At 56.2% G+C, this 115,343-nt stretch carries 98 protein-coding genes and 1 other annotated feature (2 of these 99 only partly in view); of the genes, 56 read left to right on the forward strand and 42 right to left on the reverse strand.

Annotated features, from left to right (window positions below):
• Positions 1-173: the 5' portion of a zinc-binding alcohol dehydrogenase family protein gene (locus tag M495_RS02680; protein ID WP_020825125.1), read on the reverse strand. 829 nt of this gene lie to the left of the window's left edge; the window shows 173 of its 1,002 coding nt (coding positions 1-173); it begins with the start codon at positions 171-173; its stop codon lies beyond the left edge, outside the window.
• Positions 174-271: 98 nt separating this feature from the next.
• Here M495_RS02680 and M495_RS02685 point away from each other — a divergent pair, with 98 nt between their 5' ends.
• Positions 272-1,183 (forward strand): LysR family transcriptional regulator, encoded by a 912-nt coding sequence (locus M495_RS02685; RefSeq protein ID WP_020825126.1) that lies wholly within the window; start codon positions 272-274, stop codon positions 1,181-1,183.
• 30 nt (positions 1,184-1,213) lie between these two features.
• Here the strand turns inward: M495_RS02685 and ettA are convergent, their stop codons facing one another.
• From ettA to M495_RS02705, 4 genes are all read right to left on the reverse strand, one after another.
• Positions 1,214-2,881 carry an energy-dependent translational throttle protein EttA gene (gene ettA, locus M495_RS02690; protein WP_041414175.1) on the reverse strand — a complete coding sequence of 556 codons (1,668 nt, stop codon included), beginning with the start codon at positions 2,879-2,881 and terminating at the stop codon, positions 1,214-1,216.
• 140 nt (positions 2,882-3,021) lie between these two features.
• Entirely contained in the window at positions 3,022-3,519 is a 498-nt protein-coding gene (locus tag M495_RS02695) for an OmpA family protein (protein WP_020825128.1), read from the reverse strand.
• A gap of 35 nt (positions 3,520-3,554) precedes the next feature.
• Positions 3,555-4,802, reverse strand: a complete 1,248-nt coding sequence (locus M495_RS02700; protein WP_020825129.1) for a diguanylate cyclase domain-containing protein — start codon at positions 4,800-4,802, stop codon at positions 3,555-3,557.
• Positions 4,799-5,413, reverse strand: a complete 615-nt coding sequence (locus M495_RS02705) for a YfiR family protein (protein ID WP_020825130.1) — start codon at positions 5,411-5,413, stop codon at positions 4,799-4,801. The genes M495_RS02700 and M495_RS02705 overlap by 4 nt, the downstream gene beginning before the upstream one ends.
• A 737-nt stretch (positions 5,414-6,150) precedes the next feature.
• Between M495_RS02705 and sltY the strand changes: the two genes are divergently transcribed.
• Both sltY and trpR read left to right on the forward strand, forming a co-directional pair.
• Complete coding sequence (gene sltY, locus M495_RS02710) at positions 6,151-8,079, forward strand: murein transglycosylase (RefSeq protein ID WP_020825131.1); 1,929 nt, start codon at positions 6,151-6,153, stop codon at positions 8,077-8,079.
• Positions 8,080-8,134: 55 nt separating this feature from the next.
• Entirely contained in the window at positions 8,135-8,464 is a 330-nt protein-coding gene (gene trpR / locus M495_RS02715; RefSeq protein WP_020825132.1) for a trp operon repressor, read from the forward strand.
• Positions 8,465-8,485: 21 nt separating this feature from the next.
• Here trpR and yjjX read toward each other — a convergent pair whose 3' ends face one another.
• Entirely contained in the window at positions 8,486-9,025 is a 540-nt protein-coding gene (gene yjjX, locus M495_RS02720; RefSeq protein WP_020825133.1) for an inosine/xanthosine triphosphatase, read from the reverse strand.
• 111 nt (positions 9,026-9,136) lie between these two features.
• Between yjjX and gpmB the strand changes: the two genes are divergently transcribed.
• Positions 9,137-9,784 carry a 2,3-diphosphoglycerate-dependent phosphoglycerate mutase GpmB gene (gene gpmB / locus M495_RS02725; protein ID WP_020825134.1) on the forward strand — a complete coding sequence of 216 codons (648 nt, stop codon included), beginning with the start codon at positions 9,137-9,139 and terminating at the stop codon, positions 9,782-9,784.
• Here gpmB and robA read toward each other — a convergent pair.
• Positions 9,781-10,650, reverse strand: a complete 870-nt coding sequence (gene robA, locus M495_RS02730) for an MDR efflux pump AcrAB transcriptional activator RobA (protein WP_020825135.1) — start codon at positions 10,648-10,650, stop codon at positions 9,781-9,783. The genes gpmB and robA overlap by 4 nt on opposite strands.
• A 342-nt stretch (positions 10,651-10,992) precedes the next feature.
• On the opposite strand from robA, the gene creA reads away from it, so the two are divergent.
• Entirely contained in the window at positions 10,993-11,472 is a 480-nt protein-coding gene (gene creA, locus M495_RS02735; RefSeq protein ID WP_020825136.1) for a protein CreA, read from the forward strand.
• A gap of 44 nt (positions 11,473-11,516) precedes the next feature.
• Here the strand turns inward: creA and arcA are convergent, their stop codons facing one another.
• A complete protein-coding gene (gene arcA, locus M495_RS02740) occupies positions 11,517-12,233 on the reverse strand; it encodes a two-component system response regulator ArcA (protein WP_004949989.1) in 717 nt (238 codons plus the stop codon).
• A 633-nt stretch (positions 12,234-12,866) separates the two neighbouring features.
• Here arcA and M495_RS02745 point away from each other — a divergent pair.
• The 5 genes from M495_RS02745 (at position 12,867) to thrC (ending at position 18,600) form a co-directional block, all read left to right on the forward strand.
• Complete coding sequence (locus M495_RS02745) at positions 12,867-13,553, forward strand: tRNA/rRNA methyltransferase (protein ID WP_020825137.1); 687 nt, start codon at positions 12,867-12,869, stop codon at positions 13,551-13,553.
• 212 nt (positions 13,554-13,765) lie between these two features.
• Complete coding sequence (thrL, locus tag M495_RS24780; protein ID WP_071998276.1) at positions 13,766-13,834, forward strand: thr operon leader peptide; 69 nt, start codon at positions 13,766-13,768, stop codon at positions 13,832-13,834.
• Positions 13,773-13,891 (forward strand) — a sequence feature (Thr leader region). (Overlaps the previous gene by 62 nt.)
• 25 nt (positions 13,892-13,916) lie before the next feature.
• Positions 13,917-16,376 carry a bifunctional aspartate kinase/homoserine dehydrogenase I gene (gene thrA, locus M495_RS02750; protein ID WP_041414178.1) on the forward strand — a complete coding sequence of 820 codons (2,460 nt, stop codon included), beginning with the start codon at positions 13,917-13,919 and terminating at the stop codon, positions 16,374-16,376.
• A 1-nt stretch (position 16,377) separates the two neighbouring features.
• Positions 16,378-17,307: a homoserine kinase gene (gene thrB, locus M495_RS02755; protein ID WP_020825139.1), complete on the forward strand. Its 930-nt coding sequence runs from the start codon at positions 16,378-16,380 to the stop codon at positions 17,305-17,307.
• Between the two features lie 3 nt (positions 17,308-17,310).
• Complete coding sequence (gene thrC, locus M495_RS02760) at positions 17,311-18,600, forward strand: threonine synthase (protein ID WP_020825140.1); 1,290 nt, start codon at positions 17,311-17,313, stop codon at positions 18,598-18,600.
• A gap of 63 nt (positions 18,601-18,663) precedes the next feature.
• Here the strand turns inward: thrC and yaaA are convergent, their stop codons facing one another.
• A complete protein-coding gene (gene yaaA, locus M495_RS02765) occupies positions 18,664-19,437 on the reverse strand; it encodes a peroxide stress protein YaaA (RefSeq protein ID WP_020825141.1) in 774 nt (257 codons plus the stop codon).
• A gap of 105 nt (positions 19,438-19,542) precedes the next feature.
• Positions 19,543-20,967: an alanine/glycine:cation symporter family protein gene (locus M495_RS02770; RefSeq protein ID WP_020825142.1), complete on the reverse strand. Its 1,425-nt coding sequence runs from the start codon at positions 20,965-20,967 to the stop codon at positions 19,543-19,545.
• A gap of 381 nt (positions 20,968-21,348) precedes the next feature.
• Here M495_RS02770 and tal point away from each other — a divergent pair, with 381 nt between their 5' ends.
• The 3 genes from tal (at position 21,349) to M495_RS02785 (ending at position 24,471) form a co-directional block, all read left to right on the forward strand.
• Positions 21,349-22,302, forward strand: coding sequence for a transaldolase (tal, locus tag M495_RS02775; protein ID WP_020825143.1), 954 nt, complete (start codon positions 21,349-21,351; stop codon positions 22,300-22,302).
• 150 nt (positions 22,303-22,452) lie between these two features.
• Positions 22,453-23,040: a molybdopterin adenylyltransferase gene (gene mog / locus M495_RS02780; protein ID WP_020825144.1), complete on the forward strand. Its 588-nt coding sequence runs from the start codon at positions 22,453-22,455 to the stop codon at positions 23,038-23,040.
• Positions 23,041-23,163: 123 nt separating this feature from the next.
• A complete protein-coding gene (locus tag M495_RS02785; protein WP_020825145.1) occupies positions 23,164-24,471 on the forward strand; it encodes an MFS transporter in 1,308 nt (435 codons plus the stop codon).
• A 51-nt stretch (positions 24,472-24,522) separates the two neighbouring features.
• On the opposite strand, the gene satP is transcribed toward M495_RS02785, so the two are convergent.
• On the reverse strand, positions 24,523-25,122 hold the full coding sequence (satP, locus tag M495_RS02790) for an acetate uptake transporter (protein ID WP_041415204.1): 600 nt from the start codon (positions 25,120-25,122) through the stop codon (positions 24,523-24,525).
• Between the two features lie 324 nt (positions 25,123-25,446).
• Between satP and dnaK the strand changes: the two genes are divergently transcribed.
• The 4 genes from dnaK to nhaR all read left to right on the forward strand — a co-directional run bounded on the left by dnaK (position 25,447) and on the right by nhaR (position 31,093).
• On the forward strand, positions 25,447-27,360 hold the full coding sequence (gene dnaK, locus M495_RS02795; protein ID WP_020825147.1) for a molecular chaperone DnaK: 1,914 nt from the start codon (positions 25,447-25,449) through the stop codon (positions 27,358-27,360).
• A gap of 106 nt (positions 27,361-27,466) precedes the next feature.
• Positions 27,467-28,597: a molecular chaperone DnaJ gene (dnaJ, locus tag M495_RS02800; protein WP_020825148.1), complete on the forward strand. Its 1,131-nt coding sequence runs from the start codon at positions 27,467-27,469 to the stop codon at positions 28,595-28,597.
• Between the two features lie 235 nt (positions 28,598-28,832).
• A complete protein-coding gene (gene nhaA, locus M495_RS02805; RefSeq protein WP_020825149.1) occupies positions 28,833-29,999 on the forward strand; it encodes a Na+/H+ antiporter NhaA in 1,167 nt (388 codons plus the stop codon).
• A 194-nt stretch (positions 30,000-30,193) separates the two neighbouring features.
• Positions 30,194-31,093 (forward strand): transcriptional activator NhaR, encoded by a 900-nt coding sequence (nhaR, locus tag M495_RS02810; protein WP_004950031.1) that lies wholly within the window; start codon positions 30,194-30,196, stop codon positions 31,091-31,093.
• Between the two features lie 69 nt (positions 31,094-31,162).
• On the opposite strand, the gene rpsT is transcribed toward nhaR, so the two are convergent.
• Positions 31,163-31,423: a 30S ribosomal protein S20 gene (gene rpsT, locus M495_RS02815; protein WP_012005147.1), complete on the reverse strand. Its 261-nt coding sequence runs from the start codon at positions 31,421-31,423 to the stop codon at positions 31,163-31,165.
• 390 nt (positions 31,424-31,813) lie between these two features.
• On the opposite strand from rpsT, the gene ribF reads away from it, so the two are divergent.
• The 5 genes from ribF (at position 31,814) to ispH (ending at position 37,641) form a co-directional block, all read left to right on the forward strand.
• Positions 31,814-32,752, forward strand: a complete 939-nt coding sequence (gene ribF, locus M495_RS02820) for a bifunctional riboflavin kinase/FAD synthetase (RefSeq protein ID WP_020825150.1) — start codon at positions 31,814-31,816, stop codon at positions 32,750-32,752.
• Positions 32,753-32,908: 156 nt separating this feature from the next.
• Positions 32,909-35,725 carry an isoleucine--tRNA ligase gene (gene ileS, locus M495_RS02825; protein ID WP_020825151.1) on the forward strand — a complete coding sequence of 939 codons (2,817 nt, stop codon included), beginning with the start codon at positions 32,909-32,911 and terminating at the stop codon, positions 35,723-35,725.
• A complete protein-coding gene (gene lspA / locus M495_RS02830; protein WP_020825152.1) occupies positions 35,726-36,235 on the forward strand; it encodes a signal peptidase II in 510 nt (169 codons plus the stop codon). It abuts the gene before it with no gap.
• Between the two features lies 1 nt (position 36,236).
• Positions 36,237-36,707 carry an FKBP-type peptidyl-prolyl cis-trans isomerase gene (gene fkpB / locus M495_RS02835; RefSeq protein ID WP_020825153.1) on the forward strand — a complete coding sequence of 157 codons (471 nt, stop codon included), beginning with the start codon at positions 36,237-36,239 and terminating at the stop codon, positions 36,705-36,707.
• Positions 36,688-37,641 carry a 4-hydroxy-3-methylbut-2-enyl diphosphate reductase gene (gene ispH / locus M495_RS02840; RefSeq protein ID WP_020825154.1) on the forward strand — a complete coding sequence of 318 codons (954 nt, stop codon included), beginning with the start codon at positions 36,688-36,690 and terminating at the stop codon, positions 37,639-37,641. Before fkpB ends, ispH begins: the two co-directional genes overlap by 20 nt.
• Positions 37,642-37,947: 306 nt before the next feature.
• Here ispH and M495_RS02845 read toward each other — a convergent pair whose 3' ends face one another.
• A complete protein-coding gene (locus M495_RS02845) occupies positions 37,948-38,871 on the reverse strand; it encodes a LysR family transcriptional regulator (protein ID WP_041414183.1) in 924 nt (307 codons plus the stop codon).
• Between the two features lie 192 nt (positions 38,872-39,063).
• Between M495_RS02845 and pvcA the strand changes: the two genes are divergently transcribed.
• The 3 genes from pvcA (at position 39,064) to M495_RS02860 (ending at position 42,263) form a co-directional block, all read left to right on the forward strand.
• On the forward strand, positions 39,064-40,029 hold the full coding sequence (pvcA, locus tag M495_RS02850) for an L-tyrosine isonitrile synthase (protein WP_041414184.1): 966 nt from the start codon (positions 39,064-39,066) through the stop codon (positions 40,027-40,029).
• A 90-nt stretch (positions 40,030-40,119) separates the two neighbouring features.
• Complete coding sequence (locus tag M495_RS02855; protein WP_020825157.1) at positions 40,120-40,983, forward strand: TauD/TfdA dioxygenase family protein; 864 nt, start codon at positions 40,120-40,122, stop codon at positions 40,981-40,983.
• Between the two features lie 20 nt (positions 40,984-41,003).
• On the forward strand, positions 41,004-42,263 hold the full coding sequence (locus tag M495_RS02860) for a glycosyltransferase (protein ID WP_041415210.1): 1,260 nt from the start codon (positions 41,004-41,006) through the stop codon (positions 42,261-42,263).
• Between the two features lie 80 nt (positions 42,264-42,343).
• Here M495_RS02860 and M495_RS02865 read toward each other — a convergent pair whose 3' ends face one another.
• From M495_RS02865 to M495_RS02890, 6 genes are all read right to left on the reverse strand, one after another.
• Entirely contained in the window at positions 42,344-43,246 is a 903-nt protein-coding gene (locus M495_RS02865) for a dihydrodipicolinate synthase family protein (RefSeq protein WP_020825159.1), read from the reverse strand.
• Positions 43,246-44,958 (reverse strand): dihydroxy-acid dehydratase, encoded by a 1,713-nt coding sequence (ilvD, locus tag M495_RS02870; RefSeq protein ID WP_020825160.1) that lies wholly within the window; start codon positions 44,956-44,958, stop codon positions 43,246-43,248. Before ilvD ends, M495_RS02865 begins: the two co-directional genes overlap by 1 nt.
• Positions 44,959-44,960: 2 nt before the next feature.
• The gene (locus M495_RS02875) at positions 44,961-46,361 is read right to left on the reverse strand and encodes an MFS transporter (protein ID WP_020825161.1); all 1,401 of its coding nucleotides are present in this window, start codon (positions 46,359-46,361) and stop codon (positions 44,961-44,963) included.
• Positions 46,362-46,465: 104 nt separating this feature from the next.
• On the reverse strand, positions 46,466-47,113 hold the full coding sequence (locus tag M495_RS02880) for a 2-dehydro-3-deoxy-6-phosphogalactonate aldolase (protein WP_020825162.1): 648 nt from the start codon (positions 47,111-47,113) through the stop codon (positions 46,466-46,468).
• Positions 47,110-48,012 (reverse strand): 2-dehydro-3-deoxygalactonokinase, encoded by a 903-nt coding sequence (locus tag M495_RS02885; RefSeq protein WP_041414186.1) that lies wholly within the window; start codon positions 48,010-48,012, stop codon positions 47,110-47,112. The genes M495_RS02880 and M495_RS02885 overlap by 4 nt, the downstream gene beginning before the upstream one ends.
• 100 nt (positions 48,013-48,112) lie before the next feature.
• A complete protein-coding gene (locus tag M495_RS02890; protein WP_020825164.1) occupies positions 48,113-48,844 on the reverse strand; it encodes a FadR/GntR family transcriptional regulator in 732 nt (243 codons plus the stop codon).
• 433 nt (positions 48,845-49,277) lie between these two features.
• Between M495_RS02890 and dapB the strand changes: the two genes are divergently transcribed.
• From dapB to kefC, 5 genes are all read left to right on the forward strand, one after another.
• Entirely contained in the window at positions 49,278-50,099 is an 822-nt protein-coding gene (dapB, locus tag M495_RS02895) for a 4-hydroxy-tetrahydrodipicolinate reductase (RefSeq protein WP_020825165.1), read from the forward strand.
• Between the two features lie 470 nt (positions 50,100-50,569).
• Positions 50,570-51,718, forward strand: coding sequence for a glutamine-hydrolyzing carbamoyl-phosphate synthase small subunit (carA, locus tag M495_RS02900; RefSeq protein WP_071846583.1), 1,149 nt, complete (start codon positions 50,570-50,572; stop codon positions 51,716-51,718).
• Positions 51,719-51,734: 16 nt separating this feature from the next.
• Positions 51,735-54,959, forward strand: coding sequence for a carbamoyl-phosphate synthase large subunit (gene carB / locus M495_RS02905; protein ID WP_020825167.1), 3,225 nt, complete (start codon positions 51,735-51,737; stop codon positions 54,957-54,959).
• A gap of 184 nt (positions 54,960-55,143) precedes the next feature.
• Positions 55,144-55,701 (forward strand): glutathione-regulated potassium-efflux system oxidoreductase KefF, encoded by a 558-nt coding sequence (kefF, locus tag M495_RS02910; RefSeq protein WP_020825168.1) that lies wholly within the window; start codon positions 55,144-55,146, stop codon positions 55,699-55,701.
• Positions 55,694-57,547 (forward strand): glutathione-regulated potassium-efflux system protein KefC, encoded by a 1,854-nt coding sequence (gene kefC, locus M495_RS02915; RefSeq protein WP_020825169.1) that lies wholly within the window; start codon positions 55,694-55,696, stop codon positions 57,545-57,547. Before kefF ends, kefC begins: the two co-directional genes overlap by 8 nt.
• 43 nt (positions 57,548-57,590) lie before the next feature.
• Here kefC and M495_RS02920 read toward each other — a convergent pair whose 3' ends face one another.
• Positions 57,591-58,205, reverse strand: a complete 615-nt coding sequence (locus M495_RS02920; RefSeq protein ID WP_020825170.1) for a LysE family translocator — start codon at positions 58,203-58,205, stop codon at positions 57,591-57,593.
• Between the two features lie 129 nt (positions 58,206-58,334).
• Between M495_RS02920 and M495_RS02925 the strand changes: the two genes are divergently transcribed.
• The 4 genes from M495_RS02925 to M495_RS02940 all read left to right on the forward strand — a co-directional run bounded on the left by M495_RS02925 (position 58,335) and on the right by M495_RS02940 (position 62,306).
• Complete coding sequence (locus M495_RS02925) at positions 58,335-59,135, forward strand: threonine/serine exporter family protein (RefSeq protein ID WP_020825171.1); 801 nt, start codon at positions 58,335-58,337, stop codon at positions 59,133-59,135.
• Positions 59,132-59,596 (forward strand): threonine/serine exporter, encoded by a 465-nt coding sequence (locus M495_RS02930; protein WP_020825172.1) that lies wholly within the window; start codon positions 59,132-59,134, stop codon positions 59,594-59,596. The genes M495_RS02925 and M495_RS02930 overlap by 4 nt, the downstream gene beginning before the upstream one ends.
• 143 nt (positions 59,597-59,739) lie before the next feature.
• Positions 59,740-60,222, forward strand: a complete 483-nt coding sequence (folA, locus tag M495_RS02935) for a type 3 dihydrofolate reductase (protein WP_020825173.1) — start codon at positions 59,740-59,742, stop codon at positions 60,220-60,222.
• Between the two features lie 194 nt (positions 60,223-60,416).
• Positions 60,417-62,306, forward strand: coding sequence for a PhoX family protein (locus M495_RS02940; protein ID WP_020825174.1), 1,890 nt, complete (start codon positions 60,417-60,419; stop codon positions 62,304-62,306).
• Positions 62,307-62,345: 39 nt separating this feature from the next.
• Here M495_RS02940 and apaH read toward each other — a convergent pair whose 3' ends face one another.
• The 6 genes from apaH to lptD all read right to left on the reverse strand — a co-directional run bounded on the left by apaH (position 62,346) and on the right by lptD (position 69,107).
• Positions 62,346-63,197 carry a bis(5'-nucleosyl)-tetraphosphatase (symmetrical) ApaH gene (gene apaH, locus M495_RS02945; protein WP_020825175.1) on the reverse strand — a complete coding sequence of 284 codons (852 nt, stop codon included), beginning with the start codon at positions 63,195-63,197 and terminating at the stop codon, positions 62,346-62,348.
• 2 nt (positions 63,198-63,199) lie between these two features.
• A complete protein-coding gene (gene apaG / locus M495_RS02950; protein ID WP_012005174.1) occupies positions 63,200-63,577 on the reverse strand; it encodes a Co2+/Mg2+ efflux protein ApaG in 378 nt (125 codons plus the stop codon).
• Between the two features lie 12 nt (positions 63,578-63,589).
• A complete protein-coding gene (gene rsmA, locus M495_RS02955; protein ID WP_020825176.1) occupies positions 63,590-64,408 on the reverse strand; it encodes a 16S rRNA (adenine(1518)-N(6)/adenine(1519)-N(6))-dimethyltransferase RsmA in 819 nt (272 codons plus the stop codon).
• Entirely contained in the window at positions 64,401-65,393 is a 993-nt protein-coding gene (gene pdxA / locus M495_RS02960; RefSeq protein WP_020825177.1) for a 4-hydroxythreonine-4-phosphate dehydrogenase PdxA, read from the reverse strand. The genes rsmA and pdxA overlap by 8 nt, the downstream gene beginning before the upstream one ends.
• A complete protein-coding gene (surA, locus tag M495_RS02965; protein ID WP_041414190.1) occupies positions 65,380-66,678 on the reverse strand; it encodes a peptidylprolyl isomerase SurA in 1,299 nt (432 codons plus the stop codon). The genes pdxA and surA overlap by 14 nt, the downstream gene beginning before the upstream one ends.
• A 65-nt stretch (positions 66,679-66,743) precedes the next feature.
• Positions 66,744-69,107 (reverse strand): LPS assembly protein LptD, encoded by a 2,364-nt coding sequence (lptD, locus tag M495_RS02970; protein WP_020825179.1) that lies wholly within the window; start codon positions 69,105-69,107, stop codon positions 66,744-66,746.
• Positions 69,108-69,335: 228 nt separating this feature from the next.
• Between lptD and djlA the strand changes: the two genes are divergently transcribed.
• Complete coding sequence (gene djlA, locus M495_RS02975) at positions 69,336-70,157, forward strand: co-chaperone DjlA (protein ID WP_020825180.1); 822 nt, start codon at positions 69,336-69,338, stop codon at positions 70,155-70,157.
• A 45-nt stretch (positions 70,158-70,202) separates the two neighbouring features.
• Here djlA and rluA read toward each other — a convergent pair whose 3' ends face one another.
• The 3 genes from rluA to M495_RS02990 form a co-directional block, all read right to left on the reverse strand.
• Positions 70,203-70,853 carry a bifunctional tRNA pseudouridine(32) synthase/23S rRNA pseudouridine(746) synthase RluA gene (rluA, locus tag M495_RS02980; RefSeq protein WP_020825181.1) on the reverse strand — a complete coding sequence of 217 codons (651 nt, stop codon included), beginning with the start codon at positions 70,851-70,853 and terminating at the stop codon, positions 70,203-70,205.
• 56 nt (positions 70,854-70,909) lie between these two features.
• A complete protein-coding gene (gene rapA / locus M495_RS02985; protein ID WP_020825182.1) occupies positions 70,910-73,816 on the reverse strand; it encodes an RNA polymerase-associated protein RapA in 2,907 nt (968 codons plus the stop codon).
• Between the two features lie 268 nt (positions 73,817-74,084).
• Positions 74,085-76,448 (reverse strand): DNA polymerase II, encoded by a 2,364-nt coding sequence (locus tag M495_RS02990; protein ID WP_041415212.1) that lies wholly within the window; start codon positions 76,446-76,448, stop codon positions 74,085-74,087.
• Positions 76,449-76,780: 332 nt separating this feature from the next.
• Between M495_RS02990 and M495_RS02995 the strand changes: the two genes are divergently transcribed.
• Positions 76,781-77,551, forward strand: a complete 771-nt coding sequence (locus M495_RS02995) for a DedA family protein (protein ID WP_020825184.1) — start codon at positions 76,781-76,783, stop codon at positions 77,549-77,551.
• A gap of 27 nt (positions 77,552-77,578) precedes the next feature.
• Here M495_RS02995 and ilvN (M495_RS03000) read toward each other — a convergent pair whose 3' ends face one another.
• The 7 genes from ilvN (M495_RS03000) to sgrR all read right to left on the reverse strand — a co-directional run bounded on the left by ilvN (M495_RS03000) (position 77,579) and on the right by sgrR (position 85,325).
• Positions 77,579-77,872, reverse strand: a complete 294-nt coding sequence (ilvN, locus tag M495_RS03000) for an acetolactate synthase small subunit (RefSeq protein ID WP_020825185.1) — start codon at positions 77,870-77,872, stop codon at positions 77,579-77,581.
• Positions 77,873-77,875: 3 nt separating this feature from the next.
• Positions 77,876-79,570 (reverse strand): acetolactate synthase large subunit, encoded by a 1,695-nt coding sequence (gene ilvB, locus M495_RS03005; protein ID WP_020825186.1) that lies wholly within the window; start codon positions 79,568-79,570, stop codon positions 77,876-77,878.
• 111 nt (positions 79,571-79,681) lie between these two features.
• Positions 79,682-79,795 (reverse strand): ilvB operon leader peptide IvbL, encoded by a 114-nt coding sequence (ivbL, locus tag M495_RS25465; protein WP_218167600.1) that lies wholly within the window; start codon positions 79,793-79,795, stop codon positions 79,682-79,684.
• A gap of 88 nt (positions 79,796-79,883) precedes the next feature.
• Complete coding sequence (thiQ, locus tag M495_RS03010) at positions 79,884-80,588, reverse strand: thiamine ABC transporter ATP-binding protein ThiQ (RefSeq protein ID WP_041415214.1); 705 nt, start codon at positions 80,586-80,588, stop codon at positions 79,884-79,886.
• Between the two features lie 114 nt (positions 80,589-80,702).
• On the reverse strand, positions 80,703-82,307 hold the full coding sequence (gene thiP / locus M495_RS03015) for a thiamine/thiamine pyrophosphate ABC transporter permease ThiP (RefSeq protein ID WP_020825188.1): 1,605 nt from the start codon (positions 82,305-82,307) through the stop codon (positions 80,703-80,705).
• On the reverse strand, positions 82,283-83,269 hold the full coding sequence (thiB, locus tag M495_RS03020; protein ID WP_020825189.1) for a thiamine ABC transporter substrate binding subunit: 987 nt from the start codon (positions 83,267-83,269) through the stop codon (positions 82,283-82,285). Before thiB ends, thiP begins: the two co-directional genes overlap by 25 nt.
• 394 nt (positions 83,270-83,663) lie before the next feature.
• Positions 83,664-85,325, reverse strand: a complete 1,662-nt coding sequence (sgrR, locus tag M495_RS03025) for an HTH-type transcriptional regulator SgrR (RefSeq protein WP_020825190.1) — start codon at positions 85,323-85,325, stop codon at positions 83,664-83,666.
• Positions 85,326-85,415: 90 nt separating this feature from the next.
• Between sgrR and sgrT the strand changes: the two genes are divergently transcribed.
• From sgrT to M495_RS03035, 3 genes are all read left to right on the forward strand, one after another.
• Positions 85,416-85,589, forward strand: a complete 174-nt coding sequence (gene sgrT, locus M495_RS24795) for a glucose uptake inhibitor SgrT (protein ID WP_020825191.1) — start codon at positions 85,416-85,418, stop codon at positions 85,587-85,589.
• 159 nt (positions 85,590-85,748) lie between these two features.
• The gene (locus tag M495_RS03030; RefSeq protein ID WP_020825192.1) at positions 85,749-86,954 is read left to right on the forward strand and encodes a sugar efflux transporter; all 1,206 of its coding nucleotides are present in this window, start codon (positions 85,749-85,751) and stop codon (positions 86,952-86,954) included.
• 141 nt (positions 86,955-87,095) lie between these two features.
• Positions 87,096-88,568 (forward strand): DASS family sodium-coupled anion symporter, encoded by a 1,473-nt coding sequence (locus M495_RS03035; RefSeq protein ID WP_020825193.1) that lies wholly within the window; start codon positions 87,096-87,098, stop codon positions 88,566-88,568.
• 134 nt (positions 88,569-88,702) lie between these two features.
• Here M495_RS03035 and leuD read toward each other — a convergent pair whose 3' ends face one another.
• From leuD to leuL, 5 genes are all read right to left on the reverse strand, one after another.
• Positions 88,703-89,305 carry a 3-isopropylmalate dehydratase small subunit gene (leuD, locus tag M495_RS03040; protein ID WP_020825194.1) on the reverse strand — a complete coding sequence of 201 codons (603 nt, stop codon included), beginning with the start codon at positions 89,303-89,305 and terminating at the stop codon, positions 88,703-88,705.
• 9 nt (positions 89,306-89,314) lie between these two features.
• The gene (leuC, locus tag M495_RS03045; RefSeq protein WP_020825195.1) at positions 89,315-90,715 is read right to left on the reverse strand and encodes a 3-isopropylmalate dehydratase large subunit; all 1,401 of its coding nucleotides are present in this window, start codon (positions 90,713-90,715) and stop codon (positions 89,315-89,317) included.
• Between the two features lies 1 nt (position 90,716).
• Positions 90,717-91,808, reverse strand: a complete 1,092-nt coding sequence (leuB, locus tag M495_RS03050) for a 3-isopropylmalate dehydrogenase (RefSeq protein ID WP_041414192.1) — start codon at positions 91,806-91,808, stop codon at positions 90,717-90,719.
• Between the two features lie 2 nt (positions 91,809-91,810).
• Complete coding sequence (gene leuA, locus M495_RS03055) at positions 91,811-93,385, reverse strand: 2-isopropylmalate synthase (protein WP_020825197.1); 1,575 nt, start codon at positions 93,383-93,385, stop codon at positions 91,811-91,813.
• Positions 93,386-93,474: 89 nt separating this feature from the next.
• A complete protein-coding gene (gene leuL, locus M495_RS26190) occupies positions 93,475-93,558 on the reverse strand; it encodes a leu operon leader peptide (protein WP_104410921.1) in 84 nt (27 codons plus the stop codon).
• A 686-nt stretch (positions 93,559-94,244) separates the two neighbouring features.
• Between leuL and leuO the strand changes: the two genes are divergently transcribed.
• The 5 genes from leuO to cra all read left to right on the forward strand — a co-directional run bounded on the left by leuO (position 94,245) and on the right by cra (position 101,214).
• Complete coding sequence (gene leuO, locus M495_RS03060) at positions 94,245-95,192, forward strand: transcriptional regulator LeuO (RefSeq protein ID WP_020825198.1); 948 nt, start codon at positions 94,245-94,247, stop codon at positions 95,190-95,192.
• Between the two features lie 463 nt (positions 95,193-95,655).
• Positions 95,656-97,458 carry an AMP-dependent synthetase/ligase gene (locus M495_RS03065; RefSeq protein WP_041414194.1) on the forward strand — a complete coding sequence of 601 codons (1,803 nt, stop codon included), beginning with the start codon at positions 95,656-95,658 and terminating at the stop codon, positions 97,456-97,458.
• Between the two features lie 322 nt (positions 97,459-97,780).
• Positions 97,781-99,499 carry an acetolactate synthase 3 large subunit gene (gene ilvI / locus M495_RS03070; protein WP_041414196.1) on the forward strand — a complete coding sequence of 573 codons (1,719 nt, stop codon included), beginning with the start codon at positions 97,781-97,783 and terminating at the stop codon, positions 99,497-99,499.
• A gap of 2 nt (positions 99,500-99,501) precedes the next feature.
• Positions 99,502-99,993 carry an acetolactate synthase small subunit gene (gene ilvN / locus M495_RS03075; RefSeq protein ID WP_004932806.1) on the forward strand — a complete coding sequence of 164 codons (492 nt, stop codon included), beginning with the start codon at positions 99,502-99,504 and terminating at the stop codon, positions 99,991-99,993.
• Between the two features lie 216 nt (positions 99,994-100,209).
• Positions 100,210-101,214: a catabolite repressor/activator gene (gene cra / locus M495_RS03080; protein WP_020825201.1), complete on the forward strand. Its 1,005-nt coding sequence runs from the start codon at positions 100,210-100,212 to the stop codon at positions 101,212-101,214.
• Positions 101,215-101,260: 46 nt separating this feature from the next.
• On the opposite strand, the gene M495_RS03085 is transcribed toward cra, so the two are convergent.
• A complete protein-coding gene (locus M495_RS03085; RefSeq protein ID WP_020825202.1) occupies positions 101,261-101,701 on the reverse strand; it encodes an L-alanine exporter AlaE in 441 nt (146 codons plus the stop codon).
• Between the two features lie 869 nt (positions 101,702-102,570).
• On the opposite strand from M495_RS03085, the gene mraZ reads away from it, so the two are divergent.
• From mraZ to M495_RS03145, 12 genes are all read left to right on the forward strand, one after another.
• Positions 102,571-103,029 carry a division/cell wall cluster transcriptional repressor MraZ gene (mraZ, locus tag M495_RS03090; protein ID WP_041414198.1) on the forward strand — a complete coding sequence of 153 codons (459 nt, stop codon included), beginning with the start codon at positions 102,571-102,573 and terminating at the stop codon, positions 103,027-103,029.
• A 2-nt stretch (positions 103,030-103,031) separates the two neighbouring features.
• Positions 103,032-103,973 carry a 16S rRNA (cytosine(1402)-N(4))-methyltransferase RsmH gene (gene rsmH, locus M495_RS03095; protein WP_020825204.1) on the forward strand — a complete coding sequence of 314 codons (942 nt, stop codon included), beginning with the start codon at positions 103,032-103,034 and terminating at the stop codon, positions 103,971-103,973.
• Complete coding sequence (gene ftsL / locus M495_RS03100) at positions 103,970-104,290, forward strand: cell division protein FtsL (protein WP_012005204.1); 321 nt, start codon at positions 103,970-103,972, stop codon at positions 104,288-104,290. Before rsmH ends, ftsL begins: the two co-directional genes overlap by 4 nt.
• 42 nt (positions 104,291-104,332) lie before the next feature.
• Positions 104,333-106,096, forward strand: a complete 1,764-nt coding sequence (locus M495_RS03105; protein WP_020825205.1) for a peptidoglycan glycosyltransferase FtsI — start codon at positions 104,333-104,335, stop codon at positions 106,094-106,096.
• A complete protein-coding gene (gene murE, locus M495_RS03110; protein ID WP_020825206.1) occupies positions 106,083-107,570 on the forward strand; it encodes a UDP-N-acetylmuramoyl-L-alanyl-D-glutamate--2,6-diaminopimelate ligase in 1,488 nt (495 codons plus the stop codon). Before M495_RS03105 ends, murE begins: the two co-directional genes overlap by 14 nt.
• Positions 107,567-108,928: a UDP-N-acetylmuramoyl-tripeptide--D-alanyl-D-alanine ligase gene (murF, locus tag M495_RS03115; protein ID WP_020825207.1), complete on the forward strand. Its 1,362-nt coding sequence runs from the start codon at positions 107,567-107,569 to the stop codon at positions 108,926-108,928. Before murE ends, murF begins: the two co-directional genes overlap by 4 nt.
• Positions 108,922-110,004, forward strand: coding sequence for a phospho-N-acetylmuramoyl-pentapeptide-transferase (gene mraY / locus M495_RS03120; protein WP_012005208.1), 1,083 nt, complete (start codon positions 108,922-108,924; stop codon positions 110,002-110,004). The genes murF and mraY overlap by 7 nt, the downstream gene beginning before the upstream one ends.
• Before the next feature lie 2 nt (positions 110,005-110,006).
• Positions 110,007-111,326 carry a UDP-N-acetylmuramoyl-L-alanine--D-glutamate ligase gene (gene murD / locus M495_RS03125; protein ID WP_020825208.1) on the forward strand — a complete coding sequence of 440 codons (1,320 nt, stop codon included), beginning with the start codon at positions 110,007-110,009 and terminating at the stop codon, positions 111,324-111,326.
• A 2-nt stretch (positions 111,327-111,328) separates the two neighbouring features.
• Entirely contained in the window at positions 111,329-112,525 is a 1,197-nt protein-coding gene (gene ftsW, locus M495_RS03130; protein ID WP_122080578.1) for a cell division protein FtsW, read from the forward strand.
• Positions 112,526-112,528: 3 nt separating this feature from the next.
• Positions 112,529-113,593, forward strand: a complete 1,065-nt coding sequence (gene murG / locus M495_RS03135; protein ID WP_020825210.1) for an undecaprenyldiphospho-muramoylpentapeptide beta-N-acetylglucosaminyltransferase — start codon at positions 112,529-112,531, stop codon at positions 113,591-113,593.
• 83 nt (positions 113,594-113,676) lie between these two features.
• A complete protein-coding gene (gene murC / locus M495_RS03140; RefSeq protein ID WP_020825211.1) occupies positions 113,677-115,155 on the forward strand; it encodes a UDP-N-acetylmuramate--L-alanine ligase in 1,479 nt (492 codons plus the stop codon).
• Positions 115,145-115,343 carry the 5' portion of a D-alanine--D-alanine ligase gene (locus M495_RS03145; protein WP_020825212.1) on the forward strand. The gene runs 722 nt beyond the window's last position, so the window shows 199 of its 921 coding nt (coding positions 1-199); its start codon is at positions 115,145-115,147; the stop codon falls past the right edge of the window. Before murC ends, M495_RS03145 begins: the two co-directional genes overlap by 11 nt.

Genomic DNA, 115,343 nt, shown 5'->3' on the forward strand with positions numbered 1-115,343 from the left:
TGCTGCAGGCCGCTTTTTTGCAGGCCGGCATGGACCTTGGTATCCACCGGGTTGACCGACACCGCTTTCACTTCCACCAACAGATCGTACTGACCCGGCGTGGGTTTTTCCGGGATGATCTCTATGAAGGCGGCGGGGTTTTTCGGGTCTACGGCAATGGCTTTAATCGGCATGACTGTGCTCCTTTCGAATGAATAACCTCAGTGTAGACCTCTTGAGAGGGAGTGATAAGATGGACAATAACTAACTAAGTGTTCGTATGAGGTGAACAATGAGGTTTAAGCAGCTGCAGGATATGGCGCTGTTTGCACTGGTGGCCGAGTGCGGCAGTTTTACCGCCGCCGCCAAACGCGCCGCTTTGCCGAAGTCCAGCGTCAGCCAGCGCATCAGCCAGTTGGAACAGACGTTGGGCCTGCGCTTGCTGAACCGTACCACCCGCCAGCTCAACCTGACCTTTGCCGGCGAACGCTATCTGGAACACTGCCAGGAGATGCTGAATGCTGCCGAACGCGCCGATTTTGCGCTGCAACGGCTGCGTGACAACCCGAGTGGTCGGTTGCGCATCTCAACCCCTGCCGGGCTGGGGGCGACGTTGCTGGCGCGGCTGGCGGCGGATTTTCAGCGCCAATACCCGGACGTGTCACTGGAGGTGTCGGTATCCGATGCGATGGTGGATATGGTGCAGGACGGATTTGACGCCGCATTACGCACCGGCAAACCGCAGGACTCCTCGCTGATTGGCCGGCGTTTGGGGCATGCGCCGCGCTATTTGCTGGCATCGTCGGCATATCTGGCGCAGTACCCGCCGATCCTGCATCCGCAACAGTTGCAGCAGCACCGCTGCATCGCGCATCGTTCCTGGCCCGCATGGAATCTGCGCCGGGGCGATGAGTATTTTCGCTGGCAACTGCCGACGCTGCATATCACCGATAATCTGCTGTACGCGCGCGAATGTGCGATTTACGGCGCGGGTATTACTTTGTTGCCGGCATTTCTCAGCCGCGAGGTAGTGGCGCAAAAACAGCTGGTGGAGGTGTTGCCGGAATGGCAGGCGGAAGGCAATGAACTCTATCTGGTTTATCCCAGTCGCAAGCTCAATTCCCCGGCGCTGGCCTGTTTTATTGACGTGGTGTTGCAACACCCGGTATTTGACGATTATGCCCGCGAGCTGGCGCGGGAATAAAAAAAGGCGCCGCATGCGGCGCCTTTCGGATTACTTGGCGATTCTCTTGTACTTGATACGATGCGGCTCAAGCGCTTCGGCGCCCAGCGTACGTTTCTTGTACTCTTCGTATTCGGTGAAGTTACCTTCGAAGAACTCGACGTTACCTTCATCCTGGTAATCCAGAATGTGGGTAGCAATACGGTCGAGGAACCAACGGTCGTGCGAGATAACCATCGCGCAGCCCGGGAACTCCAACAGGGCGTTTTCCAGCGCGCGCAGGGTTTCAATATCCAGGTCGTTGGTCGGTTCGTCGAGCAGCAGTACGTTGCCGCCAACCTGCAGCAGCTTGGCCAGGTGCAGACGACCGCGCTCACCGCCGGACAGTTCGCCCACGCGCTTGCCCTGATCGACGCCTTTGAAGTTAAAGCGACCGACGTAAGCACGGCTTGGCATTTCGGTGTTGCCGATACGCATGATGTCCTGGCCGCCGGAGACTTCTTCCCAAACGGTTTTTGAATTGTCCATGCTGTCACGGAACTGATCGACCGAGGCCAGCTTGACGGTGTCGCCCAGCACGATGCTGCCGGAATCAGGCTGTTCCTGACCGGACATCATGCGGAACAGCGTGGATTTACCGGCGCCGTTCGGGCCGATAATGCCGACAATCGCGCCTTTCGGCACGGCGAAGGAGAGATCGTCAATCAGCACGCGGTCGCCGTAGGACTTACGCAGGTTGCTGACTTCAACCACTTTATCGCCCAGGCGTGCGCCAGGTGGAATAAAGAGTTCGTTGGTTTCGTTACGCTTTTGGTATTCGGTGCTGTTCAGCTCTTCAAAGCGGGCCAAACGCGCCTTGCCTTTGGACTGACGGCCTTTAGCGCCCTGACGAACCCACTCCAGTTCTTTCTCGATGGATTTGCGGCGTGCGGCTTCGGAAGAGGCTTCCTGCGCCAGACGTGCGTCTTTCTGCTCCAGCCAGGAAGAGTAGTTGCCTTCCCACGGGATGCCTTCGCCGCGGTCCAGCTCGAGGATCCAGCCGGCCACGTTGTCGAGGAAGTAACGGTCGTGGGTGATCGCCACAACGGTCCCTTCGAAGTCGTGCAGGAAGCGTTCCAGCCAGGCCACGGATTCCGCATCCAGGTGGTTGGTCGGTTCGTCCAGCAGCAGCATGTCCGGTTTTTCCAGCAGCAGGCGGCACAGCGCGACACGGCGACGTTCACCACCGGACAGGTTGGCGATTTTTGCGTCCCATTCCGGCAGGCGCAACGCATCGGCGGCGCGCTCAAGCTGGGTATTCAGGTTGTGGCCATCATGGGCCTGAATGATTTCTTCCAGACGGCCCTGTTCAGCGGCCAGCTTGTCGAAGTCCGCGCCTTCTTCAGCGTACAGCGCGTACACTTCATCAAGACGTTTCAGGGCACCGACCACTTCCGCCAGCGCTTCTTCGACCGACTCGCGGACGGTGTGCTCCAGATTCAGCTGCGGCTCCTGAGGCAGGTAGCCGATTTTGATCCCTTGCTGCGGGCGAGCTTCACCTTCGATATCGGTGTCGATGCCGGCCATGATGCGCAACAGAGTGGATTTACCCGAGCCGTTCAGACCCAGCACGCCGATTTTGGCGCCAGGGAAGAAGCTCAGTGAGATGTTTTTCAGAATATGACGCTTCGGCGGAACCACTTTGCCGACGCGGTGCATGGTATAGACGTATTGAGCCACGGTGCTCTAGCCTCTCTATATCAGTTTTTATAGGATGTCTGGCTGCGGAGTGTAGCCCGTTTCGAAAGCGGATCCCAGACATCACTCAGCGATCGCTAAGTATAACCGGTTATGCGCCCGTGAAGGCGCATATTGGTCGCTTAAGGAGTGACGACGATCGCGACGCGGCGGTTTTCCGCCCGGCCGCTGGAGGTGCGGTTATCGGCGACCGGGTCGCGTTTACCCATGCCGCGAGTTTCGATGTTAGCGCGTGGGATGCCTACGCTGGCCAGCAGGTCGGCCACCGCATTGGCGCGGCGCAGCGAGAGCTGGTCGTTATAGCTGTCTTCACCGTAATTATCCGTGTGACCGTCCAGACGGAATTTGGTGATGCCGACGCTCATCAGTGCACGGCCCATTTTCTGTACCGTGTCGGTGCTTTCCGGGTTCAGCTTGCCCACGTTGTTGCCGAACAGCACCTTGTCGGACAGGCCAAATTCCCAGCCGTTATCCGTCAGTTTGAACCCTTGCGACTGCAACAGTGCAATCTGCTCGGGCGTCAGGCCCTGCGGCTTGCTCTGACAGCCGGCGAGCGCCAGCAGGGCGATAAACATCATCGTCAGCAGTGAAAAACGGTTTTTTAGTGTTTGCTGTATCATAATCAAATCCCTAGTTTAATTTTATAGCCGGGGCTTTATTTCTGTATTGCCAGCCGCCAGCCTCCGTTATAACGATGCTTGGCCTGGTACATCGCATCGTCAGCTTCGTGCAAGAGCCCCTGAGGCGTCACCGCATGTTCAGGGTAAAGTGCAATACCGATACTCAAAGAGGAAATGACCTCTTCGCCGTTCGGTAAAATTACCGGTTGGGTCATGCAGTCGATAATATTATCGGCAATCTGCAGTACATCTTCCGTAGTGTGGACCGGTGCCAACAGTACGGCGAACTCATCACCTCCTAAACGTGCAACCAGGTCGCTCTCGCGTAACTGCGCGCGGATACGCCCGGCAATGGTGGTCAGCACTACGTCGCCGGCGGCGTGGCCGTAGCTGTCGTTAACTTCCTTGAAGCGATCGCCGTCGATAAACAGCACCGCCAGTTTTTCGGGTGACTCGATGTCTCCCAGCGCGCGACTCAGTCGGCCTTCGAAGAAAGCGCGGTTTGGCAAGCCGGTCAGGCTGTCGTGGGTCGCCCGGTGGGTCAGCGAGTCATTCTCCTGTTTCAGGTGCGCCTGCCAGGCTTCCAGTTCGTCAAGCAGGCCATTAAAGTCGCTGCTCAGCTCATGCAGTTCGGCAATCGGTGCCGAAGGTACCCGCAGCCCAAAGGCGCGATCGCGCCGTACCGCATGCGCCACGTTAGCGATATCGTCCAGCGAGCGGACGATCCCCTGCAACATGCGGCGCGACAATACCAGCGCACACAGGGTACTGAGCACCAGACAGGCGATCATGCCTACCATACCGCGTAGCAAAAAACGCAGCAGGCTGCCGCCGTGGCCGCTTAGCCACACTTTGCCGACCTCTTTGCCTTCGTGAGTGATCGGCAGGATCACCGGTTGTGGCAACGCCCAGTGCGCCACGACTTGCTCCATGCCGTGCAGTGGGCCATCCTTGGGATGGTGCCAGGTCGCAAGCACTTTGCCGTTGTTGTTCAGAATTCTGGCTTCCGACACTTCCTCTTTAGAGGCGATCAGCACCAGGGCTTCGCGGGCGGCGGCACGGTCTTCGAACACCACGGCGGCTTCAACGGTATAGCTGATGGAGCGCGCGATCAGATGCAGGTTATGGTTGGCATAGGCGCGCAGTGCAAACAGCGCCACCAGGGTCAGGAAGATCCCCGCAGTACCCACGGCAATCAGCGCCAGCCCAAGGTGTACTCTTTGCAGTACCCGGCCCAGCGTAGGGCGTGACTGACCCGAACGGTTCTTGCGCAACCACTTCATAGCGGGGGCGCCTGTTTGCGTGCCAACTGCAACACGTTGGGGTGAACGCGCACGCCGCTACGTGCCAGCGCATCGAGATTGGCTTTAAAACTCGCGGTATCCCCTTCGATTTGCAGGCAGAATGCGCTGCCGGCCGAGCATTCAACATCGTTTTCGCTGATGCTGAGAATGGAGTGGCCGCTGATACGCTGTATAAAATTCTGCTTCTGACCGGCGTTAACATTGCCCAAATAAATAACATCGCAGCCGGTGCTCAGCAGCGGACTGTCAAAGGATACGCGTTCGGCCTTAATGGGCCGCGGAGCACTAAGCAGGATCGGATCGAACAGGCCTTCGGCATACTGGGTGGGTGCCGTCACACACAGTCGGATCGGATTGGGTTCGCTGGGCCAGCGGGCATAGCTGATAATGCCTACCACCACGGTGGTGACGGCATGGATGCGATTTTGATAAGGATCACCGGTTTCGGGGCGGGCTGAACCGGGAAAGGCCAGCAGGGTGAGCAGCACCAGCGACAACAGGCGGCCGTAGTCCAGACGTGCGCAAATGAAACTCGCAAGAGAATTTTTTGCGCAGGTCGCTAACCACGCGGCATTATTTGCCATCTTCATCTGCCATTCCTGCCCAGATCCGCAGTACCGATGCGGCAACATAACAATGAGAAGCCTGACCCGCTCGAAGGGATAATTGCCTTACTGAAAACTGTCAATCGCACTGCCTGATGAACACTATCTACCCATTATTGGCGCGGATTGTATTATAAGATATCCCGGTTGCGCGCTTTATGTGCCGTTTTCTCAGAATTATCTTACCTTTTTTTAATAGTATAAAAACGTCCGTCAGGGTTTGCCAGGCGTTTTCTGCAAAGTTAGCCCGCCCGGCCTGAGGTTTGGGGCATTTGCGCAACGGCGTTGTCGTCGGCCAGGAAATATATCCTGCATGACTAATTATTTCAGATGACTTCATTTTATTGTCGGCGGCGCTTATTAATAATAAATGAGTCGCTCGTTTCCAGTGTTAACCTCGGGTTAATGATTAATACGCTGTCTTTGGCGCCAGCTTTATTTTATTTGTCAGCGAGGGTAAACCTTTTTTACCTGAAGCCCTTCGTGACGATAAACTTCATCTACAGTAGTGAATGGATAAGCGATCGCGCTGTCTATGGTAGATGGCTGAGCCAGTCACTCAGCGCCTCCTTTTGTTCTGGCGTGCCGGATGAAGCGATATCCCACGACAGAGCGCGAAACACTCGGAGAGCCGTTTCACTGTCCGTTGGCTGCTGGCGTAGCGCGGCAACGGGGGAATCGGCTCTGGCAACACCATCAGCATTAGCGAGGAAAGAGTCAGTATGGTCAAGGTAGACAAGTGGCGGTTTTTGGCTGTGGGCCTGTGCCTGACGGCATTCTCAGGCGCCGCATTGGCGGACTCGCTGGACGCCCAGCGTCAGCGTTACCTGCAGATTAAACAGGCGTGGGACAGTAAGCAGATGGACGTCGTGGCGCAATTGATGCCGACGCTGCGTGATTACCCGCTATACCCTTATCTGGAATACCGTGAGCTGACGCAAGATCTCAGTCAGGCCGGGTTCTCCGAGGTGAACGATTTTATCAAACAGCATCCGACGCTGCCGCCGGCCAAATCGTTGGCCCCACGCTTTGTTAACGAGCTGGCACGGCGTGAAGACTGGCGGACTCTGTTGGCCTTTAGCCCACAGGCGCCTAAACCTATAGCTGCGCGTTGCAATTACTACTACGCCAAATGGGCCACCGGCGATCAACAGGCGGCCTGGAGCGGTGCTGAAGACGTTTGGATGAGCGGTAAATCGTTACCGGGCTCCTGTGACAAGCTGTTCAGCGTCTGGAAGGGCTCCGGCAAACAGACACCATCGGCGATACTGGAGCGCATGAAACTGGCGTTGAAAGAGGGCAACAGCGGCCTGGTCAACAGCTTGTACCGTCAGTTGCCGTCAGATTACCAAACCATGGGCGATGCGTTGGTGCGTCTGCAAAACGATCCGGCCACGGTAGAATCCTTTGCCCGTAGTGTAGGGCCAACAGATTTTACCCGTGCCGCGACCGGCATCGCTTTTGAACGCCTGGCGCGCCAGGATGTAGAAAATGCTCGCGCGATGATCCCGACGCTGGTGCGCCTGCAGAAAATGAGCGACAGCGAGCGGTTGGGGTTGGAAGAGGCGGTGGCCTGGCGCCTGATGGGCAGTGATGCCACCTTCGAACAAACCCAATGGCGCGATAAGGTGATCCTGCGCAGTCAGTCTCCGGCTCTGCTGGAACGTCGTGTGCGTATGGCATTGGGCAATGGCGATCGCCAGGGGGTGGCTACCTGGCTGGCTCGCCTGCCAGCGGAGTCTCGCAATAAAGACGAGTGGCGTTACTGGCGTGCAAGCCTGCTGCTGGATGAAGGCAAACGCAGTGAAGGTGAAGAGATCCTGCGTCGCCTGATGAACGAACGCGGTTTCTATCCAATGGTGGCGGCGCAGAAACTGAATAAGCCTTACCCGGTAATGGTGGCCGTGGCGGCGAAACCTCGCGCTTCGCTGGTGGACGGACCGGAGATTGCCCGGGTACGCGAACTGATGTACTGGAATATGGATAATCTGGCGCGCAGCGAGTGGACCTCGTTTGTGTCCAGCCGCAGTCGTCCGGAACAGGAAGCGCTGGCGCGTTATGCGTTCGAGCAAAAATGGGCCGATCTCAGCGTGCAGGCAACCATCGTTGGCAAACTGTGGGATCACCTTGAAGAGCGCTTCCCGGTAGCTTGGCCGCAAGAGTTCCGGGCCGCGACCGATGACAAGGGGATCACGCCGAGCTACGCCATGGCGATAGCCCGTCAGGAGAGCGCCTGGAACCCGAAAGCCCAGTCACCGGTAGGGGCTAGCGGCCTGATGCAGGTGATGCCGCGTACCGCGCAGCATACGGTGCAGATGTACAATATTCCCGGCTACTCAAGCCCAAGCCAGCTGCTTGATCCCCGGGTTAACATTACCATCGGTACCAGCTACCTGGAGTATGTGTACCAGCAGTTTGGGCGTAACCGTATTCTGTCATCGGCGGCCTACAACGCCGGTCCATCGCGGGTAAATACCTGGTTGGGCAACAGCGAAGGGCGGGTAGATGCGGTGGCGTTTGTCGAAAGCATCCCGTTCTCGGAAACCCGTTCTTATGTGAAGAACGTACTGGCCTATGATGCATTTTATCGCTACCTCATGCATCGTCCGGCCAAGGTGCTGACCGATGCCGAGTGGCAGAGGCGTTATTGATTTTTGCGGCGCTATGGTATGCTGCTGTACTAGTTAAATAGTATGGTGGCTTGCCATGACGCAATTATCGCTTAACGACCCGGCTCTTTCAGAACAAGGCAATGAGGATTGGCTGCGCTTTGTCGCGCTGCTGCAGAATTCGTTCGCCCAGGATCTGCATCAACCGCTGCTGCAACTGCTGCTGACGCCGGACGAAAGAACGGCCTTGGGGACGCGGGTGCGGATTATTCAGGAACTGATGCGCGGTGAGATGAGCCAGCGTGAGCTGAAGAACGAGCTGGGGGCCGGTATTGCCACCATCACTCGCGGTTCGAACAGCCTGAAGGCGGCGACGCCGGCGTTGAAGCAGTGGCTGGAGCAGCAATTGCTGGGCGAGGCACCTTAGTCGCGCCACGCCCGCATGCGCTTATTTTTGCGGCGCGTTGTTATGGTTTTGGTAGATCGGGTTGTGGAAGGGCACCAGTGCCAACAGCAGAGCCTGATGGTAAACGCTGGTGCGGCTCAACCGCCCATCGGTGAAGATACCGATAGCGCCGCCCTGGCGCTTCACTTCGGCATTGCCGGTGATGGTCGCCATTTCCGTCCCCAATTCGCGACCGGCGCGAATTCCCTGTAAAATCGTTTCCGGCAGCATCAGACTGGCTGAACGCGATTCGCCCCGGGTATACGGGTTTTCCACCGTCATCCAGGCGAAGGTCATATTCTCTTCGATACCCGCTTCCACGCCGACCCAAAAGTCGGCCTCCGGGCGTACCTGGCGTGCTTCCATGACGCGCTGGCGTGCACCGGTACGGGTTTCGAGATTGCCGATGGGTTGCAGTGAGACACCGCTGGCGACGTCGACTGATTCAATGCGGCATTGGTCTACGCCAAAGGTGTCCTCAAAGGCCAACTGAATAGCCTTAATCTTTGCCGGGTTGGTAGTTGCAGCGACAACATGATACATAACGGGTTTAGCATCCTTAAGCTAAGAGCCTATTCAATACGTCAGACGCTTGCGCAAGCGGCCTGTGACGAAGATAAACTCAGGTTTCACGCAGTATAACGGAAAAGCAAAATGTTACAGGTATACCTCGTTCGCCACGGCGAAACGGAATGGAATGCGGCTCGCCGTATCCAGGGTCAGTCCGACAGCCCGTTAACCGCCCACGGTGAACATCAGGCTCATCTGGTTGCCCAACGCGTCAGCAAGCTTGGCATCACGCACGTGATTACCAGCGATTTGGGGCGTACCCGACGCACCGCGCAAATCATCGCAGAAGCCTGCGGTTGCGAGGTGATAAACGATCCACGTTTGCGCGAGTTACACATGGGGGTTCTGGAAGAACGCCTGATCGACAGCCTGACGCCGCAGGAAGAGCAGTGGCGCAAGCAGATGGTCGATGGTACTGCTGACGGCCGTATCCCTCAAGGTGAATCCATGAGCGAGCTGGGTGGCCGGATGCGCGAGGCGCTGGAAAGCTGCCTGATGCTGCCGGAGGGGAGCAAACCGCTGATCGTTAGCCACGGTATCGCGTTGGGTTGTTTGATCAGCACCGTGCTCGGGTTACCTGCCTATGCCGAACGTCGCCTGCGTTTACGCAACTGTTCGCTGTCACGTGTCGACTATCAGCAGAGCCCATGGTTGGCTTCCGGCTGGATTGTCGAAACGGCGGGCGATATCACGCATCTGGACATGCCCGCACTCGACGAACTGCAACGTTAACGGCGGATCGGGATCAAATAGTCGCAGTTGATCTCGGTCGGCGGTTGGGGTGGCCGACGGTCACCCTTGGGATAAAAGCGCTCAATGTCGTGCCCTTTGCGGCGCGTGAGTTTGAGTGCCGGCAGACAAGTGCCGTACAGCGTCAGAATAAAGTCCTGCAGGCCAGAAGCTGGGCCTTCATAACTGAACATCGCATACTCGCCACCCTGCAGCGTCAGCGGCTGCCCAGCCTGAATTTCCTTCGGAACGTGATGCGGTTCCAGCGCCGTGGTGTACAGCACTTCCTGCTCGTCGTCCTTTTCCTGGCTTGGACGCGAATGGTGCAGACCGTACAGTACCGGCGGCAGCGTCTCCGCTTCGCCCAGGTATTGGCGCCAGAACTGTGAACGCAGCTCGGTACGGAAGTTTGAAATTTGCTCCAGCGTGCACGAATAGCTTTGCGTCAGGCCAATCAGGTGCAGTTCCGGTAGTGTGACAAACTCTGGCTGCGGCAGGGTAAAGGCGCCCAGGCGAATTGGCGGACAGATGCCGAATGCGCTCCAGTCTTCGGCGCGACGATACAACGCCGGCGTTTGCGCAAACTGTTTTTTAAATGCGCGCGTGAATGTCTGCTGCGAGTCGAAGCGATACTGTAAGGCGATATCCAGAATAGGGCGGCTGGTTAAACGCAGCGCCACCGCAGCCTTGGATAATCTCCTTGCCCGGATATAAGCGCCGATGGCGTTACCGGTAATATCTTTGAACATCCGTTGTAGATGCCATTTTGAGTAACCCGCTTTTGCCGCCACGTTGTCCAGCGACAAGGGTTGGTCCAAATGGCTTTCCAGCCAGCTAAGCAGATCACGAATGATACCGGCTTGATCCATAGATCTTCCTCGTAGAGCTTTAGGGTTGAGACCCGAACTGTTTATTCATCACGCTGGTGCTTGCGCTATCAGACCAATCCATGAGCCATTTTGCGTAGCACTCTTTGCCTCTCGCTGCGGGTTGCGCGAAAGCTGGACAGGGACACACCTTAAAGGGCGCAAAGAAATAACGACGCCGCATAATAGCAATTTTTTTCCTCCGAGACTCTCAAAGATTTTTTTCACGCTCTGTGCTAAAAAGACCGGTGCGGACCAGAAAAAGGCCCATTCTGTGACCTAAAACATAAACAATATTAATTGCCTGAACTCAGTTTCATGATTCAGGTTATTGGAGTTAAGTGAATGAAAAAAGGATGGATATTTTTGTTTGGTTTAGTTTGCGCAACGGTAAATAGTGCGCAAGCAGAACAGGTTGGCTCAGTGGATACAGTATTTAAACTCTTCGGTCCGGACCACAAAATCGTGGTGGAAGCGTTCGACGATCCTGATGTTAAAAATGTAACTTGTTATATCAGCCGAGCCAAAACCGGCGGCATTAAAGGCGGGCTGGGATTGGCGGAGGATACTGCGGATGCGGCCATTTCTTGCCAGCAGGTCGGGCCGATTGCGCTGAACGATAAAATCAAAAACGGCAAGGCGGAAGGGACGGTGGTGTTCCAAAAGCGGACGTCGCTGGTGTTCAAGAAGCTGCAGGTGGTACGCTTCTACGATTCAGCTCGTAATGCGTTGATTTATCTGAGCTACTCAGATCGTGTGGTGGACGGTTCGCCGAAGAACGCGCTGAGCGCGGTGCCGATCATCCCTTGGGGCGAGGCAAAATAAGAGACTTGGGGTTCAACTGAACCCCAACTATTTTAACGCGAGACTTACTCTTCCAGGTCGCCGCAGAAACGGTAGCCTTCACCGTGAATGGTAGCGATGATTTCAGGCGTGTCCGGCGTGGATTCGAAGTGCTTGCGGATGCGACGAATGGTCACGTCCACGGTGCGGTCATGCGGTTTCAGCTCGCGACCGGTCATCTTCTTCAGCAGTTCGCCACGGGATTGGATCTTGCCCGGGTTTTCGCAGAAGTGCAGCATGGCGCGGAATTCACTGCGCGGCAATTTGTATTGCTCGCCCGCTGGGCTGATCAGTGAGCGGCTGTTGATGTCCAGCTCCCAACCGTTGAACTTATAGCTTTCAACCAGACGGCGTTCTTCGCCGACGCTGCCCAGGTTCATGGTGCGGGACAGCAGGTTGCGTGCGCGAATGGTCAGTTCACGTGGATTAAATGGCTTGGTGATATAGTCATCAGCGCCGATTTCCAATCCGAGGATCTTATCAACTTCGTTATCACGGCCGGTCAGGAACATCAGCGCAACGCTGGCCTGTTCGCGCAGTTCACGCGCCAGCAGCAGGCCATTTTTGCCTGGCAGATTGATGTCCATGATAACCAGATTGATATCATTTTCAGACAGGATGTTGTGCATCTCTGCACCATCATTGGCTTCATGAACAACGTAGCCTTCCGCCTCGAAAATGCTCTTCAGGGTGTTACGAGTGACTAACTCGTCTTCGACAATCAGAATGTGCGGGGTCTGCATATTTGCTACCTAAAATTGCCAACAAAATAGAAAATAGGAAGTACAGAAGTCTTTGTTTTCTTAGCGGAGGGCAGAGATTAGCGCTCACGTTCCCTCTTACCAAATGACTACAGTACGTAAACTCGTTCTTGATGCACTTTCCATCTCATGTCAACAAGATCGCTAGCTTGGTGGGGGTGCTATTCCTTACATCCCCAAAGGTGCCAAAACGGCGCATATCCTAACCCTATTAACAGCAATATAACAGTGCGTACCGAATTCATCACCCAACAAAACTAAGCTTTGTTGACATATATCAAATTCAATTGTAGCACGTTAACAGTTTTGTGAAAAACACTTACAGAAATGCCAGCTTAAGTCACAGAACCATAAATTCTGTGTACGATTCAGCATTGTTGTGCCTAATGAGGTAGAATTAACGGCTTATTGATAAAGCAGTTATATTAACACCTTGATTAATAAGAGTAGTAAATCATAAGAAGTAATAATATGTATTCCGTGCCATTTATAAGGCCAATAGCGCATTTACCCCTGTCTATCGCGGTGCGCGGGATTATTGTTGCACACTTGTAAATATAATCAGAGTATCCTGAACAGTCAAAAACCTGCGATCCCTTATTCAGTGGAGTATTGATGCAGCTGCATATTGTTTTAGTGGCTCCGGCACGGCCGGAAAACGTCGGCGCTGCGGCGCGGGCAATGAAAACCATGGGCTTTACTTCGTTGCGCATTGTCGACAGCGAAGCGCACCTGCAGCCGGCGGCGCGTTGGGTTGCTCACGGGGCGGGAGACATCCTCGACGGCGTGCAAACTTTTGCCACTCTGGAACAGGCACTGGCGGACGTAGATTTCACCGTAGCCACCACGGCCCGCAGCCGTGCGCGTTTTCATTATTACTGTACGCCGCAGCAACTGTTGGGCCAACTGAGTGAGCGCAGCCAGTGGGTGAACCAGGCTGCGCTGGTGTTTGGCCGTGAAGATTCCGGCCTGACCAATGAGGAGCTGGAACTGGCGGATTTGCTGACCGGCGTACCTATGCAGGCGGATTACCCTTCGCTCAATCTCGGTCAGGCGGTGATGGTGTACTGTTATCAACTGTCAGAGCTGATGAACGTCAGTGCGCCACAAGAGCCGGTAGCCAACGAGGGTCAACTCAAGGCATTACGTCAACGTGCCGAGGGATTATTGGCGGCGCTGGAGGTCAGTGACGATCAAAAATTGCGCGACTGGCTGCATCAACGCCTTGGTGTTCTGCAACAGCGGGACACGGCGATGCTGCATACTTTGTTGCATGATATCGAAAAAAAACTGACAAAGTGATACCCGTAAACATGGCTAATTTTGCAGTGTGATCCACTGCAAATTTGCCGCCTGCCTGTCTTTTTGTTCTGTCATCTGGCTTTTCATCTCTCGCATCGCCCGGTTAGCCTGCTGGACGATAAATAAGCAAAAACAAGAAATAATTTGACTTGGGATAGCGATTGCTTTAACCAATAGAGGGGACAGAGTATTTAATGAGACAGACAGACAAAATGCGAAACATCAGCCTGAACACAACAATTATTACCACCACCGATACCACAGGTAACGGGGCGGGCTGACGCGTACAGGAAACAAAAGAAAAAAGCCCGCACCTAACCAGTGCGGGCTTTTTTTTCGGCTTAAATTCGGGAGAGACAAGAAATGCGAGTGCTGAAATTTGGCGGAACCTCGGTAGCGAATGCAGAACGTTTTCTGCGCGTTGCCGACATCATGGAAAGTAATGCACGTCAGGGACAGGTGGCCACGGTCTTGTCCGCTCCGGCTAAAATCACTAACCACCTGGTGGCGATGATTGAAAAAACGGTAGCGGGGCAAGACATTCTGCCAAATATGAGCGATGCAGAGCGCATCTTCGCCGACCTGCTGAGCGGGCTGGCGCAGGCGTTGCCCGGCTTTGAGTACGATCGCCTCAAGACGTTTGTCGATCAGGAGTTCGCCCAGCTCAAGCAGGTGCTGCATGGCGTTGCGTTGCTTGGACAGTGCCCGGACAGCGTGAATGCGGCCATCATCTGCCGCGGCGAGAAGCTCTCCATCGCCATCATGGAAGGGGTGTTTCGTGCCAAAGGTTTCCCGGTCACGGTGATTAATCCGGTTGAAAAGCTGCTGGCACAGGGGCATTACCTGGAGTCCACGGTAGATATCGCAGAATCCACATTGCGTATCGCCGCATCGGCCATCCCGGCGGATCACATTGTGCTGATGGCCGGTTTCACCGCCGGCAACGACAAGGGCGAATTGGTGGCGCTGGGCCGTAATGGTTCCGACTACTCTGCCGCGGTGCTGGCTGCCTGTTTGCGCGCCGACTGTTGCGAGATCTGGACCGATGTTGACGGTGTTTATACCTGTGACCCACGCACCGTGCCGGATGCCAGGCTGTTGAAATCGATGTCGTACCAGGAAGCCATGGAGCTTTCCTATTTCGGTGCCAGCGTTCTCCACCCCCGTACCATTGCTCCCATCGCCCAGTTCCAAATCCCCTGCCTGATCAAAAACACCGCTAATCCACAGGCGCCAGGCACGCTGATTGGCGGCGAAAATCTGGATTCCGATACGCCGGTGAAGGGCATCACCAACCTGAACAATATGGCGATGATCAACGTCTCCGGTCCGGGGATGAAAGGCATGGTCGGCATGGCGGCGCGGGTATTTGCCGTAATGTCGCGCGCCGGCATCTCTGTGGTGCTGATCACCCAGTCGTCCTCCGAATACAGCATCAGTTTCTGCGTGCCGCAGAGCGAACTGCAACGTGCGCGTCGTGCGCTGGAAGACGAGTTCTATCTTGAATTGAAAGACGGCCTGCTGGAGCCGCTGGACGTAATGGAACAGTTGGCGATCATCTCGGTGGTCGGCGACGGCATGCGTACCCTGCGCGGCATTTCGGCCAGCTTCTTTTCTGCGCTGGCTCGCGCCAATATCAACATTGTCGCTATTGCTCAGGGCTCTTCTGAACGCTCCATCTCGGTGGTGGTCAGCAATGATTCCGCGACCACCGGGGTGCGCGTTTGCCATCAGATGTTGTTCAACACCGATCAGGTGATTGAAGTGTTTGTCATCGGCGTTGGTGGCGTGGGCGGCGCGTTGATCGAGCAGATTTACCGTCAGCAACCTTGGCTGAAACAAAAGCATATCGATCTGCGGGTGTGCGGCATTGCCAATTCGCGCGCCATGTTGACCAACATTCACGGCATTCAGCTTGAAAGCTGGCGTGATGAGCTGGCCGGCGCGCAAGAGCCGTTCAACCTGGGGCGTTTGATTCGTTTGGTGAAGGAGTACCACCTGCTGAACCCGGTGATTGTCGACTGCACCTCTAGCCAGGCCGTTGCCGATCAATACGCGGACTTCCTGGCGGATGGATTCCACGTGGTGACGCCGAATAAAAAGGCCAACACCTCGTCGATGAACTACTACCAACAGTTGCGCACCGCCGCGGCCGGTTCGCGCCGCAAGTTTCTGTATGACACCAACGTCGGCGCGGGCTTGCCGGTGATCGAAAACCTGCAAAACCTGCTTAACGCCGGTGATGAGCTGACGCGTTTCTCCGGCATCCTGTCCGGTTCGCTGTCGTTTATTTTCGGCAAACTGGACGAGGGCATGTCGCTGTCGGCGGCGACCCTTGAGGCCAAGGCCAAAGGATATACCGAGCCGGATCCACGTGACGACCTTTCCGGTATGGACGTGGCCCGCAAGCTGCTGATCCTGGCCCGTGAAGCGGGGTACAAACTGGAACTGGAAGATATTGAGGTCGAGTCGGCGCTGCCGCCTTCCTTTGACGCCTCCGGGGATGTGGAAACCTTTATGGCGCGCCTGCCGGAACTGGATAAAGAGTATGCTCGCAATGTGGCCAACGCCGCTGAGCAGGGCAAGGTGCTGCGCTACGTCGGCGTCATTGAAAATGGCCGCTGTCAGGTTCGCATAGATGCGGTAGATGGCAACGATCCGTTGTATAAAGTGAAGAACGGCGAGAACGCCTTGGCTTTCTACAGCCGTTACTATCAGCCGTTGCCGTTGGTACTGCGTGGCTACGGTGCCGGTAACGATGTGACTGCAGCAGGGGTCTTCGCCGATCTGTTGCGCACACTGTCATGGAAGTTGGGAGTTTAATATGGTTAAGGTGTATGCGCCGGCCTCAATTGGCAACGTAAGCGTCGGCTTTGACGTTCTGGGTGCAGCGGTGTCACCGATCGACGGTACCTTGCTGGGCGACTGCGTCAGCGTCGAGGCTGCCGCCACGTTCAGCCTGCAGAACGCCGGTCGCTTTGTCAGCAAACTGCCGGACGATCCAAAAGAGAATATCGTTTATCAGTGCTGGCAGCGTTTCTGTCAGGAGATCGGCCGTGAGATCCCGGTGGCGATGCGGCTGGAGAAAAACATGCCGATCGGTTCAGGCTTGGGTTCCAGCGCCTGCTCGGTGGTTGCCGGGCTGATGGCGATGAACGAATTCTGCAACCGTCCGCTGGATAAAATGACCCTGCTGAGCCTGATGGGCGAGCTGGAAGGCCGCATCTCCGGCAGCGTGCATTACGACAACGTGGCGCCTTGCTACCTTGGCGGCTTGCAACTGATGCTGGAAGAAGAGGGCTTCATCAGCCAGGAAGTGCCATGCTTTAAAGACTGGCTGTGGGTGATGGCCTATCCGGGCATCAAGGTGTCCACCGCCGAAGCGCGCGCGATTTTACCCGCGCAGTATCGTCGTCAGGACTGTGTCAGTCACGGTCGCTATCTGGCGGGCTTTATTCATGCCTGCCACACCCAACAGCCGCGTTTGGCCGCCAAACTGATGCAGGACGTGATTGCCGAGCCGTACCGCACCCGCCTGCTGCCGGGCTTTGCCGATGCGCGTAAAGCTGCGCAGGATATAGGTGCGCTGGCTTGCGGTATTTCCGGCTCCGGCCCGACGCTGTTCGCCGTCTGTGATGATGGCGCTACGGCTCAACGCATGGCCGATTGGCTGACTAATCACTATCTGCAAAACGACGAAGGTTTTGTTCATATTTGCCGTCTGGATACCGCAGGCGCACGACTACTGGGATAACGCATGAAACTGTACAACCTTAAGGATCACAACGAGCAGGTCAGCTTCGCGCAGGCGATCAAACAAGGCCTAGGCAAACAGCAAGGGCTGTTTTTCCCGCTGGAACTGCCGGAATTTGAATTGACCGAAATCGATCATCTGCTGGAGCAGGATTTTGTCACCCGCAGCAGCCGTATCCTGTCGGCATTTATTGGCGACGAAGTTTCCGAAGAGGCTCTGCATAAGCGCGTAGCGGCGGCCTTTGAATTCCCGGCACCGGTGGCGCAAGTGGAAGACGACATCGCGTGCCTGGAGCTGTTCCACGGCCCGACGCTGGCCTTTAAAGACTTCGGCGGCCGCTTTATGGCGCAAATGCTGGCGGAAGTGGCAGGCGATCAGCCGGTGACTATCCTGACGGCGACTTCCGGCGATACCGGCGCGGCGGTGGCACATGCTTTCTACGGCCTGAAGAATGTTCGCGTGGTGATCCTTTACCCGCAGGGCAAAATCAGCCCGCTGCAGGAAAAGCTGTTCTGTACCCTGGGCGGCAACATTCACACCGTGGCGATTGATGGCGACTTCGATGCTTGCCAGGCCCTGGTCAAGCAGGCGTTTGACGATCAGGAGCTGAAAGAAGCGCTGCACCTGAACTCGGCCAACTCGATCAATATCAGCCGCCTGCTGGCGCAGATTTGCTACTACTTCGAAGCGGTAGCGCAACTGCCGCAGGAAGCACGTAATCAACTGGTGATTTCGGTACCCAGCGGTAACTTCGGCGATCTGACCGCCGGCTTGTTGGCCAAATCACTGGGCCTGCCGGTGAAGCGTTTTATCGCCGCGACCAATGCCAACGATACTGTGCCGCGCTTCCTGACGAATGGTCAGTGGCAGCCACACGCCACGGTGGCTACGTTGTCGAATGCGATGGACGTAAGCCAGCCGAATAACTGGCCGCGCGTAGAAGAGCTGTTCCGTCGCAAGATCTGGCAGTTGAAAGAACTGGGGCACGCAACGGTGAGTGACGAAACCACCAAGGACAGCATGCGTGAGCTGGCGCAACTGGGCTACCTTTCTGAGCCGCATGCAGCAATCGCTTATCGCGCGTTGCGTGACCAATTGAAGGAAGGGGAGTTTGGCTTGTTCCTCGGTACTGCGCATCCAGCCAAGTTCAAAGAGAGCGTAGAGGAAATTCTCGGTCAGGAGCTGCCGCTGCCGAAGGCACTGGCGCTGCGCGCCGATTTGCCGCTGTTGTCCCACAATCTGCCGGCCAGCTTTGGCGAACTGCGTAAGTTCCTGATGGCCTTGCCTGCCTGATCCCGCTGGAGGCATAAAGCGAAAAGCCGTCATTGCGACGGCTTTTTTTATGGGCGTGGCGGATTACTGCTCGGGGCGTTTGAACACCAGTTCGTTGCCTTTGGAGTCGGCTTCATCGAAGGCGTAACCTTCCAGGTTGAAACCAAGCAGTTGTTCGCGCTGCGTCAGGCGATTCTTGATGATATAGCGGCTCATCAATCCACGCGCCTTCTTGGCGTAGAAGCTGATCACTTTGTATTTGCCGTTCTTTTCGTCGAGGAACACCGGTTTAATCAGCGTGCCGTGCAGTTTGGCCGGCTTCACCGATTTGAAGTATTCGTCGGAAGCCAGGTTGACCACCACGTCGTCGCCCTGTTGCTCCAGCGCTTCGTTAAGCTTTTTGGTGATCTGCTCGCCCCAGAAGCTGTACAAATCCTTGCCCTTGGCGTTCTCCAGTTTGATGCCCATCTCGAGACGGTAAGGCATCATCAGATCGAGCGGGCGCAGCACGCCGTACAGCCCGGACAGCATGCGCAGATGCTGCTGGGCAAAGTCAAAATCGCCCTCGCTGAAGTCCTGTGCGTGCAAACCGGTATAGACGTCGCCTTTGAAAGCCAGCAGGGCCTGGCGAGCATTGTCTGGGGTGAACTTTGGCTGCCAGTCGCCAAAGCGAGCGGCGTTCAACCCGGCCAGTTTGTCGCTGATGCCCATCAGTTTGGAGATTTGTACCGGCGTCAGCTCGCGGCAGATTTTGATCAGCTGCTTCGACTTGTCCAGCAGTTCCGGCTGAGTGAAGCGTTCTGTCGCCAATGGGCTTTCGTAATCAAGGGTTTTTGCAGGTGAAATAATAACGAGCATGGCCAGATCCTGTTTATCCAAGAAGGGGTACTGTAGCAAAAAGCGCGGGAAAAAGGGTCAATGGGTCTGATAGGCAGGGCGCGTGCCAGACGCGCCCGTAAAAACTCAGTTTTTATCCCATACGCCGGGTTCCAACTGAGATTTCAGTTCAGGGAAGCGGTTGGCGTCGAAAGTGGGTAATTTGCCCAGCGTACGCTGGCGGTGGTAATCGTTGGCCAGTTTCAGCGCCACTTTTGACAGTAGCAGGATCGCCGTCAGGTTGGTGATGGCCATTAACGCCATTGAGGTGTCAGCCATTTTCCAGACAACCGGCAATTCAGCCAGCGCACCAAACATCACCATGCCCAGTGCGGCACAGCGGAAAACCAGTAGGCCGGCCGGGTGGTTGCGCTCGAGGAACACCAGATTACTTTCGGCATAGGCATAGTTAGCGATAATCGAGGTAAAGGCGAAAAAGAAAATGGCGATGGCAACAAAGGGAGATCCCCAACTGCCGACGGCGGTGGACAAGGCTCGCTGAGTCATGTCGATACCACTGACATTGGCTACCGGCTGATCCAGTACGCCGGACGACAGAATAATCGCGGCGGTTGCGCTGCAAATCACGATGGTATCGATAAAGACACCGAGCATTTGCACGTAGCCCTGAGATGCAGGGTGCGGTGGGTAAGGGGAGGCGGAAGCCGCCGCGTTGGGCGCGGAACCCATACCGGCTTCGTTGGAGAACAGGCCACGTTGAACGCCCTGGGTCATTGCCTGCGAAATACCATAGCCGACGGCACCTGCCGCCGCTTCCTGCAGCCCGAAGGCGCTCTTGAACACCAGCGACAAGATTGCCGGCATATGCTCAATATTCTGGCCAATCACCCAGAATGCCAGCAGTAGATAAGCCGCAGCCATCAGTGGCACCACCCATTCAGCCACGCGGGCAACCGAGCGGATACCGCCGAAGATGACCAGACCGCTCAGTACGACCAGACCGATACCGATATACAGAGGCTTCACGTTGAAGGCAACGGCGGAGGCCTGGGCAATGGAATTGGCCTGCACGGCATTGAACACTAATCCGAAGGCTACGATCAGGAAGATGGAGAACAGTACGCCCATCCAGCGCATGCCCAGCCCTTTTTCCATATAGTAAGCTGGCCCGCCGCGGAAGTTACCCTGATCGTCTTTGGTTTTGTAGAGCTGCGCCAGGCTGCTTTCGACAAAGGAAGTGGCCATGCCGATGAACGCCACCACCCACATCCAAAAGATGGCCCCGGGGCCGCCTGCGGTAAGGGCGATGGCTACGCCTGTCAGGTTACCGGTGCCTACGCGTGCGGCGAGGGTGGTGCATAAAGCTTGAAAAGAGGAGATGCCCGCGCTGTCGCTTTTGTTGCTGTGTTTGAGCACCGAGAACATGTGGCCGAAATGGCGAACCTGGATGAAGCGGGTACGCAGGGTAAAATAAATGCCTGCGCCAAGCAGTAAATAAATCAGTACCGAACCCCACAAAATATTATTTATAAAATTCATCAGGTCCGTCACGGATCCCTCCTTGTTGTTATTTTTTGCGCACCGCACCGCATCCACCGCGGGTGAAGATATATTGATTGAATTTTTACAAGAGCTTAGCTGAAACCAGTCGGGTTCCGAGCAATTGAGATTTTTCTCAGATTACTGGCCCTATTGCATCAATTTTCGCGAATTTAACATAATTTATTCAATCGATAGCACGTTATTGCCTTTTCTTCAGCTCGGGAATGACGAAAGATACGAGCGTAAACGGTTGCTCGCTCAAGGATAAAACCAGCGCCGCCGGGCCGCGATTTTCCAGCCTTGCACCGGGCCTTGCGCATGTTATTATCAGGGCAGGGCATGGTTGAACGATGCCAAAAGTTCATGCACAAACGATGAGATAATGCCAACATGACCGATAAATTAACTTCCCTGCGCCAACTCACTACCGTGGTTGCAGATACGGGCGATATCGCGGCAATGAAGCTGTATCAACCGCAAGATGCTACAACCAACCCTTCGCTGATCCTCAATGCAGCCCAAATTCCTGAATACCGCAAACTGATTGACGAAGCCATTGCCTGGGCGCGTGAGCAGAGCAGCGATCGCGAACAGCAGATCGCCGACGCCGCCGACAAGCTGGCCGTCAACATCGGTCTGGAAATCCTTAAGCTGGTTCCTGGCCGTATCTCTACCGAAGTGGACGCACGTCTGTCCTACGATACCGTGGCCAGCGTTGCCAAGGCCAAGCGCCTGATCAAGCTGTACAACGATGCCGGCATCAGTAACGACCGCATCCTGATCAAACTGGCTTCTACCTGGCAGGGCATCCGCGCGGCAGAGCAGTTGGAGAAAGAAGGCATCAACTGTAACCTGACGCTGCTGTTCTCCTTCGCTCAGGCGCGTGCCTGTGCCGAAGCTGGCGTGTACCTGATCTCTCCGTTTGTTGGTCGTATCCTCGACTGGTACAAAGCCAACGGCGACAAGAAAGAGTTCGCGCCAAACGAAGATCCAGGTGTGGTTTCCGTTACCGAGATCTACCAGTATTACAAAGAGCACGGTTACAAAACCGTGGTGATGGGCGCCAGCTTCCGTAACGTCGGTGAAATCATCGAACTGGCTGGCTGTGACCGTCTGACGATCGCCCCTGCACTGCTGAAAGAGCTGGCAGAGAGCGAAGGTTCCCTGGAGCGTAAACTGGCTTACACCGGCGAAGTGAAAGCGCGTCCTGCGGCGCTGACCGAGCCTGAGTTCTACTGGCAGCACAATCAGGATCCAATGGCGGTTGAGAAACTGACCGACGGTATCCGCAAGTTTGCCGTAGACCAGGGCAAGCTGGAAAAAATGATCGCCGATCTGCTGTAATTCAGGCAGTCAGCGCAGAAAAAGGTGGCTTAGGCCGCCTTTTTTTATGCCCGCAGATCCCCGGCGCGGGCAGACACCTTATACTCTCGGGATGAATAACAGGGCGGGAAGCGAACCCGCTCGAACCCCATTAGGCTGTAGAGGTTACGCATGGACATATTACGTATTGGTTTGGTTTCAGTTTCTGACCGCGCTTCCGGCGGCGTTTACCAGGACAAAGGCATACCGGCTTTGGAAGCGTGGCTGACCGACGCGCTGGCCACGCCGTTCAAACTGGAAACCCGCCTGATCCCCGATGAGCAAACGTTAATCGAGCAAACCCTGTGTGAGCTGGTGGATGAAATGGGCTGCCATCTGGTGCTGACGACCGGCGGTACCGGGCCGGCGCGACGTGACGTGACCCCAGACGCCACGCTGGCGATCGCCGATCGCGTGATGCCTGGCTTCGGCGAGCAAATGCGTCAAATCAGCCTACACTATGTGCCAACGGCAATTCTTTCACGCCAGGTGGGGGCGATCCGCAAGCAGGCGCTGATCATCAACCTGCCGGGACAACCGAAGTCAATCAAGGAAACGCTGGAAGGGGTCAAGGACGAACAGGGCAAGGTGGTGGTGCATGGTATCTTCGCCAGCGTGCCGTACTGCATTCAGTTGCTCGAGGGGCCTTATGTGGAAACTCAGGCCGAAGTGGTAGCAGCATTTAGGCCGAAGAATGCGCGTCGCGAGATAAACCTCTAAATTTCAGCGTTATGTGAGATAAGCCCCAAGCGTTCTGGTGTGAAAATATTTTGCCGTTATAGTAAGGATTCGTTTACAGAAGCCGCTGGCTTTTATTTTAACAGTCTCCTCTGACGGTACCCTATGCCTCACGATAATAATCGCCGGTTAAACCGGCAAGACTACAAAACTCTGACGTTAGCTGCCCTGGGCGGAGCGCTGGAGTTCTACGACTTCATCATTTTCGTCTTCTTTGCTGCGGTGATGGGCGAACTTTTCTTCCCGGCGGATATGCCTGAATGGCTGCGTCAGGTGCAAACCTTCGGCATCTTTGCCGCCGGTTACCTGGCCCGCCCGTTGGGCGGCATCGTCATGGCACACTTCGGCGATTTGGTCGGCCGTAAGAAGATGTTCAGCCTGAGCATTCTGCTGATGGCGCTACCGACGCTTGGCATGGGCCTGTTACCGACCTACGCCAGCATCGGTATTGCCGCGCCGCTCTTGCTGCTGCTGATGCGGGTGCTGCAGGGCGCAGCGATTGGTGGTGAAGTGCCGGGGGCCTGGGTGTTTGTTGCCGAACACGTGCCGCGCCGCCGCATTGGTTTTGCCTGCGGTACCCTGACCGCCGGTCTGACGGTCGGTATCTTGCTGGGCTCGTTGGTGGCGACGGTGATCAACACTACGCTCAGCCAACAGACCATCGCCGAGGGGGGCTGGCGCATTCCTTTCCTGCTGGGCGGCATTTTCGGCCTGGTGGCGATGTACCTGCGCCGTTGGTTGCAGGAAACGCCAATTTTCATCGAGATGCAGGCGCGCAAAGCCCTGGCGGAGGAGCTGCCGCTGAAATCCGTGGTGCTTAACCATCGCAAGGAAGTGGTGGTGTCGATGCTGCTGACCTGGCTGCTGTCCGCCGGTATCGTGGTGGTGATCCTGATGACCCCGACTTACTTGCAAAAGCAATTTGGCATTGCCCCGGCGCTGTCGCTGCAGGCGAACAGCATTGCCACCATCATGCTGATTGCTGGCTGCATTACCGCCGGTTTGGCGGCGGATCGCTTCGGTGCCAGCAAGACCTTTATCGTTGGCAGTTTGCTGTTGGCCGGCTGCAGTTGGCTATTTTATCGGACGGTGGGAGAACACCCGGAAATGCTGTTCGCCTGCTATGCGCTGGTAGGCTTCAGCGTGGGCGTGGTGGGCGCTGTACCCTATGTGATGGTGCGGGCTTTCCCGGCGGAAGTGCGATTTACCGGTATTTCGTTCTCATATAATGTCGCATACGCTATTTTTGGGGGTTTAACCCCAATATTTGTGACGTTGATCATGAAGTTAACCCCGTTAGCACCCGCTTACTACGTATTGGCGTTGTCGGGGATAGGACTGCTGCTGGGGATTTACCTCCATCGCGATCTGAACAGCGAAACCAGGGCGCAACGCGCCGGTTCTTACAGCTAAAAAAAAGCCCTGCAATCAACCGCAGGGCTTTTCATTTCAGGTCAATGACGCTTATGCCACTGCCCGGATAGGTTCTACATTGTTGACGCTGGGTTCGCCAATCGGCAGCACCGTACGGCCAAACTGCTCGTTGAGCACTTCCGCCATAGCCAGGTAGATGGCGCTGGCACCGCAGATGATGCCTTCGTAGCCGGCAAATTTCAGCAGCGCAGGGTTGCCGGTGATGTTACCGACGGCCAGCAGGGCGAACAGCAGCGTCAGGCTGCCGAACACGAACTGCAGCACGCGGTTGGCGCGCAGAGTGCCGAAGAACATGAACAGGGTGAAGACGCCCCACAGTGCTAAATAGATCCCCAGCACGCTGGCGTCGGTTGGTTCAGCCAGGCCCAGGCGTGGCAGCAGCAGCAGCCCGACCAGGCTCAGCCAGAAGCTGCCGTAAGAGATAAAGGCCGTCATGCCGAAGGTATTGCCTTTCTTGTATTCCAGCAGGCCAGCCATAATCTGGGCCAGTCCACCGAAGAAAATCCCCATGCTGATGATGGAAGAGTTCAATGGGAAAAAGCCCGCGTTGTGCAGGTTCAGCAAGACGGTGGTCATCCCGAAGCCCATCAGGCCGAGAGGGCCGGGATTCGCCAACTTGTTGGTGTGCATATGTCCTCTGCGATAACAGAATTTTAACGAAAATGGGTAGGTAAATTCATAAATGGTCTGAATGGCCGAAAAACCTATAACTTCCATCAGAGCGCGCGGCATCATAATGATCCCCAGAACAGGAAACAATGATCTGAGTGACGATAAAAACGAATTTTTTTTTGCCCTGCCCCTTGATGCTGGATTGTATGGCCCCATCTTATTTGCAACCGCAGTTGCTGACCGCGGGTAAGTCTGAAATGTCGGGCAGTTGAAAAGCAAAAATTCGCCCGCATATAGGTTAGCAACCTGACCGAATATGAATTTATTAGTGGAGACGTTTAGATGGGCAAAATCATTGGTATCGACCTGGGTACTACCAACTCTTGTGTAGCAATTATGGATGGTGGTAAAGCGCGCGTGCTGGAGAACAGCGAAGGCGATCGTACTACACCTTCGATCATCGCATATACCCAGGATGGTGAAATTCTGGTTGGCCAGCCTGCTAAGCGTCAGGCTGTTACTAACCCACAAAACACCCTGTTTGCGATCAAGCGCCTGATTGGCCGTCGCTTCCAGGATGAAGAAGCACAGCGTGATAAAGACATCATGCCGTACAAAATTGTGGCTGCTGATAACGGCGACGCATGGGTAGAAGTGAAAGGCCAGCGTGTGGCACCACCGCAGATCTCTGCAGAAGTGCTGAAGAAAATGAAGAAAACGGCGGAAGATTACCTGGGTGAACCGGTAACTGAAGCAGTTATCACCGTACCTGCATACTTCAACGACGCACAGCGTCAGGCGACCAAAGACGCCGGCCGTATCGCAGGTCTGGAAGTAAAACGTATCATCAACGAACCGACCGCTGCGGCTCTGGCTTACGGCCTGGACAAAGAAGTCGGCAACCGTACCATCGCGGTTTATGACCTGGGTGGCGGTACTTTCGATATCTCTATTATCGAAATCGACGAAGTTGACGGCGAAAAAACCTTCGAAGTTCTGGCAACCAACGGTGATACCCACCTGGGTGGTGAAGACTTCGACAGCCGCCTGATCAACTATCTGGTGGAAGAGTTCAAGAAAGAACAAGGTTTCGACCTGCGCAACGATCCGTTGGCGATGCAGCGTCTGAAAGAAGCCGCTGAGAAAGCGAAGATTGAACTGTCTTCCGCTCAGCAGACCGACGTAAACCTGCCGTACATTACTGCAGATGCGAGCGGTCCAAAACACATGAACATCAAAGTGACCCGTGCAAAACTCGAGTCGCTGGTAGAAGATCTGGTTGCGCGTTCTATCGAGCCGCTGAAAGTCGCTCTGAAAGACGCTGGCCTGTCGGTTTCCGACATTCAGGACGTGATCCTGGTGGGCGGCCAGACCCGTATGCCAATGGTTCAGAAGAAAGTCGCTGACTTCTTCGGTAAAGAACCACGTAAAGACGTTAACCCGGACGAAGCCGTTGCGGTGGGTGCTGCGGTACAGGGCGGCGTGTTGGCCGGTGATGTGAAGGACGTTCTGCTGCTGGACGTTACCCCGCTGTCGCTGGGTATCGAAACCATGGGCAGCGTGATGACTCCGCTGATCACCAAAAACACCACCATCCCGACCAAGCACAGCCAGGTGTTCTCTACCGCTGAAGACAACCAGTCTGCGGTAACCATCCACGTGCTGCAGGGTGAGCGTAAACGCGCTAACGATAACAAGTCACTGGGCCAGTTCAATCTGGACGGCATCCAGGCGGCTCCACGCGGTATGGCGCAAATCGAAGTGACCTTCGACATCGACGCCGACGGTATTCTGCACGTGTCTGCCAAAGACAAGAATACCGGCCGTGAGCAGAAGATCACCATCAAGGCTTCTTCTGGTCTGAACGAAGAAGAAATCCAGAAAATGGTGCGCGATGCTGAAGTGAACGCCGAAGCTGACCGTAAGTTCGAAGAGCTGGTGCAGACCCGTAACCAGGCCGACCACCTGATCCACGGTACCCGTAAGCAGTTGGAAGAAGCGGGCGACAAACTGCCGGCGGAAGACAAAACGGCTATCGAAGCGGCGCTGAAAGATCTGGAAGTTGCGGTTAAAGGCGAAGATAAAGCCGAGATCGAAGCTAAGACCCAGGCTCTGGTGCAGGTTTCCGGCAAGCTGCTGGAAATGGCTCAGGCGCAGCAGGCTCAGCAAGGTGCTGATGCCGGTGCTGATAACGCGGCGCAGAAAGACGACGACGTGGTTGACGCTGAGTTCGAAGAAGTTAAAGACAAAAAATAATCGCCCTTAAGCGGGCACGGAACGGCTGAGAGGCCGTTACCGGAAACCAGCACGGGCGTCGAGGCAACTCTACGCCCGTGCACGCATGTTAAGGGTTACAGAAATAATGGCGAAGAAAGACTATTACGAGATTCTCGGCGTCTCCAAGACGGCGGAAGAACGTGAGATCAAAAAGGCGTATAAACGCCTGGCGATGAAGTACCATCCTGACCGCAACCAGGATCAGGACGCCGAAGCCAGATTTAAAGAGGTCAAGGAAGCGTACGAAGTTCTGACCGACGATCAAAAGCGTGCGGCCTACGATCAATACGGCCATGCGGCGTTTGAACAAGGCGGCATGGGCGGTGGCGGTGGGTTTGGCGGCGGCGGTGCCGACTTCAGCGATATCTTTGGCGACGTATTTGGCGACATCTTCGGTGGTGGCCGCCGTCAACGCGCCAGCCGCGGTTCCGATCTGCGCTACAACATGGAGCTGTCCCTCGAGGAAGCTGTTCGTGGCGTGACCAAAGAGATCCGCATTCCGACGCTGGAAGAGTGTGGTGTTTGTCACGGCAGCGGCGCGAAGCCAGGCAGCTCGCCGGTGACCTGTCCAACCTGTCACGGTCAGGGCCAGGTGCAGATGCGCCAGGGTTTCTTTACCGTGCAGCAGGCCTGTCCGCACTGTCATGGCCGCGGTCAGATCATCAAAGACCCTTGCAACAGCTGCCATGGCCACGGCCGGGTAGAGAAAGCCAAAACGCTGTCGGTGAAAATCCCGGCCGGCGTGGATACCGGTGACCGCATCCGCCTGGCGGGTGAGGGTGAAGCAGGCGAACACGGCGCACCGGCTGGCGATCTGTACGTTCAGGTTCAGGTGAAGGCTCACCCGATCTTCGAGCGTGAAGGCAACAACCTGTACTGTGAAGTACCGATCAACTTCGCGATGGCAGCATTGGGTGGTGAGATCGAAGTGCCGACGCTGGATGGCCGCGTGAAGCTGAAAGTACCGACAGAAACCCAGACCGGCAAACTGTTCCGCATGCGCGGCAAGGGTGTTAAATCGGTACGTGGCGGCAGCCAGGGCGACCTGCTGTGCCGTGTAGTGGTGGAAACCCCGGTTAACCTGAACGACAAGCAGAAGCAATTGCTGAAGGAACTGGAGGAGAGCCTAGGTGGCCCTTCCGGTGATAAAAACAGTCCGCGTTCGAAAAGTTTCTTCGACGGCGTGAAAAAGTTTTTTGATGACCTGACGCGTTAAGCTTCTGTCTCCGTTAGCGTTCTGCATAACCCCGGTGTCAAAACCGGGGTTTTTTATTGACATTCATTTACCAATATCCCTATAAAAAGTGTGATATATATCGTTAATAGATCGGTTTTAACGATGTTTAAAGCATTTATAAACGTATTTTATCGAGCTAAACCGCCGTCTATACTCGTTCCATTACTTTGTATGCGGGGCCCATGTGCTACGCACAGATCTGGAGAGACGTATTGTGACCAACATTATTCGTCAGTTTTTACGTCAGGAGGCCGCGGGCGGTATCATCCTGATAGTCGCCGCGATTATTGCGTTGATCATGGCCAATACCCCGGCTCAGGGGATCTATCACGCTTTCCTCAATTTACCGGTTATGGTGAAGGTGTCTTCACTCGAGATTGCCAAGCCGCTGCTGCTGTGGATTAACGATGGCCTGATGGCGATCTTTTTCCTGGTGGTGGGGCTGGAGGTTAAGCGTGAGCTGATGCAAGGCTCATTGGCCGGGCGCGACAAGGCGGTCTTCCCGGCAATTGCCGCGCTGGGCGGCATGCTGGCACCGGCGCTGATTTACCTGATGTTCAACGGCGCGGACGAGGTGACTCGTCAGGGCTGGGCAATCCCGGCGGCGACCGATATTGCGTTTGCCCTCGGGGTGATGGCGCTGTTGGGTAACCGCGTGCCAACCAGCCTGAAGGTGTTCCTGCTGGCGCTGGCGATTATTGATGACCTGGGCGTGATCGTGATTATCGCGCTGTTCTATACCCACGAAGTCTCGATGGCGGCGCTGGGCGTGGCGGCGGCGGCTGTTGCGGTACTGGCGTTTATGAACTGGCGCGGGGTGGGGAAAACCTCACTCTATATGATTGTCGGCCTGGTGCTGTGGGTAGCTATCCTCAAATCCGGGGTGCATGCAACGCTCGCCGGAGTGATCGTCGGCTTTATGATCCCGCTGAACGTGAAGAAAGGCCCGTCGCCTTCAGAAACGTTAGAGCATGAACTGCATCCGTGGGTGGCCTTTATGATCTTGCCGCTGTTTGCTTTCGCTAACGCCGGCGTTTCATTACAGGGCGTGTCGTTGAGCGGGCTGACCTCGCTATTGCCGGTCGGGATCGCAGCGGGTCTGTTTATCGGTAAGCCGTTGGGCATCTTCACCTTTAGCCTGTTGGCAGTGAAGTTGGGGATTGCCAGGTTGCCTGAAGGAATTGGTTTCAAACAGGTGTTTGCCGTTTCTGTGCTCTGTGGTATTGGTTTCACCATGTCGATTTTCATCGCGTCACTGGCGTTTGGTGATGCGGATGTTGTACTAAGCACCTATTCGCGACTGGGGATCCTGATTGGGTCAACTACGGCGGCGGTGGTCGGGTACGCTCTGTTGCGCATGTCGTTACCAAGGGTCAGATAACCCCTTTAGGGTATCCCCTGTTTGCGGGGACACACTACAATAGCTGGTCGGAGCTGCACAGTATAAAATATGTGCAGCTTCGGCCGTTCTGTTTGGGACGAATGCAGCAACAGGTTGTCTGAAACAGGGAAAGGACATTAGTCGCTCGTCACGGTCGAAAGTTCGCCGCGATGAAATGTTAAGGAGAGCACCTCGTGAGGATGTCGCATATCAACTTTAATCACCTTTACTACTTCTGGCAGGTCTGCAAGGAAGGTTCTGTGGTCGGCGCCGCCGAAGCGTTGTTTCTGACGCCGCAGACCATCACAGGCCAGATCAAAGCGCTGGAAGAGCGTTTGGACGGCAAGCTGTTCAAGCGGCAGGGGCGTGGGCTGGTGCCTTCTGAATTGGGGCAGCTGGTGTTCCGCTATGCCGACAAGATGTTTATGCTCAGCCAGGAAATGCTGGATATCGTCAACTATCGCAAGGAATCCAACCTGCTGTTCGACGTTGGGGTGGCGGATGCGTTGTCCAAGCGTTTGGTGAGCCAGGTGCTGGAAACGGCGGTGGTGGTGGATAATGAGCAAATTCACCTGCGTTGCTTTGAGTCGACGCATGAGATGCTGCTGGAGCAGCTCAGCCAGCATAAGCTCGATATGATCCTGTCAGACTGCCCGGTGGACTCCAGCCAGCAGGAAGGGCTGTTTTCACTCAAGCTGGGTGAGTGCGGCATCAGCTTCTTCTGTCGTCAGCCGGCGCCGGACCTGCCTTTCCCCGCCTGCCTGGAACAGCGCAAATTGTTGATCCCTGGCCGACGTTCGATGCTGGGACGTAAATTGCTTAACTGGTTTAACACCCAAGGCATTCAGGTGGAAATCCTGGGCGAGTTTGACGATGCGGCCCTGATGAAAACCTTTGGCATGTACCACAACGCGATCTTCGTTGCTCCGACGCTGTATGCGCAAGATACCTATAACGACGATGACGTGGTGGAGATTGGACGTATTGATAGCGTGCAGGAAGAGTACTACATCATCTTTGCCGAGCGCATGATCCAGCATCCGGCGGTACAGCGGGTGTGCAACAAGGACTTCTCTGCGCTGTTTGCCTACTAGACCGGGTAGCGCAGACGTAAAAAAACCGGCCTGAGCCGGTTTTTTTTCAAGCAGACAACACGATGCTTATTACAAAGCGTTGATGCGCGCCGACAGGTTTGACTTATGGCGTGCTGCTTTGTTTTTGTGGATCAGGCCTTTAGCAGCCTTGCGGTCCACGATTGGTTTCATTACAGCGTAAGCAGCTTGCGCAGCTTCTTTGTCGCCAGTGGCGATAGCAGCTTCTACTTTCTTGATGTAGGTACGCATCATTGAGCGGCCGCTAGCGTTATGCTTACGACGCTTCTCAGACTGTACGGCGCGCTTCTTAGCTGATTTGATATTAGCCAAGGTCCAACTCCCAAATATATTCTATTGAGGACAATTCGAAGGCCGAGGAATATGCCCTTTTAGCCTGCGTTTGTCAATGAATTTGTGCAAATAAGCGCCGTTTGTACGGGCGGCACTTGCTACGTTGTGATGGCGCAGGATTTTACCAGCTTCGGTCATGGGAATACAGTCTTTCGCGAGAAAATTCACCAATGATTTGCCACGGTGGTCGCAACCCATTGGCCGCAGTCGGTAATCACCCGGATGACGCCGGATAAACTGCGGTTAGGGCGTTTCACCTGCAGATTATCTCCGGTATGGTATGTCTATTACATAAAGGTACCAATCGCGGGTTAACCTTAACCGCTGTACAAGGTATAATCCGGCGATTTCCACTGTTTTGAGCCAGCTATGGAGCTAATTCGCGGCATTCACAATATCCGGGCACGCCACCATGGTTGCGTGCTCACCATCGGCAACTTTGACGGCGTACACCGCGGTCACCAAGCGTTGCTGGAGCAGCTGAAACAAGAGGGGCAACGCCTCGGGCTGCCAGTGATGGTCATGATCTTTGAGCCGCAGCCGCTGGAAATGTTTGCAGCGGACAAGGCACCGGCCCGTCTCACGCGTTTGCGTGACAAGGCTAAATACCTGGCGCAGGCGGGGGTTGATTACCTGCTGTGCGTCAAGTTTGATCCGCGTTTTGCCGCCAACACGGCACAGGCGTTCGTCGCCGACCTGCTGGTGGAAAAACTGGGCGTGAAATTCCTGATGGTCGGGGATGATTTTCGCTTTGGCGCTACCCGCCAGGGCGATTTTCCGCTATTGCAAAAAGCCGGGAAGGAATATGGCTTTGAGGTGATCAGCACGCCGACCTTCCGCGAGGGCGATCAACGCATCAGCAGCACGGCGATCCGCAATGCGCTGCGCGATGACGACCTGGCGCAGGCGGAGACGCTGCTGGGCCACCCGTACAGCATTTCTGGTCGGGTGGTGCACGGCGATGAGCTGGGTCGCACCATCGGCTTCCCGACCGCCAACCTGCCGCTGAAGCGCCTGGTTGCCCCGGTGAAAGGGGTTTATGCGGTAGAAGTTTATGGTCTGGGGCCTGAGCCGCTCCCTGGCGTAGCCAATATCGGCACGCGCCCAACCGTTGCCGGTGTGCGTCAGCAGCTGGAAGTCCACCTGCTGGATGTCACAATGGATCTTTACGGGCGCCATATAGACGTGGTGCTCCGCGCGAAATTGCGCAATGAACAGCGTTTTGCTTCGCTCGATGCCCTGAAGCAGCAAATCGCCAATGATGTGGTGACGGCCCGAAAGTTTTTCGGGTTAAAAACACTGGTTTAATCGTTTACCCTAAACAATTCGAGTGGCATCGTGGCGGCAACCGCGCGAACCCCGATGAGCTTGCACAGGCAAGTGATTCGGGTAAGAAAGGGCAGCCAACAAAGATGCAGCTTGAAGTGTGACGGGTAAATAGCCGAAAACGGAAACGAGAATCTCATGAGTGACTACAAGAATACCCTGAACTTGCCGGAAACAGGGTTCCCGATGCGCGGCGATCTGGCCAAGCGTGAACCTGGCATGCTGCAACGTTGGTATGAACAGGATCTGTACGGGATTATTCGTACTGCCAAAAAGGGCAAAAAATCCTTTATTTTGCATGACGGCCCTCCGTATGCGAACGGCAGCATTCACATTGGTCACTCGGTTAACAAGATTCTCAAAGACATTATTATCAAGTCGAAAGGGATGTCCGGCTTCGACTCGCCTTACGTTCCGGGTTGGGACTGCCATGGCCTGCCGATCGAACTGAAAGTTGAGCAACTGTACGGCAAACCGGGTGAGAAACTCACCGCCGCGGAATTCCGTGTGAAGTGCCGTGAGTACGCTGCTGAGCAGGTTGAAGGCCAGAAAAAAGACTTTATCCGTCTGGGCGTGTTGGGCGACTGGGATCACCCGTACCTGACCATGGACTTCAAAACCGAAGCCAATATCATCCGCGCGTTGGGCAAAATCATCGACAACGGCCACCTGCTGAAAGGCGCTAAGCCGGTGCACTGGTGTACCGACTGCCGCTCTTCGCTGGCGGAAGCGGAAGTGGAATATTATGACAAGACTTCGCCGTCGATCGATGTGGCTTTCCACGCGGTTGACGCGGCTGCCGTGGCGGCCAAATTTGGCGTCACCAGCTTCAACGGCCCGGTTTCTCTGGTGATCTGGACCACCACGCCGTGGACCTTGCCGGCTAACCGCGCGATCTCTTTGCACCCTGAATTTGCTTATCAACTGGTGCAGGTCGAAGGCCAATGCCTGATCCTGGCCGCTGAGCTGGTAGAAAGCGTGATGAAGCGCGCCGGTATCAGCTCATGGACCGTGCTGGGCAGCTGCAAAGGCGCCGATCTGGAGTTGATGCGCTTCGAACACCCGTTCATGGGCTTCGACGTGCCGGCGATCATGGGCGAACACGTCACGCTGGATGCCGGTACCGGTGCGGTCCATACCGCCGGTGGCCACGGTCCGGATGACTTTGTCATCAGCCAGAAATACGGTCTGGAGATTGCCAACCCGGTAGGGCCGAACGGCTGCTACCTGACCGGCACTCATCCGTTGCTGGACGGCAAGTTTGTCTTCAAGGCCAACGATCTGATCGTAGACCTGCTGCGTGAGAAAGGCGCACTGTTGCACGTTGAAAAACTGGTTCACAGCTATCCATGCTGCTGGCGCCACAAAACGCCGATCATCTTCCGCGCAACGCCACAGTGGTTCATCAGCATGGACCAGAAAGGCCTGCGTCAGCAGTCGCTGGAAGAGATCAAAGGCGTGCAGTGGATCCCGGAATGGGGCCAGGCACGTATCGAAACCATGGTGGCCAATCGCCCGGACTGGTGTATTTCGCGTCAGCGTACCTGGGGCGTGCCGATGTCGCTGTTTGTGCACAAAGACACTGAACAACTGCACCCACGTAGCGTTGAGCTGATGGAAGAAGTGGCGAAGCGCGTTGAGCAAGACGGCATTCAAGCCTGGTGGGATCTGGACGCTGCCGATATCCTCGGCGCGGATGCTGCCGACTACGTCAAAGTGCCAGACACCCTGGACGTGTGGTTCGACTCCGGTTCTACCCACTCTTCCGTGGTTGACGTACGTCCTGAGTTCCAGGGCCACGGTGCCGACATGTATCTGGAAGGCTCCGATCAGCACCGCGGCTGGTTTATGTCATCGTTGATGATTTCCACCGCGATGAAGGGCAAGGCGCCATACAAAGAAGTGCTGACCCACGGTTTCACCGTTGACGGTCAGGGCCGCAAGATGTCCAAGTCCATCGGCAACACCGTCAGTCCACAAGACGTGATGAACAAGCTGGGTGGCGACATCCTGCGCCTGTGGGTGGCGTCTACCGACTACACCGGTGAAATCGCGGTGTCCGACGAGATCCTCAAGCGTTCTGCCGATTCTTATCGTCGCATCCGTAACACCGCGCGTTTCCTGTTGGCCAACCTGAACGGGTTTGAGCCAAGCACCGATTGCGTGGCCCCGGAAGACATGGTGGTACTGGATCGCTGGGCGGTGGGCCGTGCACTGGCGGCGCAGAAGGATATCGAACAGGCTTACGCCAACTATGACTTCCATGAAGTAGTGCAGCGCCTGATGCAGTTCTGCTCGGTCGAGATGGGCTCCTTCTATCTGGATATCATCAAGGATCGTCAGTACACCGCGAAGAGCGACAGCGTTGCTCGCCGCAGCTGCCAGACCGCATTGTTCCACATCGCGGAAGCGCTGGTTCGCTGGATGGCGCCGATCATGTCGTTCACCGCCGATGAAATCTGGAGCTTCCTGCCAGGCAAACGTGCGCAGTACGTGTTCACTGAAGAATGGTACGACGGTCTCTTCGGTTTGGCCGAAGGTGAAGGCATGAACGACGCCTTCTGGGCCGAGCTGCTGAAAGTGCGCGGCGAAGTGAACAAGGTGCTGGAACAGGCACGTGCCGACAAACGCCTGGGGGGTTCTCTGGAAGCGGCGGTCACGCTGTATGCTGATACCGAGCTGGCCGAACGTCTTAACAGTCTGCAGGATGAGCTGCGCTTTGTGTTGCTGACCTCGGCGGCGCGCGTTGCTCCACTGGCCGATGCGCCGGCGGATGCACAAACAGCAGAATTGGTGAAAGGTCTGAAAATTGCCTTCAGCACCGCAGAAGGTGAGAAGTGCCCGCGCTGCTGGCATTACACCACCGATATCGGCCTGGTGGCGGAGCATGCAGATCTTTGCGGCCGCTGTGTGATCAACGTAGCCGGTGACGGCGAAAAGCGTAAGTTTGCCTAAATGAGTAAACCAATCTGTTCGACCGGTCTGCGCTGGCTGTGGCTGGTGGTGGTGGTGTTGGTACTGGATTTCGCCAGCAAACAGTGGATCCTCGGTAACTTTGTGCTGGGCCAGTCCCAGCCGCTGATCCCGTCGTTCAATCTGTTTTATGCGCGCAATTACGGCGCCGCCTTCAGCTTCCTCGCCGATCACGGCGGCTGGCAGCGCTGGTTCTTTGCCGGCATCGCCGTCGCTATCGTTGCGGTGCTGTTGGTGATGATGTACCGCAGTCAGGCGCAGCAAAAGCTGAATAATATTGCCTATGCTTTTATCATCGGCGGGGCGCTCGGCAACCTGTTCGATCGCCTGTGGCACGGTTTCGTGGTCGATTTCATCGACTTCTACGTAGGCGACTGGCACTACCCGACCTTCAATCTGGCGGATAGCTTTATCTGCGTGGGGGCGGCGATGATCGTGCTTGAAGGCTTCTTGTCGCCGGCGAGCAAAAGCGCAAAGAGTAAAGGTGAGTAATATGACGGTTCAGGTTAACGGTAGCAGCGCAGTGCTGGTTCACTTTACGCTGAAACTGGAAGACGGTTCGACCGCAGAATCTACCCGTAGCAGCGGCAAACCGGCGCTGTTCCGTCTGGGTGACGGCAGCCTCTCAGCACCGCTGGAAGCGGAGTTGATTGGCCTGCGTGCGGGCGACAAGTGCGCCTTTACCTTGCAGCCGGAAGCCGCATTCGGTGCAGAGAACCCGGACCTGGTCCAGTACTTCTCACGTCGCGATTTCGCGGAGACTGGGGTACCGGATGTGGGCACCATCATGCTGTTTACCGCCGTCGACGGCAGTGAAATGCCGGGCGTGGTGCGTGAAGTTGCGGAAGATTCGATTACCGTTGATTTCAACCATCCGCTGGCGGGCCATCCGGTGAGCTTCGATATTGAAGTGCTGGAGATTGATCCCGTGCAGGAGGAGACGCATGCAAATATTGCTGGCTAACCCACGTGGCTTCTGCGCCGGGGTTGATCGTGCGATCAGTATAGTAGAGCGCGCACTGGAAATTTACGGTGCGCCTATCTATGTACGCCACGAAGTGGTGCATAACCGCTATGTGGTGGACAGCCTGCGCGAGCGCGGGGCGGTGTTTATTGAGGAGATCGGTGAAGTGCCGGATGGGTCGATTCTGATCTTTTCGGCGCACGGGGTTTCCCAAGCGGTACGGGCGGAAGCCAAGGCGCGCGATCTGACCATGCTGTTTGACGCAACTTGTCCGCTGGTAACCAAAGTGCATATGGAGGTGGCGCGCGCCAGCCGTCGTGGCACTGAGGCTATCCTGATTGGCCATGCTGGCCATCCGGAGGTGGAAGGCACCATGGGCCAGTACAGCAACCCGAAGGGGGGCATGTATCTGGTTGAGTCGCCGGACGACGTGTGGAAGCTGCAGGTGAAGGATGAAAGCAACCTGTGCTTTATGACGCAAACCACGCTGTCGGTGGATGACACTTCTGACGTGATCGACGCCTTGCGCAAGCGCTTCCCGAGCATCATCGGGCCACGTAAGGACGACATCTGCTATGCCACGACCAACCGCCAGGAAGCGGTACGGAACCTGGCCGGGGATGCGGACGTGGTGTTAGTGGTGGGCTCGAAGAACTCATCCAACTCCAACCGTCTGGCTGAATTGGCTCAGCGCGTTGGCAAGCCGGCCTACCTGATCGATTCCGCCGCGGATATTCAGGAAGCCTGGTTGAAGAACGCGAGTAACATCGGCGTTACCGCCGGTGCTTCCGCCCCTGACGTGCTGGTACAGGACGTGATCGCCCGTCTGAAAGCCTTGGGCGGCCTTAACGTCCATGAAGTCAGCGGCCGTGAAGAGAATATCGTGTTTGAAGTGCCAAAAGAGCTGCGGGTCGATATCCGGCAGGTTGACTAGGCCACAGTGGTAAATAAATGAACGGGGAGCTTAGGCTCCCCGTTTTGCATTTGTGGATCGGGGGACGGGGGGCAATATTAGATCGAGAGGAAGTAATAGGATGTAATTCAAATTTTCTGTTATTTAAAGTCAAATTTGTTCTGACAATTTGAATTAATGAAAAATGAAGCGCTTATATAGGCAATAATAAAGTTATTAAGACTAATATCATTAGTCTGCAATCTAAATAAAGTCTGGTGTTGGTCAGCAAAGGGCTGAGAGGTTAAATAACTAAATTAATTGTCGTTGCAGACACTGTTTATTTAATTAAGTTCGCAACTGGTTTAAAGAATTTTTCTCCTTTTGCTGCAGATGGATTTTCATATGCTCAAGCAAACGGCGAACTTTTAAAGGTTGGCTGTCCCGTCGCGGCATAATTGCATAGCAATTAATCTCTGGTAATCGCCATTCAGGCAGGATTTCCACCAAATCGCCATTGTGTAATTCACGCTCAACATTGACAAAGAAATTACGGATGATCCCTTTGCCCGCCAGCGCCAGTTCTTTCATGGCCATACCGTTATTGGTAAATAGACGCCCGGTCATTCGTAGCCGATGTTCATCGCCGTTGTGGTGGAGCAGGCGAACAAATTGCGGGTTACCCAAGGGGGTAAAAGTCACCCATTGATGCCGGGTTAACGCTTGTGGGCTCTCGGGAATACCATGTCCCGCAAGGTAGGCTGGTGATGCACATAATACCTCACGAAAGCGCGCAAGGCGGGTAGAAACGTAACTGGAATCAGCCAACACACCGCCACGGATCGCCAGATCAATACGCTGGCCTATCAGGTCGATTTTCTCGTCGTGGATCTCCAGCCTCAGCGTGATGCGCGGGTGTTCATCAAGGAAGCTTTGCAGTGCAGGCACCAGATAGTGGGTGGCGAACTCAGTGGATGTGGCAACGCGTAGCTCCCCACTCAGCTCACCGCGCAGGGCGGCGATACGTTGTTGCCCCCGCTCGGCGGCATGCAGCATTAAAACGCAATCTTCATAAAAACAGAGCCCGGCTTCGGTCAGGCTCAGTGAGCGAGTAGAACGCAGAAGTAATTGAATGCCGAGCTCGTTTTCCAACAGGCGGATATGCTGGCTGACGGCAGAGGTGGTAATGCCTAATTCCTTGGCTGCCATGCTGAACGCGCCGCAATCGACAACTTTAGAAAAAATGGCCATGCGTTTTAGAATATTACTCATAGTTTGTTAAGTTCAACTTAACCAAGATTGTTAATTATACGGGCTAATAATATAGCACCATCTCTTCTATATTGCCTGAAGCAGATAAATATCAGCAGTGAATATTATTCCCTGGTGATGCCTCTTTTTTCGAAAAGTCTTATTGCGTTTGTGAATAAATCACCTGCGCCATAATCTGAACAGGAGTTAATTGTGGACAGTGCCCGTATTGAAAAAATATCGTTAAAGATCCTTCATGAGCTATTGCAATATCGGCGCCGATTCCCAGGGATAGAAACATCAAATTCCGACGAGGAGCGACTGGTCACTCAGGTGCAATTGCCGCGCATCCGGGCATTCATTGAACAACAACGGCGGATTGAGTTTGTACTGCCGGCCTTTCCGACAAAATCACCCAATACTAATAAGGTGATCGGTGCGGTACCCGATATGGCGGAACGCTTATCGTTGATATTCCTTAATTCCCTCTGCCAGCGTATTCAGCTTTATTACCCGCCGGGTGCGCATATTGTCATCTGTTCGGATGGTCATGTCTTCGGCGATTTAATCCGCGTCAGTGACGATGCCATCAACCACTATCAGCGCGAAATTGAAACTCTGCTGCATGAGGTTGGGGCCACGCACCTGAGCGTGTTCAACCTGGGGGACGTGGAAGGGCTGGCGGAACACACCGACGACTACGATTTGCTGCGCCAGTTGCTGGTCGACGGTTATGCCGAATCGGAGTCGGCAATCAAACAACAGCTGATGGAAAGCGAGCAGGGGCTGCAACTGTACCGCGCCATTACCCGCTTCCTGTATGAAGACAGTCAACTGCCGGGCTACAGCGGCTCGAATGCCGCGTTGCAGAAAGACGCCAAGCTGCGGGCCTGCGGCGTGATTCAACGCAGCTGGGCCTGGGGTAACCTGCTGGCTCAGCATTTTCCGGCGGCGATCCGCTTGTCGATCCACCCGCAGCCTGCCGACAGCCTGAAAATAGGCATTCATATGATGCCAACCAAGGACGACTGGTTGACACCGTGGCACGGCGTCGCGGCCAACGTCAACGGACAGTTCGTACTGATGAAACGCAAAGACGCTCAGGAGTTAGAGGGCGAATTGGTGGCGATCCGCGGTACGCCAAGCCATTACCTGATTGAACAACCTCAAGTGGTGTAATGCGCCACCTTACGCCCGCTATCTTGGCGAGCGTCTTTTAACGGCACGGTTGCCGTGTGAGCAGCAAATTTGCTTCAAGGAGAGTCACCGATGGACAATCAACAATTGAACTGCCGTATTGAACTCAATAGCCCCTTTGGCGCCGTATTGACCCCTGAACGCCCGGGGCAATCCATCAGCGAGCTGCCGGTAGCGGCGCTGCGGACGCTGGCACAGCAGCATCACCTGTTGGTGCTGCGCGGCTTCGATTCGGGTTTTACCGATCCGCGGGTATTGACCCGTTATGCCGGCAATTGGGGTGAGATCATGATGTGGCCCTTCGGCGCGGTGCTGGATGTGAAAGAACATCCAGACGCCAAGGACCATATTTTCGACAGCAGCTATGTGCCGCTGCACTGGGACGGCATGTATAAACCGACCATTCCGGAATTCCAGCTGTTTCACTGTGTAGCCGCGCCCTCGCAGGATGAAGGCGGTTGCACTACCTTTGTCGATACCACGCGCCTGCTGGCCAATGCCGATGAGTCGCAGCTGGCTCAGTGGCTGACGGTGTCTATCTCATACCGCATCAAGCAGGTGGTGCACTACGGTGGTGAGGTGTGTTCGCCGCTGGTGGTGACGCACCCGAGCGGTAGTGGGCTGATCATGCGCTACAACGAACCGCCGACAGAAGGGAAGAAATTCCTCAACCAGCATGCGCTGGAATATCACGGGGTGCCGGAAGATCAGCAGGAAGCGTTCCATCAGACTCTGCAACAGCATCTCTACGATCCGCGCCACTATTACGCCCACCAGTGGCAGCAGGGTGATGTGGTGATCGCAGATAACTTCTCGCTGCTGCACGGGCGTGAAGGCTTTACCGCCCGCTCGGCCCGCCATTTACAACGGGTTCATATACAGAGCAACCCGGTATGCGCCAATCTGGCGCTGAAACCGGCCAACGCAGAGGCTTAAGAGTTATGGCACGTATTCTGATGACCGCCGTGGCAACGCCCGGTCACGTCTACCCGATGCTGGGCATTGCCCGGCACCTGATTGCGCAAGGGCACCAGGTTCGGGTGATGACCGGCGCGTTGTTCCGTGAACGTGCGGAGGCGATAGGGGCGAAGTTTGTTGCCTTCGATCCCAAGGTCGATTTCGACTATCGCTATCTCGAGGAACACTTTCCTGAACGCGCTGCACTGCCGCCGGGCAATGTGCAGATGGCGCTGGCGTTGAAAGACTTTTTCGCCGCTCCAATCCCGTTGCTGAATCAACAGTTGCGTACGGTGATCGCCGCCGAGGCTACCGATCTGCTGATGGTGGAAAACTGTTTCTACGGGGTATTGCCGCTGCTGCAGGCGGAAGAACGCCCTCCGGTTATCGGTATCGGCGTAACGCCGCTGTCATTTTCGTCTGAAGATTCCATCTTCTACGGGCCGCGCATTCCTCCGGCGCTGTTGCCGCGGGAGCTACGTCGCGAACAGCTGGTGGATGACGCCACGCGTGCCTTGATTGATGAGGTGCAGCAGAGTTTTGACGCCGCGATGACGCAATCCGGTGGCAGGCCGCTGCACCAACCCTTTAGCGATGCCTTGATTGGCGGTTGCGATCGTTTCTTGCAACTGGCGACCCCTGCGCTGGAATATCGGCGTGACGATTTGCCGGCCGGCGTGCGATTTATTGGCCCGTTGCGCAGCGCCCCGATGCAACTGCCGAGCGAAGCCCTCTGGGATGAGACGGACCAACGGCCGCTGGTGATTGTCAGCCAGGGCACGTTGGCGAATGTCGATCTGCATCAGTTGATTGTTCCGACGCTGAAGGCGCTGGCACAGTTACCGGTACGGGTGCTGGCGACCACCGGGGGGCGTTCGGTCGACGGGCTGTTGGAGCGGCTGCCGGACAATGCCAGAGTGCGGGAGTTTATCTCTTTCGAACGCTGGCTGCCGCAGGCCGCAGTGCTGATCACCAACGGCGGTTACGGCTCAATCAACTACGCGTTGGATCAGGGCGTGCCGTTGATTATCGCCGGTACCGGCGAGGACAAGCTAGAGGCGGCTGCTCGGGTGGTGGCAGCTGGCTGCGGCATTAATCTGCACACCAGCAATCCGGACGAATCGCAGCTGCGCCATGCCGTGCAGCAGATCCTGACGCAACCAGCCTACCGACAGCATGCGGCATGGGTTCAGGCCGATTATGCTCGCCATGATGCGCTGGCGGCGATTGCCGAAGAGGTGGCGGCGTTAACCGCTTAAGTCGCTTTTATCACGGGGGCTTCGGCCCCCATTTTTTGTATTCGGCAGTCCATCACAATCGCGATGGACTGCCACTGTGGTCACAGGGAAAATTGACTTAAAAATCGGTCGATCATCAGCCGATCTTCTGCAGTCAGTTGCCAACCGGGGTGGCGACAGTAATCGGTGGCGATGATATTGCGTCGTTGCAGGACGGTCTTTTCGATCTGAATGATGTATTCGCAGTGACTCATCCAGCGTTGGATGTAAGGCAACAATGCCTGATGCAGCCTATTCGCTTGTTCCACTTCACCGGCCTGCCAATGGCGATAAATACGCAGGTAAATCTCGCTGAACGAGCAACCCGGCATCACGCCTTTGCCGCCCGCCGCCAACATCTGCAACATATAAAGCCCGGCATAGCCGTTCAGCACGTTGGCTTCAGGGGCCAGTTGCAGAAATTCTTTGGTGTATTCCACCGGCGGATTACATTCAATTTTGAACACCGCATGGGGATAGCGGGCTGCCACGTCGGCCAATTGTTGCGGGGTGATCGGCAAACCGGTTTCACTCGGCGCGTATTGCACCATTACCGGGATGTCTACGGCCTCCAGAACGGCGAAAATGTGCTGCTGGATCGCCTGTGGGCTGGGTTGAAGGAAAAAGGGGGGCAGCAGCATCAAAGCGTCGGCGCCCAGAGCTTGATAATGACGAGCGCGTTTGACGGCGACTTCGCTGCTGTGATCGGTGACCGAGATAGCGCGAAACAGCGGGGCTCCTGCCAGTTCGCTGATAAATATCTCCGCCAGGCGTTCTCGCTCAGGCTCCTCGAGCTTCGGGAATTCGCTGGCGATGCCAAATAGCGTCATTCCCTGAACGCCGGTTGCTGCCAGATGCTCCAGCAACTGGGTAAAACTCAGCGGGTCGATTTCGCCATTGGCCTTGAACGGCATGGCGACGATAGGGTTGACCCCTTCAATGTCGATAGCTTGGTAACGGCCCATTATTCCTCCTCCCGATCGGCCAGTACGGCACCCTGCGCAGCAGGTAAAGCCCAGCGACGATATAAACGCAGGAAGCCGCGCGGCACTTCTTTGTCCACGGGTTGCCAGTTTTGGCGCCGCTGCGCCAACATCGTCTCGTCAACGTGCAGCGTAAGAGTACGCGCGGGAATATCGATGGATATTTCGTCACCGTCTTGCACCAATGCCAGCTCGCCGCCGTCCACCGCTTCAGGCGAGATATGGCCGACAAACAGCCCGCGGTTGGAGCCGGAGAAACGGCCGTCGGTGATCAGAGCGCAACTGTCAGCCAGGCCCATGCCTTCCAGCGATTTCATCGGCTTATACATTTCCGGCATGCCGGGGCCACCTTTAGGCCCTTCATAGCGCAAGACCAGGGCGCTACCCGGCTTAATCTGGCCGGACATAATCGCCTCGACGGACTCCTGCTCGCTGTTGAACACCACGGCGGGCCCCCGGAAGCGCATCAAATTTTCCGGCACAGCCGCAGGCTTCACCACGCAGCCTAACGGTGACAAATTACCGTGCAGTACGGCAACGCCAGCTTCATTCCGCACCGGAATGGCCAGGGTATGGATGACTTCCGGGCGGCGGCTTGGCCGGGTTTCCGCCAGCAGTTCCGCTTTGGTTTTGCCGGTGACGGTTAACGCGTTGAGATCGAGCAGTTTGGCAATCTCAAGCTCTACTGCCGGTACGCCACCCGCTTCCCAAAAATCAATCATGTCATGTTCACTGGCCGGATAGAGCGAGGCAACCAGCGGTACCTGGTGGCTCAACTCATCGAAGACGGACAGCGGCAGATGGCCTAATTCCGCTTCGTAATGAATGGCTTGCAGATGCAGAATGGCATTGGTGGAGCCGCCGGTGGCCAGCAGGTAGATCACCGCATTGCGGATCGACACGGCGGTGATAATTTGGCGGGCATTGACGCCATTCAATACCAGTTCCACCGCGGTGCGCCCGGTTTCGATAGCGCACTCGCGGCGTTCGGCCGAAACCGCCGGCAGCGTGCTGCTGCCAGGGAGGCTCATACCCAGTACTTCACCGATGCAGCACATGGTGTTGGCGGTGCCGTACATAGTGCAGGAGCCCGGGCCGGGTTCGGCGATATTTTCGATATGGGCAAATTCCGCCTCATCGATTTCGCCACGCATCTTCCAACCGATGGCCTCGGTGACGATGTTGCCGTCCCAGTGTTTACCTTTATATTCAGCCGGGTACATCGGCCCGCCGTTAACCATGATGGCCGGAATATCCAGCCGCGCCGCCGCCATCAGCATGGCGGGGACAATTTTGTCGCAGGAGCCAAGTAACACCATGCCGTCGAAACGATGGGCACGCATCATCACTTCGATGGAGGCGGTGATCACTTCACGAGCGGCCAGAATGTAGCGCATGCCGAGATGCCCTTCGGCGATACCGTCACAGGGAGCGATAGTGCCGAATACCATGCCGACCCCACCGGCCTCTTCAATGCCCTGCAATACTTTGGCCGTCAGCTCATTCAGATTGGCGTGGCCGGCCGTCGCGTTGGTATAGCTGTTGACCACGGCGATCACCGGACGGCGCAGTTGCTCGTCACTGTGCCCCATGGATTTGTATAGCGCACGCTTCAGCGCGCCATCATCGCCTTCCAGAATGGGGTTGAAATGCGAGCCGCAACCGCCGCTGCTACAGGTTCCACATCCGCTCATAATCAAGATCTCTCAGTGATATTTAAAGGATTGTCAGCGTCAGACTGAGCAATATGTTGGTGTTGCAAGTCATGGTTTTTTTTAGGGGAGACCAGTTTGGCCGGCAGCATGAAAATCAACGGGGCGCAGAGCAACAGGAAGCCCGCCAGAATGTACAGGCCGCTGTCGGTTTGTCCGGTTTGATCTTTCAGCCAGCCGAGCACCGTGGGGCCGAAGAAACCCGCGAGGTTGCCGACAGAATTCACCAGAGCAATACCGGCAGCGGCGGCGGTGCCGGAAAGCAGGGTGCCGGGCAGGCTGATGTAGGTAGGGATCAGCGCCAGGGTGCCGGACATTGCTACGCATATCCACGTCATCATCCAGAAGGTGGAGCCGCTGCAGTAAGCGCTCAACGTCAGGCCGATGCAGCCAATCACCGCCGGGATGGCGATATGCCAGCGACGTTCCTGCTTAAGATCGGAATGGCGACTGTTCCAGATCATAAAGACGGCGCCAAACACGTAAGGCAACGCAGCCAGCAGGCCGATTTGGAAATCGTCGCTGATACCCGAAGTCTTGATAATGGAAGGTAACCAGAAACTGACGCCGTAATAACCGACGTTGAAACTGAAAAAAATCAACGCCAACAGCCAGACATAGCGGTTAGCCAGCATCTCTTTCAGGCTATGGGCCGTTTTGCCATTTGCTGCGCGATCCCGGTTGGCGCGATCTTTGGCCAGATCGGTTTGCACGATCTGTTTTTCTTCGGCGGTGAGCCATTTGGCTTCAGCCACGTTGTTATCCAGGTAACGCAGCACCACAAAGGCCAGCAAGAAAGAGGGAATGGCCTCGACCAGGAACAGCCACTGCCAGTTGTGTAAACCGCCGACATTTTCGAACAGTTTGAGGATCAAACCTGAAAGCGGGCTGCCGATAATCACCGACAGCGGTGTAACCAGAATGAACAGTCCCAGCGTGCGGGCGGAACGCCATGAAGGGAACCACAGCGTTAAATAGAACACGATGCCGGGGAAAAAGCCGGCCTCGGCCACGCCAAGCAGAAAACGCAATACATAGAAGGTGGTTGGCGTGGTGACAAACATCATGGCCGCGGACAGGATCGCCCAGGTGGCCATGATGCGGGCAATCCAAAAGCGCGGCCCGAAGCGTTGCATCAGCAGGTTGCTTGGCAGCTCAAAAATAAAATAGCCGATGAAGAAAATACCGGCACCGAGACCATAGACGGTATCGCTGAAGCTCAGGGCGTCTTGCATATGCAGCTTGGCGAACCCGACGTTAACGCGGTCCAGATAGGCGAAGAAATAGCACAAAATCAGGAAAGGGATCAGACGGCGAGTAATTTTACCGTACACCCGCGTTTCAGCGGCCTGTTCCGCCGTTGGATTTTCCGTGGTCAGCTTCATGATGGTTTCCTCTGATTTATTTTTATTAGCCGGGTTACACCGGCGTATTCAAGGAGCGATCGGCAGCCTTGGGCTGCGGCAGTACGGTACTGAGGCGTGAGGTGTTACCCCACCGATTGACGCCAGGCGGCCTGATAGGCCAGCGCGCGTTGACGTAATGCCGCCAGGCTGATGCCGGGTTGATAGAGTCCGCCTCCCAGCCCAAACCCGTTGCTGCCCGCCTGGATATAGGCGCGCATCTGCAGGGGATCCGGTTGGATCCCTCCTACCGGCAAGCAAACCAGTCTTTGGGGAAGCACGACACGCAGCGCCTTGGTTACCGCTGGGGTAATACTTTCTGCCGGGAACAGCTTCAATCCGCTGGCTCCGGCGGCAAGGGCGCAGAAGGCTTCGGAAGGGGTGGCCACGGCGGGCATGCTGATCAGATTTAAATAACGGGAATGGCCGATCACTGCAGCGTCGGTATTGGGAGAAATAATCAGTTGTCCCCCGGCTTTGGCCACCTCTTCAACCTGCTGGACGTTCAGGACGGTGCCAGCGCCGACAAAACCCCTGTCGCCGACGGTTTTCCTGATCACGCGAATAGAGTCGTACGGGGTGGGGCTATTAAGCGGTACCTCCAGAAAGCGGAAGCCGCAGTCCAGCAGAATTTCGGCGACGGGCTCAGCCTCCTCAGGCGTGATGCCACGCAAAATAGCGACCAGGGGGAGCGGCTGTTGCTGCCACTGTTGGAGGAAGATTTCTGGGCTCATTGGGCGGTTCCTTGTAGTAGGGGATACAGTTGACTTAATCCGTTGATAAAGCAGCTATCGCCATCCGTGGCGCGCAATGACAGGCCCAAGGGTTCCGCCGCCATTTGGTAGCGCGCAACCAGCGGGGGGCTGGCGACAACCCAGATGGGCTGGTGCGCGGGCAACGCCTGAAGCTCATTACCGATCAACAAGCCGGAAAGGTAGCTGTGTATATTTTCCGCTGCGATTTCACCGCTGAGGCGGCGGGTACGTGCCGAGAAAATCAGGTGGCTGAGGGGGGCACCGCTGCGTGCCGTATCGGCCCCGAGGATGAACGCCTGCGCGTCCTCCTGTTGTTCCGGCAGGGCGTTGCCCAAAATGGAGTGCCGGCTGAGCAACGAGAACAGTTCGCCGGTCATAAAGGTTGAGAAGTGGCCGATTTCTCCCTGATTCAACTGAACATGCTTGCTGTGGGTTCCGGGTAAAATTGCCAGGCATTGCGCCGCTGGATGTCGTCTGGCCAAACCGAGCAGCTGCACTTCTTCTCCTCGCATCACTTCGGGCTGCTGAGCCAGCCCCAGCCCCTGAACGCCGGGAATGATCCACGCTGGGCTACCCCAGTCAGTGGTGAATTTCATGGCCCCAGCCGCCAAATTTTTCAGGCCGCACGGCTGGGTTATGTAGGCAACCTCATGCCACCCCTGTTGTGATCCCACCATGCCGGCCATGACCACCGGCAAAGCGCCATGTTCGACTAACCAGGGCTGCAATAAGGTATGCAGGGTGTCGGCAAACCGGTTTTTTTCCACGGCCAGCAACCCGCAGGGATGGCTGAGGTTACTTAGGCATTGCTCCCCACACATTAAAAAAGCGCGGAAGTTAGTGGTGCCCCAATCGATACCAATCCAGTTGTTATTCATTCAAGTAATACAAACCATTAAGTCTTGTCATACAAGAATGCTAGAGCGAAAATTGCTCAGGATCTGTGAGGGCGATCGAAATTACAGCAAAGAGGGATTTTTAGAGGATGTGGGCGAACATTTCCGGTTGCTGCTGCCAGTGATTCTTTTTGGCCGCATTGAGCAGAATGACACGCATACGCTGGCGTGCAGTTTCTACCTGTTTGAAGCGAATGGCCTCCAGCAATTGTTGGTGCTCTTCAACCGCACTTTTGGTCAGCCGGATATCTTCTTCCAGCGTTTGCTGGAAAGAGAGCGCCATAGCCGCGGAAAGTGCGCTGCCCAATGAATGCAAAAAAGGATTGTGGCTGGCGCCCAGCAAGGCAAGGTGAAATGCCATATCGCCCTGCTCGAAGAGTTGGCGACTGGCCTGCTGTTGCCCTTGTGACATGAGTTTGCAAGCATCTTCCAGCGCGGCCAGGTCATGACCGGTGGCGTTAACGGCCGCTAATGCCGCGATATTCGGTTCAAAGATCAGACGGGTGACCATCAATTGTTCGACCAGTTGTTGGTCGAGACTGCCTTCCGCCAACCAGCTCAGTACGTCAGGATCCAAAAAGCTCCATTGCTCGCGGGCATTGACGGTACTGCGCTTCTTGGCCTGAATGGAGACCAACCCTTTCGCCGCCAGCACCTGCAACGCGTTACGTACCGAAGTGCGTGAAACCGAATACTGCAAGGCCAATTCATTCTCCCCCGGCAGCGACAGCCCAGGCGGCAGATCGCCACTGATGATGCGGCGGGCCAAATCTTGCGTCAGGGTTTCCGATATGGTGGTTTGCGCGGTTTTCATCCGTGGTTCTCAGGTAATTAAAGCGGCAGTTGCGCCCTATACTAAGCTAAGCGGCGTGCTGGTGGTACCTGTGCCGGTTTGAATGAAGAAAACGAGCGTTTTTTCATGCAAATTTCACCGGTTCAAATTGCATGTTTATGTACAATCGTCAATGGGCGTTGATCGGCCTGATTGTTAACCCATTGACAGCATTACTGATGAAAAGTGGGGGATATCATAATTTTCTAATTATGAAATGAATCCTCTGGCGATGATAGGACGAGGCAGTTACCCTGAACCGATATACCCGTCATACTTGAAGCTGTATCTGTGTTGACTGCGCTCACTTACCCGAATCACTTACTGAAGTAAGCTCATTGGGATAAGCTCGCTTGCCGCCTTGATACAGCTCCAATTATTTAGGGTAATGAAATCAATCAACAAGAGAGCAAGTATGACTGATTCACCCATCCGCATTGCGATTGCGGGTTCCGGCGGCCGTATGGGCCGCCAATTGATCCAGGCGGTACATCAGGCGCAGGGCGTGGTTTTGGGGGCGGCAGTATCGCGCCCAGGTTCAAGCCTGATTGGGACCGACGCCGGTGAACTGGCGGGCATTGGTGCGCTGGGCATAACCGTCAGCGACAGCCTGGAAAAAGTGGCCGACGATTTCGATATCTTGATCGATTTCACCCGTCCGGAAAGCACCCTGGCGTACCTGGCTTTCTGCGTTGAGCACAAAAAAGCCGTGGTGATTGGCACCACCGGTTTCGATGATGTGGGTAAAGAAGCCATCCGTGCCGCGGCTGGGCAGATTGGCATCGTCTTCGCCGCCAACTTCAGCGTGGGCGTGAACCTGGTGTTAAAGCTGCTGGAAAAAGCTGCGCAGGTGATGGGCGACTATACCGATATTGAGATTGTTGAAGCGCATCATCGTCATAAGGTAGACGCTCCTTCGGGGACGGCTTTGGCGATGGGCGAGGCGATTGCCGGCGCGCTGGGGCGCGATCTGAAAGAGTGCGCGGTGTATGCGCGTGAAGGTTATACCGGTGAACGCGATCCGAAGAGCATTGGCTTTGCCACTATTCGCGCTGGCGATATCGTCGGTGAGCACACCGCCATGTTCGCCGACATCGGTGAGCGGGTAGAAATCACCCATAAGGCCTCCAGCCGCATGACTTTTGCCAGTGGTGCGGTTAAGGCTGCAGTATGGCTTGAAGGTCATGATAAAGGCCTGTTTGATATGCGTGATGTGCTCGGTTTAGACCAGTTATAATTGATTTGTATGCCATCGTGATGTGGCTGTATTAATCATAGTGCTATGATTAACGGACAATAATTTTATTGTCCTTTTTTTTAACATGATAAATATGTGTTTGAGGTTGTTTTTATTGGTTGATTGCTATTTTTGGTGGTTAACTTTTAATTTATGATGCTTTTTCCCCCTCCAACGTATCTCACGCCTGGAAAAGCGCCCTGGGAATTGTGATTTTCTGTCTTTAGAGCTCGCAACCGTTTACTCACCCGAGTTTAGGCGTGTTTTTATGGCTACTGACCCCATTAAACGCCGAGAAGTGCAAAAATAAGAGAAAAAATGGCGCTTTGGGTAGACAAGCGGAGCACTCATCATTAAAATGCGCCCAATTTGCCAAAAATTGACCTTGAGGGCGGTTTTTGCATTGATTTAGATCGTGATATCTGAATTAATATGCAAATATTGTGATTGATTATTCCTTGGAGGGTGTTTTGATTAAGTCAGCGCTATTGGTTCTCGAAGACGGAACCCAATTCCACGGTCGGGCCATCGGGGCAGAGGGTACGGCAGTGGGGGAAGTGGTCTTCAATACGTCGATGACCGGTTATCAAGAAATCCTCACTGATCCTTCCTACTCCCGCCAGATCGTTACTCTTACTTATCCTCATATCGGCAATGTCGGCACCAATGCTTCCGACGAAGAATCCTCCGCTGTACACGCCCAAGGCCTCGTCATTCGCGACCTCCCACTGATTGCCAGCAACTACCGCAACGAAGAAGGCCTGTCTGACTACCTGAAGCGTCACAACATCGTGGCGATTGCCGATATCGATACCCGCAAGCTGACCCGCCTGCTGCGCGAGAAAGGGGCACAGAACGGCTGCATCATCGCCGCCGACACGCCGGATGCCGCCTTGGCGTTAGCGAAGGCCAAAGCCTTCCCGGGCCTGAAAGGCATGGATCTGGCGAAAGAAGTTACCACCCAGGAAGCCTACAGCTGGCAGCAGGGCAGTTGGACGCTTGAAGGCGACCTGCCGGAAGCCAAACCGGCCTCTGAGCTGCCGTTCCACGTGGTGGCCTATGACTACGGCGCCAAGCGCAACATTCTGCGTATGCTGGTGGATCGCGGCTGCCGCCTGACGGTGGTGCCGGCACAGACCCCGGCGGATGAAGTCTTGAAGATGGATCCGGACGGTATTTTCCTGTCCAACGGCCCGGGTGACCCGGAGCCATGCGATTACGCCATCGCCGCCATCAAGCAGTTCCTGACAACCGATATCCCGGTGTTTGGCATCTGCCTCGGCCATCAGTTGCTGGCTCTGGCCAGCGGTGCAAAAACCGTGAAGATGAAGCTTGGCCACCACGGCGGCAACCACCCGGTAAAAGATCTGGATAACGACTGCGTCATGATCACCGCGCAGAACCATGGTTTTGCGGTAGACGAAAACAACCTGCCGGCCGAACTGCGCGTCACGCACAAATCCTTGTTTGACCACACGGTGCAGGGCATTCACCGCACCGATAAAGCAGCGTTCAGCTTCCAGGGCCACCCTGAAGCCAGCCCGGGCCCACACGACGCCGCGCCGCTGTTCGATCACTTTATCGAACTGATTAAGACTTACCGTTCTAACGCCAAATAATCAGGAGCAGTAAAAAATGCCAAAACGTACAGACATAAAAAGCATCCTGATCCTCGGCGCTGGCCCGATTGTTATCGGCCAGGCGTGTGAGTTCGACTACTCGGGTGCCCAGGCGTGTAAAGCGCTGCGCGAAGAGGGTTACCGCGTTATTCTGGTCAACTCCAACCCGGCCACCATCATGACCGACCCGGAAATGGCGGATGCGACCTACATCGAGCCAATCCACTGGGAAGTGGTGCGTAAAATCATCGAAAAAGAGCGTCCGGATGCCGTGCTGCCGACCATGGGCGGCCAGACCGCACTGAACTGCGCGCTGGAGCTGGAACGTCAGGGCGTGCTGGCCGAGTTCGGCGTGACCATGATTGGCGCTACCGCTGACGCGATCGACAAAGCAGAAGACCGTCGTCGCTTCGACGTGGCGATGAAAAAAATCGGCCTGGACACCGCGCGCTCCGGTATTGCGCACAATATGGAAGAAGCGCTGGCGGTGGCCGCTGACGTCGGCTTCCCGTGCATTATCCGTCCTTCCTTTACCATGGGCGGCACCGGTGGCGGCATCGCTTACAATCGCGAAGAGTTCGAAGAGATCTGCGAGCGTGGTCTGGACCTGTCCCCAACCAAAGAGCTGTTGATTGACGAGTCGCTGATCGGCTGGAAAGAGTACGAGATGGAGGTGGTGCGCGATAAGAACGATAACTGCATCATCGTCTGTTCGATCGAAAACTTCGATGCCATGGGTATCCATACCGGCGACTCCATCACCGTAGCACCGGCGCAAACCCTGACCGACAAAGAATACCAAATCATGCGTAACGCCTCGATGGCGGTACTGCGTGAAATCGGCGTGGAAACCGGCGGTTCCAACGTGCAGTTCTCGGTTAACCCGAAAACCGGCCGTTTGATCGTCATCGAAATGAACCCGCGCGTATCCCGCTCTTCGGCGCTGGCATCTAAAGCCACTGGCTTCCCGATTGCCAAAATCGCCGCCAAACTGGCGGTCGGTTACACCCTCGATGAGCTGATGAACGACATCACCGGTGGCCGTACGCCGGCGTCGTTTGAACCGTCCATCGACTACGTCGTGACCAAGATCCCTCGTTTCAACTTCGAGAAATTTGCCGGTGCCAATGACCGTCTGACTACCCAGATGAAATCCGTCGGCGAAGTGATGGCGATTGGCCGTACCCAGCAAGAGTCGCTGCAGAAAGCATTGCGCGGGCTGGAAGTGGGCGCCACCGGTTTTGACCCTAAAGTGAGCCTGGATGACCCGGAAGCACTGACCAAAATCCGTCGTGAGCTGAAAGACGCCGGTTCTGACCGCATCTGGTACATCGCTGACGCCTTCCGCGCCGGCCTGTCCGTTGACGGCGTCTTCAACCTGACCAACGTAGACCGCTGGTTCCTGGTGCAGATTGAAGAGCTGGTACGTCTGGAAGAGCAGGTTGCCGGCACCGGCATCAACGGCCTGACGAAAGAGTTCCTGCGCACTCTGAAGCGCAAAGGCTTCGCCGATGCGCGTCTGGCCACCTTGGCCGGCGTCGCCGAAAGCGAAATCCGCAAGCTGCGTCATGGCTATGGCCTGCACCCGGTTTACAAGCGCGTGGATACCTGCGCGGCGGAATTCGCCACCGACACCGCTTACATGTACTCCACTTATGAAGAAGAGTGCGAGTCCAACCCGACCAACGACCGTCCGAAAGTGATGGTGCTGGGCGGCGGGCCAAACCGTATCGGCCAGGGTATCGAATTCGACTACTGTTGCGTGCACGCCTCGCTGGCGCTGCGCGAAGACGGTTACGAGACCATCATGGTCAACTGTAACCCAGAAACCGTGTCTACCGACTACGACACCTCCGACCGTCTGTACTTCGAGCCGGTAACGTTGGAAGACGTGCTGGAAATCGTGCGCATCGAGAAGCCGAAGGGCGTTATCGTGCAATACGGTGGCCAGACGCCGCTGAAATTGGCGCGCGAGCTGGAAGCCGCAGGCGTACCTATTATCGGCACCAGCCCGGACGCGATTGACCGCGCCGAAGACCGTGAGCGTTTCCAGCAGGCGGTACACCGTCTGGGCCTGAAACAGCCGGCCAACGCCACCGTGGCAACCATTGAGCAGGCGGTAGAGAAAGCGGCCGGGATCGGTTACCCGCTGGTGGTTCGTCCTTCTTATGTGCTGGGCGGCCGGGCGATGGAAATCGTTTACGACGAAATCGACCTGCGCCGTTACTTCCAAAACGCAGTCAGCGTCTCCAATGACGCCCCGGTGCTGCTGGATCGCTTCCTGGATGACGCGGTAGAAGTCGACGTCGACGCCATCTGCGACGGCGAACGTGTGCTGATCGGCGGCATCATGGAACACATCGAACAGGCGGGCGTGCACTCCGGTGACTCGGCTTGTTCACTGCCGGCCTACACCCTGAGCAAGGAAATTCAGGACGTGATGCGCCAGCAGGTTGAGAAACTGGCGTTTGAGTTGCAGGTGCGCGGTTTGATGAACGTGCAGTTCGCCGTGAAAAACAATGAAGTTTACCTGATTGAAGTCAACCCACGCGCCGCGCGTACCGTGCCGTTTGTTTCCAAGGCCACCGGCGTGCCGTTGGCCAAAGTGGCTGCGCGCGTGATGGCAGGCAAAACCCTGGCTGAGCAGGGCGTGACGGAAGAAGTCATCCCGCCTTACTACTCGGTAAAAGAAGTGGTGCTGCCGTTCAACAAGTTCCCAGGCGTCGACCCGATTTTAGGGCCGGAAATGCGCTCTACCGGGGAAGTGATGGGCGTGGGCCGTACCTTCGCCGAGGCCTTCTCCAAGGCGATGCTCGGCAGCCAGTCAGGCATGAAAAAACAGGGCCGTGCGCTGCTGTCGGTGCGTGAAGGCGATAAAGCCCGGGTAGTAGATCTGGCGGCAAGCCTGCTGAAACAGGGCTTCGAGCTGGATGCCACTCACGGTACCGCCGTGGTGCTGGGCGAAGCGGGGATTAACCCACGCCTGGTCAACAAGGTGCATGAAGGCCGTCCGCACATTCAGGACCGTATCAAGAATGGCGAATACACCTACATCGTCAACACCACCGCCGGTCGCCAGGCGATTGAGGACTCCAAGCTGATCCGTCGTAGCGCATTGCAGTACAAGGTGCATTACGATACGACCCTGAACGGCGGCTTTGCCACCGCGATGGCGCTAAAAGCGGATCCGACCGAACAGGTGACTTCGGTGCAGGAGTTGCACGCGCGTATCACCAAGTAATTCGATGATGCCGTAAAAGCCAGGGCGCTGCAGTTCATTGCAGCGCCCTTATTTTTTTAACTTGTTCAGTGAATTTGTTGTCGTGAATTAGAAATTTCCGCTATCAATCATTCAGCAAACTGTCACCCTGTGTGATTGGTATATGCTTGATGTATTGGCATGGAACGAAGGAACGACGACAACAATGATTCTGATTATTTACGCCCATCCCTATCCCCGGCATTCGCATGCCAATCACCGCCTGCTGCAGGCCGTGAAGGATATTCCCGAGGTGGAGGTACGCTCGCTGTATGAGCTGTACCCCGACTTCAATATCGATATCAATGCCGAACAGCGGGCACTGGAGCGCGCCGATCTGGTGGTGCTGCAACATCCGATGCAATGGTACAGCCAACCACCGCTGCTGAAATTGTGGATCGATAAGGTGCTGGAGCACGGCTGGGCCTATGGTCATGAAGGCAATGCCCTGGTGGGCAAAGATGTGCTGTGGGCAGTGACCAGCGGTGGCGATGAACACCATTTCGAGCTGGGCGATTACCCGAACTTCGCGGCTCTCGGGCAGCCGCTGCAAGCGACGGCGCTGTACTGCGGTATGCATTGGCAACCGTATTTTGCCGTGCATAACACCTTTACCTGCAATGAACCGGCGCTGATTGCGGCAGGGGAAGCCTACCGTCAACGGCTGGTAGCCTATCTGATGGAACACGGTGAACCCGCCGAGCAGGGAGTTGAGCATGGATAATCACCAGATGATGATTGAGGGGCTGATCTATTTGGGATCGGCCGCGTTGTTTGTGCCGATTGCGGTGCGGCTCGGGCTGGGCTCGGTGTTGGGCTACCTGATTGCCGGCTGCATTATTGGCCCCTGGGGGCTGAAGCTGGTCTCCGATGCCGAATCGATCCTCACCTTTGCCGAAATCGGCGTGGTGCTGATGCTGTTTATCATCGGCCTGGAGTTGGATCCGAAACGGCTGTGGACGCTGCGCGCCTCGGTATTTGGCGGTGGCATTATTCAGATGGCAGCATGCGGATTGGCGCTGAGCGCCTTTTGCTACTTCCTCGGATTGAACTGGAAGGTGGCGCTGCTGATTGGCCTGACGCTGGCGTTGTCATCCACCGCCATCGCCATGCAGGCCATGAGCGAACGTAACCTGACGCCGTCGCCGATTGGTCGTAGTGCGTTTGCGGCACTGCTGTTCCAGGATATCGCGGCGATCCCCCTGGTGGCGATGATCCCACTGCTGGCCAGCAGCGGTGCCACGACTACGTTAGCGGCGTTTTCCCTGTCAGCGGCCAAAGTAGTGGGTGCGCTGGCAATAGTGGTACTGCTGGGGCGCTATGTGACCCGGCCGCTGCTGCATTTTGTCGCGCGATCGGGCATGCGTGAGGTTTTCAGCGCCGTGGCGCTGTTCCTGGTGTTCGGCTTTGGCATTCTGCTGGAAATGGCCGGGCTGTCGATGGCGATGGGCGCCTTCCTCGCCGGGGTGCTGCTGGCAAGCTCTGAATACCGCCATGCGCTGGAAAGCGATATTCAGCCGTTCAAGGGGCTGCTGCTCGGGCTATTCTTTATCGGCGTTGGCATGTCGATCGACTTCGGTACCTTGTTCCATCACCCGCTGCTGATCGCCTCACTGCTGCTGGGCTTTATGCTGATCAAGGCGGCGCTGCTGTGGCTGATTGGCCCCTGGCTTGGGGTGCCGAAGCGTCAACGCGGCATGTTCGCGATCCTGCTGGGTCAGGGCAGTGAGTTTGCCTTCGTGATCTTCGGCGCCGCTCAACTGGCCGGAGTATTGCCGCCAGATTGGGCCAAATCGTTGACGCTGGCGGTTGCCCTGTCGATGGCGGCGACGCCGCTGCTGCTGGTAGTGGCAACACGGCTCGAGAAAAATACGCCGAAAGACGAACGGCCGGCGGATGTGATTGATGAAGAGAACGCCAGCGTGATCATCGCCGGGTTTGGTCGTTTCGGTCAGATAGCCGGCCGTTTACTGCTGGCCAATGGCGTACATACCGTGGTGTTGGATCACGATCCTGATCATATTGAAACGCTGCGCAAGTTCGATACCAAGGTGTTTTATGGTGATGCCACCCGCGCCGATCTGCTGGAGGCCGCCGGTGCCGAGCACGCCAAGGTGTTGATCAACGCCATCGACGACGTGGAGGCTAACCTGCAACTGACCGAATTGGCCAAACGGCACTTCCCGCACTTGAAAGTGGTAGCGCGCGCGCGTGATGTCGATCACTGGTATCAGTTGCGTCAGTTAGGCGTGGAAAAGCCGGAGCGTGAAACCTTTGAAAGCTCGCTACGCATTGGTCGTGAGACGCTGGAGTTGCTGGGGCTGGACGCCTACGAGGCGCGGGAAAAAGCGGATACGTTCCGCCGTTATAACCTGAAAATGCTGGAAGACACGCTGGATAATTATCAGGATACCGAATTCCGCGTTGCCAGCCTGCAGCGGGCGAAAGAAATGCTCAGCGCGGCCATCGAACAGGATCAGGATCGGTTGGCACGAGTACCGCAGAGTGGTTGGCGTGGCAGTATTGATGGCAAAGCGCCGGAAGATGAGGTGGTGGAAGCCAAGGGATAAGCCTAATGGGCGCAGCCGTCGGGCTGCGCCCACGATGGCCGAATTAACTCAGCGCCACCTTGATACCCAGAGCAATCAGCATCCCGCCCAGCAGCTTATCCACCACCTTTTGCGTTTTCTCCAGGCCACGACGCACCGGTCCGCTTTGGATCAGGAACACCAGAACTGGCCACCAGAGAGCAGACAGGCCAAGGATAATTCCCGCATACCACAGCTTTTCGCCCAACCCTGAGTCGATTTGCAGCACCTGGGTGAATACCGCCAGGAAGAACAGCGTAGCTTTTGGGTTGAGCAAATTGCACAGATAGCCCTGTACAAAGGCGCTTTTCAGGCTTGTTTGCTGCGGCGGCAGGTTACTGACGTTCATCTTGCTGCCGCTGCGCGACAGCAGTGCCTGAATGCCGACCCAAATCAGGTAGACCGCACCGGCGTATTTCAGCACGTTGAACAGCCATGGCGTGGTGGTGATCACGACCGCCAGCCCGGCGACGCAGTAAGACATGTGAGTGGCGACGCCGCAGATCACGCCGAAAGCCGTCATCATCGCGGCCAGACGCGGGTAGCGGGCGGCGTTCTTGATCACCAGGAAAAAGTCCGGGCCGGGTGACAGCATGCCCAAGGTAGCGATACCAGCAACGAACAGCGAAGTTTCAAGCATGATTTGACTCTCTGCACAAAAGGCGTAATGGAGGCGATAATAACGCCACGTCCCCTGATACGCATCAACCAAATGAGGTAATGTTTGGCAATATGATGAATATTCACTCAGGGATCTCGACGGGGCCTCATGTATCAGACAACCCATATAGACCAGCCGGAAGCGCAGCGACAGCAGCGTGAAATTACCCGCCTGTGCATTCAGTGCGCTTTACTGTTGCTGCAGCACGGTGCCGAGAGCACGGTGGTGGAGCAGTTATCGACCCGATTGGGGATAGCGCTGGGGATGGACAGCGTTGAAAGTTCGATCTCGGCCAATGCGGTGGTGCTGACCACCATCAGCCACGGTGAGTGTCTGACCACCACGCGCAAGAACGTCGATCGCGGCATCAATATGCAGATGGTGACGGAGGTGCAGCACATCGTTATTTTGGCAGAGCATCGGCTGGCGGATGTGCATGACGTTGCCCGGCGCTTCGACAAGATCCGCCCTTTGCGTTATCCACGCTGGCTGGTGGTATTGATGGTGGCGCTGTCATGCGGTTGTTTCAGCGTGCTGAACGGCGGCGATCAAAAGGCCTTTGCCGTCACCTTTATTGCCAGCGGCCTGGCTATGTCGGTGCGTCAGGTGCTGACCGCACGCCACATGAATCCCTTGATTAACTTTTGCCTGACGGCCTTTGTCGCGACCTCGGTTTCCGGGCTGTTGCTGCGGCTGCCGCTGTTTAACGAAACCTCCACCGTGGCGATGGCCGCCAGCGTATTGCTGCTGGTGCCCGGTTTCCCGCTGATTAACGCGGTGGCCGACATGTTCAAGGGCCACGTCAATACCGGTTTGGCGCGCTGGGCGATGGCCAGTCTGCTGACGCTGGCTACCTGTATCGGCGTGGTGATGGCGATGTCGCTGTGGGATCTGCGGGGGTGGTCATGAGTCTGCTCTGGGCCTTATTGCAGGATATGCTGCTGGCGGCGGTGCCGGCGTTGGGTTTCGCCATGGTGTTCAACGTGCCGCTGCGCGCACTGCGCTATTGCGCGCTGTTGGGGGCGATTGGCCACGGCTCCCGCATGCTGATGATGCATGTGGGGATGAATATTGAATGGTCATCGCTGCTGGCGGCGATCCTGATTGGCATCATCGGTATTTATTGGTCGCGCTGGCTGTTGGCGCATCCGAAGGTGTTTACCGTGGCGGCAGTGATCCCGATGTTCCCCGGTATCTCGGCCTATACCGCGATGATCAGCGTGGTGGAGATTTCGCATCTGGGTTACAGCGAGGCGCTGATGGCCACCATGATGACCAACTTCCTCAAAGCCTGCTTTATCGTGGGGGCATTATCGATTGGGCTGTCATTACCTGGGCTGTGGTTATACCGCAAACGTCCCGGCGTTTAAGGATCATGGGCCAAAAATTGTTGGGCATTAGATATACTGATAAGAGCTATCTTATATATTCATATTGCTTGATTAGCCTATCGACGACCGTTGGGGCTTTACGTATAGTGTGAGCAATTTTGCTGCCTACACAGGGTTTAACAATGATTATCAGCCTGATCGCTGCCTTGGCGGCGGATCGCGTTATTGGCATGGAAAACGCCATGCCTTGGCACCTGCCGGCGGACCTCGCGTGGTTTAAACGTAACACGCTGAATAAACCGGTTATTATGGGCCGTAAAACTTTCGAGTCTATTGGTCGTCCGTTACCGGGCCGCCATAACATCGTGTTGAGCAGCCGTCCTGGCACCGACGCCGGGGTGACCTGGGCGACTTCGCTGGACGAAGCGCTGGCCGCAGCCGGTGATGTGGAAGAAGTGATGGTGATGGGCGGCGGGCGTATTTATACCCAGTTCCTGGCACGCGCTAACCGTATGTACCTGACGCATATCGATGCCGAAGTCGGCGGTGACACCCATTTCCCAGACTATGAGCCGGACGAATGGGAAACCTCGTTCAGCGAGTTCCACGATGCCGACGAGTTGAATTCTCACAGCTATTGTTTCGAGATCCTGGAACGCCGTTAATGGCCGGCGATTAACCGTATCCTTCTGAGGGCGCAAGTGATTGCGCCCTTTGTCTTTTTACCACCCACCTCTCCCTGACTTTTCGTTGTAACATTTTCGTCACACTTCCTGATTAGTATGAAGCCCAACTCTGAGCGCCCCGGCAACTCTGGTGAATCTCGATCGCGGCGCCATATTAAAAAGGAAATAAACCTATGACGACCAAAATTGAGCAATTAGATGCCGATCGCCTGACCGATCCCACTCGCCGTAAACTGTTGCTGGGCAGCGCCGGTGCCGTTGGCCTGGCCGGTTTCCTCGGCGGCGGTATTTGGACGGTTTCCGCTCAGGCTCTGGCGGAAGATTTGCCACCGAACAAGCTGCTGGGCTTTAAAGGGATTGCCGCTTCCACCGCTGATGAGGTGGCGATTGCGCCAGGCTATCGCGCCGAGGTGCTGATCTCCTGGGGTGATCCGCTGGTTGAGGGGGCTGCCGCTTTCGACCCACAGGGCAACAACAGCGCTGCCGATCAGGAAAAGCAATTCGGCGATAATAATGACGGTATGAGCTTCTTCCCGATTGATGACAATCACGGCGTGATGGCCATCAACAACGAATACGTCAACGAGCAATACCTGTTTGCTCACGGCGGCACCAAAGCCACCAGTCTTGAAGACGTGCGCAAGTCACAGGCTGCCCATGGCGTTTCTATCGTGGCGGTACGCCGTGTGGGCGATAGCCAACGTTGGGAGGTCGAGCGCCCATCGCGTTATAACCGCCGGATCACCGCCAACACCGAGATGCAATTCAGCGGCCCGGCTGCCGGGCATGTGCTGTTGCAAACGGCGGCGGATCCTGGCGGCCGCAAGGTATTGGGTACCTTCGGTAACTGCGCCAACGGGAAAACCCCTTGGGGCACTTACCTGACCTGCGAAGAGAATTTCGATACCTATTTCGGCACTCACCAGGCCGACTACAAGACCACGGCGGACCAAAAGCGCTATACGTTGAAAGTCAGCGAACCTGAGCGTAACTGGCCGGATTACGATGAACGCTTTGACGTGGCGAAGAACCCTAATGAATTCAATCGTCATGGCTGGATCGTCGAAATCGACCCAATGAACCCTGGCTCAACGCCAATCAAACATACCGCGCTGGGCCGTTTCAAACATGAAAATGCGGCGGTGACCGTCGCCAAGGATGGTCGCCTGGTGGTCTACATGGGTGACGATGAGCGTGGTGAGCACATCTATAAGTACGTATCCAAAGGCGTGGTTGATGTGGCTAACCCGGCCAACAACCGCAGCCTGCTGGACGAAGGCACTTTATATGTGGCGCAGTTTGACGGGGACGCCAACGGCACACCGCTGAAAGGTACCGGGCGCTGGATAGCGCTGGAGTTCGGTAAAAATGGCCTGACGCCGGAAAATGGTTTCAGCGATGAGGCGGAAGTGTTGATCTTCGCCCGCAAGGCTGCGGCGCAGGTGGGGGCTACCAAAATGGACCGGCCGGAATGGATCGCCGTCAATCCACATGATGGGCGCGCCTATTGCACGCTGACCAACAACAGCAAACGTGGTGAAGAAGGTATGCCGTTGAATGCCGCTAACCCGCGACCGAACAATGTCTACGGCCAAATTATCCGTTGGGATGAAGGCGGTGATGCCACAGCTGCGTCATTCAACTGGGATATTTACGCGCTGTGCGGTAACCCGATTGCCCATCCGGAAGGCGTGAATCGCGGCACACCCAATATCACGGCCGAGAATACTTTCAACAGTCCGGACGGACTGGGCTTTGATAAGACCGGTCGCCTGTGGATCCTCACCGACGGCAAATACAGCAACAAGGGCGACTATGCCGGACAGGGCAACAACCAAATGCTGGTGGGCGATCCGCAAAGTGGCGAAATCCGCCGCTTTATGGTTGGGCCAAAGTCATGCGAACTGACCGGCATTACCTTTACCCCCGATTACAAGACGATGTTCGTCAACGTACAGCACCCGGGTGAAGAAGGTGACTCTCATTTCCCGAACAATAGCCCGCGTCCGCGTTCATCGGTATTGATGATTACGCGTGAAGACGGTGGAGTGATTGGGGCTTAAGAAGAAAACAGCGGGGCGGCATTGGCCGCCCCGACGGGATTATGACGCGGCCTGCTGGTGTACGCTGTCGGACAGATCGCTGCGATGGGCCGGTTGGGTAAAGTACTGCCGGTCTTCCCAACGCAACATGGTCAAATCGCCCCCCCAGCAACAGCCGGTATCCAGGCCAATAATGCCTTCCGGCGTGCCTTTGCCTTCCAGTGATGCCCAGTGACCGAAAACAATGGTGTAATCGGCGTCGACCAATCGTGGCAAATCAAACCAGGGTTTCAGCGGAGCAGGCGCAGTGCCTGGCGCATCTTTGCAGATCATATCGAGTTGGCCGTTCGGGAAGCAGTAGCGCATGCGCGTCAGGGCATTGGTGCTGAAACGCAAGCGCGCCAGCCCGCTTAGCTCTGGGCTCCAGTTGTTCGGCATGTCACCGTACATGGCGTCGAGGAACAGCGGATAGCTGTCGCTGCTCAGTACGGCTTCCACTTCACGGGCACAGGTTTGCGCAGTTTCAATGTCCCACTGCGGCGTGATGCCGGCATGCGCCATTACCAGCTTGATTTGTTCATCGACCTGCAGCACCGGTTGGCGGCGCAGCCAGTTGATCAGCTCATCGGCGTCTGGCGCTTCCAGCAACGACGTAATGCGATCTTTGGGTTTATTGCGGCTGATGCCGGCATAAACGGCCAGCAGATGCAGATCGTGATTGCCCAGCACCATGCGTACTGCTGGTCCGAGTGAGCGCACGTAGCGCAGCACGTCTAGTGAACCGGGGCCACGCGCGACCAGATCGCCGGTCAGCCACAGCTGGTCATGCTGGGGATCGAAGGCAACCTGGGCCAATAGCGACTTGAGTTCATCAAAACAGCCATGAACGTCGCCGATAAGATATGTCGACATAATCAGTGAATCAGCGTTGGAATGGCTAAGCGGAACACGGGAATAGCGGTCTGGAACGGCTGACCCTGATGATCAACCATTTCGTAATGGCCTTCCATGGTACCCAGTGGCGTTTCAAGAATGGCGCCGCTGGTGTATTGGAATTCGCCCCCGGGCGGAATGAGCGGCTGCTCGCCGACCACGCCTTCGCCCTGAACTTCGGTTTGACGGCCATTGCTGTTGGTGATCAACCAGTAACGGCCGAGCAGCTGCACGTTGAAACGCCCCAGATTGCGAATGGTGATGGTATAAGCGAAGACGTAACGTTCTTCCTCAGGTATCGACTGTGATTCCACATAGACACTTTGTACCTGAATACATACGCGAGGCGAATCAATCATGATCACTACTCCTTATTGCTGCGGCGCGGGATTGGCTGAAAGCCAGTTAGCCAGCTTACAGTATTGCGCCACAGAAATATTTTCTGCTCTAAGTACCGGATCGATACCCAATTCCGTCAGTTGCTCCGGAGTGAACAAATCCCCCAGGCTATTGCGGACAGTTTTCCGGCGCTGGTTGAACGCCTGAGTCGTGATGCGGCTCAGCATGCGCACGTCACCCACCGGATTTGGATTCACCTTGTGCGGTACCAGACGTACCACTGCGGAATCCACTTTCGGCGCCGGAGTGAACGAAGTTGGTGGCACTTCCAGCACCGGAATAACGTTGCAGTAGTACTGCGCCATCACGGTTAAACGCCCGTAGGCTTTGCTGTTAGGGCCAGCAACCAGGCGGTTGACCACCTCTTTTTGCAACATAAAGTGCATGTCGCGAATGGCCTGAGTATAGCTGAAAAGGTGGAACATCAGCGGCGTCGAGATGTTGTACGGCAGGTTACCAAATACGCGCAGCGGTTGGCCAGCCTGCTCGGCCATTTCGGCGAAGTTCACCGTCATGGCATCTTGCTGGTGAATGGTCAGCTTGTCTTTCAACTGCGGGTGGTTTGCCAGACGGGCCGCCAGATCGCGGTCCAGCTCAATCACCGTCATGCGGTCCATGCGCGCGCCGACCGGCTCGGTCAGTGCGCCCAGGCCGGGACCGATTTCAACGACCGCTTCGCCCGGCATTGGGTGAATGGCGGAAACAATGCTATCGATGACAAACTGATCGGTTAAAAAGTTCTGTCCAAAGCGTTTGCGGGCAAAGTGCCCTTGGTGGACTTTATTATTCATTACAATTAATTATCATTTTAATGGCGAGATTCAAGGCCGTTTTGAAACTGCCCGCATCGGCGGTGCCGGTGCCGGCCAGTTCCAGAGCGGTACCGTGGTCGACCGAGGTACGGATAAAAGGCAAACCGAGGGTAATGTTTACCGCCCGGCCGAACCCTTGGTATTTTAGCACCGGCAGGCCCTGATCGTGATACATCGCCAGCACCGCATCCGCATGTTGCAGATACTTGGGCTGGAACAGGGTGTCCGCCGGCAGCGGGCCGATCAGATGAATACCTTCAGTCCGCAGCGCGTCTAGCGCCGGGATGATGGTATCTATCTCTTCGCGTCCCATATGGCCGCCTTCTCCCGCATGCGGGTTCAGTCCGCAGACATATATCTGCGGCTGGGCGATGCCAAATTTGGTTTTCAGATCGTTGTCGAGAATACGGATGACTTCGAACAGGCTTCGGCGAGTGATGGCACCAGGCACTGCCAGCAAAGGCAGGTGGGTGGTTGCCAGCGCTACGCGCAGTTCTTCGGTCGCCAGCATCATTACCACGCGGTCGCAACCGCTGCGATCGGCAAAGAATTCGGTATGGCCGATAAAGGGCACACCGGCGTCGTTGATCACGCCCTTGTTCACCGGACCGGTGATCAGCGCAGCAAACTCGCCGTTCAGGCAACCGTCACAGGCGCGCGCCAGCGTTTCCACCACATAAGCGCTGTTACCGACATTCAGCTCACCAGCCACTACTGGATGAGCAGTCGCAACCGGCAATACCGTCAACGTACCCGCACGCTGTGGCTGAGCGGGGTGCTGTGGTTGATAGGTGCGCAGCTGTAGCGGCAGGTTCAACTGTCGGGCGCGTTCAAGCAACAAGGCCGGATCCGCGCACACCACCAGTTCAACAGGCCAATCCTGTTGCGCCAGCGCTGCCACTAAATCCGGCCCAACCCCGGCAGGCTCGCCGGGGGTGATTACGATACGATTATTGTTGTGCATTACCGTCAAGGATCTTCACGTAAGCCTGAGCACGTTGTTCCTGCATCCAGGTCTGCGCTTCTTCAGCAAACTTGCGGTTGAACAGCATGCGGTAAGCGCGATCTTTTTGCGCCGCATCGGTTTTGTCCACCTGACGCGTATCCAGCAGCTGGATCAGGTGCCAGCCGAAGGAAGAGTGTACCGGTTGGCTGACCTCGCCTTTGCTCAGCTTCATCAACGCGTCGCGGAAGGCCGGATCGTAGATGTCTGGAGAAGCCCAGCCCAGATCGCCGCCCTGCAGTGCAGAACCCGGATCCTGAGAAAGCTGTTTGGCTTCGTCAGCAAACTTGGCGCGACCGCTCTTGATAGCTTCGGCTACCGCCTGCAGCTTGGCACGCGCCTGATCGTCGGTCAGCACCACGGAAGGTTTCAGCAGAATGTGGCGAGCATGAACCTCGGTGACAGATACCGACTGGTTGGCGCCACGGATATCATTCACTTTCAGGATGTGGAAGCCGACGCCGGAACGGATTGGCCCAACCACGTCGCCTTTTTTGGCGTTAACCAGTCTTTCGGCGAACAGGGTAGGGATCTCCTGCAGCTTGCCCCAGCCCATATTACCGCCTTTCAGCGCCTGGGAATCGGCAGAGTAGGAGATCGCCAGCTTGCCGAAGTCGGCGCCGCCGTTGATTTCACCCATCAGCTGTTTAGCCAGGGCTTCAGCATCGTCAACCTGCGCCTGTGTCGGGTTCTCCGGCAGCGGGATCAGGATGTGGCTGATGTTCATTTCGGTATCGCTGCCGTTCTGAGCGCCAACCTGAGTCGCCAGTGAGTCCACTTCCTGAGGCAGGATGGTGACGCGGCGGCGAACTTCGTTGTTACGCACTTCGCTGATCAGCATTTCTTTGCGGATCTGTGAACGGTAAGTGTTGTAGTTCAGACCTTCATACGCCAGACGACTGCGCATCTGATCGATGCTCATTTTGTTCTGTGCGGCGATGTTGCCGATGGCTTTGTCCAGATCGGCATCGGAGACGTTAATCCCCATTTTCTTGGCCATCTGCAGTTGGATGTTATCCATAATCAGACGTTCAAGGATCTGGTGACGCAGGGTCTTGTCATCCGGCAATTGCTGACCGGCCTGCTGCGCATTGAGCTTCACCGACTGCAACAGGGTGTTTACGTCGCTCTCAAGTACCACGCCGTTATCCACGACGGCGGCGACTTTATCCACTTCTTGGGGTGCTGCGAACGCGGTATTGGCACAAACCACCAATCCGAGAATAAGCGTTCTCCAGTTCTTCATACTTTTCCCATTCTGTAATCCGCAAATGCGGGTGAAAGTTCTCGTTTTCAAAGTGTTACAAAGTATCAAAATGCACGCTGGTAAGGCAGTATGCCGGAACGCAACATTTCCGCGGAGCCCAGACTGTGATCGCTGCTCAGGCCACGCAGTTCGATGTTGAATGAAACTTTGTTGTCATAAACGCTGGTATTGTTGCTGTTGTTCCAGTCGGTGATCTTGCGCTCGTAGCCCAAGGTCACTGCCCAGCAGCAGGTGTTGTACTTCAGACCGAGCAACTGATCGGCGGACTGTTGGGCACGGGTGTCGTAGTAATAAGCCCCCACGACGGCCCAGCGATCGGCGATTGGCCAACTGCCGGTGACGCCCACCTGCGAAATACCGTCCTGATAAGCCGGCACTTGTCTGGTGTTCAGTGCCGTCTCAATATACTCCGGCGTAGCGTAACGGTAGTTCAACTGCAATACGCGTTCGGAATCCTGACGGTATTCCACCACGGCGTTACCCAACGAGACGCTATTGAGACGCGTATCATACTGCAGGCCGCCACGCAGGCCCCAACTATCGTCAATCTTCCAATAGGTGTCGCCGGCCCAGGCCAGGCTGCCGGTGTCGTCATTGTTGTCGTAATTCGTCGTTTTGTCGCCGGTACGGGAACGGCTGAAGTAGTAGATTTGACCCACGGAAACGTTAAAACGTTCAACCAGCGCGTCATCATAAATACGCGAGGTCAAACCGGTCGATACGCGGTTCTGTGAGGCAATGCGATCCAGGCCGCTATAGGTGCGGTCGCGGAACAAACCGGAGTAGTCGGTTTGCAGCAGCGTGGTGTCGTAGGTGTAGATGTTACTTTGGTCGCGATAGGGTACATACAGGTACTGTACGCGTGGCTCAAGGGTCTGGGTATAGCCTTCGGACCAGTTCATAGGACGATCGAACACCATCTTGCCGTCAACCTTGAACTGCGGCAACACGCGGTTGGCCGAATCATCAAGATTGGGTGCGTCGCTGCCGGTACGGTTCTTGTAGTTGTTGGCGAAACCGTCAGGAATATCCTGCTGGTAATGGGTCGCCATCAGCTTGGCTTCGGTATTGATACTGCCCCAGCCGTTAGTCAACGGCAGGCTCAGCGTCGGTTCCATATGCAGACGAGTGGCGTCCGGGCTATAGGGGTTGACGCTGATAAACTTGGCGGCCTGACCATAAATGCGGAAATCGAACGGGCCGAGATCCTCTTTATAGTAGTTCAGGTCGAGCTGCGGCTGAACTTTGTAGGAGTCTGAGCTGCTGCGATCGGTATCGTCATAAATCTGGAACTGTTTGGAGCTTAAAGTCGCGTCCCAGTTATCAATGGCGTAGCCGACGCTGAATTTCTGCGTTGCATAACCGTCGGTGGTCGAACCGTATTTGGAATCCAGATCGGTAAAGTATTTGGAGTCGCTGACCTTGGTGTAGTCGACGTTGAAACGCCACACCTGATCCATCACGCCGTTGTGAGTCCAGTAGAACAACCAACGCTTACTGTCGTCAGGATTGTCCTTGCTGTATTCCTTGTCGTCCGGCAACCAGTCCAATTCCATCAGGCCCAGACCCGGCTGCACCAGGTAGCGGAATTCGTTCTGTAACTGCAGGCCACGTTTGGACATGTAATGCGGGGTGATAGTGGCGTCGAAGTTCGGCGCAATGTTCCAGTAATACGGCAGCATGAACTCAAAGCCATTGCTGCTGCCATATTTTGCGTTCGGGATCAGGAAGCCGGAACGACGCTTATCACCGACCGGCAATTGCAGGTACGGGCTGTAGAATACCGGCACACCGCCAATTTTGAAGCGTGCGTTCCAGATTTCAGCGACTTGCTCTTCGCGGTCGTGGATCACTTCGGAACCGACTACGCTCCAGCTGTTATCACCCGGCAAACAGGAGGTAAAGGTCCCGTTTTCCAAAATGGTGTAACGGTTGGCGCCGCGCATCTTCATTTTGTCGGCGTCGCCACGTCCCTGACGGCCCACCATTTGGTAGTCGCCTTGATAGACGTCGGTATCTTTATTATTCAGGTTTGACCAGGCTTTCGGGCCTTTCAGCTTGATCTGGTTGTCGCTGTAGTGCACGTCACCCGTAGCGGTCACGGTGCGAACCGGTTCGGTTTGCCCCGCGTCTTGCGTCTGGTTCAGTTCAACCTGTTTGGCGGTCAGGGTGCTGTTGCCTTGTTCAATATTCACGTTGCCGGTGAACAGCGCGCTTTTCGGATAGTCCGCGCGTGAATCATCGGCGTGAATGGTGACAGGCAGGCTGTTAGGATCGCCGCTGACCAGCGGTTTGTCATAAACAGGAACGCCAAGCATACATTGCTCGGCCAGGTCAGCCAGCGCGTGCTGACTGTAGAGTGCCGTCCAAATCAGTGTGGCCAGCAGTGTTGGGAAACTTTTTTTCATACGCGGTTTTGGTGTTCCGTCATCAGAGGCGTCATGTCCGGCAAACGGTCAGAGACTATATCACTCATCTGCGTTGCGCTAGTGTTAAATCCGGCCGTTTACTTGCGTCGTCGATAGGCGCAAAGATAAATGACAGGTATGATAATCCAAATCCTGAGAAAAATCGCCTTAACCCTTACCTAAGACGGAAGGGAGCAGTCGGCTTTCGGCATGATAATTGAGGAGTATATGCAGTATTGGGGAAAACTGCTCGGGGTCATCGTGGCCATTTGGGCTGGCGCGGGATTCTGGGGTGTAGTTTTGGGGCTGATTGTCGGTCATATGATCGACTCTGCGCGTAGCAATAAGCGCAGCCGGGGCTTTTTTACCGATCAGCAAACGCGGCAAACGCTGTTTTTCCGCACCACTTTTCAGGTGATGGGTCACCTGACCAAATCAAAAGGGCGCGTTACCGAGGCGGATATTCAGATCGCCAGCCTGTTTATGGATCGTCTGCAACTGCACGGGGAAGCCCGTACCGCGGCGCAGCAGGCGTTTCGTGAAGGCAAACAGAGCCAGTTCCCGCTGAGAGAAACGCTGCAGCAGTTCCGCAGCATCTGCTTTGGCCGTTTTGACCTGATTAGGATGTTTCTGGAAATTCAGATCCAGGCGGCGTTTGCCGACGGGTCACTGCATCCTAACGAACGGCAGGTACTGTATGTGATCGCCGAAGAGCTGGGCATTTCACGTGCGCAGTTCGACCAGTTCCTCAGCATGATGGAGGGCGGACGCCAGTTTGGCGGCGGTCAGCAGGGCGGTTATTCGCAAGGCGGTTACCAACAGGCGCAACGCGGTCCAACGCTGGAGGATGCCTGCAAGGTATTGGGTGTCAGCAGCAGCGACGACGCGACCACCATCAAGCGCGCCTACCGCAAGCTGATGAGCGAGCACCATCCGGATAAGCTGGTAGCGAAAGGTTTGCCGCCGCAAATGATGGAAATGGCCAAGCAGAAAGCGCAGGAAATTCAGGCGGCCTACGATCTGATCAAACGCGAGAAAGGCTTTAAGTAAAAAGATGTGAGGGCTCGGTATTCTCTGAGCCCCTCTTTATATCGGTCAGAAGTCGGGTTCGACGCGAAAGTGCATTGGCGTCTGGAAAGCCGGATGGGTAATGCGCAGCTCTTGTGCATGCAGCTGTAAACGCGGCGCCATGGCTTTGGCTTCTGGCGTGGCGTAGAAACCGTCGCCGAGGATAGGATGCCCCAGCGCCAGCATATGCACGCGCAGCTGGTGCGAGCGGCCAGTGATCGGCATGAGTTTGACCCGTGTGCTGCCGTCGGCGTTGCGTGACAACACCAGATATTCGGTTTGCGCCGCTTTGCCGGTCTCGAAACACACTTTCTGCAGCGGCCGATTCGGCCAGTCGCAAATCAGCGGTAAATCCACCAGACCTTCATCCTGCGCCAGATGCCCCCACACGCGGGCGATGTAGGACTTCTTCGGCTCGCGCTCACGGAACTGGCGCTTGAGTTCACGCTCGGCCGCCTTGTTCAGCGCCACCACAATCACCCCGCTGGTGGCCATATCCAGACGATGCACCGATTCGGCAGCCGGAAAATCCGCCTGAATGCGCGTCATCAGGCTGTCTTTATTTTCCGGCGCGCGGCCCGGGACCGACAGCAGGCCACTTGGCTTGTTGACCACGATAATGTGCTCATCCTGATACAGGATATGCATCGGGCCCTGCGGGGGATTGTAGGGTTCCATTTTGTTGGCTCCGCTGAGAGTAACGGCCAGGGGAACTGCAGTTCCCCTGGCGCGGGTTACTGGTGAGTAACGACCACCAGACGGATTGCATCCAGACGCCATCCTGCTTCATTCAGGTTGAGCAGCACCTGCTTGCGGTTGAACTCCAGCGCTTCTACCTCGTCATCACGAATGTTCGGGTTGACCGCCTTCAGGGCTTCCAGACGAGCCAGCTCGGTGCTCAGCTTGTCATCCGCTTCCTGTTTAGCCTGCTCGATCAGGGCGCGGGCCTGTTCTTCAACCAGGCTTTCCGCCTGTTGCAACATGGCATGCACATCTTGTTGCACCGCATTGACCAGCTTGCTGGAGGTATGGCGGTTGACCGCGTTCAACTGGCGGTTGAAACTTTCGAATTCAACCTGCGCTGCCAGATTGGTACCTTTGCGATCCATCAACATGCGGATTGGCGTTGGCGGCAGGAAGCGAGTCAGCTGCAGATGTTTCGGCGCCTGCGCTTCGACCACATACACCAGCTCGACCAGCAGGGTACCGACCGGCAGTGCCTTGTTTTTCAACAGGGAAACTGCACAGCTGCCGGTATCGCCGGACAGGATCAAATCCAGGCCGTTGCGGATAATCGGGTGTTCCCAACTGACGAACTGGGCATCCTCACGCGACAGAGCCTGTTCGCGATCGAAGGTGACGGTACAGCCGTCCTGCGGCAGACCCGGGAAGTCGGGCACCAGCATGTGGTCGGACGGCGTCAGAACAATCAGGTTGTCGCTGCGATCGTCCTGGTTGATGCCGACGATATCGAACAGGTTCAGCGCGAAGCCCACCAGATTGACGTCGTTGTCCTGATTGGCAATGGCTTCCGCCAGCGCCTGCGCTTTCTCGCCGCCGTTGGAGTGCATTTCCAGCAGGCGGTCACGGCCCTGTTCGAGCTGCATTTTCAGGTGGTCGTGCTGCTGGCGGCAGGCGTGAATGAACTCGTCCAGCCCTTCCTGCTCGGTCGGCGAAGCCAGGAAAGCGATCAGCTGCTCGTAGCCGCTGTCGTAAATGGTACGGCCGGTCGGGCAGGTATGCTCGAAGGCATCGAGCCCTTCGTGGAACCAGCGGCCCAGAACTGCCTGAGCGGTGTTCTCCAGGTACGGCACCATGATTTGAATGTCATGCATCTGGCCGATACGGTCCAGACGGCCAATACGCTGTTCCAGCAGGTCCGGGTTGAACGGCAGGTCGAACATCACCAGGTGGCTGGCGAACTGGAAGTTACGGCCTTCGGAGCCGATCTCGGAACACAACAGCACCTGGGCACCGTCTTCTTCGGAGGCGAAGTAAGCGGCGGCGCGGTCGCGTTCGATAATCGACAGGCCTTCGTGGAACACGGCGGCGCGGATAGCTTCACGTTCCCGTAGCACTTGCTCCAATTGCAGCGCGGTGGCGGCCTTGGCGCAGATCACCAGCACTTTTTCGTGGCGATTGGCCACCAGATAGTTCAGTAGCCATTCAACGCGAGGATCGAAGTTCCACCAGGTGGCGTTCTCGCCTTCGAATTCCTGATAGATTTGCTCTGGATAGAGCATGTCGCGTGCGCGCGCCTCAACGGTTTTCTTCGCGCCCATGATGCCGGACACTTTAATGGCGGTCTGGTACTGGGTCGGCAACGGCAGTTTGATCTGGTGCAGGTTGCGGTGCGGGAAGCCTTTGACACCGTTGCGCGTGTTACGGAACAGCACGCGGCTGGTGCCGTGGCGGTCCATCAGCATGGTGACCAGTTCCTGGCGCGCCTGCTCGCTGTTTTCACCGTCGCTGTTGGCGGCTTTCAGCAGCGGTTCAATGTCTTGTTCGTCGATCAGCTCGCCAAGCAGGTTCAGCTTGTCGTCGGCCAGGCGTTCACCGCTGAGCAACAGGGTAACGGCATCGGCCACCGGGCGATATTTTTGCTGTTCGGCAACAAAATCGTGGTAGTCGTGGAAACGGTTCGGATCCAGCAGGCGCAGACGGGCGAAGTGGCTTTGTTGGCCAAGTTGCTCTGGCGTTGCGGTCAGCAGCAGCACGCCGGGAATGTGTTCTGCCAGTTGTTCGATCACCTGGTATTCACGGCTCGGCGCGTCCTCGCTCCAGGCCAGATGGTGCGCTTCATCCACCACCAACAGATCCCATTGGGCATCGGCCAGTTCTTCCAGGCGTTGCTTGTTGCGGCGTACGAAGTCCAGCGAGCAGATCACCAGCTGTTCGGTTTCAAACGGGTTGCTGCTGTCGAGTTTGGCCTCTGAGTAACGGCTGTCGTCAAACAGAGAGAAATACAGGTTGAAGCGGCGCATCATTTCGACCAGCCACTGGTGCTGCAGGGTTTCCGGCACCACGATCAATACGCGCTCTGCGCGGCCTGCCAGCAACTGCTGGTGGATAATCATCCCGGCTTCGATGGTTTTACCCAAGCCAACTTCGTCCGCCAACAAAACGCGCGGCGCATGACGCTGGCCGACTTCATAGGCGATATGCAACTGGTGCGGGATCAGGCTGGCACGCATGCCACGCAGGCCAGCGAACGGCAGGCGATACTGCTCGCTCTGGTATTTACGCGCGCGGAAACGCAGGGCGAAACGGTCCATACGGTCGATCTGGCCGGCAAACAGGCGGTCCTGCGGCTTGCTGAAGGTCAATTTGCTGTCCAGCAGCACTTCGCGCATCGCCACACCGCTTTCCTGGGTATCCAGGCGGGTGCCGATATAGGTCAGCAGACCGTTATCCTCTTTGACCTCTTCGACCTGCAGCTCCCACCCTTCGTGGTTACTGATGGTGTCGCCCGGGTTGAACATCACGCGGGTGATTGGCGAGTCATTTCTGGCGTAGAGGCGGTTTTCACCGGTTGCGGGGAAAAGCAGGGTAATCATGCGCGCATCCAGCGCCACGACGGTTCCCAGTCCTAATTCGCTTTCCGTATCGCTGATCCAGCGTTGACCAAGTGTAAAAGGCATATATTGTCGGCTCGATTCTTTTAAGTAAGTCTTGTTACCGGGCGGAAAGGGCCGCGGCACCCGTATCAAACGTCTGCTAATCCCGATTTATTTTAATATGGCGGGCAATAGCTATTCATCCCATGCATACATCGTCAGACGACATGGGGGGTGTGTGGGTCCAGAATTTGGGAAGGGCGCTATGGTAATGGAAGGCGGCGCGTTCGTCACCTGCAAAACCCGATGATTTTTCTTAACCCTTCACCAAACCCTGCTGGCGGGCGGAATGTTAAAACAGTCCCATCTGCCCGGTCACCAGCGTGGTAAAATCGTCATGCAAAAATGGCAGTATAGCGTCTGCTACCGGCTGCAGCTGGCGCTCCAGATAATGGGGATAATCAATCGCCGACTGCTGGGTCTCCAGCGGCTCCGGCCCGGCTACGGTCATGACATAGCTGATCCAGCCGCCGTTTTGGTATTGCAACGGTCGTCCCTGCTGACGATTATAGTCGTCGGCGATACGTGCTGCGCGCACATGCGGCGGAACGTTGCGCTGATAGTCGTCCAGCTTCCTGCGCAGACGCTTACGGTAGACCAGCCGATCGTCGAAATCGCCGTTAAGCGTTTGACTAACGTATTCACGCACAAAATCCTGGTAGGGCTGGCGTTTAAAAATGCGTTGATACAGCAGGCGCTGAAACTGCTGTGCCAGCGGTGTCCAGTCGGTGCGCACCGTTTCCAATCCCTTGTAGACCATCTCTTCGCTGCCGTCCGGCTGGGCGATCAGCCCGGCGTAACGTTTTTTGCTGCCCTGCTCGGCGCCGCGAATGGTGGGCATCAGGAAACGTGAATAATGGGTTTCAAACTCCAGTTCCAGCGCATTTTCCAGCCCGTACTCTTGCTGCAAATGCTGTTGCCACCATTGGTTCACCTGTTGCACCAGCTTTCGGCCTATTTGCGCCGCTTGCTGCTCGTCATGCGGTTGTTTGAGCCAAACGAAGGTCGAGTCGGTATCGCCGTAGATCACCTGATACCCCTGCGCCTCGATCAACTCGCGTGTTTGCCGCATGATTTCATGGCCGCGCAGGGTGATCGACGAGGCTAATCGGGGATCGAAAAAACGACAGCCGCTCGATCCTAATACGCCATACAGCGCGTTCATGATGATCTTTAAGGCCTGCGACAAGGCTTTGTTCTGCTGACGTTTCGCCGCTTCACGGCCTTGCCAGATCTGCTCGACGATCGCCGGCAAACAGTGCTTGCTGCGTGAAAAACGCGCGTGGCGAAAACCGGGCACCGAGTCCGCATCGCCTGGGTTTCGCATGCCTTCCACCAAGCCGACCGGGTCGATCAGGAAGGTGCGGATGATTGAGGGATACAGGCTCTTGTAATCCAGCACCAGCACCGAGTCATACAGGCCGGGTTGCGAATCCATCACAAAACCGCCGGGGCTGTGTTCCTCTGGCTGTTCACCCAGGTTGGGGGCCACAAAGCCCAGCCGGTGCATGCGCGGCATATACAGATTGCTGAAGGCGGCCACCGAACCGCCGCTGCGGTCGGCTGCCAGCCCGGTAACCGTGGCGCGTTCCAGCAGGAAGGTCAGCAACTCGGTTTTGGCAAAAATTCGCGTAACCAGTTCGCAGTCTTTCAGGTTGTAACGCGCCAGCGCGGGCTTGTCTTCGGCAAAGCGCCGGTCGATTTCTGCCATGCGCTGGTAAGGGTTATCGATAGACTTGCCTTCTCCCAGCAGCGTTTGCGACACGTGTTCCAGGCTGAACGACGGAAAGTTCCAGGTGGCGGATTTCAGCGCTTCAATGCCGTCGATAATCAGGCGACCGGCAGCGGAAGCGAAAAAGTGATTCTGTTTGAAACCGTGTTCGCGCCACTCCAGCAGGTTGCCGCCACGGCCCAGTCGCAGCGGGATCTGATAGCGTTCGGCGTGTTTTTGCAGCACGCGCAAATCGAACTGCACCAGGTTCCAGCCAATAATGGCGTCGGGATCGTGCCGCTCAAGCCATTGGTTCAGCCGTTCCAACATTTGCGGACGGCTGACGCAGTACTCCAACTCAAAATCCAGTGGTTCATTGCCGCCGTTGGCGGGCCCAAGCATGTAAACCTGGCGCTGGCCGCAGCCTTCCAGGGCAATCGAGTACAGCTCGCCGTGCGCGGTGGTTTCAATGTCCAGAGAGACCAGCTTCAAGGTTGGGCGGTATTCCGGCGCCGGTTTCATTTGGCCGCCCTGCAGCGGGCCGTTGCCGTTGGCCTGGCCGCTGAACCACACCGGTGCGGTGATGAAACGCTCCATCAGGTAGCGTTCCGGTGGACGGATATCGGCCTCGTAGACATTGACGCCGCCGTCTTTCAGCAACTTTTCCAGCTTGATCAATTGGCGATGCTGCCGGCAGTAAAGCCCCACCACCGGGCGATGGTGAAAGTCAGTCAAAGGCAGGGGTTTCAGCTCCAGTTGCCGCTCCTCACGCAGCAGCAGTTCAGCGCGCTGGCGCTGTTCGGCCGGGATAAAGGCTACGGAGGTCTGCGGCGCCAGACGAAGTTGCTGCGGCCCATTGTCGGTCGCCAGCCAAAACTCCACCTCGGTGCCGGCAGGCGTATCACGCCAGTGGCGGGTGAGCAGAAAGCCCTGTTGGAGTGACATCATATACCCTTCGTATTTCAAGCTGCGGCGTTGTTGGCTGCGTGCGTTCACCCCAGTCACTTACTTGAGTAAGCTCCTGGGGACTCTCGCTCTTGCCGCCTAGCCGCAACTTGAAATCCATTGGGTATTCCCCTGATGCTCAAGGCGTGGTGTCGTTGGCTGTTTGCGAAAGCTTTGGTTCTGGTAGATAAATTATAGTATGGGTTTTTATACAGTAATTGTCCATGACCGCACAGTTCTGCCAAAAAAGCATACAATTCACCGGTTGACTCGCTCCCGGCCGCACCGGACAATCCCACGCCCACGTGCTTTGGATAACGAACAGAGGTTTAATGGAAGCCTATTTACAGCACTTGATCACCCAGTCATTGGCTTTCACTCTGATGGTGGTCATGTTTGTCGCGTTTCTGGAATCGCTGGCGCTGGTGGGGCTGTTGCTGCCCGGCACGGTCATGATGGCCAGTATCGGTGCGTTGATCGGCAGCGGTCAGGTAGATTTCTATTATGCCTGGGCTGCAGGCATCGTGGGTTGCCTGTTGGGTGACTGGATTTCTTACTTTATCGGCCGCGCCTTCAAGGGGCCGCTGCACCGCTGGTCATTCTTGAAGAAGAACAAAGCGATGCTGGACAAGACCGAGCACGCGTTGCATCAACACAGTATGGCGACCATCCTGATTGGGCGCTTTGTTGGCCCAACGCGCCCGCTGGTGCCGATGGTGGCCGGCATGCTCGATTTGCCGCCGTATAAATTCGCGTTGCCTAACATCATCGGCTGTATTGCCTGGCCACCAGTCTATTTCTTCCCCGGTATTTTGGCCGGCGTAGCCATCGATATCCCTGCCAGCGCCAACAGTGCGTTATTTAAGTGGTTGCTGTTTGCGGTAGTGGTATTGATTTGGCTGGCCGCCTGGCTGAGCTGGCGATGGTGGCGCGAAGGCAAACGCAGCGCCGACCGGCTTGGCAAGTGGCTGTCACCGGTACGTCTGCGGATGGCCTGCGTCCTGAGCTGGGGATTGGCGATCGGCACCTTTTATTATCTGCACCAGCAACCGCTGATGCCAGTTTATCGTCACCTGCTTTGGAAGGTGCTGGCCGGTCAATGACAAGGGGGCGTGACGCCCCTTTGCACCTTACTGGAAGAAGGCTTCCAGCTGTTCAAACACCCGCACGTCTTCGCTGTGGCGTTTTACCTGCAGCACATCTTCGAGTTTTTCTACCTGGCTGATCATCTGCACCAGCCGCTGATCGTCCGCCACCAATAGCCAGATGCGGCTTTGTTTACCGTCTTTCAGCGGCAGGCAAAGAATGCCCTCCACGTTGAAGGCGCGGCGGGCAAACAGGCCGCAGACGTGCGACATCACGCCAGGGTGGTTACGTACCGCCAGTTCCAGAATCACCTGTGGATTATTGCGTTGTTCTGACATGGCTTATTCTCCAATCATGTCGATGTTGGCAGCGCCCGGCGGCACCATCGGGAAAACTTTTTCATTAATATCAATCAGCGCATGGATCAGGCAAGGCCCTGGACGTTGGATCGCTTCGGCCAATGCCGCCTGCGGATCTTCTGCGGCATTCAAATCGCAGGTGTCCATCCCGAAACCGGCGGCAATCTTGATAAAGTCGGTACGCTTGGGATAGGCGGCGGCGAAAATGCGCTGCTGGTAGAACAGCGTTTGCTGCTGGTGCACCAGCCCCAACGCCTGGTTGTTCATCAGGATAATTTTCACGTCCAGGTCATGCTCGACGGCGGTCGCCATTTCCTGAATATTCATCATCAGGCTGCCGTCACCGGAGAAACACAGCACCTTGCGCTGAGGTTCGGCAAGGGCAGCGCCGATCGCCGCCGGCAGGCCGAAGCCCATGGTGCCCAGCCCGCCGGAGGTCAGCCACTGGCGCGGTCGGCTCAGCGGATAGGCTTGTGCTACCCACATCTGATGCTGGCCCACGTCGGTGGTAATGATGGCGTTTTCGTCCACGCAGCGCGCGGCAGCCAGCACCAGCCCGTAGTGGCTCAGCGGATCTTCGGCGTTAGGCATGCTGAACGGGAACTCGCGCTTGAGATCATTGACGGTACTCAGCCATTCGCTGCGTGGCTGTGCTTCAATTTGAGGCAGCAGTTGTTGCAATACCTGGCCTACGTCGGCGTGAATGGCAATATTGGCCTGCTTTACCTTGCCCAGTTCGGCGCGATCGATGTCCACGTGAATGATGCTGGCGTTTGGACAGAATTGCTCGGTCTTGCCAATCGCCCGATCGTCAAAGCGCGCGCCCAGCACGATCAGTAAATCAGCCTCTTGCAGAATAAAGTTGGTACTGCGCGCCGCATGCATACCCAGCATGCCCAGCGACAACGGATGCTGCACCGGCATGGCGCCCAATGCCATCAGCGTCATGGTGGTGGGCAGGTTGGCGCGTTCAGCGAGCTCAATCGCCTGCTGATAGGCGTTGGCGCAGATGATGCCGCCGCCCAGATACAACACCGGGCGTTTGGCCTGATTGATCATAGCGGCGGCCTGCGCCACGGCGGTGGCTTCAAAGGTTGGCGCCGCATCGGGAACGGCGATCGGCGGCAGTTCGTCCAGGCTGATAACCGCCGTTTGAACATCTTTCGGTACGTCGATCCACACCGGGCCAGGGCGGCCGGATTCAGCGATGCGGAATGCGTCACAAATCACCTGCGGCAATTCGCGGATATCGCGGACCAAATGGTTGTGCTTGGTGATTGGAATCGAGATGCCGTAGGTGTCCACTTCCTGGAAGGCATCGGTGCCAATCATCGAAGAGGGAACCTGGCCGGTGATGCACACCAGCGGGATAGAATCGAGTTTGGCGTCGGCGATGGCGGTGACCAGATTGGTCGCGCCCGGGCCGCTCGAGGCGATACAAACCGCCGCCTTGCCGTTAGCGCGTGCCATACCTTGCGCCATAAAACCCGCCCCCTGTTCGTGGCGAGCCAGTACGTGATGAATACGGGTGCTTTGGCTCAGCGCGTCATACAGCGGCAGTGCCGCGCCGCCGGGAATGCCGGCGACGGTGGTGATGCCCTGACGCTCCAGCAGATGAACGATCAACTCTGCGCCGGTGAAGCGGTTACCTTGATGTGGCGTGCCCGAAATTGCCATGTTCCTATCCTTTCTCAAGGCCGGTTTGCTTTTCTGGGCAGGGGGCTAAAACTAAAAACCCCGCCCGGTTTGCGCCGGCGGGGTTTGGGAATCGATGCGTTGATTCGGACCCTACGGCGCATTGCCGACGACCACCACCACACGCACGACGACCACCGCGGCTGGTAGCGCGGTAATTAGTAGGGTCGAAGTCAGCGAGGATGCGATCACAGGGAACCTTATCATCAGTAAAAAAAGTCAGGTTTTTATAAAACCACAGGCGAAAAATTCGCACAACTGGTTTATTTGTACAGCATAAAAAACGGGCGGAAGATCACGGTTTGTGTGAAATGCCCAGCACCTTGGCTTCCGGCGCGCTGCCGTCCAGCAGCGCCTGCGTCGGGCCGTCGTAAAAAATACGGCCGTCCACCACCAGCAGGGTCCGTGGCGCGATGCGTGCGGCGTCATCCAGGTTGTGCGATACCATCAATAGCGTCAGGTTTCGCTGGTCGCAAACTTCCTGCAGCAGTTGCAGCATCTCGTTGCGTAAAGCCGGATCGAGCGCTGAAAAAGGTTCGTCGAGCAACAGGATGGGCCGCTGGCGGATCAGGCAACGCGCCAGGGCGGCACGCTGGCGTTGGCCACCGGAAAGTTGTGACGGCAGGCGGGGCAGATGTTCTTCCAGCCCTACTTGCCGGGCAATTTGCGCCAACTGCCGCTTCTGCTCCTCATTCAGCCGCAGGCCGGGATCCAGGCCTAAACCGATGTTCTGCGCTACCGTCAGGTGGGCGAACAGGTTATTTTCCTGAAACAGCATCGAGACCGGGCGCTTGGCTGGCGGCGTGCCGGTGTGGTCGCTGCCGTTAAGCAGCAACCTGCCGCTGGCGGACGGCAGAAAACCGGCGATCAGGCTGAGCAGAGTGCTCTTCCCCGCCCCGCTGGGGCCCAGCACCGCGACGCGTTCGCCCGGTTGAATACGCAGGTCGAAGCGCATTGGCAGGTGTTCATACAGGTAGGTCAGTTTTTCAAGCTTTAGCATATGTCCTTCATCTTTCACGTTGCCGCTGTGTTGGCTTTCTTCACTTATCCCAGTCACTTAGGGAACTAAGCTCCTGGGAATGCGCTCAGTCGCCGCCTTGCTGCAGCTTGAAATCTATCGGTCAGAGCGGCCCGGTAAGCGTTCGATCAGGGTAAACAGCAGGAAGCACAGCAACAGCAACAGCAGCGCGGTGACCGCGCCGTCATTGCTGCGGTAGGCGCCGATCTGCTGGTACAGGTAAAAAGGCAGGGTGCGGAAATGTTCGTTGCCAAACAGTGCCACCACGCCGAAATCGCCGATCGACAGTACGCAGGCGAAGGCCAGCGCCTGGGCCAACGGGCGGCGCAGCGCTTTCAGCTCAATCCAGCGTAGCCGCTGCCAGCCCTGAATATCCAGCGACAGGCACAGCGGATTATAACGTTCGGCCAGGTCGCGCATGGGGTTTTCCAACACTTTTAGCGCATAGGGCACTGCCATCAACGCATTGGTGAGGATCACCAGCGCGTACGGCGACTGTGGCAGCCCCACGGTGTCGCTCAACAGCAGGAAGAAACCGGTGGCCAGCACAATGCCCGGCATCGCCAGGATCACCATACCGCTCAACTCCAGCGCGTGCCCCCAACGCAGTCTCTGTTGCAGCTTCAGCTCACGGCTGCTCCACAGCAGCATCATGGTCAGCACGACACAAAGTACGCCCGCCCCCAGAGCGATGCGTAACGAAGTGAACAATGCCTGCCACAACACCTGTTGCTGCAGGACGCTAACCATCGTTTGATTGGCGCCGTCGGCGATCACCGCCAGCAGTGGGGGCAACAGCAGCAGCAACGCGGCGGCAATCAGCAAAAAGTCACTGATGCGTCGCCACAGGCTGTCTTCCGGATTACGCCAGATAGTGGCATGGGTATTGCCGACCGGCAGCGCCTGGCTCAGGCGCTGGCTGAAGATCACCAGCCCCAGGCAGCATGCCAGTTGGATCAGCGCCAGCAGCGCGGCGCGGCTGAGATCGTAGTCGTAACTGAGCGCCTGATAGATGGCCAGTTCGATGGTGGTTGCCTGCGGCCCACCTCCCAGCGACAGTACGGTGGCGAAGCTGGCGAAGCACAGCATAAAGATCAGCGCGCCGCTCGGCAGGATTTGACGGCGCAGCGCCGGCCACTCGACAAAGCGAAACTGCTGCCAACCGCTCATGCCGAGCTGGGCTGCCAATTGGCGCTGTTCAACCGGAATGTTTTCCAGCGCCTGCAGCAGCAGACGTGTCGCCAACGGCAGGTTGAAGAACATGTGCGCCAGCAGGATGCCCTGCAGACCATAAGGCGTGAAACTGTAGTTAATGCCCAGCCAGCCACACAGCATTGCCAACCAGCCCTGGCGGCCATATACGCTGAGCAGGCCGAATACCGCCACCAGCACCGGCAGCACCAGCGTCATGGCGCAGAGCCGCAGCAGTAACTGACGACCGGGGAAACGGCGGCGATAGAGCGCCCGAGCCAGCAGGATCGCGGGTAGCACCGAGATCAGCGCGGACAGCAGGGCCTGCCAAAACGTGAAGCGCACTACGTGCCACAGGTAGCTGTCTTGCCATATACCACGCCAATCGCTGTCCGGCGCGTGCCGCCACAGCGACCCCATCGCCAGCACGGCGATGGTCAGGATCAGGCCGGCGGCCAGCAGCCCCGGCCATAGCCAACGCGGGATCAGTGGCTGACGGCGGTTTGCCATGCCCGGATCCAGTTGCTGCGTTGTTTGGTTACATCTTCTGCGCTGTACTGCAGTGCGGTCTGCGGGACGGTCATTTGGTCAAATCCGGCCGGCAGTGAGGTCTTGATCACCGGGTACATCCAGTTGCCGGTAGGAATGGCGTTTTGGAACGCCGGGGATACCATAAATTGCATAAAGCGTTCCGCCAACTCAGGTTGCTTGCTGGCCTTGAGTTTGCCCGACACTTCCACCTGCAGATAATGGCCTTCACTGAAGTTGGCAGCGGCATAGCTGTCTTTTTTTTCTTCAATCAGATGGTAGGCCGGGGAGGTGGTGTAGCTAAGCACCAAATCGCCTTCGCCTTTCAGGAACAGGCCATAGGCTTCGCTCCAGCCCTTGGTCACGGTGACGGTTTTCTTCGCCAGCTTCTGCCAGGCTGCCGGTGCCTGATCGCCATACACTTTCTGCATCCACAGCAGCAGACCCAAACCTGGGGTACTGGTACGCGGATCCTCATAGATCACTTTCCAGTTCTGGCTGCTCTCGACCAGCTCATGCAGGCTTTTGGGCGGGTTCTTCAGCTTTTCTTTGTTGTAAACGAAGGCAAAGTAGCCGTAGTCATAGGGGACGAAGGTTTTGTCTTGCCAGCCGCCCGGTACGTTCAATTTGCTGCTGTCGACGTCGCTTGGCGCGAATAGCCCAGTTTGCTGCGCCGCCTGCAGCAGGTTGTTGTCCAGCCCCAGCACCACGTCGGCGGCGCTGTTTTTGCCTTCCATGCGCAGGCGGTTAAGCAGTGAGACACCGTCTTCCAGCGCGACAAATTTCAGCTCGCAATCACATTGGGCCTCAAAGGCTTTTTTGACCGCCGGGCCAGGGCCCCAGTCAGCGGCGAAGGAATCGTAGGTGTAGACCGTCAGCGTGGGCTTGGCGAACACCGGTGCGGCGCACAGCAACAGTAACAAGGGCAGGCTTTTTTTGACCACTTTGCACTCCTGAAAATTTAGGGGGGCAAGGGTATCTGAGGGGGCAAGCGGCTGATGCCGGATCGCTGGGCTCAAATCCCTCCGCCGGTATTGACCGGATCAGGTTCGACGGGTTTATCCCCTTCATACTTGAAGTTGCAGCGGTGTTGGCTTCTCTCTCTCACCCCAGTCACATAGGAGTTCTATGTTCTTGGGGATTTATGAGCCTCGTCCATGAGGCTCGCCCTTCGGGCCAACGCAAGCGCTGTTCAAATCGGTTCCCGACCGATTTGTCGCTCGGTTGCCGCCTACCTGCAACGTCAATTATTTTGGGTATATCTCAGCAATAAATCGTTTTTCGCACCCCGTTGAGACGGCGCCATTGTAAAGACTAACGGGCGCCGGTGAAAGGTGCTTATGCTTCCGGCGGCGCAAACCAGGCGGATTTGAAATCAAACCAACCCAGAGTGTTCATTCGCACGCCGCGCATGCTGCGCTGGCCATGCAGTTGCAGCCAGTGGTGGAACAGAGGATGCAATTGATGGCCGCTGACCAGACGTTGGCAAAAATCCGCCAGCGGCAGGGCATTGGCGCGCCACCGCGCCGCATCTTCGGACAAGTCCTCACTCATGCAGTGCTGCATCAGCGGCAGTTCATACAGGGTGGCGAACAGTGAGAACTCCAGCGGCAGGTAAAAGTTGGCGCTGCCGAGCCACAAATCGGTGTTCGCGTCGCCTTTATGCCAGGTAGCGTAATCGACAATCTGAATATTCAGCTTAATGCCGTGCTGCGCCAGCAGCGGCTCGATGGCCTGCTGAATGGCGTGGAACTCCGAATGTTCGCTGTAGTAGGTCAGGGTCAGTTCGGTCAATCCGGCCGGTTTGGGCTGCAATGCCAGCGCGCGATTGTGGTGCCAGCGCGGCAAAATGCCGTAGGCCGGTGACCAATAGCGTTGATAAACAGGGCCGGCGTTGCTCAGGAGCGAAATAGGGTTGATCAGTTCGCATAACCAGCTGCGGATGACCGGATCGGCCGCCAGCGGAGAGCGCTGATCGAATAGCAGAAAATAGCAGCCTTCTTCCAGTCGGCTTTCCAGCTCGTTTTTCCCGGTATCGTCCGCCTGGAGCTGTACGCCGGAGTGTACCAGTTCTTCGGTTACCTCTGGCAGCACCCAGATATTGACCTCGTCGATCAGTGCGCGATAGCCAAAGTAATCATCAAAGGCGTGAATTTTCATCTGGCTGCGGTGATTGCGCACCACGCTATAGGGGCCGGTACCGACCGGATGGCGCGAGAACTCCGGCAGGCTCTGCCACTCGCGCGGCAATATCATGGCGTGCACGCTGCCCAGCAGCCAAGGCAGCCAGTAATCGGGGCTGTGCAGATGTACGTCAATCACGTAGGGCGTCGGCGACGTCACGCGTTCGATATGGGAGAACAGCGGTTGTGGCATCAACCGGCTGAGCGAACTGATGACATCTTCCATTTCCAGCTCGCGCCCATGGTGGAAATGAATGGCCGGGCGTAAATAAAAGCGCCAATGCAATGGCGTTAAAGCTTGCCAGTGATGAGAAAGATCGGATTCCAGTTCCCCGTTTTCCTCATTTATCCGCGTCAGGCCGCTGAAAATTTGTCTCGCCAAATGGGTTTCCGAGCGGCGCAGCGCCGAGCCTGGCAACAGATTGTACAGTTGCCGGTAATAGAGCACGCGCAGGATATGTTTACCCTGACGAAAGCTGCGGCCCAGTTGGGACAGCAGCATCTGCCGCACCACATTTTTATCGCCGACCAGTTGCACCAGCTGATCGATACGATCCTGCTCCAGCAACTCCTCGGCACGCTGCTGCTGCAGCGCCAGACCGGTATAGTGAAAGGTCAGTTGCGAACGCTTGCCGCGCCCCGATTCTGCCTGCCAGGTCAGCCAGCCCTGCTGCTGCATGGCGCCCAGTAACGAACGCACGTGGCGGCGCGAGCAACTGAGCACTTCGGCCAGCTCTTGTAACGTGGTTTCGGTCGGTTCGCCATGGCAGCGCTGCCACAGGCGAATGAACTGCTGTTGCAATCTGGAAGTGGACATAAAAGAGGAAGGCTCCGGCGGTAACCCATCAATTTATCTTTCCCTATATTACGCCGATAATTTTCCACAATGAAAGGGGGAGGGCGACGGATGAAAGTTTTCTTGTCAAAACAGTTCTATCAGCGCTACTTCAGCGCAGTACGCCGGCAGCACGCGGACTGGTTGGGACTGGTACCTGAACAGGCGCGGCTGGAGATGTTGGCCCACCTGACCCAATGGGATATCGCGTCAATGACGGACAAGCAATACCGCGAGCACCTCTGAGGCTTCGGTAGCGAAAGTGTTTCTGAGTAATGGTGCTGTTCACCAGCCAGTGGGGTCATACCCACTGGTTTTTTTATTGTGGGCTGTGGGGATATTCTTGCAATTTTTTCCCCTTGGCCTAAGGTTCTGTCTTCCGCATTAAGGGCCTGAGACGAAGATATGAAACGACTGCATTGGCTGCCACGCCGCTTTAATCCCGTCTTTGCCGCTTTCCTGCTGATTGCTTTCCTTTCCGGTATTGCCGGAGCGCTATTGGCGCCGACCCTGAGCCTGTTTTTAACCACCGAGGTTAAGGTCCGGCCGCTGTGGGTGGGGCTGTTCTATACCGTTAACGCCATTGTCGGCATCGCGGTCAGTTTTCTGCTGGCCAAACGTTCGGACACGCGCGGCGATCGACGCAAGCTGATCCTGGTGTGCTGCCTGATGGCGGTCGGCAACTGCCTGCTTTTTGCCTTCAACCGCGACTATTTGACGCTGATTACGGCCGGGGTGCTGTTGTCGGCAATTGCCAACACCGCCATGCCACAGATTTTCGCACTGGCGCGGGAATATGCTGACAGCTCGGCACGTGAAGTGGTGATGTTCAGCTCGGTCATGCGTGCGCAGCTGTCGTTGGCCTGGGTGATTGGCCCGCCGCTTTCGTTTACGCTGGCGTTGAATTACGGCTTTACGGTGATGTTCGTTATTGCCGCGGCGACCTTTGCAATTTGTGCATTACTGGTGTGGTTTACGCTGCCTTCGGTGCCGCGTGTCGCGCCGGTAGAACCTGCCGATACGCTAATCGCAGCGCCTTCGGCACCGATTGCCCCAGTCAGCGCCTGGCGGAACCCGGATGTCAGGCGGTTGTTTATCGCCTCGGTGCTGATGTGGACCTGCAATACCATGTACATCATCGACATGCCGCTGTATATCACCGCCGATCTGGGCCTGCCGGAGAACCTGGCGGGACTGCTGATGGGCACGGCGGCCGGGCTGGAGATCCCGGCGATGCTGCTGGCCGGTTATTACGTCAAGCGCTTCGGCAAACGCAATATGATGCTGTTCGCCGTGGTGGCAGGCATCCTGTTTTATGCCGGGCTGGTGGTGTTTAAATTCAAGCTGGCGCTGATGGTATTACAGCTGTTCAATGCCATCTTTATCGGCATTATCGCCGGTATTGGCATGCTCTATTTCCAGGACCTGATGCCAGGGCGGCCCGGTGCGGCGACAACGCTGTTTACCAACAGTATTTCTACCGGGGTGATCCTGGCCGGGGTGCTGCAGGGCGCGTTGGTGGAAAACCTGGGTCATTACGCGGTGTATTGGCTGGCGGCACTGCTGGCGGTGGCGGCGTTATGGATGAGCGTTCGCGTGCGAGAAGTGTGAGTTTAAACGTCGTCAACATTGACGCATGTCATTGAGAACATTACGCCAACGGCCCAAGCTAAACGAAACCGGAGCCCGATCGCTGTGCTCCCGCCCATCTTGCTGCTGAGATGCCGATCCGTTTAGAAAAGTGGGTATGTTATGGATAAACTAACACCGCTCAAACCTGTCCCTTCCCTGTGTGCCGTCGTCGTCGCTCTGCTTATCTGGTTTGTGATCCCGGTTCCCGAAGGGGTTGCGCCCAATGCCTGGCATCTGCTGGCGCTGTTTATCGGCACTATCATCGCCATCATCGGCAAGGCAATGCCGATTGGTGCGGTTTCGATAGTGGCCATCGCACTGGTGGCCGTAACCGGTGTCACTAACCCCGGCAAACCGGGCGCGGCGCTCAATGATGCACTCAGCGGGTTCTCCAACCAGTTGATTTGGTTGATCGGTTTTTCGATCATGATCTCCCTTAGCCTGAACAAAACCGGGCTGGGCGCGCGCATTGGCTACTACTTTATTTCGTTGTTCGGTAAGAAGACGCTGGGGATCGCCTATGCATTGACGCTGGCGGAAACCACCCTGGCGCCAGTCACCCCAAGCAATACCGCCCGAGGCGGCGGGATTATCCATCCGATCATGAAGTCAATCGCCGACAGCTTCGGCTCGCGGCCCGATCTGAATACCTCAGGCAAAATTGGCCGCTATCTGTCGCTGGTGAATTACAACATCAACCCCATCACGTCGGCGATGTTTATCACCGCGACTGCGCCTAACCCGCTGATCGTCAGCCTGATCGCCAAGGGGACGCACGGCAACTTCGAACTCTCCTGGTCAATGTGGGCAATTGCCGCTCTGGTGCCGGGCGTGTGTTCGTTGATCGTTATGCCGCTGGTCATTTATCTGTTGTATCCGCCGGAGGTGAAAAGTACCCCGGACGCGCCGCGCTTCGCCCGCGACAAGCTACAGGCTTTGGGGCCAATCACCTTGCCGGAGAAAATCACCCTGGCTGTGTTTGCTCTGTTGCTCGTGCTATGGGCCGGCATTCCGGCGATGATCTTCGGCCCGGCGCTGGCGGTTAACCCCACCACGGCCGCGCTGATTGGCCTGGCGGTGCTGTTGGCGACCGGCGTGCTGAGTTGGGAAGACGTTTTGAAGCACAAAGGGGCCTGGGATACGGTGGTGTGGTTCTCTGCGTTGGTGATGATGGCCAGTTTCCTCGGCAAGTTGGGGTTGATTAGTTGGCTGTCGCAGACCGTGGGCAGCGGTATTGATCATATGGGGATGAGCTGGGTGGGCGGCACCGTGCTGTTAACCATCATCTATCTGTATTCGCACTACTTCTTTGCCAGCACCACCGCACACGTCACCGCCATGTTTGCCGCCTTCTTTGCCGCTGGCGTTGCGCTCGGGGCGCCACCGGCGCTGTTGGGCCTGATCCTGGCGTTTTCGTCTTCTCTGATGATGTCACTGACCCACTATGGTACCGGGACGGCGCCGATCATTTTCGGTTCCGGCTATGTGACGCTGGGCGAATGGTGGAAAGCCGGTTTTGTGATGAGCGTGATTAACCTGCTGATTTGGATGTTAATTGGTGGGGCCTGGTGGAAGTGGCTGGGTTACTGGTGATACCCGTCATACTTGAAGCTGCTGCGGTGTTGGCTGCGTAAGCGCACCCCTGTCACTTAGTTCACTAAGCTCCAGGGGATTTACTTACTTGCCGCCTTGCCGCAGCTCCAATTATTTAGGGTATTAGCCGCTGATCAGTTCAGAAACGCGGGCTGCTGCGCCTCGTAGCGTGAAATATCCGCTTCGTGTTGCAGCGTCAGGCCGATGCTGTCCAATCCGTTAATCATGCAGTGGCGACGGAAGCTGTCGATCTCAAACGGGTAGCTTTTGCCGCCGGCATTGACCGTCTGATTCTCCAAATCGACCACGAATTCGACTCCTTCGTTGTCGGCAACCAGCTTGAACAGTTCATCAACCTGTTGTTCGCTCAGCGTGACCGGCAGCAGCTGGTTGTTGAACGAGTTGCCGTAGAAGATATCGGCGAAGCTTGGCGCAATCACCACTTTAAAACCGTAATCGGTCAGTGCCCACGGAGCGTGCTCGCGTGAGGAGCCACAGCCAAAGTTTTCGCGCGCCAGCAGGATGCTGGCACCCTTGTAGCGCGGCTTGTTCAGCACGAACTCAGGGTTTGGCTGCTGGCCAGCGTCGTCGAGGAAGCGCCAGTCGTTAAACAGGTGCTGGCCGAAGCCGGTACGCGTCACTTTCTGTAAAAACTGTTTTGGAATGATGGCGTCGGTGTCGACGTTAGCCGCGTCCAGAGGCACGACCAAACCAATATGTTGAGTAAATTTAGACACGTTAGCCCCTTAGTGAATATCACGGATATCGGCGAAATGACCGGCAACGGCCGCCGCCGCTGCCATCGCCGGGCTGACCAGGTGAGTACGTCCACCGCGGCCCTGACGCCCTTCGAAGTTACGGTTGCTGGTGGAGGCACAGCGCTCGCCAGGGTTCAGACGATCGTTGTTCATCGCCAGGCACATTGAGCAGCCCGGCAGACGCCATTCGAAACCGGCTTCAATAAAAATTTGATCCAGGCCTTCCGCTTCCGCTTGAGCTTTCACCGGGCCGGAGCCCGGCACCACGATCGCCTGTACGCCATTGGCAACCTTGCGGCCTTTGGCGATTGCCGCAGCCGCACGCAAATCTTCGATACGTGAGTTGGTACAAGAGCCGATAAACACTTTGTCGATCGGCACTTCGGTCAGCTTGATGCCCGGTTTGAGGTCCATATAGGCCAACGCTTTTTCTGCCGAGGCACGTTCAACCGGATCGCTGAACGATTCCGGCGCCGGGATTGCCTGATTAACGGCAATAACCTGCCCTGGGTTGGTACCCCAGGTAACCTGTGGCGCGATGTCTTCGGCGCGCAAGGTCACTACGGTATCAAATTTGGCGTCGTCATCTGACTTCATGGTGCGCCAGTAGGCGACGGCCTGTTCCCAGTTGTTACCGGTTGGGGCAAACTGACGGCCTTTCAGGTATTCAAAGGTGATGTCGTCCGGAGCCACTAACCCGGCTTTGGCGCCCATTTCGATCGCCATGTTGCACAGGGTCATGCGGCCTTCCATGCTCAGCGCTTCAATCGCTTTACCACAGAATTCCACGACGTGACCGGTACCGCCGGCGCTGCCGGTTTTGCCGATGATCGCCAGCACGATGTCCTTGGCAGTAATGCCTTCGGCGGCATCACCGGTGACTTCAATCTTCATGGTTTTGGCGCGACCCTGTTTCAGGGTTTGGGTAGCCAGCACATGTTCCACTTCCGAGGTACCGATACCGAAGGCCAGCGAGCCGAAGGCTCCATGCGTCGCGGTATGAGAGTCGCCGCAGACGATGGTCATGCCCGGCAGCGTCATGCCCTGCTCAGGGCCGATGACGTGTACGATGCCCTGGAAAGGGTGGTTCAGGTCATACAGCGAGACGCCGAATTCAGCACAGTTCTTGATCAGCTCCTGCATTTGAATACGCGCCATCTCGCCGCTGGCGTTGATGTCTTTGGTTTGGGTCGAGACGTTGTGGTCCATAGTGGCGAAGGTTTTGCCAGGTTGGCGCACCTTGCGGCCCATGGCGCGCAGACCGTCAAATGCCTGTGGCGAAGTGACTTCGTGCACCAGATGGCGGTCGATATACAACAGCGGCGTTTCGTTCGGCGCTTCGTACACCACGTGGGCATCGTACAGCTTCTGATATAAGGTCTTGGCCATGTTATGCCCCCTGAGCTACAAAGCGGGCGATGATGTCACCCATTTCATCGGTGCTGATGGCTTTACCGGTACCTGCCAGATCGGCGGTGCGGTAACCCTGTTCCAGCGCCTGGTTGATTGCGCGTTCTACGGCATCCGCTGCTTCAGTGGCACCCAGGCTGTAACGCAGCAGCAGGGTGGCGGACAGGATCTGGGCGATTGGGTTGGCGATGCCTTTACCCGCGATGTCCGGTGCAGAACCGCCTGCGGGCTCGTATAAACCGAAGCCTTGCTCGTTCAGGCTGGCGGACGGCAGCATGCCCATCGACCCGGTAATCATTGCGCACTCGTCGGACAGGATATCGCCGAACAGGTTGGAACACAGCAGCACGTCGAACTGCGACGGGTCTTTGATCAACTGCATGGTGGCGTTGTCGATATACATATGCGACAGCGACACATCTGGGTAATCCTTGGCGACCTGATTGACCACTTCGCGCCACAGAATCGAGCTCTGCAATACGTTGGCTTTATCAATCGAGGTCACTTTATTGCGGCGCTTGCGGGCAGATTCGAAGGCGATGCGCGCAATGCGTTCGATCTCGAAGCGATGATAGACCTCGGTGTCGAAAGCGCGCTCCTGCATACCCTGGCCTTCACGGCCTTTCGGCTGGCCGAAGTAGATACCACCGGTCAGTTCACGCACGCACAGAATATCGAAACCGCGGGCGGCGATGTCGGCCCGCAGCGGGCAGAACTCTTCCAACCCTTGATACAGGCGAGCAGGGCGCAGGTTGCTGAACAGTTTGAAGTGCTTGCGCAAGGGCAGCAAGGCACCGCGTTCAGGCTGTTCTGCCGGCGGCAAGTGTTCCCATTTCGGGCCACCTACTGAACCGAACAGGATGGCGTCGGCTTGCTCGCAACCGGCGAGGGTTGCCTGTGGCAGCGGACTGCCATGACGATCGATGGCAATACCACCGACGTCGTACTCGGCTTCGGTGATGCGGATATCAAAGCGCTGACGCACTGCGTTCAACACTTTACGCGCTTGGGCCATTACTTCCGGGCCGATTCCGTCTCCGGGCAAGACGGCAATGTGGTAGGTCTTCGTCATGTTCACACCGTTTCCTGATTATTTTGATGTTTGTTTTGCTGCAGACGCTGCTTTTCTTTTTCTACCTGCTGGGAGCGCCAAATATTATTCAGTACGTGAACCATCGCCTTGGCGGAGGATTCCACGATGTCGGTCGCCAGACCTACGCCATGGAAGCGGCGGCCGTTGTACGACACCACGATATCAACCTGGCCCAGCGCATCGCGCCCCTGGCCCTTGGCGGTTAATTGATATTTCACCAGTTCGATCGGGTAACCGGTAATACGGTTGATTGCCTGATAAACCGCATCAACCGGGCCATTGCCGGTGGCCGCTTCGGCTTTCTCTTCTTCGCCGCAGACCAGTTTCACTGAGGCGGTGGCCATAATGCTGCTGCCTGACTGCACGCTGAAGTAATCCAGGCTGAAGTGCTCTGGTTCTTCCTGCTGCTTATTAATGAAGGCCAGCGCTTCCAGGTCGTAATCGAACACCTGGCCTTTTTTGTCGGCCAGCTTCAGGAAGGCAGCGTACAGATTGTCCAGGTTGTAGTCCTGTTCCTTATAGCCCATCTCTTCCATACGGTGTTTCACCGCAGCGCGACCGGAACGGGAAGTCAGGTTCAACTGTACATCCTTCAGACCTATGGTCTGCGGGGACATGATTTCGTAGTTTTCGCGATTTTTCAGCACGCCGTCTTGGTGAATACCGGAAGAGTGGGCAAAAGCATTGGAACCGACGATCGCTTTGTTGGCCGGGATCGGCATGTTGCACAACTGGCTGACAATCTGGCTGGTACGGAAGATTTCCTGATGATTGATGTTGGTGTGCACGTTCATGATGTCCTGGCGCACTTTGATCGCCATGATCACTTCTTCCAACGAGGTGTTGCCTGCGCGTTCACCGATACCGTTCAAGGTCCCTTCAACCTGGCGGGCGCCAGCCTGTACGGCGGCGATGGAGTTGCCGACCGCCATGCCCAGATCGTCGTGGCAGTGGACGGAGATAATGGCTTTATCGATATTCGGTACGCGGTCATACAGGGTGGTGATAATACCGCCAAACTGGTTCGGGGTGGTGTAGCCCACGGTGTCTGGGATATTGATGGTGGTCGCGCCGGCATTGATAGCGGCTTCCACCACGCGACACAGGTTATCGATTGGCGTACGGCCGGCGTCTTCGCAGGAGAATTCTACGTCGTCAGTGTAGTTACGGGCGCGCTTCACCGAGCGTATTGCCATCTCCAGCACTTCGTCGAACGAGCGCTTCAGTTTTGATTCAATATGCAGGGTCGAGGTGGCCAGGAACACGTGAATGCGGAACGCTTCGGCGACGCGCAATGCTTCGGCCGCGACGTCGATGTCTTTATCTACGCAACGTGCCAGGCCACAGACACGGCTGTTTTTAATCTGGCGAGCGATGGTTTGCACGGATTCGAAATCACCCGGTGAGGAGACAGGGAAGCCTACTTCCATGACGTCGACACCCATTCTCTCCAGCGCCATCGCTATCTGAATCTTCTCTTTCACGCTCAGGCTGGCCTGCAGCGCTTGCTCGCCATCACGCAAAGTTGTATCGAAAATAATGACTTGTTGGCTCATCGGGTGGTTCCTTATCGTGTTTATTTCACGCTAAGCGGGTAAAAAAAAACCCGCGCAGTAGCGCGGGTTTGTTATGAGGGTGGGCTGAATCAGCTCTGAACTCCGTCCACCGGCATACCGCGCAAACAAGATGCGTTAAGTAGTAGGCCTAGTAGACGGTAAGTGTGGTTCATAGCGGTTCAACTCTCTAAATGAATGTCGTTGCCTAATTTGATACGTTATTGGCTTAACTATGTCAACACCTGATTGAAAATGAGGGTACTCCTTTAGAGCCCGATTAGCGCACTCTGAGAAACAGACGATAGTTCGGAGAAAAATGACATTGTCAGAGAAAAATTGAGGGCGGGTTTGCGGCCCAGTTAGCATAAATGAAATGAATATATATCCCTGCAATTGCTTCTGACTGTCATTGCGTTAAAATTAAAAATGCAAAAATCACGAAGCCGTGTTTGCCAAAATTAAAAATGGCGGATTCTGTATTTTTAGCATTCATACCTTATAAGAGGAGTGTGTTTTTTAAAATCGTTAGTAAAGTTAACAGATACCCAAAGGTAACAGGTTGGTTATTGGATGACGTATGCTTTCGAATACTGTCTGGTGGGACACCAGTAATGGAGAACGACGGCTTGTTATGAAAGTCATTAAAAGGATGTCAGAAGATTTTATGCTGTCGATGAAGATAACGTAATGAAAACTGAATTTTGGCTTTAAACCATGTTGGTACATAGGACGATGCTCGAGCCCGGCTTAAACTGGCGGCTGAGATATGACTAATTCTTTCTTGCGTAATTAAGACTGCGATTTCGTTGTTTTAGTTAGGTTTGATGAATTATCTACACAGGACTTAGTGGAGTGGGATATGTCGGAATTTAATTCGGAAATTGTTGTTGATAAAGACGCTGGTGATATTCATTTACGCAGCGTCGATCTGAATTTGCTCACGGTATTTGATGCGGTTATGCAGATGCAGAATATTACCCGAGCGGCGGGGATTTTGGGGATGTCGCAACCGGCGGTGAGCAATGCCGTCGCACGTTTGAAACTGATGTTTAACGATGAGCTGTTTGTACGCTGTGGGCGCGGCATTCAACCTACAATACGGGCGAAACAGCTGTTCGGTCCGGTCAGGCAGGCATTGCAACTGGTGCAAAATGAGTTACCGGGCGCGGAGTTCGAGCCCTTTACCAGTGAGCGCGTTTTCTCTATCGCAATTTGTAGTCCGCTTGATTTACGTTTGGGGGCGTCAATAGTCAACCATTTAAAGGAAATTGCGCCACAGACTCATCTAAAAATAAAATCTTATATAAGCAATAACATCGATAATCAATTGCGTTATCAAGAGGTCGAGTTCGTCATCGGTTATATCAACTTTGAATGCTCCGAGTTTAAACGCGTGGCGCTTTTTGACGATGAGCTGGTGTTGGTTGCTGCCAAGAAACATCCTAGAATTAAAGGCGAAATTACGCCGAAACAGATTATGGCAGAGCCGCATGCAGTAGTTTCATTAGAGAGTTTTTACTCTTTCAGTAAACCTTACTATATAGAAGAGTCGATGCAACGCCTCGTCACTCAGCAATGTACAGATTTATATAGCGTGTTGAATATCGTTTCCAATACTAACACAATTGCTATTGTTCCAGCCTGGTTGGCCCGGCAGCAGGCTGACGCATTGCAATTGCAGCTTATTTCGCTGCCCTGGAATGAAAATAAGGCTACCTGTTACCTTGCTTGGCATGAATCTGCAGAACGTGATAAGGGGCATCAGTGGATGAAAATCGTGCTTGGCCAGCCTGATACACCAGAGTAAATCAGCTTACCAATTACCCCCGAGATGATGATTTCTTATTGGGGGTGATTTGTACTGTCGATTTACTAGGAATTACCTTGGGATTAACTAAGATTTATCTTTATTTTCCCACTCTGCATTAACTCCTTTCGAAATTTGTCAGATTGGCACATTAAAAAAATCAATATAAAATTATATCCTGCAATTTTAATTATATTTAGTTTTTATCTCTGTGCCAGGATGGGCTTTTCGGTCTTGCATTTTGTGGCCTGGATAAAACCTTTTCCTCCCCTTTTTGTCCAACGGTGAGACGCGGTGTAATCAACCTGAGTTTTGGCTCACACTTCTACGCTGAAATCTCTTTTCCCGTTGTCTGAGAGTAGGTAGACTGCGCGAAAAAAAGTAAACACGTGTAAGCTGAGTTGTGAGGAGAGGTTATCCCACACTTCGCTAACTGTTTGATTCATTTCAGGCTTAGAGCGCTATGATCAATAATCTGCTGCAATACCATTTGACTCACCGTATACAGCACCAAATTTCTCACCGTGCCGATCGCACTGCTTTTCGCCAATGGTCTCCCCAGGGGGAGACCCAAATGACCTGGAAGCAGGTCGATACGCATATCAATCTCATCGCCAGTGCGCTGTTGGCATTGGGTGCCGACGTGCAGGAACGTATCGCGATTTTTGCCAATAACTGCATGGCCTGGTCGCTGGCGGATTTGGCCATTCTGCAATTACGGGGTGTGAGCGTGCCGCTGTATGCCACAAACACGCCGGCCCAAGCGGCTTTTATCATCAATGACGCCGATATCCGTATTCTGTTTGTCGGCGAGCAGGCTCAATTGGATGCCGCCATCGCGCTGCGCGGTGTGTGCCCGCAACTGAGCCACATTATTGTATTTGATGACAGCGTCGACCTGCATGGTTGTGAGATTGCCCAACACCTGAGCACCTTTGAACGTGAAGTCGACGTAGCGGCGTTCTCATCCCAATTGCAGCAACGCATAACCGATTGCGATCTGCGGGATCTCTTCACGCTGATCTATACCTCCGGCACCACCGGCGAACCCAAGGGTGTGATGCTGGATTATCGCAACCTGGCTGCACAGCTTTATCTGCATGATGAGCGGCTGACGGTGAATGAAGAGGATGTGTCTCTCAGTTTCCTGCCGATGTCACACGTGTTTGAACGGGCCTGGAGCTTCTTCATCATGCACTCTGGCGCGCAAAACGTGTTCTTGCCGAATACCGATTGGGTGCGCGAAGCCATGGCGGCGGTGCGTCCGACGCTGATGTGCGCGGTGCCGCGCTTTTACGAAAAAATCTTCAGCGCAGTGCATGAAAAGGTCGCGCGTGCGCCTTGGCTGCGTCGGGCATTGTTCCATTGGGCGATTGTTTGCGGTGAGCGCAAGTTCCTGCAGGAGCGCGCCGGCAAGCCATTGGGCAAGCTGTTCGATCTTTCTCATCGCTGGGCCGATAAACTGGTGCTGAGCAAGCTGCGCGGTATCCTCGGCGGGCGTGTACGCTTCTTGCCGGCCGCGGGCGCCAAACTGGACGACAATGTCATCCTGTTTTTCCAGGCGATGGGCGTTAACATCAAATACGGCTATGGCATGACCGAAACCTGCGCCACCGTCTCCTGTTGGGAAGAGGGCAATTTCCGCTTTGGCTCGATTGGCAAGCCCTTGCCGGGGGTTGAAGTGCGTATCGGCGAGGAGAATGAAATTCAGGTGCGTGGGCCGGTGGTGATGCGCGGCTATTTCAATAAACCGCTGGAAACCGCCGCCTCCTTTACCGAGGATGGCTGGTTGAAGACCGGCGATGCCGGCGCCATGGATGAAGGTGGCAACCTGTTTATCACCGAACGTCTGAAGGATTTGATGAAAACCTCTGGTGGCAAGTACATAGCTCCGCAGATGTTGGAAGGCACGCTGGCGCAGGATCGCTTTATCGAGCAGGTGGCGATCATCGCCGATGCGCGTAAATTCGTTTCCGCGCTGATCGTGCCCAGCTTTGAATCTCTGGAAGAGTATGCGAAATCAATCAATCTGAAGTATCAGGATCGGATCGAGCTGTTGCGTCACAGCCATATTCTGGAAATGTTTGAAAGCCGCCTGCGTGAGATGCAAAAAGAGCTGGCGCGCTTTGAACAGGTAAAAAGATTTACCTTGTTGCCTGCCGCTTTTTCGATGGAGTTGGGTGAGCTGACGCCAACGTTGAAGCTACGTCGTAAGGTCATTTCACAGCGCTATCAGCGTGAAATTGACTCCATGTACCAGGATTAGATCAGCGATTGTCTCCGGACGGATTGTTCGGCGAAAAAAACAGCATAATCCTTGCCTGATATAGTTCTGTAATTCCTCGCCTGATTGAAACAATGCCTAGCCCGAGCCGCTGGCGGCTAGTGCATTGTTTCTGTAAACACCTGATCTCCAGCCGCTTGGCAATAACCATTCCATTACCAAGCCTTTTTGCTGTTTGCCTGCCCAATATTCTGACGTTATGTTAATCAGTTAGAACCAATCCACAAAAACTTTGGGGCAATGCCCCACAGCAGGCGCTACGTTCCGGCGCCAGACAAGAATAAGTAAGCCTGGAGGCAAACCCATGGAGATGTTGTCAGGAGCCGAGATGGTCGTCCGATCGTTGATCGATCAGGGCGTTAAGCACGTATTCGGATATCCGGGCGGGGCGGTACTCGATATTTACGATGCCCTGCATACGGTCGGAGGCATCGATCACATATTGGTGCGCCATGAGCAGGGTGCCGTGCATATGGCCGATGGCTATGCGCGCGCCACCGGTGAAGTCGGGGTGGTTCTGGTGACCTCAGGGCCGGGAGCGACCAACGCGATCACCGGCATTGCGACAGCCTATATGGACTCCATCCCGATGGTGGTGCTTTCCGGGCAGGTTCCCAGTTCGCTGATTGGTTACGATGCCTTCCAGGAGTGCGACATGGTCGGGATTTCTCGCCCGGTGGTCAAACACAGTTTCCTGGTGAAGCGCACCGAAGATATTCCCGGTATTTTGAAGAAAGCTTTCTACCTGGCTTCTACCGGTCGCCCAGGTCCGGTGGTGATTGATCTGCCGAAAGACATCGTTGGCCCGGCAGTAAGAATGCCTTATGCCTACCCGCAGGAAGTGAGCATGCGCTCCTATAACCCGACGGTGCAGGGCCACCGCGGGCAGATTAAACGCGCATTGCAAACTATCCTTTCGGCCAAGAAGCCCGTTATGTACGTCGGCGGTGGCGCGATTAATTCGGCCTGTGACGGTGAACTGCTGGAGCTGGCGGAAAAACTGAATTTACCGGTTACCTGTACCCTGATGGGATTGGGCGCGTTTCCCGGCACGCACCGCCAGAGCGTCGGTATGCTCGGTATGCACGGGACTTACGAAGCCAACAAAACCATGCATCACTCTGACGTGATCTTTGCCGTTGGCGTGCGCTTTGACGACCGTACCACCAACAACCTGGCGAAATATTGCCCGGATGCCACCGTACTGCATATCGATATCGACCCTACCTCAATCTCCAAGACGGTTGATGCCGATATCCCGATCGTCGGTGATGCCAAGCAGGTGTTGACCCAGATGCTGGAATTGTTGGCGCAGGAAGACAAAACGCAGGATCACGATGCGCTGCGCGATTGGTGGCAGTCTATTGAACAGTGGCGTGCGCGCGACTGCCTGGGCTACGACAAAAACAGCGGCACCATCAAGCCGCAGGCCGTGATTGAAACCCTGCATCGGTTGACCAAGGGCGACGCTTACGTCACCTCCGATGTTGGCCAGCACCAGATGTTCGCCGCACTCTACTACCCGTTCGACAAACCACGCCGTTGGATCAACTCCGGCGGGCTGGGCACCATGGGCTTTGGTTTGCCTGCCGCGCTGGGCGTCAAGCTGGCATTGCCTGATGAAACCGTGGTGTGCGTGACCGGCGACGGCAGTATCCAGATGAATATCCAGGAGCTTTCCACCGCATTGCAGTACAACCTGCCGGTGATCGTAGTGAACCTTAATAACCGCTATCTGGGGATGGTGAAGCAGTGGCAGGACATGATCTACTCTGGTCGTCACTCCCAGTCTTATATGGATTCCCTACCGGACTTCGTCAAGCTGGCGGAGGCTTACGGTCATGTGGGCATCGCCATTCGTACGCCGGATGAACTGGAAAGCAAACTGGCGCAGGCGCTGGCCGAAAAAGAGCGCCTGGTATTTGTCGATGTGACCGTCGATGAGACCGAACATGTTTACCCAATGCAGATCCGCGGTGGAAGCATGGACGAAATGTGGTTAAGCAAAACGGAGAGGACCTGATCATGCGCCGAATTTTATCTGTCTTGCTGGAAAACGAATCCGGTGCGTTATCGCGTGTGGTGGGTTTGTTCTCTCAGCGTGGTTACAACATCGAAAGCCTGACGGTCGCGCCGACCGACGACCCTACGCTGTCGCGTATGACGATCCAAACCGTCGGCGATGAGAAGGTGCTGGAGCAGATCGAAAAGCAATTGCATAAGCTGGTGGACGTGCTCCGCGTCAGCGAATTGGTGCAGGGCGCACACGTCGAGCGCGAAATTATGTTGGTGAAGCTGCAGGCCAGCGGTTACGGGCGTGAGGAAGTGAAGCGTTGTGCCGATATTTTCCGCGGCCAGATCGTTGACGTTACCGCTACGCTGTACACCGTGCAACTGGCCGGCACCAGCGATAAGCTGGATGCGTTCCTGAGTGCGGTGCGTGAAGTGGCCGAAATTGTTGAAGTGGCGCGTTCCGGTGTGGTCGGCGTATCGCGCGGCGATAAAATCATGCGCTGAGGGATGAGATTGGCGTAATCTGAGGGCGCGGCCAGGCTGCGCCCTTTGTTTTTCGGCGTTTTTTGCCCGTTTGCTGGCACCTTTCGGCAAAAGCGGTTGCTAGGCAGAGTTTTCTGCTGTTAGATCGCAGAGGCTGGATTGAATAACCGCACAGGATGCGATGGTTAATCCGGGCATGGTTTTCACTTCTATTTTCAGCGTCATTAAGGGGTTAACGTGAAACTGGATGAAATCGCGCGTCTCGCGGGCGTTTCGCGCACTACGGCCAGTTATGTCATCAACGGCAAGGCGAAGCAGTATCGTGTCAGCGATAAAACCGTCGAGAAAGTGATGGCCGTGGTCAGGGAGCACAACTATCACCCAAATGCCGTCGCGGCAGGGCTGCGCGCCGGGCGAACGCGCTCTATCGGTCTGGTGATCCCGGATCTGGAAAACACCAGCTACACCCGGATTGCCAACTATCTGGAGCGTCAGGCGCGCCAACGCGGCTACCAGCTGTTGATTGCCTGTTCGGAAGATCAGCCGGATAACGAAATGCGCTGCATCGAACATCTGCTGCAACGTCAGGTCGATGCACTCATCGTTTCCACCGCTTTGCCGCCGGAGCATCCATTCTATCAGCGTTGGGCCAACGATCCGCTGCCGATTATTGCCCTGGACCGTGCGCTGGATCGTGAGCATTTCATCAGCGTAGTGGGTGCCGACCAGGAGGACTCCTTCGCGCTGGCGCAGGAACTGCGTACCTTCCCGGCGGAGTCTGTGCTGTATCTGGGGGCATTGCCGGAGCTTTCCGTCAGCTTCCTGCGTGAACAGGGCTTCCGTCAGGCCTGGCAGGATGACGAGCGTCATGTCGATTATCTGTATGCCAATAGCTATGAGCGCGAGGCTGCAGGCGTGCTGTTTGCCGAATGGCTGAAAACCCATCCGATGCCACAGGCGCTGTTCACCACCTCATTCTCTTTGCTGCAAGGGGTGATGGACGTGACCTTGAAGCAGCGTGGCCGCTTACCGACCGATCTGGCGATCGCCACCTTCGGCGATCATGAGCTGCTGGACTTCCTTGAGTGCCCGGTGCTGGCGGTTGCGCAGCGTCACCGTGACGTGGCCGAACGCGTATTGGAGCTGGTGCTGGCCAGTCTGGATGAGCCGCGTAAACCTAAACCGGGTCTGACGCGCATTCGCCGCAATCTGTTCCGCCGCGGCAGTCTGAGCCGAAAATAATCCTATAGCAGGGGCGCTTAGCTGCGCTCCTGTTTCAAACTCCCCGTTATACGTAGCCTGTTACCCTGAACAGCCTTCTGCAGTATTCGAGAAAATATCCGTACACCACACCCATCGCCATCGATACCACAGCATTGCTGGCCACGGCCGTTATGATCTGCTGCCCGTCGGCACCGACGCTCCACAGGATCGCGGCATAAACCGGCGATTGGAAACTGACATAGGCCAGCAGATCGGCAAGGTTACGCAATAAAAAGGGGTATCGATCAGCACGCCTGGCGATGCGGATGAACAGGTCCCGATAGCGCCCGTAGGGCCAGGCGATCAGGATATTCACCGGAATCGACAGCAAGCGGGACGAGAGCGATTGTTGAAAGCTCATGCCGGAGACCAGAATTTCTATTGCCATACCGGCGATGAAGCAATACACCACCAGAGCAAAGGTATCGGCGGCGGCACTGCGCCAGTGAGTGGCAGGCGAGAGCATGGTGCAATCTCCGGAGTGTTGGTTAATGTTCTGTTAAATTTATTTTTTATAGTTGTTAATTCTGGTTTTTTCTTTCATTTGTAGTTTACATTGCCAGCTGGTGTCGGATAAGTAGCTTAATATTTTTATTTGGCGGCGTTGGGTGGTTTTTGTGCTGAGGACAGACGGCAGAATGTGGCGCGAAGGGATTAAAAATGGACTATTTCTAACTATTCAATTAAAACAATGGGTTGCATAATTTCTGACGATAAGGCTGTTTTCCACAGTAAAAATTGTGGTCATTAAACATGTAAGGAAATGAAACCATAATTGTAAACAGGTATTTTGGGAGTAATCTTACTAAATTGATTTGAATCGAAATTAACTCGCCTCGTAATATCCGAGTAATTTATTTTCCCATCTGGCTTATCAGCGGCACTTTAATTGAAGTAAAATAGCGCCCGACTTGAGGATGAATAACCGTTGTACGTTATTAACTCAATGGCTTACGCCGTATTTCGTTTGTAGGGCGAGTTAACGCCGAGCCTTGTCTGGCGCGGCTCGCGCTCGGTTACTGCGATGTGATTGCCGAGCTGAAAAATGAGACATCGATTGCAGAAGGAAGTATTGACTTAATTAATCGCCAATTTGTCAGGTTTTTAATCAGGTTCTTTCCGCTTAGAAAATTCTCCCCGTTTATCATGATGTTAATTTTTAATCATCTAATAAATAGCGTTCCTTTCGCGAGTCAGCTCCCAAAATGACTGAAGAAATATTGCCAAAGCGCTGGCGCTCTGGCTTGACAAGGTTTTCATACCCTCCGTAAACTCCATTATGTGGGAATTTGTGGGGTAAAGTGGTGAAAACGGTCGTGAAGGGGTAACTCAGGTATGTTCCGTGGAGCAACGATGGTTAACCTCGACAGCAAAGGGCGGCTTGCCGTACCCACCCGATATCGGGATTTGCTGAACGAGCAATCGCAAGGCCAAATGGTTTGCACCATTGACCTCCACCAGCCCTGCCTGCTGCTCTACCCACTGCCCGAATGGGAAGTTATTGAACAAAAGTTATCCCGTCTGTCGAGTATGAATCCCGCCGAGCGTCGCGTTCAGCGCCTGCTGTTGGGTCATGCCAGTGAGTGTCAGATGGACAGCGCCGGCCGTTTGCTGTTAGCCACTACGCTACGTCAGCACGCCGGGCTTACCAAAGAAGTGATGCTGGTCGGGCAGTTCAACAAGTTTGAACTGTGGGATGAACAGACCTGGTATCAACAAGTCAAGGATGATATTGACGCAGAACAGTCGACTCAGGAACCGTTGTCTGAGCGGCTACAGGACTTGTCGCTATAAGCATGTTGGAAAACTATAAACACACTACCGTACTGTTGGATGAGGCGGTTAACGGCCTCAACATTCGCAGTAACGGCATCTATATCGACGGTACTTTTGGCCGCGGTGGCCATTCGCGTCTGATTCTGTCCCAGCTTGGGCCGGAAGGACGTTTGTTGGCAATTGACCGCGACCCACAGGCGATTGCAGCCGCCAAGTCTATTGATGACCCTCGTTTTAGCATCGTACACGGCCCATTTTCAGAGTTGTCGCACTATGTGCGGGAACGCGAATTAGTAGGGAAGATTGATGGCATCTTGCTCGATCTGGGGGTTTCTTCACCGCAGTTGGATGACGCGGAACGCGGTTTCTCCTTCATGCGGGACGGTCCACTGGACATGCGCATGGACTCCTCAAGCGGTCAGTCAGCCTCCGAGTGGCTGATGAAAGCGGAAGCAGACGACATCGCCTGGGTGCTGAAAACCTTCGGCGAAGAGCGTTTTGCCAAGCGTATCGCTCGCGCCATCGTAGAAAGAAATCTCGTCGAGCCGATGACCCGTACCAAAGAGCTGGCGGACTTGATCGCCAACGCCAGCCCGTTCCGGGATAAGCACAAGCACCCGGCAACCCGCAGCTTCCAGGCGATCCGTATCTACATCAACAGCGAATTGGAAGAGATCGAACGTGCGCTGGACGGCGCGCTGGAAGTGCTGGCCCCGCAGGGCCGTCTGTCGATCATCAGTTTCCACTCGCTGGAAGACCGCATTGTTAAACGCTTCATGCGTCACCATAGCCGCGGCGCTCAGGTGCCGGCTGGTATCCCGCTGACGGAAGAGCAACTGCGCAGTATGGGCGGACGCACGCTGAAAGCGCTGGGCAAGATGATGCCTGGGGATGCTGAGGTGGCGGAAAACCCACGTGCACGTAGCTCAGTGCTGCGTATTGCCGAGAGGATGCCGGTGTGATTGGCAACGAACGCCACGGTCTGGTCGGCGTGATTGGCGGCGATTTGCTGCGTAACGCCAAGATCCCACTGATTTTGCTGATTGCTTCGTTGGTGTCTGCGGTTTTCGTCGTGACCACCGCGCACCGCACCCGCTTGCTGACTGCCGAGCGCGAGCAGTTGGTTCTTGAGAGAGACGCCCTGGACATTGAGTGGCGCAACCTGATTCTTGAAGAGAATGCCCTTGGGGATCACAGTCGGGTAGAACGCATCGCAACGGAAAAACTGCAGATGCAACATGTTGATCCATCTCAGGAAAATATCATCGTTAAACAATGAATGGTTTAACTGAAATCATTACACGGAGTAGAAAGGGAACGCATGAAAGCAGCACGCCCCGGTAAGTTGAAACGCCAGGAAGATCAGGCCAGCTTTGTAAGCTGGCGTTTTGCGTTGCTGTGCGGCTGTATTTTGCTGGCGTTGGTAGGGCTGATGCTGCGGGTGGCTTATCTGCAGGTGATTAACCCGGACCGCTTGGTAAAAGAAGGCGACATGCGTTCACTGCGCGTGCAGGAAGTACCGACTGCGCGCGGCATGATCAGCGATCGTTCAGGTCGGCCGCTGGCGGTAAGTGTGCCGGTGAATGCAATCTGGGCGGACCCGAAAGAGCTGAATGAACGTGGTGGTATCACGCTGGATAGCCGCTGGAAAGCGTTATCCGATGCGCTGAATGTTCCGCTGGATCAGCTTTCTACCCGCATCAACGCCAACCCTAAAGGGCGCTTTGTCTATCTGGCGCGCCAGGTGAATCCGGCGATCGGCGACTACATTCGCAAGTTGAAACTGCCGGGGATTTACCTGCGTCAGGAATCCCGTCGCTACTATCCTTCCGGCCAGGTGACTTCGCACATCATAGGCGTGACCAACATTGACGGTCAGGGGATTGAAGGCGTCGAGAAGAGCTTTGACCGCTGGCTGACCGGGCAACCGGGCGAGAGAACCGTGCGTAAAGACCGCTTTGGCCGGGTCATCGAGGATATTTCTTCGGTGGACAGTCAGGCGGCGCATAACCTGGTGCTGAGCGTCGATGAGCGCCTGCAGGCATTGGTTTACCGCGAACTCAACAACGCTGTGGCCTTCAACAAGGCTGAATCCGGTACTGCGGTGCTGGTGGACGTGAATACCGGCGAAGTGTTGGCGATGGCCAACAGCCCGTCTTACAACCCGAACAATATGGCCGGTACGCCGAAAGAAACCATGCGTAACCGTGCCATCACCGATATTTTTGAGCCTGGTTCCACCGTAAAACCTATGGTGGTCATGACGGCATTGCAGCACGGCATTGTGAAAGAAAACAGCGTGCTGAATACCGTCCCTTACCGTATCAACGGCAAGGAAATCAGGGACGTTGCGCGTTACGCGGAACTCTCCCTGACCGGGATCTTGCAGAAGTCGAGTAACGTCGGCGTTTCACGGCTGGCGTTATCGATGCCGTCCTCAGCGTTAGTAGATACTTACTCTCGTTTTGGATTGGGAAAAGCGACCAATTTGGGGCTGGTCGGAGAAAGCAGTGGCATATACCCAAAAAAACAACGGTGGTCTGACATAGAGAGGGCCACCTTCTCTTTCGGCTATGGGCTAATGGTAACCCCGTTACAGTTAGCGCGAGTCTACGCAACGATCGGCAGTCTGGGCGTTTATCGCCCGCTGTCGATTACCAAAGTTGACCCACCGGTTGCCGGTGAGCGCGTCTTCCCCGAACCTGTGGTGCGCACCGTTGTGCACATGATGGAAAGCGTTGCCTTACCGGGCGGCGGTGGGGTGAAGGCGGCCATCAAGGGCTACCGCATAGCCATCAAAACCGGTACCGCCAAAAAAGTGGGCCCGGACGGCAAATACGTCAACAGATACATCGCTTATACCGCCGGCGTGGCGCCGGCCAGTAATCCTCGTTTTGCTCTGGTGGTGGTAATCAACGACCCGCAGGGTGGGAAATACTACGGTGGTGCGATCTCCGCGCCGGTGTTTGGCGCCATCATGGGCGGCGTATTGCGCACCATGAACGTTGAACCGGACGCGTTGCCTACCGTTGAGAAAAGCGATTTTGTAACTAACAGAAAAGAGGGTTCAGGTGGCAGATCGTAATTTGCGCGATTTACTCGCTCCGTGGGTGCCAACGGCTCCCGGGCGCGCGCTGCGGGAAATGACATTAGACAGCCGTATTGCGGCTGCCGGGGATCTGTTTGTCGCCGTTGTCGGCCATCAAACGGATGGACGCCGCTATATTCCGCAGGCCATCGCGCAGGGCGTTGCCGCTGTGATTGCCGAAGCTGAAGGCCAGGCCGAAGACGGCGCTATCACCCAAATGCACGGCGTGCCGGTGATTTACCTGAGCCAGCTCAACCAGCGCCTTTCCGCACTGGCCGGGCGTTTTTACCATGAACCTGCGGAACGTCTGCGTCTGGTCGGCGTTACGGGTACCAACGGCAAAACCACCACGACTCAGCTGCTGGCGCAGTGGGGCCAACTGCTGGGTGAAACCAGCGCCGTAATGGGCACCGTCGGCAATGGTTTGCTGGGCCAGGTTTGCCCAACAGAGAATACCACCGGCTCTGCGGTAGATGTTCAACACGTATTAAACGAGCTGGTCGATCGCGGCGCCACCTTCGCTGCGATGGAAGTTTCCTCCCACGGCCTGGTGCAAAACCGCGTGGCGGCGCTGCCGTTTGCCGCTGCGGTGTTTACCAACCTGAGCCGCGATCATCTGGACTACCACGGTGATATGGCCAATTACGAAGCGGCCAAGTGGTCGCTGTTCGCCAGTCACGAAGTGGGCCAGGCGATTATCAATGCCGATGACGAAGTCGGTCAGCGCTGGCTGAGCCAATTGCCGGATGCGGTTGCTGTCACCATGCAGGACAACCTGCAGCCTGGCTGTCACGGTCGCTGGCTGAAAACCACCGCGGTTAACTATCACGATAACGGCGCCACTATTCGCTTCAGCTCAAGCTGGGGCGATGGTGAGATTGAAAGCCGCCTGATGGGGGCGTTTAACGTCAGTAACTTGCTGTTGGCGTTGGCGACCCTGCTGTCGTTGGGGTATCCACTGGATGAACTGGTGGCCACCGGTAATCAACTGCAACCCGTGTGTGGCCGCATGGAAGTTTTCAACGCGCCGGGTAAACCGACGGTGGTGGTCGATTACGCCCACACCCCGGATGCGCTTGAAAAAGCTTTGGAAGCCGCGCGCCTACACTGCCAGGGGCAGTTATGGTGCGTGTTTGGCTGCGGCGGCGATCGCGACAAGGGCAAGCGTCCACTGATGGGCGGCATCGCCGAACAGTTCGCCGATCGCGTCGTTGTTACCGACGATAACCCTCGTACCGAAGAACCGCAGGCGATCATCGCCGATATCCTGACTGGCTTGCTGGATGCCGGACGCGCTCTGGTGATCCACGGTCGTGCGGAAGCCGTAACCAGCGCCATCATGCAGGCGAAAGAACAAGACGTGGTGCTGGTGGCCGGTAAGGGCCACGAGGATTACCAACTGGTGGGGAATCGCCGTCTGGATTACTCCGATCGCACCACCGTCGCGCGTTTGTTGGGGGTAGTAGCATGATCCCTGTCTCCCTTCAGGCACTGGCCGACGTATTGAGCGCTGAACTGATCGGCGCCGATTGCCAAATCGTTGAGGTGACGACAGATACCCGTCAGGTAACCGCTGGTTGCCTGTTTGTGGCATTGAAAGGTGAGCGTTTCGACGCTCACGATTTTGCTGTTGATGCAGTAGCCGCAGGCGCCGGGGCGCTGCTGGTAAGTAAGCGCTTATTGGTGGATGTTCCGCAACTGGTGGTGAAAGACACCCGTCTGGCGTTAGGCCAACTTGCTGCCTGGGTACGCAAGCAGGTACCGGCCCGAGTCGTGGCGTTAACCGGCTCATCGGGCAAGACTTCGGTGAAAGAAATGGCCGCCGCTATCCTGCGTGAGTGCGGCGAAGTGCTTTATACCGCCGGCAATTTCAATAATGACATCGGCGTGCCTTTGACGCTGCTGCGTTTGCAGCCGCAGCACGACTTTGCGGTGATTGAGCTGGGCGCTAACCACATTGGCGAAATCGCTTATACCACCGCATTAACTTGTCCGCAGACCGCCCTGGTAAATAATCTGGCGGCCGCTCACCTGGAAGGCTTTGGTTCTTTGGCCGGTGTTGCCCAGGCGAAGGGCGAAATTTTTACCGGCTTGCCGGCTGACGGCGTGGCGATCATCAACGCCGACAACAACGATTGGCCGCATTGGCAGAGCATGCTGGAGGGGAAAACCGTTTGGCGATTCTCTCCGCAGGCGGCAGAAGGCGTCGATTTCTTCGCCAGCGATGTACAAGTCAACGGTGAAGGCACACAGTTTACGCTGAACAGCCCGTTCGGCACTGCGCCTATCGCGCTGCCCCTTCCGGGGCGTCATAACGTCGCCAATGCGTTGGCGGCAACGGCACTGGCAATGTCGGCCGGTGCATCGCTCGAGGCCGTGCGTCAGGGGCTCAAACAACTGCAGGCGGTGCCGGGACGTTTGTTCCCGATTGCCCTGTCTGCCGGCAAGCTGCTGTTGGATGACAGCTACAACGCCAACGTTGGCTCAATGACGGCCGCTGCGCAGGTACTGGCGGAAATGCCGGGTTACCGCGTGATGGTGGTGGGCGACATGGCAGAGCTGGGGGCGGAAGCTGAAGAGTGTCACCGTCAGGTGGGCGAAGCGGCTCGGCTGGCGGGAGTCGATAAGGTACTGGGCGTGGGGCCATTGAGCCAAACGCTGATTGCCGCCTCCGGTAACGGCGAACATTTTCAGGATAAGGCAGCGGTGACCGCGCGCGTGGCGGAGTTACTGTCGGAACATGCGGTAATTACCGTGTTAATCAAGGGTTCACGTAGTGCCGCAATGGAGCAGGTAGTACGCGCGTTACAGGAGAAAGCACCATGTTAGTTTGGCTGGCCGAGCATTTGGTCAAATATTATTCCGGCTTCAACGTCTTTTCCTACCTGACGTTCCGAGCCATTGTCAGCCTGCTGACCGCGCTGTTCCTTTCCTTGTGGATGGGGCCGCGGGTGATCAAACGCCTGCAGGAGATGTCCTTCGGCCAGGTGGTGCGTAACGACGGTCCAGAGTCGCATTTCAGCAAACGCGGCACGCCGACCATGGGCGGCATCATGATCCTGACCTCCATCACCGTTTCGGTGCTGATGTGGGCCTATCCGTCCAACCCTTATGTTTGGTGCGTACTGTTCGTGCTAGTGGGTTACGGCATCGTCGGTTTCGTTGACGACTACCGCAAGGTGGTGCGCAAAGACACCAAAGGGCTGATCGCCCGCTGGAAATACTTCTGGCAGTCGGTGATTGCGCTGGTGGTTGCTTTCGCCATGTATGCCGTAGGTAAAGACACGCCAGCCACCGAGCTGGTTGTGCCGTTCTTTAAGGACATCATGCCTCAGCTTGGCCTGTTGTACGTGCTGCTGGCTTACTTTGTCATCGTGGGGACCAGCAACGCGGTCAACCTGACCGACGGGCTGGACGGCCTGGCGATTATGCCGACGGTGTTCGTGGCCGCCGGTTTTGCACTGGTAGCCTGGGCGACCGGTAACATGAACTTCGCCAACTACCTGCACATTCCATATTTGCGTCACGCCGGTGAACTGGTGATCGTCTGTACCGCCATTGTCGGCGCCGGCCTGGGCTTTTTGTGGTTCAACACCTATCCGGCCCAGGTCTTCATGGGCGACGTGGGTTCGTTGGCGCTGGGCGGCGCGTTGGGCACCATTGCGGTGCTGCTGCGCCAAGAGTTTTTACTGTTGATTATGGGCGGCGTGTTCGTGGTTGAAACGCTGTCGGTGATTTTGCAGGTGGGGTCGTTCAAGCTGCGCGGGCAACGTATTTTCCGCATGGCGCCGATTCACCACCACTATGAATTGAAAGGCTGGCCGGAACCACGCGTGATCGTGCGCTTCTGGATTATTTCGCTGATGCTGGTGCTGATTGGCCTGGCGACGCTGAAGGTGCGGTAACTATGGCGGATTATCAGGGTAAGAAAGTGGTCATCATCGGGCTGGGCCTCACCGGCCTGTCCTGTGTTGATTTCTTTATGGCGCGCGGCGTAACGCCACGCGTTATGGATACCCGCATGTCACCTCCAGGGCTGGACAAGCTGCCTGAAAGCGTTGAGCGTCACCTGGGTGATTTGAATCAGGATTGGCTGTTGGCGGCGGATTTGATCGTCGCGAGTCCGGGCATGGCATTGGCGACCCCGGCATTGATCGCTGCTGCAGAGGCGGGCGTAGAGATTGTCGGCGATATCGAGTTGTTCTGCCGTGAAGCCCAGGCACCGATCGTGGCGATTACCGGTTCCAACGGTAAAAGCACCGTCACCACCCTGGTGGGTGAAATGGCAAAAGCCGCAGGTTGGGCAGTGGGCGTCGGTGGCAATATCGGCCTGCCTGCGTTGAGCCTGCTGCGTCAGGAATGCCAATTGTACGTGCTGGAGCTGTCGAGCTTCCAACTGGAAACCACTTACAGCCTGCACGCGGCTGCGGCGACCATTTTGAACGTCACCGAAGATCATATGGATCGCTATCCGTTTGGGCTGCAGCAATACCGTGCCGCCAAGCTGAAGGTCTATGAAAATGCCAGCCTGTGCGTGGTCAATGCCGACGACGCATTGACGATGCCGATTCGCGGGGCGGATCAGCGTTGCATCAGCTTTGGCGCCGATGTGGGCGACTATCACCTGAACCGCCAACTGGGCGAGACCTGGTTGCGCGTGCGCGGCGAGAAAATCCTGAACACCCGCGAAATGAAGCTGACTGGCCGCCATAACTACACCAATGCGTTGGCGGCGCTGGCACTGGCCGATGCGGTGAACATCCCGCGCGCTTCCAGCCTGAAAGCGTTGACCACCTATACCGGTTTGGCGCACCGCTTCCAATTGGCCTGGGAACATAACGGCGTTCGCTGGATTAACGATTCTAAAGCCACCAACGTTGGCAGTACCGAAGCGGCGTTGAATGGTCTGCAGGTGGACGGCACCTTGCATCTGCTGTTGGGTGGCGACGGCAAATCGGCCGATTTCTCCCCGCTGGCGCGCTATCTGCAAGGCGATAACGTTCGCCTTTACTGCTTCGGCCGTGATGGCGAACAGTTGGCTCAGCTACGGCCGGAGGTCGCTACGCTGACCGAGACTATGGAACAGGCTATGCAGACGATAGCCGGCCGGGTGCAACCTGGCGATATGGTGTTGCTGTCACCCGCCTGTGCCAGCCTGGATCAGTTCCGCAATTTTGAAGTACGCGGCGACGAGTTTACTCGTTTGGCACAGGAGCTTGGCGGATGAGACTGCGCTTGCCGAACTTCGGGCTGACAGAGCTCTTTAAAAACTGGGTGGCGGGATCGCGAGATAACGATTCGGTCAATATGGTGCTGTACGACCGTACCCTGCTGTGGCTGACCTTTGGGTTGGCCATTATCGGTTTTGTGATGGTGACTTCGGCTTCGATGCCGATCGGTCAGCGCCTGGCGGACGATCCGTTCTTGTTTGCCAAGCGTGATGCGTTGTACCTCGGGCTGGCGTTCGGTCTGTCGATGGTAACCTTGCGCATTCCGATGGAAGTCTGGCAGCGCTATAGCAACATCATGCTGCTGTTGTCGATTGTGATGCTGTTGATCGTATTGGTGGTCGGCAGCTCGGTAAACGGGGCATCGCGCTGGATCTCGCTGGGGCCGCTGCGTATTCAGCCGGCAGAGCTGTCCAAGCTGTCGCTGTTCTGTTACCTGGCGAGTTATCTGGTGCGCAAAGTAGAAGAGGTGCGCAGCAACTTCTGGGGCTTCTGCAAGCCGATGGGCGTCATGGTGGTGTTGGCCGTGCTGCTGCTGGCTCAGCCGGACCTCGGTACCGTGGTGGTGCTGTTTATCACCACGCTGGCAATGCTGTTCCTGGCCGGCGCGAAAATGTGGCAATTCCTGGCGATTATCGGATCCGGAGCCTTCGCGGTAGTGCTGTTGATCATCGCCGAACCTTACCGTATGCGCCGTGTGACTTCGTTCTGGAATCCGTGGGCCGATCCGTTCGGCAGTGGCTACCAGCTGACCCAGTCGCTGATGGCCTTTGGCCGTGGTGAGTTCTGGGGACAAGGGCTGGGTAATTCGGTGCAGAAACTCGAGTATTTGCCGGAAGCGCACACCGACTTTATCTTCTCGATTTTAGGCGAAGAGCTGGGCTATATCGGTGTGGTTTTTGCATTGTTAATGGTATTCTGCGTCGCTTTTCGTGCTATGTCGATTGGCCGCCGTGCGCTGGAGATTGATCAGCGCTTTTCTGGCTTCTTGGCCTGCTCAATTGGCGTGTGGTTTAGCTTCCAGGCGCTGGTCAACGTCGGTGCCGCTGCCGGAATGCTTCCCACTAAAGGCTTAACGTTACCGCTGATAAGCTATGGCGGTTCGAGCCTGTTGATTATGTCGACGGCGATCGTGCTGTTGCTGCGTATTGATTATGAAACGCGTCTGGCTAAAGCCCAGGCGTTTGTGAAGAGGTAAGGGATGAGCGGGAAACCTAAGCGTTTAATGGTGATGGCGGGCGGTACCGGCGGACACGTGTTCCCGGGACTGGCAGTCGCACATCATCTGATGGCGCAGGGCTGGCAGGTGCGCTGGCTTGGAACCGCAGACCGAATGGAAGCCGATCTGGTGCCAAAGCACGGGATCGAGATTGATTTCATCCGTATTTCCGGCTTGCGCGGCAAAGGGCTGAAGGCCCAGCTGAGCGCGCCGCTGCGTATCTGGCAAGCCGTACGTCAGGCGAAGGCGATTATGCGCAGCTACCAACCGGACGTGGTGCTGGGAATGGGGGGTTACGTTTCTGGTCCTGGCGGTTTGGCCGCATGGCTGTGCGGCATCCCGGTGGTGCTGCATGAACAAAACGGTATTGCCGGGCTGACCAACCGTTGGTTGGCGCGCATTGCCAAGAAGGTCCTGCAGGCCTTCCCTGGCGCGTTCCCCAATGCGGACGTGGTGGGCAACCCGGTACGCACTGACGTATTGGCGCTGCCGCTGCCGGCAGAGCGATTGACGGGGCGGGAAGGGCCCATTCGCGTACTGGTGATTGGCGGCAGTCAGGGTGCCCGGGTGCTGAATCAGACAGTTCCTGAAGTCGCGGCGAGATTGGGCGATAGAATTACGCTCTGGCATCAGGTAGGCAAAGGTGCGCTGGAAAATGTGTTGCGCGACTACGAGAGGGTAGGGCAGACGCAACACAAAGTGACCGAGTTTATTGATGACATGGCGGCGGCGTACGCTTGGGCTGATGTCGTGGTGTGCCGCTCCGGCGCGCTAACGGTCAGCGAGATCGCCGCTGCGGGCCTTCCTGCGATCTTCGTGCCTTTCATGCACAAAGACCGCCAACAGTATTGGAATGCCCGCCCGCTGGAAGAAGCCGGTGCGGCGAAGATTATCGAGCAACCGCAGTTTAACGCCGATGTGGTGGCGGAGCTGCTGGCTGGCTGGGATCGTCTTACGCTGCTGGTCATGGCCGAAAAGGCCCGTGCCGTGGCCATTCCGGATGCTACCGAACGCGTAGCTGCGGAGCTGGTGCGCGTCGCCAAATAATATGCAGGGGTCCGGTTCACCGGGCCTGAATTAAAGAATGTCATGTAGGGGCCCGGCATGCCGGACCTGGATTAGAGAGAGTGATGAATACACAACAACTGGCGAAACTACGTACTATCGTGCCCGAGATGCGACGCGTCCGGCACATTCACTTTGTCGGCATCGGTGGCGCCGGCATGGGTGGTATCGCCGAAGTGTTGGCCAATGAAGGTTATCAAATCAGCGGTTCCGACCTGGCACCGAATCCGGTAACCCAGCAGCTGAGCGCGCTCGGGGCGACGATTTACTTCCATCACCGCCCGGAGAACGTACTGGATGCCAGCGTAGTCGTGGTTTCTACCGCGATTTCTGCCGACAACCCGGAAATTGTCGCCGCCCGCGAAGCGCGTATTCCGGTAATCCGCCGCGCAGAGATGTTGGCCGAACTGATGCGTTTTCGTCACGGCATCGCCGTTGCCGGTACGCATGGCAAGACCACGACCACGGCAATGGTGTCGAGCATTTATGCCGAAGCCGGTCTGGACCCGACCTTTGTTAACGGCGGGCTGGTGAAAGCGGCAGGAACTCATGCGCGTTTGGGCTCCAGCCGTTACCTGATTGCGGAAGCGGATGAGAGCGATGCTTCTTTCTTGCATCTGCAACCGATGGTGGCGATTGTCACCAATATCGAAGCCGACCATATGGAGACCTACCAGGGCGACTTCGAAAACCTGAAGCAGACGTTTATTAACTTTTTGCACAACCTGCCGTTCTACGGCCGTGCGGTGATGTGTATTGACGATCCGGTGGTGCGTGAATTGCTGCCACGCGTGGGTCGCCATATCACCACTTACGGTTTCAGCGATGATGCCGACGTTCGCATCGAGAGCTACCGTCAGGTTGGAGCCCAGGGCCACTTCACCCTGAGCCGCCAGGACAAGCCGCTGATGACGGTGACGCTGAATGCGCCGGGTCGTCACAACGCGTTGAACGCGGCGGCGGCAGTGGCGGTGGCAACGGAAGAGGGCATTGACGACGCAGATATCCTGCGTGCGTTGGCCAGCTTCCAGGGAACCGGTCGCCGCTTTGACTTCCTCGGCGAATTCCCGCTGGAGCCGGTAAATGGCAAAAGCGGCAGTGCGATGCTGGTGGACGACTATGGCCACCACCCGACCGAGGTCGACGCGACGCTGAAGGCCGCACGTGCAGGCTGGCCGGACAAGCGCCTGGTGATGATTTTCCAGCCGCACCGTTACACGCGTACTCGCGATTTGTACGACGACTTTGCCAACGTGCTGTCGCAGGTGGACGTGCTGCTGATGCTGGACGTTTACTCTGCCGGTGAAACGGCAATTCCGGGGGCGGACAGCCGCTCGCTGTGCCGTACCATCCGCAGCCGCGGCAAGCTGGATCCGATTCTGGTTTCTGATGCGGATACCGTGCCGGAAACCCTGGCAGGGTTGCTGCAAGCGGACGATTTAGTGCTGGTGCAGGGCGCCGGCAACGTGGGGAAAGTCGCACGCAAACTGGCTGAGCTGAAGCTGCAGCCACAGAAAAAAGAGGAGGAACATCATGGCCGATAAAGTTGCCGTACTGCTGGGTGGCACCTCCGCTGAACGTGAAGTGTCATTGCAATCCGGTGCCGCCGTGCTGGCCGGGCTGCGTGAAGCCGGTATCGACGCTCACGGCATCGATATCCGTGATTTCCCGGTCACCCAGTTGAAAGAACATGGGTTTACCAAAGTATTTATCGCGCTGCATGGCCGAGGCG

Origin of the sequence: Serratia liquefaciens ATCC 27592 (assembly GCF_000422085.1) — a bacterium.
Taxonomy (GTDB): Bacteria; Pseudomonadota; Gammaproteobacteria; order Enterobacterales; family Enterobacteriaceae; genus Serratia; species Serratia liquefaciens.

Bases quoted from the DNA above. Each gene is read 5' to 3' on its own strand.
- creA (WP_020825136.1), top strand. From the start codon at position 10,993: ATGAAAAAAGGATGGATATTTTTGTTTGGTTTAGTTTGCGCAACGGTA.
- M495_RS03105 (WP_020825205.1), top strand. From the start codon at position 104,333: ATGAAAGCAGCACGCCCCGGTAAGTTGAAACGCCAGGAAGATCAGGCC.
- dnaK (WP_020825147.1), top strand. From the start codon at position 25,447: ATGGGCAAAATCATTGGTATCGACCTGGGTACTACCAACTCTTGTGTA.
- gpmB (WP_020825134.1), top strand. From the start codon at position 9,137: ATGTTACAGGTATACCTCGTTCGCCACGGCGAAACGGAATGGAATGCG.
- yaaA (WP_020825141.1), bottom strand. From the start codon at position 19,437: ATGCTCGTTATTATTTCACCTGCAAAAACCCTTGATTACGAAAGCCCA.
- tal (WP_020825143.1), top strand. From the start codon at position 21,349: ATGACCGATAAATTAACTTCCCTGCGCCAACTCACTACCGTGGTTGCA.
- lptD (WP_020825179.1), bottom strand. From the start codon at position 69,107: ATGAAAAAAAGTTTCCCAACACTGCTGGCCACACTGATTTGGACGGCA.
- leuB (WP_041414192.1), bottom strand. From the start codon at position 91,808: ATGACGAAGACCTACCACATTGCCGTCTTGCCCGGAGACGGAATCGGC.
- lspA (WP_020825152.1), top strand. From the start codon at position 35,726: ATGAGTAAACCAATCTGTTCGACCGGTCTGCGCTGGCTGTGGCTGGTG.
- M495_RS02890 (WP_020825164.1), bottom strand. From the start codon at position 48,844: ATGAAAACCGCGCAAACCACCATATCGGAAACCCTGACGCAAGATTTG.
- M495_RS02885 (WP_041414186.1), bottom strand. From the start codon at position 48,012: ATGAATAACAACTGGATTGGTATCGATTGGGGCACCACTAACTTCCGC.
- sltY (WP_020825131.1), top strand. From the start codon at position 6,151: ATGGTCAAGGTAGACAAGTGGCGGTTTTTGGCTGTGGGCCTGTGCCTG.
- folA (WP_020825173.1), top strand. From the start codon at position 59,740: ATGATTATCAGCCTGATCGCTGCCTTGGCGGCGGATCGCGTTATTGGC.
- M495_RS02865 (WP_020825159.1), bottom strand. From the start codon at position 43,246: ATGGGCCGTTACCAAGCTATCGACATTGAAGGGGTCAACCCTATCGTC.
- sgrT (WP_020825191.1), top strand. From the start codon at position 85,416: ATGAAAGTTTTCTTGTCAAAACAGTTCTATCAGCGCTACTTCAGCGCA.
- djlA (WP_020825180.1), top strand. From the start codon at position 69,336: ATGCAGTATTGGGGAAAACTGCTCGGGGTCATCGTGGCCATTTGGGCT.
- murF (WP_020825207.1), top strand. From the start codon at position 107,567: ATGATCCCTGTCTCCCTTCAGGCACTGGCCGACGTATTGAGCGCTGAA.
- M495_RS03065 (WP_041414194.1), top strand. From the start codon at position 95,656: ATGATCAATAATCTGCTGCAATACCATTTGACTCACCGTATACAGCAC.
- M495_RS02685 (WP_020825126.1), top strand. From the start codon at position 272: ATGAGGTTTAAGCAGCTGCAGGATATGGCGCTGTTTGCACTGGTGGCC.
- ileS (WP_020825151.1), top strand. From the start codon at position 32,909: ATGAGTGACTACAAGAATACCCTGAACTTGCCGGAAACAGGGTTCCCG.
- M495_RS03035 (WP_020825193.1), top strand. From the start codon at position 87,096: ATGGATAAACTAACACCGCTCAAACCTGTCCCTTCCCTGTGTGCCGTC.
- M495_RS02745 (WP_020825137.1), top strand. From the start codon at position 12,867: ATGCAGCTGCATATTGTTTTAGTGGCTCCGGCACGGCCGGAAAACGTC.
- M495_RS02875 (WP_020825161.1), bottom strand. From the start codon at position 46,361: ATGAAGCTGACCACGGAAAATCCAACGGCGGAACAGGCCGCTGAAACG.
- M495_RS02880 (WP_020825162.1), bottom strand. From the start codon at position 47,113: ATGAGCCCAGAAATCTTCCTCCAACAGTGGCAGCAACAGCCGCTCCCC.
- sgrR (WP_020825190.1), bottom strand. From the start codon at position 85,325: ATGTCCACTTCCAGATTGCAACAGCAGTTCATTCGCCTGTGGCAGCGC.
- M495_RS03030 (WP_020825192.1), top strand. From the start codon at position 85,749: ATGAAACGACTGCATTGGCTGCCACGCCGCTTTAATCCCGTCTTTGCC.
- thrA (WP_041414178.1), top strand. From the start codon at position 13,917: ATGCGAGTGCTGAAATTTGGCGGAACCTCGGTAGCGAATGCAGAACGT.
- mog (WP_020825144.1), top strand. From the start codon at position 22,453: ATGGACATATTACGTATTGGTTTGGTTTCAGTTTCTGACCGCGCTTCC.
- trpR (WP_020825132.1), top strand. From the start codon at position 8,135: ATGACGCAATTATCGCTTAACGACCCGGCTCTTTCAGAACAAGGCAAT.
- ilvD (WP_020825160.1), bottom strand. From the start codon at position 44,958: ATGAGCGGATGTGGAACCTGTAGCAGCGGCGGTTGCGGCTCGCATTTC.
- dnaJ (WP_020825148.1), top strand. From the start codon at position 27,467: ATGGCGAAGAAAGACTATTACGAGATTCTCGGCGTCTCCAAGACGGCG.
- M495_RS02930 (WP_020825172.1), top strand. From the start codon at position 59,132: ATGAGTCTGCTCTGGGCCTTATTGCAGGATATGCTGCTGGCGGCGGTG.
- ispH (WP_020825154.1), top strand. From the start codon at position 36,688: ATGCAAATATTGCTGGCTAACCCACGTGGCTTCTGCGCCGGGGTTGAT.
- ilvN (WP_020825185.1), bottom strand. From the start codon at position 77,872: ATGTCAGAACAACGCAATAATCCACAGGTGATTCTGGAACTGGCGGTA.
- pdxA (WP_020825177.1), bottom strand. From the start codon at position 65,393: ATGCACAACAATAATCGTATCGTAATCACCCCCGGCGAGCCTGCCGGG.
- M495_RS02925 (WP_020825171.1), top strand. From the start codon at position 58,335: ATGTATCAGACAACCCATATAGACCAGCCGGAAGCGCAGCGACAGCAG.
- dapB (WP_020825165.1), top strand. From the start codon at position 49,278: ATGACTGATTCACCCATCCGCATTGCGATTGCGGGTTCCGGCGGCCGT.
- carB (WP_020825167.1), top strand. From the start codon at position 51,735: ATGCCAAAACGTACAGACATAAAAAGCATCCTGATCCTCGGCGCTGGC.
- apaG (WP_012005174.1), bottom strand. From the start codon at position 63,577: ATGATTGATTCGCCTCGCGTATGTATTCAGGTACAAAGTGTCTATGTG.
- M495_RS02700 (WP_020825129.1), bottom strand. From the start codon at position 4,802: ATGAAGTGGTTGCGCAAGAACCGTTCGGGTCAGTCACGCCCTACGCTG.
- kefC (WP_020825169.1), top strand. From the start codon at position 55,694: ATGGATAATCACCAGATGATGATTGAGGGGCTGATCTATTTGGGATCG.
- ribF (WP_020825150.1), top strand. From the start codon at position 31,814: ATGGAGCTAATTCGCGGCATTCACAATATCCGGGCACGCCACCATGGT.
- mraY (WP_012005208.1), top strand. From the start codon at position 108,922: ATGTTAGTTTGGCTGGCCGAGCATTTGGTCAAATATTATTCCGGCTTC.
- thrC (WP_020825140.1), top strand. From the start codon at position 17,311: ATGAAACTGTACAACCTTAAGGATCACAACGAGCAGGTCAGCTTCGCG.
- thiP (WP_020825188.1), bottom strand. From the start codon at position 82,307: ATGGCAAACCGCCGTCAGCCACTGATCCCGCGTTGGCTATGGCCGGGG.
- leuC (WP_020825195.1), bottom strand. From the start codon at position 90,715: ATGGCCAAGACCTTATATCAGAAGCTGTACGATGCCCACGTGGTGTAC.
- ilvB (WP_020825186.1), bottom strand. From the start codon at position 79,570: ATGGCAATTTCGGGCACGCCACATCAAGGTAACCGCTTCACCGGCGCA.
- arcA (WP_004949989.1), bottom strand. From the start codon at position 12,233: ATGCAGACCCCGCACATTCTGATTGTCGAAGACGAGTTAGTCACTCGT.
- M495_RS03085 (WP_020825202.1), bottom strand. From the start codon at position 101,701: ATGCTCTCGCCTGCCACTCACTGGCGCAGTGCCGCCGCCGATACCTTT.
- M495_RS02990 (WP_041415212.1), bottom strand. From the start codon at position 76,448: ATGTCACTCCAACAGGGCTTTCTGCTCACCCGCCACTGGCGTGATACG.
- M495_RS02695 (WP_020825128.1), bottom strand. From the start codon at position 3,519: ATGATACAGCAAACACTAAAAAACCGTTTTTCACTGCTGACGATGATG.
- M495_RS02995 (WP_020825184.1), top strand. From the start codon at position 76,781: ATGGAAGCCTATTTACAGCACTTGATCACCCAGTCATTGGCTTTCACT.
- surA (WP_041414190.1), bottom strand. From the start codon at position 66,678: ATGAAGAACTGGAGAACGCTTATTCTCGGATTGGTGGTTTGTGCCAAT.
- mraZ (WP_041414198.1), top strand. From the start codon at position 102,571: ATGTTCCGTGGAGCAACGATGGTTAACCTCGACAGCAAAGGGCGGCTT.
- leuL (WP_104410921.1), bottom strand. From the start codon at position 93,558: ATGAACCACACTTACCGTCTACTAGGCCTACTACTTAACGCATCTTGT.
- rluA (WP_020825181.1), bottom strand. From the start codon at position 70,853: ATGGAACCCTACAATCCCCCGCAGGGCCCGATGCATATCCTGTATCAG.
- robA (WP_020825135.1), bottom strand. From the start codon at position 10,650: ATGGATCAAGCCGGTATCATTCGTGATCTGCTTAGCTGGCTGGAAAGC.
- kefF (WP_020825168.1), top strand. From the start codon at position 55,144: ATGATTCTGATTATTTACGCCCATCCCTATCCCCGGCATTCGCATGCC.
- satP (WP_041415204.1), bottom strand. From the start codon at position 25,122: ATGCACACCAACAAGTTGGCGAATCCCGGCCCTCTCGGCCTGATGGGC.
- leuO (WP_020825198.1), top strand. From the start codon at position 94,245: ATGTCGGAATTTAATTCGGAAATTGTTGTTGATAAAGACGCTGGTGAT.
- rsmA (WP_020825176.1), bottom strand. From the start codon at position 64,408: ATGAATAATAAAGTCCACCAAGGGCACTTTGCCCGCAAACGCTTTGGA.
- M495_RS02785 (WP_020825145.1), top strand. From the start codon at position 23,164: ATGCCTCACGATAATAATCGCCGGTTAAACCGGCAAGACTACAAAACT.
- ilvI (WP_041414196.1), top strand. From the start codon at position 97,781: ATGGAGATGTTGTCAGGAGCCGAGATGGTCGTCCGATCGTTGATCGAT.
- thiQ (WP_041415214.1), bottom strand. From the start codon at position 80,588: ATGCTAAAGCTTGAAAAACTGACCTACCTGTATGAACACCTGCCAATG.
- murG (WP_020825210.1), top strand. From the start codon at position 112,529: ATGAGCGGGAAACCTAAGCGTTTAATGGTGATGGCGGGCGGTACCGGC.
- ivbL (WP_218167600.1), bottom strand. From the start codon at position 79,795: ATGATAAGGTTCCCTGTGATCGCATCCTCGCTGACTTCGACCCTACTA.
- apaH (WP_020825175.1), bottom strand. From the start codon at position 63,197: ATGTCGACATATCTTATCGGCGACGTTCATGGCTGTTTTGATGAACTC.
- leuA (WP_020825197.1), bottom strand. From the start codon at position 93,385: ATGAGCCAACAAGTCATTATTTTCGATACAACTTTGCGTGATGGCGAG.
- M495_RS02940 (WP_020825174.1), top strand. From the start codon at position 60,417: ATGACGACCAAAATTGAGCAATTAGATGCCGATCGCCTGACCGATCCC.
- M495_RS02705 (WP_020825130.1), bottom strand. From the start codon at position 5,413: ATGAAGATGGCAAATAATGCCGCGTGGTTAGCGACCTGCGCAAAAAAT.
- fkpB (WP_020825153.1), top strand. From the start codon at position 36,237: ATGACGGTTCAGGTTAACGGTAGCAGCGCAGTGCTGGTTCACTTTACG.
- yjjX (WP_020825133.1), bottom strand. From the start codon at position 9,025: ATGTATCATGTTGTCGCTGCAACTACCAACCCGGCAAAGATTAAGGCT.
- M495_RS02845 (WP_041414183.1), bottom strand. From the start codon at position 38,871: ATGAGTAATATTCTAAAACGCATGGCCATTTTTTCTAAAGTTGTCGAT.
- M495_RS02860 (WP_041415210.1), top strand. From the start codon at position 41,004: ATGACCGCCGTGGCAACGCCCGGTCACGTCTACCCGATGCTGGGCATT.
- M495_RS02920 (WP_020825170.1), bottom strand. From the start codon at position 58,205: ATGCTTGAAACTTCGCTGTTCGTTGCTGGTATCGCTACCTTGGGCATG.
- ilvN (WP_004932806.1), top strand. From the start codon at position 99,502: ATGCGCCGAATTTTATCTGTCTTGCTGGAAAACGAATCCGGTGCGTTA.
- murD (WP_020825208.1), top strand. From the start codon at position 110,007: ATGGCGGATTATCAGGGTAAGAAAGTGGTCATCATCGGGCTGGGCCTC.
- rsmH (WP_020825204.1), top strand. From the start codon at position 103,032: ATGTTGGAAAACTATAAACACACTACCGTACTGTTGGATGAGGCGGTT.
- M495_RS02855 (WP_020825157.1), top strand. From the start codon at position 40,120: ATGGACAATCAACAATTGAACTGCCGTATTGAACTCAATAGCCCCTTT.
- murC (WP_020825211.1), top strand. From the start codon at position 113,677: ATGAATACACAACAACTGGCGAAACTACGTACTATCGTGCCCGAGATG.
- rapA (WP_020825182.1), bottom strand. From the start codon at position 73,816: ATGCCTTTTACACTTGGTCAACGCTGGATCAGCGATACGGAAAGCGAA.
- thrB (WP_020825139.1), top strand. From the start codon at position 16,378: ATGGTTAAGGTGTATGCGCCGGCCTCAATTGGCAACGTAAGCGTCGGC.